General features: G+C 68.3%; 111 protein-coding genes and 1 pseudogene (1 of these 112 only partly in view). 40 read left to right on the top strand and 72 right to left on the bottom strand.

The genetic code is table 11. The features are described from left to right. The 4 genes from HWX08_RS20300 to HWX08_RS20290 all read left to right on the top strand — a co-directional run. A protein-coding gene (locus HWX08_RS20300; protein ID WP_174922662.1) for an NAD(P)H-dependent flavin oxidoreductase crosses the window boundary here: on the top strand, positions 1-18 show its final stretch. The gene continues 1,083 nt to the left of window position 1, outside the view; the window shows 18 of its 1,101 coding nt (coding positions 1,084-1,101); its start codon lies off the left edge, out of view; its stop codon occupies positions 16-18. A gap of 195 nt (positions 19-213) precedes the next feature. Beyond that, positions 214-585, top strand: a complete 372-nt coding sequence (locus HWX08_RS20295) for a GFA family protein (protein ID WP_174922663.1) — start codon at positions 214-216, stop codon at positions 583-585. Beyond that, positions 582-710, top strand: coding sequence for a hypothetical protein (locus HWX08_RS34620; protein WP_257785851.1), 129 nt, complete (start codon positions 582-584; stop codon positions 708-710). Before HWX08_RS20295 ends, HWX08_RS34620 begins: the two co-directional genes overlap by 4 nt. Positions 711-834: 124 nt before the next feature. Continuing rightward, on the top strand, positions 835-1,290 hold the full coding sequence (locus HWX08_RS20290) for a MarR family winged helix-turn-helix transcriptional regulator (protein WP_069256702.1): 456 nt from the start codon (positions 835-837) through the stop codon (positions 1,288-1,290). 52 nt (positions 1,291-1,342) lie between these two features. Here HWX08_RS20290 and HWX08_RS20285 read toward each other — a convergent pair whose 3' ends face one another. Next, positions 1,343-2,059, bottom strand: coding sequence for a GNAT family N-acetyltransferase (locus tag HWX08_RS20285; protein ID WP_174922664.1), 717 nt, complete (start codon positions 2,057-2,059; stop codon positions 1,343-1,345). A 112-nt stretch (positions 2,060-2,171) separates the two neighbouring features. Here HWX08_RS20285 and HWX08_RS20280 point away from each other — a divergent pair, with 112 nt between their 5' ends. Beyond that, positions 2,172-2,651: a TroA family protein gene (locus HWX08_RS20280; RefSeq protein WP_175807047.1), complete on the top strand. Its 480-nt coding sequence runs from the start codon at positions 2,172-2,174 to the stop codon at positions 2,649-2,651. Here HWX08_RS20280 and HWX08_RS20275 read toward each other — a convergent pair. The 6 genes from HWX08_RS20275 to HWX08_RS20250 all read right to left on the bottom strand — a co-directional run bounded on the left by HWX08_RS20275 (position 2,636) and on the right by HWX08_RS20250 (position 6,241). Further along, positions 2,636-2,962 carry a DUF4148 domain-containing protein gene (locus HWX08_RS20275; protein ID WP_069258009.1) on the bottom strand — a complete coding sequence of 109 codons (327 nt, stop codon included), beginning with the start codon at positions 2,960-2,962 and terminating at the stop codon, positions 2,636-2,638. The two genes, HWX08_RS20280 and HWX08_RS20275, sit on opposite strands and share 16 nt — an antisense overlap. A 65-nt stretch (positions 2,963-3,027) precedes the next feature. Then, the gene (locus HWX08_RS20270) at positions 3,028-3,363 is read right to left on the bottom strand and encodes a DUF4148 domain-containing protein (protein WP_174922666.1); all 336 of its coding nucleotides are present in this window, start codon (positions 3,361-3,363) and stop codon (positions 3,028-3,030) included. 70 nt (positions 3,364-3,433) lie between these two features. Next, complete coding sequence (locus HWX08_RS20265; protein WP_174922667.1) at positions 3,434-3,853, bottom strand: organic hydroperoxide resistance protein; 420 nt, start codon at positions 3,851-3,853, stop codon at positions 3,434-3,436. A gap of 741 nt (positions 3,854-4,594) precedes the next feature. Beyond that, a complete protein-coding gene (locus tag HWX08_RS20260) occupies positions 4,595-5,158 on the bottom strand; it encodes a shikimate kinase (protein WP_174922668.1) in 564 nt (187 codons plus the stop codon). Further along, entirely contained in the window at positions 5,155-5,802 is a 648-nt protein-coding gene (locus HWX08_RS20255) for a hypothetical protein (protein WP_174922669.1), read from the bottom strand. The genes HWX08_RS20260 and HWX08_RS20255 overlap by 4 nt, the downstream gene beginning before the upstream one ends. 28 nt (positions 5,803-5,830) lie before the next feature. Further along, a complete protein-coding gene (locus HWX08_RS20250; RefSeq protein ID WP_060084907.1) occupies positions 5,831-6,241 on the bottom strand; it encodes an acyl-CoA thioesterase in 411 nt (136 codons plus the stop codon). Positions 6,242-6,623: 382 nt separating this feature from the next. On the opposite strand from HWX08_RS20250, the gene HWX08_RS20245 reads away from it, so the two are divergent. Next, positions 6,624-7,736: a 3-deoxy-7-phosphoheptulonate synthase gene (locus tag HWX08_RS20245; protein ID WP_174922670.1), complete on the top strand. Its 1,113-nt coding sequence runs from the start codon at positions 6,624-6,626 to the stop codon at positions 7,734-7,736. 19 nt (positions 7,737-7,755) lie between these two features. Here the strand turns inward: HWX08_RS20245 and HWX08_RS20240 are convergent, their stop codons facing one another. Both HWX08_RS20240 and HWX08_RS20235 read right to left on the bottom strand, forming a co-directional pair. After that, positions 7,756-9,123, bottom strand: coding sequence for a glutamate--cysteine ligase (locus HWX08_RS20240; protein ID WP_174922671.1), 1,368 nt, complete (start codon positions 9,121-9,123; stop codon positions 7,756-7,758). A 119-nt stretch (positions 9,124-9,242) separates the two neighbouring features. Continuing rightward, positions 9,243-10,079, bottom strand: coding sequence for an AraC family transcriptional regulator (locus HWX08_RS20235; protein WP_069256710.1), 837 nt, complete (start codon positions 10,077-10,079; stop codon positions 9,243-9,245). 103 nt (positions 10,080-10,182) lie between these two features. Between HWX08_RS20235 and HWX08_RS20230 the strand changes: the two genes are divergently transcribed. The 5 genes from HWX08_RS20230 to HWX08_RS20210 all read left to right on the top strand — a co-directional run bounded on the left by HWX08_RS20230 (position 10,183) and on the right by HWX08_RS20210 (position 15,909). Next, positions 10,183-11,682 (top strand): efflux transporter outer membrane subunit, encoded by a 1,500-nt coding sequence (locus tag HWX08_RS20230; protein ID WP_175807045.1) that lies wholly within the window; start codon positions 10,183-10,185, stop codon positions 11,680-11,682. A gap of 9 nt (positions 11,683-11,691) precedes the next feature. Beyond that, the gene (locus tag HWX08_RS20225; protein ID WP_244122744.1) at positions 11,692-13,062 is read left to right on the top strand and encodes an HlyD/EmrA/EmrK family protein; all 1,371 of its coding nucleotides are present in this window, start codon (positions 11,692-11,694) and stop codon (positions 13,060-13,062) included. Next, positions 13,059-14,597 (top strand): DHA2 family efflux MFS transporter permease subunit, encoded by a 1,539-nt coding sequence (locus tag HWX08_RS20220; RefSeq protein ID WP_174921925.1) that lies wholly within the window; start codon positions 13,059-13,061, stop codon positions 14,595-14,597. The genes HWX08_RS20225 and HWX08_RS20220 overlap by 4 nt, the downstream gene beginning before the upstream one ends. Before the next feature lie 59 nt (positions 14,598-14,656). Continuing rightward, a complete protein-coding gene (locus tag HWX08_RS20215) occupies positions 14,657-15,088 on the top strand; it encodes a hypothetical protein (protein ID WP_174921926.1) in 432 nt (143 codons plus the stop codon). Positions 15,089-15,174: 86 nt separating this feature from the next. Next, positions 15,175-15,909, top strand: coding sequence for an autoinducer binding domain-containing protein (locus HWX08_RS20210; RefSeq protein ID WP_084636018.1), 735 nt, complete (start codon positions 15,175-15,177; stop codon positions 15,907-15,909). Here HWX08_RS20210 and HWX08_RS20205 read toward each other — a convergent pair. The 8 genes and pseudogenes from HWX08_RS20205 to HWX08_RS20170 all read right to left on the bottom strand — a co-directional run bounded on the left by HWX08_RS20205 (position 15,832) and on the right by HWX08_RS20170 (position 22,957). Beyond that, positions 15,832-16,614 (bottom strand): glutamine amidotransferase, encoded by a 783-nt coding sequence (locus HWX08_RS20205; protein WP_069256714.1) that lies wholly within the window; start codon positions 16,612-16,614, stop codon positions 15,832-15,834. The genes HWX08_RS20210 and HWX08_RS20205 overlap by 78 nt on opposite strands. Positions 16,615-16,669: 55 nt before the next feature. Further along, positions 16,670-17,314: a glutathione S-transferase family protein gene (locus HWX08_RS20200; protein WP_174921927.1), complete on the bottom strand. Its 645-nt coding sequence runs from the start codon at positions 17,312-17,314 to the stop codon at positions 16,670-16,672. Then, positions 17,308-18,489 (bottom strand): cystathionine beta-lyase, encoded by a 1,182-nt coding sequence (metC, locus tag HWX08_RS20195; RefSeq protein ID WP_174921973.1) that lies wholly within the window; start codon positions 18,487-18,489, stop codon positions 17,308-17,310. The genes HWX08_RS20200 and metC overlap by 7 nt, the downstream gene beginning before the upstream one ends. A gap of 59 nt (positions 18,490-18,548) precedes the next feature. After that, a complete protein-coding gene (locus HWX08_RS20190) occupies positions 18,549-19,202 on the bottom strand; it encodes a pyridoxine/pyridoxamine 5'-phosphate oxidase (RefSeq protein WP_174921928.1) in 654 nt (217 codons plus the stop codon). 8 nt (positions 19,203-19,210) lie between these two features. Continuing rightward, positions 19,211-20,113 (bottom strand): HpcH/HpaI aldolase/citrate lyase family protein, encoded by a 903-nt coding sequence (locus HWX08_RS20185; protein WP_174921929.1) that lies wholly within the window; start codon positions 20,111-20,113, stop codon positions 19,211-19,213. Positions 20,114-20,162: 49 nt separating this feature from the next. Beyond that, positions 20,163-21,302 (bottom strand): acyl-CoA dehydrogenase family protein, encoded by a 1,140-nt coding sequence (locus HWX08_RS20180; protein ID WP_174921930.1) that lies wholly within the window; start codon positions 21,300-21,302, stop codon positions 20,163-20,165. Between the two features lie 351 nt (positions 21,303-21,653). Beyond that, positions 21,654-22,139, bottom strand: a pseudogene (locus HWX08_RS20175) (helix-turn-helix domain-containing protein); the annotation flags it as partial. Positions 22,140-22,471: 332 nt separating this feature from the next. Continuing rightward, a complete protein-coding gene (locus HWX08_RS20170; RefSeq protein ID WP_174921931.1) occupies positions 22,472-22,957 on the bottom strand; it encodes an aminoacyl-tRNA deacylase in 486 nt (161 codons plus the stop codon). A 436-nt stretch (positions 22,958-23,393) separates the two neighbouring features. Between HWX08_RS20170 and HWX08_RS20165 the strand changes: the two genes are divergently transcribed. Beyond that, positions 23,394-23,681 (top strand): YciI-like protein, encoded by a 288-nt coding sequence (locus HWX08_RS20165; RefSeq protein ID WP_069256732.1) that lies wholly within the window; start codon positions 23,394-23,396, stop codon positions 23,679-23,681. A gap of 40 nt (positions 23,682-23,721) precedes the next feature. Here HWX08_RS20165 and corA read toward each other — a convergent pair whose 3' ends face one another. Beyond that, positions 23,722-24,699, bottom strand: coding sequence for a magnesium/cobalt transporter CorA (gene corA, locus HWX08_RS20160; protein ID WP_069256733.1), 978 nt, complete (start codon positions 24,697-24,699; stop codon positions 23,722-23,724). A gap of 183 nt (positions 24,700-24,882) precedes the next feature. Between corA and cydX the strand changes: the two genes are divergently transcribed. Then, positions 24,883-25,029: a cytochrome bd-I oxidase subunit CydX gene (gene cydX, locus HWX08_RS20155; protein WP_174921932.1), complete on the top strand. Its 147-nt coding sequence runs from the start codon at positions 24,883-24,885 to the stop codon at positions 25,027-25,029. Beyond that, positions 25,026-25,649: a P-loop nucleotide/nucleoside kinase family protein gene (locus HWX08_RS20150; protein ID WP_174921933.1), complete on the top strand. Its 624-nt coding sequence runs from the start codon at positions 25,026-25,028 to the stop codon at positions 25,647-25,649. Before cydX ends, HWX08_RS20150 begins: the two co-directional genes overlap by 4 nt. 96 nt (positions 25,650-25,745) lie before the next feature. Here the strand turns inward: HWX08_RS20150 and HWX08_RS20145 are convergent, their stop codons facing one another. Together HWX08_RS20145 and HWX08_RS20140 are read right to left on the bottom strand one after the other, a co-directional pair. Beyond that, a complete protein-coding gene (locus tag HWX08_RS20145) occupies positions 25,746-26,846 on the bottom strand; it encodes a saccharopine dehydrogenase family protein (RefSeq protein WP_069256736.1) in 1,101 nt (366 codons plus the stop codon). A gap of 503 nt (positions 26,847-27,349) precedes the next feature. Then, positions 27,350-27,814 carry an Lrp/AsnC family transcriptional regulator gene (locus HWX08_RS20140; protein WP_006481526.1) on the bottom strand — a complete coding sequence of 155 codons (465 nt, stop codon included), beginning with the start codon at positions 27,812-27,814 and terminating at the stop codon, positions 27,350-27,352. A 256-nt stretch (positions 27,815-28,070) separates the two neighbouring features. Here HWX08_RS20140 and HWX08_RS20135 point away from each other — a divergent pair, with 256 nt between their 5' ends. Together HWX08_RS20135 and HWX08_RS20130 are read left to right on the top strand one after the other, a co-directional pair. Continuing rightward, positions 28,071-28,613, top strand: a complete 543-nt coding sequence (locus HWX08_RS20135) for a Spy/CpxP family protein refolding chaperone (RefSeq protein WP_069256737.1) — start codon at positions 28,071-28,073, stop codon at positions 28,611-28,613. 134 nt (positions 28,614-28,747) lie between these two features. After that, positions 28,748-29,179, top strand: a complete 432-nt coding sequence (locus tag HWX08_RS20130; RefSeq protein ID WP_107309765.1) for a PGDYG domain-containing protein — start codon at positions 28,748-28,750, stop codon at positions 29,177-29,179. A 42-nt stretch (positions 29,180-29,221) separates the two neighbouring features. On the opposite strand, the gene HWX08_RS20125 is transcribed toward HWX08_RS20130, so the two are convergent. From HWX08_RS20125 to HWX08_RS20090, 8 genes are all read right to left on the bottom strand, one after another. Next, positions 29,222-29,584, bottom strand: coding sequence for a DUF3022 domain-containing protein (locus tag HWX08_RS20125; RefSeq protein ID WP_069256739.1), 363 nt, complete (start codon positions 29,582-29,584; stop codon positions 29,222-29,224). Between the two features lie 13 nt (positions 29,585-29,597). After that, positions 29,598-30,386 (bottom strand): YhfC family intramembrane metalloprotease, encoded by a 789-nt coding sequence (locus HWX08_RS20120; protein ID WP_069256740.1) that lies wholly within the window; start codon positions 30,384-30,386, stop codon positions 29,598-29,600. 54 nt (positions 30,387-30,440) lie between these two features. Continuing rightward, positions 30,441-31,484, bottom strand: coding sequence for a LacI family DNA-binding transcriptional regulator (locus HWX08_RS20115; RefSeq protein WP_174921934.1), 1,044 nt, complete (start codon positions 31,482-31,484; stop codon positions 30,441-30,443). Positions 31,485-31,874: 390 nt separating this feature from the next. After that, entirely contained in the window at positions 31,875-32,840 is a 966-nt protein-coding gene (locus HWX08_RS20110) for a 2-hydroxyacid dehydrogenase (protein WP_174921935.1), read from the bottom strand. 4 nt (positions 32,841-32,844) lie between these two features. Further along, complete coding sequence (locus tag HWX08_RS20105; RefSeq protein WP_069256743.1) at positions 32,845-34,125, bottom strand: MFS transporter; 1,281 nt, start codon at positions 34,123-34,125, stop codon at positions 32,845-32,847. A gap of 259 nt (positions 34,126-34,384) precedes the next feature. Further along, positions 34,385-35,377 carry a sugar kinase gene (locus tag HWX08_RS20100; protein WP_174921936.1) on the bottom strand — a complete coding sequence of 331 codons (993 nt, stop codon included), beginning with the start codon at positions 35,375-35,377 and terminating at the stop codon, positions 34,385-34,387. Between the two features lie 28 nt (positions 35,378-35,405). Continuing rightward, positions 35,406-36,170, bottom strand: coding sequence for an apurinic/apyrimidinic endonuclease family protein (locus HWX08_RS20095; RefSeq protein ID WP_069256744.1), 765 nt, complete (start codon positions 36,168-36,170; stop codon positions 35,406-35,408). Between the two features lie 163 nt (positions 36,171-36,333). Next, positions 36,334-37,227, bottom strand: a complete 894-nt coding sequence (locus HWX08_RS20090; RefSeq protein ID WP_174921937.1) for a LysR family transcriptional regulator — start codon at positions 37,225-37,227, stop codon at positions 36,334-36,336. 112 nt (positions 37,228-37,339) lie between these two features. Between HWX08_RS20090 and HWX08_RS20085 the strand changes: the two genes are divergently transcribed. After that, entirely contained in the window at positions 37,340-38,407 is a 1,068-nt protein-coding gene (locus tag HWX08_RS20085; protein ID WP_069256746.1) for a YeiH family protein, read from the top strand. Between the two features lie 103 nt (positions 38,408-38,510). After that, the gene (locus HWX08_RS20080; RefSeq protein ID WP_208454957.1) at positions 38,511-40,244 is read left to right on the top strand and encodes a ClcB-like voltage-gated chloride channel protein; all 1,734 of its coding nucleotides are present in this window, start codon (positions 38,511-38,513) and stop codon (positions 40,242-40,244) included. A 51-nt stretch (positions 40,245-40,295) separates the two neighbouring features. Here the strand turns inward: HWX08_RS20080 and HWX08_RS20075 are convergent, their stop codons facing one another. Continuing rightward, on the bottom strand, positions 40,296-40,916 hold the full coding sequence (locus tag HWX08_RS20075) for a TetR/AcrR family transcriptional regulator (RefSeq protein ID WP_107309757.1): 621 nt from the start codon (positions 40,914-40,916) through the stop codon (positions 40,296-40,298). Between the two features lie 186 nt (positions 40,917-41,102). Here HWX08_RS20075 and HWX08_RS20070 point away from each other — a divergent pair, with 186 nt between their 5' ends. The 4 genes from HWX08_RS20070 to HWX08_RS20055 all read left to right on the top strand — a co-directional run bounded on the left by HWX08_RS20070 (position 41,103) and on the right by HWX08_RS20055 (position 48,078). Continuing rightward, on the top strand, positions 41,103-42,212 hold the full coding sequence (locus tag HWX08_RS20070) for an efflux RND transporter periplasmic adaptor subunit (protein WP_069256749.1): 1,110 nt from the start codon (positions 41,103-41,105) through the stop codon (positions 42,210-42,212). Next, positions 42,209-45,355 (top strand): efflux RND transporter permease subunit, encoded by a 3,147-nt coding sequence (locus HWX08_RS20065; RefSeq protein WP_174921939.1) that lies wholly within the window; start codon positions 42,209-42,211, stop codon positions 45,353-45,355. Before HWX08_RS20070 ends, HWX08_RS20065 begins: the two co-directional genes overlap by 4 nt. Positions 45,356-45,357: 2 nt before the next feature. Beyond that, positions 45,358-46,920: an efflux transporter outer membrane subunit gene (locus HWX08_RS20060; RefSeq protein WP_174921940.1), complete on the top strand. Its 1,563-nt coding sequence runs from the start codon at positions 45,358-45,360 to the stop codon at positions 46,918-46,920. Between the two features lie 129 nt (positions 46,921-47,049). Beyond that, on the top strand, positions 47,050-48,078 hold the full coding sequence (locus HWX08_RS20055) for a MerR family transcriptional regulator (protein ID WP_174921941.1): 1,029 nt from the start codon (positions 47,050-47,052) through the stop codon (positions 48,076-48,078). A gap of 93 nt (positions 48,079-48,171) precedes the next feature. Here the strand turns inward: HWX08_RS20055 and HWX08_RS20050 are convergent, their stop codons facing one another. From HWX08_RS20050 to HWX08_RS20030, 5 genes are all read right to left on the bottom strand, one after another. Beyond that, entirely contained in the window at positions 48,172-48,885 is a 714-nt protein-coding gene (locus tag HWX08_RS20050) for a hypothetical protein (protein WP_174921942.1), read from the bottom strand. Further along, positions 48,860-49,084, bottom strand: a complete 225-nt coding sequence (locus HWX08_RS20045) for a helix-turn-helix domain-containing protein (protein ID WP_069256753.1) — start codon at positions 49,082-49,084, stop codon at positions 48,860-48,862. The genes HWX08_RS20050 and HWX08_RS20045 overlap by 26 nt, the downstream gene beginning before the upstream one ends. A gap of 8 nt (positions 49,085-49,092) precedes the next feature. Next, positions 49,093-49,653 (bottom strand): DUF2975 domain-containing protein, encoded by a 561-nt coding sequence (locus HWX08_RS20040; protein ID WP_174921943.1) that lies wholly within the window; start codon positions 49,651-49,653, stop codon positions 49,093-49,095. Positions 49,654-49,817: 164 nt separating this feature from the next. Continuing rightward, positions 49,818-50,348, bottom strand: a complete 531-nt coding sequence (locus HWX08_RS20035) for a M949_RS01915 family surface polysaccharide biosynthesis protein (protein WP_069256755.1) — start codon at positions 50,346-50,348, stop codon at positions 49,818-49,820. A 72-nt stretch (positions 50,349-50,420) separates the two neighbouring features. After that, entirely contained in the window at positions 50,421-51,818 is a 1,398-nt protein-coding gene (locus HWX08_RS20030; RefSeq protein WP_069256756.1) for a sigma-54 interaction domain-containing protein, read from the bottom strand. 248 nt (positions 51,819-52,066) lie between these two features. On the opposite strand from HWX08_RS20030, the gene HWX08_RS20025 reads away from it, so the two are divergent. From HWX08_RS20025 to HWX08_RS20015, 3 genes are read left to right on the top strand one after another with little or no spacing between them, the layout of a single operon-like run. Further along, positions 52,067-52,951: an MBL fold metallo-hydrolase gene (locus HWX08_RS20025; RefSeq protein WP_069256757.1), complete on the top strand. Its 885-nt coding sequence runs from the start codon at positions 52,067-52,069 to the stop codon at positions 52,949-52,951. Between the two features lie 28 nt (positions 52,952-52,979). Continuing rightward, positions 52,980-54,647, top strand: coding sequence for a bifunctional protein tyrosine phosphatase family protein/NAD(P)/FAD-dependent oxidoreductase (locus HWX08_RS20020; protein WP_174921944.1), 1,668 nt, complete (start codon positions 52,980-52,982; stop codon positions 54,645-54,647). Between the two features lie 18 nt (positions 54,648-54,665). Next, positions 54,666-55,472 carry a sulfite exporter TauE/SafE family protein gene (locus HWX08_RS20015; RefSeq protein WP_174921945.1) on the top strand — a complete coding sequence of 269 codons (807 nt, stop codon included), beginning with the start codon at positions 54,666-54,668 and terminating at the stop codon, positions 55,470-55,472. Between the two features lie 107 nt (positions 55,473-55,579). On the opposite strand, the gene HWX08_RS20010 is transcribed toward HWX08_RS20015, so the two are convergent. The 4 genes from HWX08_RS20010 to HWX08_RS19995 all read right to left on the bottom strand — a co-directional run bounded on the left by HWX08_RS20010 (position 55,580) and on the right by HWX08_RS19995 (position 59,661). Continuing rightward, positions 55,580-56,401: an ABC transporter permease subunit gene (locus tag HWX08_RS20010; protein ID WP_069256760.1), complete on the bottom strand. Its 822-nt coding sequence runs from the start codon at positions 56,399-56,401 to the stop codon at positions 55,580-55,582. Further along, the gene (locus HWX08_RS20005) at positions 56,398-57,324 is read right to left on the bottom strand and encodes an ABC transporter permease subunit (RefSeq protein ID WP_006488137.1); all 927 of its coding nucleotides are present in this window, start codon (positions 57,322-57,324) and stop codon (positions 56,398-56,400) included. Before HWX08_RS20005 ends, HWX08_RS20010 begins: the two co-directional genes overlap by 4 nt. Then, positions 57,321-58,481: an ABC transporter ATP-binding protein gene (locus HWX08_RS20000; RefSeq protein WP_174921946.1), complete on the bottom strand. Its 1,161-nt coding sequence runs from the start codon at positions 58,479-58,481 to the stop codon at positions 57,321-57,323. Before HWX08_RS20000 ends, HWX08_RS20005 begins: the two co-directional genes overlap by 4 nt. Positions 58,482-58,566: 85 nt before the next feature. Continuing rightward, a complete protein-coding gene (locus HWX08_RS19995) occupies positions 58,567-59,661 on the bottom strand; it encodes a polyamine ABC transporter substrate-binding protein (protein ID WP_174921947.1) in 1,095 nt (364 codons plus the stop codon). A 419-nt stretch (positions 59,662-60,080) separates the two neighbouring features. Between HWX08_RS19995 and HWX08_RS19990 the strand changes: the two genes are divergently transcribed. Continuing rightward, positions 60,081-60,284: a DUF1289 domain-containing protein gene (locus tag HWX08_RS19990; protein ID WP_021159754.1), complete on the top strand. Its 204-nt coding sequence runs from the start codon at positions 60,081-60,083 to the stop codon at positions 60,282-60,284. 75 nt (positions 60,285-60,359) lie between these two features. Here HWX08_RS19990 and HWX08_RS19985 read toward each other — a convergent pair whose 3' ends face one another. The 3 genes from HWX08_RS19985 to HWX08_RS19975 all read right to left on the bottom strand — a co-directional run bounded on the left by HWX08_RS19985 (position 60,360) and on the right by HWX08_RS19975 (position 63,816). Further along, positions 60,360-61,001, bottom strand: coding sequence for an OmpW/AlkL family protein (locus tag HWX08_RS19985; protein WP_174921974.1), 642 nt, complete (start codon positions 60,999-61,001; stop codon positions 60,360-60,362). Between the two features lie 65 nt (positions 61,002-61,066). Beyond that, positions 61,067-62,257, bottom strand: a complete 1,191-nt coding sequence (locus HWX08_RS19980) for an NAD(P)H-dependent flavin oxidoreductase (RefSeq protein ID WP_174921948.1) — start codon at positions 62,255-62,257, stop codon at positions 61,067-61,069. A gap of 122 nt (positions 62,258-62,379) precedes the next feature. After that, entirely contained in the window at positions 62,380-63,816 is a 1,437-nt protein-coding gene (locus HWX08_RS19975; protein WP_174921949.1) for an aldehyde dehydrogenase family protein, read from the bottom strand. A 348-nt stretch (positions 63,817-64,164) separates the two neighbouring features. On the opposite strand from HWX08_RS19975, the gene HWX08_RS19970 reads away from it, so the two are divergent. Then, on the top strand, positions 64,165-64,530 hold the full coding sequence (locus HWX08_RS19970; RefSeq protein ID WP_069256766.1) for a hypothetical protein: 366 nt from the start codon (positions 64,165-64,167) through the stop codon (positions 64,528-64,530). Between the two features lie 270 nt (positions 64,531-64,800). Here HWX08_RS19970 and HWX08_RS19965 read toward each other — a convergent pair whose 3' ends face one another. Next, on the bottom strand, positions 64,801-65,280 hold the full coding sequence (locus HWX08_RS19965) for a YjjA family protein (protein ID WP_069256767.1): 480 nt from the start codon (positions 65,278-65,280) through the stop codon (positions 64,801-64,803). Positions 65,281-65,580: 300 nt separating this feature from the next. Here HWX08_RS19965 and HWX08_RS19960 point away from each other — a divergent pair, with 300 nt between their 5' ends. Continuing rightward, on the top strand, positions 65,581-66,138 hold the full coding sequence (locus HWX08_RS19960) for a hypothetical protein (RefSeq protein ID WP_174921950.1): 558 nt from the start codon (positions 65,581-65,583) through the stop codon (positions 66,136-66,138). A 35-nt stretch (positions 66,139-66,173) separates the two neighbouring features. Here the strand turns inward: HWX08_RS19960 and HWX08_RS19955 are convergent, their stop codons facing one another. From HWX08_RS19955 to HWX08_RS19910, 10 genes are all read right to left on the bottom strand, one after another. Then, on the bottom strand, positions 66,174-67,412 hold the full coding sequence (locus HWX08_RS19955) for an MFS transporter (protein WP_174921951.1): 1,239 nt from the start codon (positions 67,410-67,412) through the stop codon (positions 66,174-66,176). A gap of 34 nt (positions 67,413-67,446) precedes the next feature. Next, positions 67,447-68,550, bottom strand: a complete 1,104-nt coding sequence (locus HWX08_RS19950) for a 3-deoxy-7-phosphoheptulonate synthase (RefSeq protein ID WP_174921952.1) — start codon at positions 68,548-68,550, stop codon at positions 67,447-67,449. A gap of 34 nt (positions 68,551-68,584) precedes the next feature. Beyond that, positions 68,585-69,379: a 2,3-dihydro-2,3-dihydroxybenzoate dehydrogenase gene (locus HWX08_RS19945; RefSeq protein ID WP_208454956.1), complete on the bottom strand. Its 795-nt coding sequence runs from the start codon at positions 69,377-69,379 to the stop codon at positions 68,585-68,587. Beyond that, a complete protein-coding gene (locus HWX08_RS19940) occupies positions 69,376-73,290 on the bottom strand; it encodes a non-ribosomal peptide synthetase (RefSeq protein WP_174921953.1) in 3,915 nt (1,304 codons plus the stop codon). The genes HWX08_RS19945 and HWX08_RS19940 overlap by 4 nt, the downstream gene beginning before the upstream one ends. 44 nt (positions 73,291-73,334) lie before the next feature. Then, the gene (locus tag HWX08_RS19935) at positions 73,335-73,661 is read right to left on the bottom strand and encodes a DUF2218 domain-containing protein (protein ID WP_047901238.1); all 327 of its coding nucleotides are present in this window, start codon (positions 73,659-73,661) and stop codon (positions 73,335-73,337) included. Next, positions 73,658-74,533, bottom strand: coding sequence for an isochorismatase (locus tag HWX08_RS19930; protein WP_157126746.1), 876 nt, complete (start codon positions 74,531-74,533; stop codon positions 73,658-73,660). Before HWX08_RS19930 ends, HWX08_RS19935 begins: the two co-directional genes overlap by 4 nt. A gap of 48 nt (positions 74,534-74,581) precedes the next feature. Beyond that, entirely contained in the window at positions 74,582-76,198 is a 1,617-nt protein-coding gene (locus HWX08_RS19925) for a (2,3-dihydroxybenzoyl)adenylate synthase (protein WP_174921954.1), read from the bottom strand. Next, positions 76,195-77,379, bottom strand: coding sequence for an isochorismate synthase (locus tag HWX08_RS19920; protein ID WP_174921955.1), 1,185 nt, complete (start codon positions 77,377-77,379; stop codon positions 76,195-76,197). The genes HWX08_RS19925 and HWX08_RS19920 overlap by 4 nt, the downstream gene beginning before the upstream one ends. A 49-nt stretch (positions 77,380-77,428) precedes the next feature. After that, positions 77,429-79,624, bottom strand: coding sequence for a TonB-dependent receptor domain-containing protein (locus HWX08_RS19915; protein ID WP_174921956.1), 2,196 nt, complete (start codon positions 79,622-79,624; stop codon positions 77,429-77,431). 117 nt (positions 79,625-79,741) lie between these two features. Then, positions 79,742-80,713 carry a helix-turn-helix transcriptional regulator gene (locus tag HWX08_RS19910; protein WP_069256776.1) on the bottom strand — a complete coding sequence of 324 codons (972 nt, stop codon included), beginning with the start codon at positions 80,711-80,713 and terminating at the stop codon, positions 79,742-79,744. 161 nt (positions 80,714-80,874) lie between these two features. Between HWX08_RS19910 and HWX08_RS19905 the strand changes: the two genes are divergently transcribed. From HWX08_RS19905 to HWX08_RS19885, 5 genes are all read left to right on the top strand, one after another. Continuing rightward, positions 80,875-81,996, top strand: coding sequence for an ABC transporter substrate-binding protein (locus HWX08_RS19905; protein ID WP_174921976.1), 1,122 nt, complete (start codon positions 80,875-80,877; stop codon positions 81,994-81,996). Positions 81,997-82,018: 22 nt separating this feature from the next. Continuing rightward, positions 82,019-82,939 (top strand): alpha/beta hydrolase, encoded by a 921-nt coding sequence (locus HWX08_RS19900; RefSeq protein WP_244122743.1) that lies wholly within the window; start codon positions 82,019-82,021, stop codon positions 82,937-82,939. Beyond that, positions 82,936-84,000, top strand: a complete 1,065-nt coding sequence (locus HWX08_RS19895) for a FecCD family ABC transporter permease (RefSeq protein ID WP_174921958.1) — start codon at positions 82,936-82,938, stop codon at positions 83,998-84,000. Before HWX08_RS19900 ends, HWX08_RS19895 begins: the two co-directional genes overlap by 4 nt. Next, positions 83,993-84,802 carry an ABC transporter ATP-binding protein gene (locus HWX08_RS19890; protein ID WP_069256780.1) on the top strand — a complete coding sequence of 270 codons (810 nt, stop codon included), beginning with the start codon at positions 83,993-83,995 and terminating at the stop codon, positions 84,800-84,802. Before HWX08_RS19895 ends, HWX08_RS19890 begins: the two co-directional genes overlap by 8 nt. 140 nt (positions 84,803-84,942) lie before the next feature. Then, on the top strand, positions 84,943-85,518 hold the full coding sequence (locus HWX08_RS19885; RefSeq protein WP_174921959.1) for a polysaccharide deacetylase family protein: 576 nt from the start codon (positions 84,943-84,945) through the stop codon (positions 85,516-85,518). A gap of 11 nt (positions 85,519-85,529) precedes the next feature. Here HWX08_RS19885 and HWX08_RS19880 read toward each other — a convergent pair whose 3' ends face one another. After that, the gene (locus HWX08_RS19880) at positions 85,530-86,498 is read right to left on the bottom strand and encodes a phosphotransferase (RefSeq protein ID WP_244122742.1); all 969 of its coding nucleotides are present in this window, start codon (positions 86,496-86,498) and stop codon (positions 85,530-85,532) included. Between the two features lie 25 nt (positions 86,499-86,523). Between HWX08_RS19880 and HWX08_RS19875 the strand changes: the two genes are divergently transcribed. Further along, the gene (locus HWX08_RS19875) at positions 86,524-87,213 is read left to right on the top strand and encodes a cephalosporin hydroxylase family protein (RefSeq protein WP_174921961.1); all 690 of its coding nucleotides are present in this window, start codon (positions 86,524-86,526) and stop codon (positions 87,211-87,213) included. Here HWX08_RS19875 and HWX08_RS19870 read toward each other — a convergent pair. The 6 genes from HWX08_RS19870 to HWX08_RS19845 form a co-directional block, all read right to left on the bottom strand. Further along, a complete protein-coding gene (locus tag HWX08_RS19870) occupies positions 87,170-88,375 on the bottom strand; it encodes a glycosyltransferase (RefSeq protein WP_174921962.1) in 1,206 nt (401 codons plus the stop codon). The genes HWX08_RS19875 and HWX08_RS19870 overlap by 44 nt on opposite strands. Positions 88,376-88,382: 7 nt before the next feature. Then, positions 88,383-89,453, bottom strand: a complete 1,071-nt coding sequence (locus tag HWX08_RS19865) for an asparagine synthase-related protein (protein ID WP_174921963.1) — start codon at positions 89,451-89,453, stop codon at positions 88,383-88,385. Further along, positions 89,450-90,328 carry a 4Fe-4S cluster-binding domain-containing protein gene (locus HWX08_RS19860; protein ID WP_174921964.1) on the bottom strand — a complete coding sequence of 293 codons (879 nt, stop codon included), beginning with the start codon at positions 90,326-90,328 and terminating at the stop codon, positions 89,450-89,452. The genes HWX08_RS19865 and HWX08_RS19860 overlap by 4 nt, the downstream gene beginning before the upstream one ends. A gap of 1 nt (position 90,329) precedes the next feature. Further along, the gene (locus HWX08_RS19855; RefSeq protein WP_174921965.1) at positions 90,330-91,322 is read right to left on the bottom strand and encodes a phosphotransferase enzyme family protein; all 993 of its coding nucleotides are present in this window, start codon (positions 91,320-91,322) and stop codon (positions 90,330-90,332) included. Further along, on the bottom strand, positions 91,323-92,072 hold the full coding sequence (locus tag HWX08_RS19850; RefSeq protein WP_174921966.1) for an FkbM family methyltransferase: 750 nt from the start codon (positions 92,070-92,072) through the stop codon (positions 91,323-91,325). It lies immediately after the preceding gene. Positions 92,073-92,322: 250 nt separating this feature from the next. After that, positions 92,323-93,915, bottom strand: a complete 1,593-nt coding sequence (locus HWX08_RS19845; protein ID WP_069256788.1) for an ABC-F family ATPase — start codon at positions 93,913-93,915, stop codon at positions 92,323-92,325. A gap of 171 nt (positions 93,916-94,086) precedes the next feature. Here HWX08_RS19845 and HWX08_RS19840 point away from each other — a divergent pair, with 171 nt between their 5' ends. After that, entirely contained in the window at positions 94,087-94,539 is a 453-nt protein-coding gene (locus tag HWX08_RS19840; RefSeq protein ID WP_174921967.1) for a lipocalin-like domain-containing protein, read from the top strand. Between the two features lie 6 nt (positions 94,540-94,545). Here HWX08_RS19840 and HWX08_RS19835 read toward each other — a convergent pair whose 3' ends face one another. Beyond that, entirely contained in the window at positions 94,546-96,834 is a 2,289-nt protein-coding gene (locus HWX08_RS19835) for an AsmA family protein (protein ID WP_174921968.1), read from the bottom strand. A 152-nt stretch (positions 96,835-96,986) separates the two neighbouring features. Here HWX08_RS19835 and HWX08_RS19830 point away from each other — a divergent pair, with 152 nt between their 5' ends. Both HWX08_RS19830 and HWX08_RS19825 read left to right on the top strand, forming a co-directional pair. Then, positions 96,987-97,688 carry an ABC transporter ATP-binding protein gene (locus tag HWX08_RS19830; RefSeq protein WP_174921969.1) on the top strand — a complete coding sequence of 234 codons (702 nt, stop codon included), beginning with the start codon at positions 96,987-96,989 and terminating at the stop codon, positions 97,686-97,688. After that, the gene (locus HWX08_RS19825; RefSeq protein WP_069256792.1) at positions 97,685-98,488 is read left to right on the top strand and encodes an ABC transporter permease; all 804 of its coding nucleotides are present in this window, start codon (positions 97,685-97,687) and stop codon (positions 98,486-98,488) included. Before HWX08_RS19830 ends, HWX08_RS19825 begins: the two co-directional genes overlap by 4 nt. A 38-nt stretch (positions 98,489-98,526) precedes the next feature. On the opposite strand, the gene HWX08_RS19820 is transcribed toward HWX08_RS19825, so the two are convergent. From HWX08_RS19820 to HWX08_RS19810, 3 genes are all read right to left on the bottom strand, one after another. Beyond that, positions 98,527-98,688, bottom strand: coding sequence for a hypothetical protein (locus tag HWX08_RS19820; RefSeq protein ID WP_174921924.1), 162 nt, complete (start codon positions 98,686-98,688; stop codon positions 98,527-98,529). Between the two features lie 139 nt (positions 98,689-98,827). Continuing rightward, on the bottom strand, positions 98,828-99,379 hold the full coding sequence (locus HWX08_RS19815; protein ID WP_069258018.1) for a DUF6013 family protein: 552 nt from the start codon (positions 99,377-99,379) through the stop codon (positions 98,828-98,830). Between the two features lie 159 nt (positions 99,380-99,538). After that, the gene (locus HWX08_RS19810) at positions 99,539-100,555 is read right to left on the bottom strand and encodes a zinc-binding alcohol dehydrogenase family protein (protein WP_107309727.1); all 1,017 of its coding nucleotides are present in this window, start codon (positions 100,553-100,555) and stop codon (positions 99,539-99,541) included. Positions 100,556-100,680: 125 nt separating this feature from the next. Here HWX08_RS19810 and HWX08_RS19805 point away from each other — a divergent pair, with 125 nt between their 5' ends. Then, positions 100,681-101,622, top strand: coding sequence for a LysR family transcriptional regulator (locus HWX08_RS19805; RefSeq protein ID WP_174921970.1), 942 nt, complete (start codon positions 100,681-100,683; stop codon positions 101,620-101,622). A 157-nt stretch (positions 101,623-101,779) separates the two neighbouring features. Next, entirely contained in the window at positions 101,780-102,625 is an 846-nt protein-coding gene (gene serB / locus HWX08_RS19800) for a phosphoserine phosphatase SerB (RefSeq protein ID WP_069256795.1), read from the top strand. Positions 102,626-102,711: 86 nt separating this feature from the next. Here serB and HWX08_RS19795 read toward each other — a convergent pair whose 3' ends face one another. The 5 genes from HWX08_RS19795 to rimO all read right to left on the bottom strand — a co-directional run bounded on the left by HWX08_RS19795 (position 102,712) and on the right by rimO (position 107,288). Beyond that, the gene (locus HWX08_RS19795; RefSeq protein ID WP_174921971.1) at positions 102,712-103,893 is read right to left on the bottom strand and encodes a cystathionine beta-lyase; all 1,182 of its coding nucleotides are present in this window, start codon (positions 103,891-103,893) and stop codon (positions 102,712-102,714) included. Positions 103,894-104,005: 112 nt separating this feature from the next. After that, a complete protein-coding gene (locus HWX08_RS19790; RefSeq protein ID WP_107309724.1) occupies positions 104,006-104,548 on the bottom strand; it encodes a hypothetical protein in 543 nt (180 codons plus the stop codon). Positions 104,549-104,612: 64 nt separating this feature from the next. Continuing rightward, a complete protein-coding gene (locus HWX08_RS19785; protein ID WP_279610519.1) occupies positions 104,613-104,954 on the bottom strand; it encodes a hypothetical protein in 342 nt (113 codons plus the stop codon). Positions 104,955-104,996: 42 nt separating this feature from the next. Next, positions 104,997-105,923 (bottom strand): sugar kinase, encoded by a 927-nt coding sequence (locus HWX08_RS19780; RefSeq protein ID WP_069256799.1) that lies wholly within the window; start codon positions 105,921-105,923, stop codon positions 104,997-104,999. A 3-nt stretch (positions 105,924-105,926) separates the two neighbouring features. Further along, positions 105,927-107,288 carry a 30S ribosomal protein S12 methylthiotransferase RimO gene (rimO, locus tag HWX08_RS19775; protein ID WP_069256800.1) on the bottom strand — a complete coding sequence of 454 codons (1,362 nt, stop codon included), beginning with the start codon at positions 107,286-107,288 and terminating at the stop codon, positions 105,927-105,929. Between the two features lie 460 nt (positions 107,289-107,748). Between rimO and HWX08_RS19770 the strand changes: the two genes are divergently transcribed. Further along, a complete protein-coding gene (locus HWX08_RS19770) occupies positions 107,749-108,003 on the top strand; it encodes a hypothetical protein (RefSeq protein WP_069256801.1) in 255 nt (84 codons plus the stop codon). Positions 108,004-108,316: 313 nt separating this feature from the next. Here the strand turns inward: HWX08_RS19770 and HWX08_RS19765 are convergent, their stop codons facing one another. The 4 genes from HWX08_RS19765 to HWX08_RS19750 form a co-directional block, all read right to left on the bottom strand. Beyond that, complete coding sequence (locus tag HWX08_RS19765; protein WP_236858153.1) at positions 108,317-109,147, bottom strand: lysozyme inhibitor LprI family protein; 831 nt, start codon at positions 109,145-109,147, stop codon at positions 108,317-108,319. Between the two features lie 428 nt (positions 109,148-109,575). Beyond that, on the bottom strand, positions 109,576-110,142 hold the full coding sequence (phaR, locus tag HWX08_RS19760) for a polyhydroxyalkanoate synthesis repressor PhaR (protein WP_006485265.1): 567 nt from the start codon (positions 110,140-110,142) through the stop codon (positions 109,576-109,578). A gap of 119 nt (positions 110,143-110,261) precedes the next feature. Beyond that, the gene (locus HWX08_RS19755) at positions 110,262-111,002 is read right to left on the bottom strand and encodes a 3-ketoacyl-ACP reductase (protein ID WP_027784565.1); all 741 of its coding nucleotides are present in this window, start codon (positions 111,000-111,002) and stop codon (positions 110,262-110,264) included. A 120-nt stretch (positions 111,003-111,122) separates the two neighbouring features. Beyond that, positions 111,123-111,225 (bottom strand): hypothetical protein (locus HWX08_RS19750; protein ID WP_143138127.1); only part of this gene is annotated, 103 nt, incomplete at its 5' end.

Here is a 111,225-nt window from a genome sequence, read left to right as displayed (position 1 = left end):
CGGCACGTGCTGGCTTGATCATCCGAAGCGCGGGCGGCGGATCGCACGCACCGGCCGGCGACCGGTGAACACGCCGCGATCGCCGCACCGAGACGTCACCGTCCGCCGCCGATTTGCAACGTTCTGTATCCGGGCGCGCCCCTGATACATCGCGATACATCGCGGATTCGGGCGTCCGCTATAAAGCAGGCATGACCTCGTCGGGAGTCCATCATGTCTGCAACCTGGTTCAAAGGGTCCTGCCATTGCGGGGCCGTCCAGTTCGAAGTCCGGGCGGCGATTACGCCGGCGATGCGCTGCAACTGCAGCCTGTGCCGCCGGCGCGGTGCGCTGATGAGCCCGATGTTCGCCGCCGCCGACCTGAAGATCGTCGAAGGCGAGAGCGCGCTGACCTGCTACCACTTCAACACGCACACGGCCCGTCACTATTTCTGCCGCCATTGCGGCATCTATCCGTTTCATCGGACGCGCAAGGACCCCGTATGCTGGCGCGTCAATCTCGGCTGCCTCGACGGCGTCGATCCGTACGCGCTCGACGCGACGGTCGCCGACGGCGCGAGCCTCTCGGTCGTGGAGGACGCATGAAGCGCTGGCTGATGATCCTGCTGTTCGCAGCAGGCGGGCTCGCGACCGAAATCGCGCATCCGGTGCAATGCACGCTGCTGTCGGCGAGCCGCGTGCAGGCCGGCAAACGCCGCAGGGCGGACTGACGGTGCGCCGGCCGCATCGCGCCACCGCGACGGTTCATCGAGAGCGATTTTCATGCTACCGATAAGATCGTATGCGATATATAATGCGTCCATCTGCGGCCGTTCGCGTCGCTGGAGGACGTTCATGAAACCGACCGAAACCCCATCCGCTGCCGCCCCGAAGCTGTCCGAGTTCCTGTGCTTTGCGATCTACTCGACGAACCTCGCGTTCGGCAAGGCGTACAAGCCGATCCTCGAAGAACTCGGGCTCACGTACACGCAGTACATCACGATCATCGCGCTGTGGGAGCAGGACAACCAGACGGTCGGCCAGCTCGGCGAGAAGCTGTTCCTCGAATCCAATACGCTGACGCCGATCCTGAAGAAGCTCGAGGCAATGGGGTATCTGGAGCGGCACCGCGATCCGTCGGACGAACGTCAGGTGCTCGTCAGCCTGACGAAAAGCGGCCGCCGCGTGCGCGAGAAGGGGCTCGACATGAACCTCGTCGAAGCCACCGGGCTGAAGTCGGACGAGTTCGCGAAGATGCAGAAGGCGATCGTCACGCTGCGCGGCAACCTGATCCGCTCGACCGACGAATAAGCGCGCGGATCACCGGCGGCGGCTCGGCGCGTGCAGTGCGCCGGCCGCGTCGTCAGGCGTGTGCGTCGCCGAGCACCAGCAGGTGCATCTCGCGGCGGACCGCGAAACCGAGTGCGAGATAGCGCTCGATCGCCACCTGGTTCGACGTGAGGACGTGCAGGAACGGCGTTTCCGCGCGCGCATCGATCTGCGCGATCAACGACCGCATCAGACGCGCGGCAAGCCCTTGCCGCCGGAACGCGGCATCCACGCACACGGCGCTGATCTCGGTATACCCGTCGACCTGCATCCGCTCGCCGGCCATCGCGGCGAGCCGGCCTTCGTTGCGAATGCCGATGTAGCGGCCGAGCTCGAACGTGCGCGGGCCGAACGGGCCCGGCTGCGCGGCCGCGGTCAGCGCGAGCATCTCGGGCACGTCGGCTTCGCCGAGCGTGACATGCGAGGACGCCGGCGCCGGATCGAGCGTCCGCTGCCGCACCATCTGCAACAGGTTCGCACGCCGGATCGCGTGCAATCCCGGCGGCGGCTCGATCTCGTCCGGCGTGACCAGCGCCGCCGGCCCGTGTGCGGCGATCAGCGCGCGCAACGCGTCGAACGATGCGTCGCTCGTGTCGTCGATCGCGGCAAACGGCGCGATCGCGACCGGAAACCGCCATGCGCGGTCGTTGCCGAGCGCAAAGCGGCGCTGCCGGCCCGTCAGCGCGTTCCATACCACACGGTCTAGCGGGTGCGCACCGCCTCGCGCGTTGCCGATCGTTGCATCGGACATCGGGTGCTCCTCGATTGAAGGTATCGGTGGCACAGCATAGACCGGATGGGCGGGGGCGCGATGCCGCGTCGACCGGTTCGTCGCGCCGTCCGGTTCACGCGCGCTGGATTCGATGTCGTGTTTCGTCACGCCGGCACCTCGTGCGTCCGGGTCATCGCGATCACCGCAACGTGTCGTCGTGCTCGGTCGGGCACTGACCGGCACGCTGCTCGCGCTCGGGCGCGCACTGGTGGGGATTTCGTTGCCGGACTCGTATGCCGGCGGGATCGTCGCGTCGCCGCATGATGTCGCCGACGCCGGTTTGCGCGATCAGCCTGATTTCGACGGGCTGCACGCACTCGCGCCCGACCTGCCGATCGTCATGCCCGCTTACGCCGTGTTGAGAGCGCCGCAGCAACGAATTGCGCCCATGCTTGCGATGGGCGCGTATATGGGTGCGGCATGTCCCTTCGACGTGTGTTGTGCGCAAACGTCGACGATGACGCGCCCGCCGGGCGCGCCGGGCCACACCGCAGCACCGGTCGTCGCCGCGCAACCTGCATTCGCGACGGGAACCGGCGTCGTTCGCGGTCTCATTCAATGGCCGAAGTAGATCGAGCGTTCGGCGATCCGCGTCGCGGGCCGGCTGCCCGACTGCGTCGCTGCGACGGCATCGCTGCCGTAACCGGACGTTGCGGCATCCGCCATCGCGGGGTCGTTCGCGTGAATCCGCGTCAGCGCGGCCTGCAGGTCATTCGGGTAGTGCGGATTGTTCGCGCGGCCCGGCTGATAGCCGGCCTTTTCGAGTTGCACGAGTTCGGCGCGCACCTGCGCACGGGTCACGGTGCTTTCGGTGGCGAACGCCGGTGCGGCGGCGCAAGCGGAGACGGCGACGAGAACGGCGGCGATCAATTGGGTTTTCATCATTTACCTCGACAGAACAGGGATGGAAGGGAATTCAGGGGGCGCGACTCGACGACGCGCCGCGCTCAGTGACCGAAATACACCGAGCGATCGGCCACGCTGAGCGCATGCCGGCGGCCCGATTGCGTTGCCGCGTCGCCGTTGCTGCCATAGCCGGACGCCTGCTCGTTGTCGGCGACCGCAGCGACCGCCGCGGCCGCATGAATCCGCGTGAGCGCGGCCTGCAGATCGTCCGGATAGGTTGCGTCGGTTGCGCGATTCAGCGGGTAGCCGGCCTGTTGCAATTGCGCGAGTTCGGCGCGCACCTGCGCACGCGTCACGGCGGCTTCGCTGGAGAATGCCGGGGCGGCCACCGTGGCCGAAACAGCGACGAGAAGGGCGGCGATCAGTCGGGTTTTCATCATTCACCTCAAATAGAAAGAAAGGAAAGCGGGGAGTCGGCAGGCGGCCCGTGGCCGCCCGATACATCGTTCAAGCGAGACGGATGTCGACGTCGATGTTGCCGCGCGTCGCCTTCGAATACGGGCAGGTCTCGTGCGCGGCATCGACGATGCGCCGCGCGACGTCACGGTCGAGCCCCGGCACGCTCACGTTCAGCCGGGCCTGCAGGAAGTACGCGTTGCCGGCGGTGCCGAGATCCACTTCGGCGTCGACCGCGAGATCGGCCGGCAGCGTCACCTTCGCGGCACGCGCCGCAAGCTGCATCGCGCCGATGAAGCAGGCCGACCAGCCGGCCGCGAACAGTTGCTCCGGGTTGGTGCCGTTGCCGGCGCTGCCGGGCGACGACAACTGGATGTCGAGGCGGCCGTCGGAACTGCGCGCCGCGCCGTCGCGGCCGCCCGAAGTCGTATGCGTCTTGCCCGTGTACAGCACTTTTTCGATCTTGCTCATCATTTGCTCCGTCGGTTGGGTGGTTTGTTTCCGATGCGATTAGATCGGATGCGATGGAGTTTCGTCGAGCCGGCCTCTCGCGTCAAGCGCATTCGATTAAATCGCATCCGATATTTTGTATTTCAATGTATCTGGATCGTGTGCGGCGTTGCCGGACAAGGCTCTGCGGCGATCGATCCCTGATATTCGACACGCAATGAAACCGGGAGGGTGGGCGAAAACGCGTGCGGGGATGGGTGGCCGCCGAGCGCGGCAGCCTCGTGCTGGCGGCGTGACGCAAGTAACCCCATACCTTCACCGTCACCGTTGAAGTATCGACATGCACTCGGACTCGGAGTGCTTCGCGGAATCCCGCGTTTGCCTTGCCTCGATTCACACGCGCGCTGCGGCAGTGGTACGGCGCGCGTCGTTCTGGCGACGTCCGCGAGTTTCGCTGCCGGCGATCGGTCGTTCCCGGCGGACGTGATCGATACGGAGACGTGATGCGCGCGTACGGAAGAGCACGGCAGCCACGACTACACCGCGAAGGGATCGCTTTTTTCGTGGCCCGACGAGCCGATTATTCGGTTGCGGAACACAAGAGTTGGATCAAGCAACAACGTTATCAGGATAACTTTTCTTATCACAACATCATTGTTACCGGACAAAACTCGCTATTTCAAAATCGCGTCTGGTGCTCAAAATCCGGATTGCGCCCATGCGATTCAAGAGCAGGGCAGCGGCCGCACATTGCGCGCGCCGTCAATCCGGCGCGCTGACCCGCGCCAGCAGCACCGCCAACACGTCGGCCGTCGTGCGCGCGACACCCTGCGCGGTCGTATCGACGAGCGCATGCGCACATTCGCGATACAGCGGGTCGCGCAGCCGGTACAACGCGGCGAGCGTGTGCCGCGGGTCGGACACCTGCAGCAGCGGCCGGTGCGTGCCGTCGCGCGTACGGCGCCAAAGCGCATCCGCGTCCGCATGCAGGTAGATCACGCAGCCGCGTTCGCTCAGGCGCGAGCGAGTGCGCGGATTCAATATCGCGCCTCCGCCGGTCGCCACGACGACGTTCGGCCGGTGTGTCAGTTCGTCGACGATTTGCGTTTCGAGCAGCCGAAAGCCGCGTTCGCCGACGCTGTCGAACAGCGCGGCGACCGAACGGCCGGTGCGCCGCTCGATCTCGTCGTCGCTATCGGCAAACGCCCAGCCGAGCGATGTCGCGAGCGCACGGCCGAGCGTCGATTTGCCCGCGCCCATCAGGCCAACCAGAAACGCACGCGCGGGCAGGGCGCGCCCGTCGGCCGCCGCTCGCACGACGCTCATAACCGCCGTGCGAGCGGCCAGCCGGCTCGCGTCGCCGCACAGATCCGCCGCGCGCGCACCGCGTCCGACAGCGTATCGAGCGCCGCGTCGGTGGCCGCGTCATCGGCGTCGAGCAGCGCGCCGAGCACCTGCCCGTCAGGGTCGCCGGCCGCGATGTGTTCGGCCGCCTCCGCCGCGATGGCGTGCGGCGTACGCTCCGGCGCGTTGTCCTGTCCGGGCCGCCGCCAGCCGTTGCGCCAATCGCGCCAGCGCACGACCAGGCCGCAGAACAGCCCGCCGCGCGGCACGGTTGCGTCTTCGCCTGGCGGCTGCGTCTCGCCGGGCGTCGCGCACTGCGTGACCCAGCTCGCGAACTCGAGCAGCGACGCGTCGTGAGCGAGCGTCGCCGTATCGAGCGCGACGGTCACGCCGGCATCCCGCAATCGCCCGAGCAGCGGCCGCACACCGTCGTACGCGCCCCCGCACGGCTGCAGCATCACCTCGAGTTCGTCCTCGTGGCGGCTGACGAGCGCGCGGTGCCGCTCGAGCGCGGCCGGCTCGAGCAACGCGTGCGCGGCATGCCGGACGATCACGATCGCGCGATCGTCGCGCCGTTCGACGATCGCACCGATCCTGCGTCGGGCGCGCGCCACCACGGCGCTCACGTGTCGCTCCCCGAATGGCACGCGCGCGTCACAGCGAACCCTGGAATTCGAGCACGCGTGCCTTGAACTCGTCGGGGACGGTCTGCGTCGTGTTGTTCGCGTAGTCAAACATCACGTGCGTCGACATGCCGCGCGCAACGATGGTCTGATCGTCGCGCTCCATCAGGTGTTCGAGATCGAAGCTCTTGCTGCCGAAGCGCACGATGCTCGAGCGGATCGTCAGGTTGTCGCCGAATTGCGCCGGCGCGAGGTATTCGCACTGCGTCTTCACCATGATGTGCGGCAGCTTCTCGCTGCGCGGCAAGCCGAGGAGGTCGAACATGTAGCAGAGGTACGAATGCTGCAGATAGTCGTAATAGACGGGACTGCTCACATGCCCCATCGAATCCGTATCGCGATACTTGACGTGAATGGGCGTTTCATAATGACGCTTCGACATGGTGATTCTCCGCAATGACTGGGTTGATTTATATATTCGAACCTGATCGGCCTGTCAGGAATTTGAAAATTAATCGAACACCTATCGGGACGCCACTATCAGAACGAATAGCGCGCCACTGCGGCTGATCCATCAGGCGTTGCCCGCGCTTTGGAAGGCCGCTTCCGCCTCAGCGATTGAAAAATCGAATTCCCGGCCCGCGGCGCACTTCGACGACACGAGAACCCAATACTTAAATTTCGTGAAATTTCGCTTATTCCTGTCATTCATAAGGTTATGAATTAAAACTGGCAACTATGTTAGTTGCGCGTGGAAAGCACCACTCAATAAAGTCGCGCTGTAGTGAAAAATCCACCTAATCATCGACAGGAGGGCAGTCCCCATGCATTCAAACGCCTGGATGGCGAACCGTGACACCGTGCTGCACTTGCCGTCCCCCGCGGAACTGACCGGTGCGCTGCAGCCGACGCTGCGCGCATCGCGCACGGTTCATGCGGCTCGCCAGGCGATCGTCGACGTGCTGAACGGCACGGACGATCGTCTCGTGGTCATCGCCGGCCCGTGCTCGGTGCACGATCCGGCCGCGGCGCGCGACTATGCGGCACGGCTCGCGCTGCAACGCGCACGATTCGCGGACGAGCTGGAAATCGTGATGCGCGTGTACTTCGAGAAGCCGCGCACGACGGTCGGCTGGAAAGGGCTCATCAACGATCCGCTGCTGGACGGCAGCGAACGGATCGACACGGGGCTGCATACGGCGCGCGCGCTGCTGTGCGACCTCAACGGAGCGGAGATGCCGGCGGCAACCGAGTTTCTCGATCCGCTGTCGCCGTGCTACCTGGCCGATCTGGTCGCATGGGGCGCGATCGGCGCACGCACGGTGGAATCGCAGGTGCATCGCGAGCTGGCGTCGTGGCTGCCGATCCCGATCGGCTTCAAGAACGGCACCGACGGCAACGTTCAGGTGGCCGTCGATGCGATGTGCGCGGCCGCGCGCGCACATCGCTTCCTGTCGGTCGATGCGTGCGGCCGGCTATGCGCGACGGCGTCTCCCGGCAATCCGCACACGCACGTCGTGCTGCGCGGCGGGCGCGAACCGAATTTTGACGCGGCCGCCGTGAATGCCGCATGCGAGCGCATGGCGGCCGCGCAGTGGGCACCGCGCGTGATGATCGACGTCAGCCACGGCAACAGCCGCCGCCAGTTCCGCAATCAGCTGGGCGTCGGCGCGGCCGTCGCCGCCCAGGTCGCGGCCGGCGACACGCGCATCGTCGGCGTGCTGATCGAGTCGAACCTGATCGAAGGGCGCCAGGATCTCGTGCCCGGCATGCCGCTGCGCTACGGGCAGAGCATCACCGACGCGTGCGTGTCGTTCGCCGATACCGCGCAGCTCCTGGAGACGCTCGCGCACGCGGTGCGGGCGCGGCGGCGGGGCCATGCGCCGGTGCCGGGCACCGAGTTCGCGCACGAGCCGCTGCTCGCATGCTGCGCATGAGCGGCCCCGCGCGACCCGCTCAGATCTCGGCTTCGTCATAGATCCGCGTCGCGTCGCCGGCCCACGCGTCGCGATAGCGGGCGAGCCAGTGCTCGGCCTGGGTCGGCGCGCCGGCGACGATCTCGTCGAGCGGCGCGAGATACACGGATTCATCGCGGCCGGCCGCATCCGTGCGCGCCCGCGTGCGCAGGCCTCGATGCGCGATCGCCAGCGCATCGGCCGCCAACGCGCGCAACGGACGGCCGTCGACCGATGTGCCGAGCCCGAAACGCGGCACGTCGCGCCGCAACGTCAGCAACGCGCCACGATCGATCGCGGCGGCCAGCGTCTCGGCCTCCGACAGCGCGGCCGGATCGTACAGCAGGCCGGTCCAGAACGCGGACAGCGCGACCATCATCGCGGGCGAGCCCGCATCGGCGCCGCGCATCTCGAGATAGCGCTTCAGCCGCACGTCGGTGAAGACCGTCGTCAGATGGTCGGCGAAATCGCCGAGCGTCGGTGTGTCGCCTTCGAGATGCGGAATGCGGCGTCGCATGAAATCGCGGAACGTCCAGCCGGTCGCATCCACATAGCGGTCGCCGCGCCGCACGAAATACATCGGCACGTTGTCGAGCAGCCAGCTCACGTAGCGCTCGAACCCGAAGCTGCGCGACAGGAACAGCGCGGGCGCTCCGCAGCGATCCTCGTCGGTGTCGAGCCACGTGTGTGCGCGCGTCGACAGCAGGCCGCTCGGCCGGCCGTCGGAAAACGGTGAATTCGCGAACAGCGCGGTGGCGACCGGCTGCAGCGCGAGCGACACGCGCATCTTGCGCGCCATGTCGCTTTCCGACGCGAAATCGAGGTTGACCTGCACGGTGCAGGTGCGCTGCATCATGTCGAGCCCGCGCGTGCCGACGCGCGGCATGTAGCGCTGCATGATCCCGTAGCGCTGCTTCGGCATCCACGGCAGCGCCGCGCGCGCCAGGTGAGGATGAAAACCCAGCGGCGCGCAGCGCAGGCCGAGCGCATTGCACGCGTCACTGGCCGCGGCGAGATGCGCATGCAGTTCCGCATGCGTGTCGTGCAGCGTATCGAGCGGCGCGCCCGACAGTTCGAGCTGACCGGCCGGCTCGAGCGAAATCGCCGCGCCGTCCCGCTGGATCACGCCGACGATCCGTCCGGCATCGACGATCGGCGTGCCGTCGCGTTGCAGCCGCGCGAGCACCGCGGCGATCCCGGACGGACCGTCGTAAGGCGCGGCCGCATGCGTCGCACGCACGACGACGAACTTCTCGTGCTCGGTACCGATCCGGAACTGCGCGGCCTGCTTGCAGCCGGCGGCCAGATGATCGGCGAGCTGCTGCTCGGAGACGATCGGCGTGTGGTCCGACCCAACGGCATTCGACATCGACACCCTCCACAAGTCACGTTGCGCGACCGACCGGCCGGTCGCACGGCGACTATAGCGACGTCGATGCCGGTGCTGTACTGGCAGGGGTGATAGGGGCAGGGTAAAGCCGCGCGGCGCTACGGCTGCCTGCGCTTCGCGAAGTAATGCGCGGGCGAGTCGCCGAATGCGCGGCGGAACATCGCGATGAAGTTGCTCGGCGTCGCATAGCCCAGCGCGTCGGCGATGTTGGCGACGCTGTCGCCGCTCGCGAGACGTTCGAGCGCATGCGTGAGACGCGCCTGCTGACGCCATTGCGCGAAGCTCGTGCCCGTTTCCGCGACGAACAGCCGGCTCAGCGTGCGGGCGGACAGTCCTGCCCATTCGGCCCACGCTTCGAGCGTGCGGCCGTCGTGCGGCTGCCCGAGGATCGCGTTGGCGATCCGAAGCAGCCGCCGGTCGCGCGGCATCGGCAAATGCAGCGGCTCGTGCGGCGCGCGGCGCATCTCGTCGAGCAGCACGAGGCCCATACGCGCCTGCTCGACGTCGAGCCGGTCCTGGTCGGCCCACGACACCGCGCGCCGCACGAGCGCGCGCATCAGCTCGGTGATCGCGATCACGCACGGCCGGCCCGGCATGCGCCGGCTCGCGGCCGGCGCGATCACGACGCTCCACCCGCTCAACGCACCGCTGATGCTGACCTTGTGCTGCTCGCCCGGCGGAATCCATCCCGCGCGATGCGGCGGCAGCAGCCACGAACCGTGCGGCGTGCGCACGTGCGCGAAACCGCTTTCCACGCAGAACACCTGGCCGCGCAGATGGCTGTGCCAGTCGACCTCGCGAGTGCCGAGCCGGTACGTGTTGCTGCCGTCGTCCTCGCCCCAGACGGCGATCAGCGACGGGCCGTCCTCACGTTCGCTCGGATCGGAGTCGGCGTGCTGCACGGTGCGCGGGGGAGAAACGTCTCGGATAGGCATGGCCGGAATTCATTATTTTTTGTCTAAACAACATTATCAGCTTTGTCCGGGGGCGTCCAACAATGCATGTCGTGTTCAAACCGATACGAAGCAGAGGAATGCGATGCATGCAGCACTTGCTCCCTGGATACGCGGTACCGGCGCGCTGCGCGCCGTGTCGCGAATCGCCGTCGCCGCGGCGCTCGTCGTGCTCGGCGCGTGCGCGAGCCGCGACGGACTCGCGCCGGCCGGCACGCTGCGCGGCGCCGATACGCTCGCCGCGTCGCGCAGCCTCGCGCATGCGCCGACCGGCGACTGGCCGGCCGCCGACTGGTGGCGTGCGCTGAACGATGCGCAACTGAGTGCGCTGATCGACGAAGCACTCGCCGGCAACCCCGATCTCGCGACCGCCGATGCACGCGCCCGCGAAGCGCAGGCGCTGGTGATCGAAGCCCAGGCCGCACGGCTGCCGCATCTCGTCGGCCGTGGGGGCGCGAAGGCCGAACGCCTGTCCGGCACCCAGTTTTCGTCGGGCGAGGGCGGCGGCTTCTTCAGTCACACGCGCGAGATCAATCTTGGCCTGAGCTGGGACCTCGATCTGTGGGGCGGCCGCCGTGCCGCGTGGGAAGCCGCGCTCGGCGAAGCGCGCGCCGCACGGATCGATGTGCAGGCCGCCCGCGTGCTGCTGTCGGTCAACGTTGCGCGCGCCTACGTGAATCTCGCGTACGCATTCGATCAGCAGGACGTCGCGCGGGCCGAGTACGCGCGCGCCGACGAAGCGCTCACGCTCACGCGCCAGCGCGTCACGAAAGGCATCGACAACGTCGCGCAGCAGCGCCAGGCGGAAAGCGAGGTCGCGGCCGCGACGCGCGAGCAGGCGCGCGCCGCGCAGGCGATCGACAGCGCACGCATCGCGCTCGCGATCCTGCTCGGCGCAGGCCCCGATCGCGGCCTCGCGCTCGTGCGGCCCGCGCCGCTGCCGGCCGCCGCGCTCGCGGTGCCGGCCGACCTGCCGGCCGCGCTGCTCGGCCGGCGCGCCGATCTCGTCGCCGCGCGCTGGCGGGTCGAGGCGGCCGGCCGCAACGTCGCGGCCGCCCGTGCGGATTTCCTGCCCAACGTCAGTCTCACCGCGCTGATCGGGCTCGCGACACGCGGCGGCGCGTCGCTGTTCCAGGCCGCGTCGCGCACCTACAACGTCAGCCCGGCCGTGAGCCTGCCGATCTTCGACGGCGGCGAGCGGCGCGGCGTGCTGCGCAGGCGCGATGCGCAATACGACCTCGCGGTCGCCGGCTACAACAAGACGCTGATCGGTGCGATCGGCGAAGTGGCCGACGATCTGCAGCGGCTGCATTCGCTCGCCGTGCAGACGGACGCGCAGCAGCGCGCGTTCGACTCCGCCACCGATGCATGGCGGCTCGCGGATGCGCGCTACCGGGCCGGCGTCGGCAGCTACCTCGACGCGCTCGTCGTGCGCCAGCAACTGCTGGTCGCGAGCCGCGAGGTCGCCGCGTTGCGCGCGCAACGCGCGGACCAGTCGCTGCAGCTCGTCGCCGCGCTCGGCGGCGGCTTTCACGCCGAGCCGGATGACGTCGCGCTCGCCGCCACTCCTTCCCAACATCCTTGACATCGAACCATGAGCAGCGACAACTCCTTGCAGACTCCCGCGCGGCCGGCCGCCGCCGATCCCGCCAGCGCCCGCCAGCAGCCGGCGGCCGACCACACCGCCGCGCCGCGCGCGCCGAGCGGGGCGGACGCCCGCACGCAACCAGCGCCGGGCGGTGTCGCACCCTCGGCGCCGCCACCGCCGCCCGCGCGGCGCAAGCACCTGGTGCGCGCGCTCATCGCCGCGTTCGTGTTCGGCATCGTCGGCTGGGGCATCTGGTACGTGCTCGTCGGACGCTGGTACGAATCCACCGACAACGCATACGCACAAGGCAACGTCGTCGAGCTGACGCCGCAGGTGACGGGCACCGTCGTGTCGATCGATGCGGACGACGGAGACCTCGTACGCGCCGGCACGCCGCTCGTCCGTCTCGATCCGAGCGACGCGCAGATCGCGCTCGCGACCGCCCAGGCCGATCTCGCGGCAACGGTGCGCAAGGTGCGCGGCCTGTACAGCAACGAACGCGGGCTGGCGAACAGCATCGACGGCGCACGCGCGGAACTCGACGCACGCCGCACCGCACTCGACAAGGCGAAAGCCGACTACGCCCGACGCGAGGATCTCGGCCGCTCCGGCGCGATTTCACGTGAAGAACTCGCGCATGCACGCGACACGCTGACATCCGCGCAAAGTGCGTACGCCGCCGCGCAGAGCGCGCTCGCGACCCTCAGCGAACAGCACCAGACGAGCAAGGCGCTGATCGACGACACCGCGGTCGCGTCGCACCCGGACGTGCAGGCCGCGGCCGAGCGACTGCGGGCCGCCTACCTCGCGCATGCACGCACCGACGTCGTCACGCCCGTCACCGGCTACGTCGCGAAGCGGACGGTGCAGGTCGGGCAACGTGTGTCGCCCGGCGTGCCGCTGCTCGCGGTCGTGCCGCTGCGCGAGCTGTGGGTCGATGCGAACTTCACCGAGAAACAGCTCGAACACATGCGTATCGGGCAGCCGGTCGAACTGACCGCCGACGTGTACGGTGACGGCGTGCGCTATACGGGCCGCGTGCAGAGTCTCGGCGTCGGCACCGGTAGCGCGTTCTCGCTGCTGCCCGCGCAGAACGCAACGGGCAACTGGATCAAGATCGTGCAGCGGCTGCCGGTCCGCATCGAACTGACGGAGCCGGCGCAGCTCGATGCGCATCCGCTGCGCATCGGCCTGTCGATGCACGCGCGGGTCGACCAGCACGACCGCAGCGGCGCGATGCTGTCGCGTCACGAACAGCGCGCGCCGGTATTTCGCACCGACGTGTACCGCGACGAGCTCGCGCGAGCCGACAGCCTGATCGCCGATGTAATCCATGCGAACCTGCCGGCGACGGTGCGTACGGAGGCGGTGCGATGAGCGGCCCGATGGCGGCCGCCGACAGCGGCTTTCGTCCGTCGAGCGTCGGGCTGACCACCTTCGGCCTCGCGCTCGCGGTCTTCATGCAGGTACTCGACGGCACCGTCGCGAACGTATCGCTGCCGACGATCGCCGGCAACTTCGGCGTGAGCACGACGCAAAGCGCATGGGTCGTCACGACGTTCTCGGTCAGCAATGCGATCGCGTTGCCGCTGACCGGGTTTCTCGTCAAGCGCGTCGGGCAGGTACGGCTGTTCGTCTGGGCGACGCTCGCGTTCACATTCGCGTCGCTGTTGTGCGGCCTCGCGCAGAACCTGCCGCAGCTCGTCGCGTTCCGCGCGCTGCAGGGCCTGGTGGCCGGGCCGATGATCCCGACCACGCAGGCGCTGATGCTGTCGATCTACCCGCCGCAGCGGCGCGGCTTTGCGTTGTCGATGATCGCGATGGTCACCGTCGTCGCGCCGATCGCGGGGCCCGTGTTCGGCGGCTGGGTCACCGAGCATTACTCGTGGCGCTGGGCGTTCCTGATCAACCTGCCGATCGGCGTGTTCGCGGCGATGTGCGTGTTCGCGCAGATGCGTGCGCGCGTCGAGACGACGGTGGCCGCGCGCGTCGACTATGTCGGCCTCGCCGCGCTGATCGTCGGCGTCGGCGCGCTGCAGATCGTGCTCGACAAGGGCAACGAGGCCGACTGGTTCAACTCGACGTTCATCGTCGTGATGTCGGTGGTCGCCGCGTTCGGCATCGCGCTGTTCCTGATCTGGGAGCTCAACGAGCCCAATCCGATCGTGAACCTGCGGCTCTTCGCGCATCGCAACTTCGCAGCGGGCACGCTGACGCTCGTACTCGCGTATTCGGCGTTCTTCGCGGTCAACGTGATCGTGCCGCAGTGGCTGCAGCGCACTCTCGGCTACACGGCGTTCTGGGCCGGCCTCGCCGTCGCGCCGATGGGCGTGATCCCGGTGCTGATGACGCCGTTCATGGGCAAGTACGCGCCGCGCTTCAACATGCGCGTGCTCGTGTGCTGCGCGTTCGCGATTCTCGGCACGTCGTCGTTCCTGCGTGCGGGCTTCGTGCCCGACATCGACTTCGCGCACATCGCGCTGATCCAGCTGTTGCAGGGCCTCGGTCTCGCGCTGTTCATCATGCCGATCAACAGCATCCTGCTGTCCGACCTGAAGCCGGACGAGATCGCCGCCGGTTCCGGCCTGTCGACGTTCCTGCGCACGCTCGGCGCGAGCTTCGCGGTGTCGATCACATCGTTCCTGTGGGACCGCCGCGCGATCCTGCACCACGCACAGCTGAGCGAGCACGTGAGCGCGTTCGACCCGGCCGTGCGGGCCGAAGTCGCCCGCCTCGGCGGCGGCGATCCGCAACGCGCGGCGACGCTGCTCGGCAACCTGGTCGACGCGCAGGCGTACCAGATCTCGTTCAACGACGTTTCGTTCGCGCTCGGCTGCGTGTATCTCGCCGTGATCGCGGTGGTCTGGCTCGCCCGTCCGCCGTTCGGCCCCGGCGCCGCCGCGAAACGATGAAGCGGGCGCTGCGCGGCCCGTTCCGACCCATGCTGTTCAATTCGATGGAGACTGACCCGATGCCTATCCACCACGCCGGCGCCATGCCGCCCGACCTGACCATGCTCGCCGTATTCGACGTCACGGAATTTCCGCTCGTCGTCGTGCGCAACGACGCGATCGCATCCGCCGGCTACGCGCAGCGCTGGCTCCACGACATGCACGCGCTGATGCGGCACGGCGAGCCGTTTGTCATGATCTTTCCGCCGGCCCGCCCGGACGAAGCGCACGACGACCGCAAGGAGCGCGGCATGTGGCTCAAGCGGAACCGCGCCGCGCTCGCCGCGGTCTGCCGCGCGCTCATCACGATCGAACCGGACCCGGCCGAGCGCGAAGCAGCCCTCGCGAACGCGTCCGGCATCGAAAAGGCGTTCGGCATTCCGTTCGACGTGACGGCTTCGTTCGACGACGCGAAGCAGGCGGGCCGGCGACGTCTGACCGAGGCGGTCTAGCGCGGCCCGTTCGCGCGCAACGTCTCGAACCGATTGCGCAAGTCCGCCTGAGTGCAGATTCCAACTAAACGAACGGGGTGGCTTGTATGAATGGACTGGATTGTCTGAAATGGTTGGTACCCGGCGACACGGACGCGTCATGGCAGAGAATGACCGACGCCGCCGCCGGAATGGGATTCGACAAGATCGTGCTGATCGTGTTGCCGTTTGCCGGTGCGTCGTTCGATCTCGCGCGCAAGTGGAGCAGCGGCGTGCCCGGCTGGACGGCGCTTTACCGGCAGCGTCAATTCGACCGTGTCGACCCGATGCTGCGGCATTGCTTCCGCTCGGCACTGCCGCTCGTCTGGGACGATGCGCTGTTCGCGCGGCCGGAGCAGCGGCCGTGTTACGAAGCGGCGGCCGCGTACGGCATGCGCAGCGGCGTCGTGCTGCCGGTGCGCGGTGCGAAGGGCGAGGTCGGCATGCTGTTGTGCGCGTGTACGGACGAGCTCGCCGCCACGCGCGAGCACTGCGACCGCCATCTCGCGGCGCTGACGCTGCTGCGCGACGTCGCGTGCGAAGCGATCGCCGGCACGCGCTGCCATGCACCGCCCGACAGCGTGCCGCGGCTCAGCCGGCGGGAAGTCGAATGCCTGCGCTGGCATGCGGCCGGCAAAACGTCGTGGGAAATCGGCCACATCCTGAACGTGACCGAGTCGTGCATCAATTTCCACTTCATGAACATCCGCCGCAAGTTCAACGTGTCACGTCGGCATGAGGCCGTGCTGCGGGCGGTCGAGTGGGGGCTGATCAGCATCTCCGACGTGACCGTGCTCAACTGACGCCGGCGCATCGGCGAGCCAGCGGTCGAGAAACGCGCTGAGCCACGCGGCCGTCGCGCGGTCGTGCCGCCGGCCTTCGCTTGCCTGCGTCGCGAGATCCTGCGCACCGGGAGCCGACAGCTTGTGCGCGGCGGCCGTGCTCCAGCGCCGCATCATCGGATAGCTCACTTCCGGATGGAATTGCACGCCGTACGCGTGCGGCCCGTAGCGCACGGCCTGGTTCTCGAAGTGCTCGCCGGTCGCGAGAATCTCGAGCCCGGCAACGCGCTCGAAGCCCTCGCGATGCCACTGGTACACGTGCGACGGCCACGATCCGAGCCGCCGGCCGGCGGGCGTCGCGGCGATCGGCCAATAGCCGATTTCCGCGCGCCCGTCCCGATGCGTGTTCACGCGGCCGCCCAGGTGGCGGATCATCATCTGCGCACCGAGACACACGCCGAGAAAAGGCACGGCCTCGCGCAGCGGCACGCCGATCCAGTCGATTTCATCCTGAATCCAGCGATCGCCGTCGTTCGCGCTCATCGGGCCGCCGAACACCACGGCGCCCGCATGGTCGGCCAGTGTCGCCGGCAGCGGATCGCCGAGCGGCGGGCGGCGAATGTCGAGCGGATGGCCGCGGGCGGCAAGCAGCCGGCCGATCCGGCCGGGGCTCGATTGTTCGCGATGCAGGACGATCAGGATCGGACGAAGGGCAGTGTGCGTCATGACGTGTCGAGAGGGTCGTGAGTGCGTGAGGTCGGGAAAGCCGTCACGCGGGCAGTCAGCCCGGCTGGCCGCGCAACGCGTCGAACGACACCATCACCTGTTCGCGATAGGCGGGCCGTCGGCACAGACGGGCGTACCAGGCCTCGACGTGCGGCAACGGCGGCCGCTCGACGTCGAGCGAGAAATAGCGGAACAGCGTCGCGCCGGCCGGGATGTCGGCCAGGCCCGGCGTCGCACCGCCAAGGAACGGCTGGGTCGACAGCAAGCGGTCGAGCAGCTTGAAATGCGTCGCGCTGCGCGCGGCCTTGTCGCGCACGAGCGCATCGTCGCGCCGCTCGGGCGGCGTTCGCACGAGCGCCCAGAACAGCCCGGTCATCACGTCGGGTTCGAGCGCGGTCTGCGACCAGTCCATCCAGCGCTCCGCGCGCGAACGGGCGAATGCGTCGCGGCACCAGAACGGATTGTTCGGTACGCGTGCGGCCAGATAGCGCAGGATCGTGTGCGACTCCCACACGACGTCGCCATCCCAGTCGATCACCGGAATCCGGCAGGTCGGATTCAGCGCCGCGAACGCGGGCGTCTGCAGCGAGCCGTGTTCACCGCCTGCCGCGATGTGCCGGTAAGGCACGCCCAGCTCGCCGATCAGCCATAGCACCTTCTGCACGTTGAACGACGTGCGACGGCCCCAGACGGTCAGCATCGCGCGGCATCCTCGCAGGCGGCCTGCCGTGCGCACGCCGCGTAGCGATCGAGACCGGCCGCGAGATCGGCGATCAGGTCGTCCGGGTCCTCGAGGCCGATGTGCAGGCGCACGCCACGGCTGCCGGCCGGCCAGCGCGCTGCGAGGCCATGCTCATCCAGCTCGAACGGCAGTGCGAGGCTCTCGTAGCCGCCCCATGAATAGCCGAGCCCGAACAGCGCGAGGTGGTCGAGAAACGCTTCGATCGCATGCGACGGCGCCGGCTGTAGCACGATCGAGAACAGCCCCGACGCGCCACGAAAATCGCGGCGCCACAACGCGTGTCCGTCGTCGCCGGGCAGGGCCGGGTACAGCACGCGCTGCACTTCGGCGCGCGTCGCGAGCCAGGTCGCGACCGCTAGCGCATTGCGCTGGTGCTGACGCAGCCGCACGCCGAGCGTGCGCAACCCGCGCAGCGCGAGATAGACGTCGTCGGGGCCGGCGCACAGTCCGAGATCGCCATGAAGCTGCTTCAACGCAGGCCATGCGCGTTCGTTGCCCGACACGGTGCCGAGCATCGCGTCGGCATGCCCGACCAGATACTTGGTGCCGGACTGGATCGACAGGTCGATGCCGAACGCATGCGGCTGAAAGAAAAGCGGCGAAGCCCAGCTGTTGTCGGCAATGACGAGCGCACCGTGCGCGTGGGCGAGCTGGACGAGCGCCGGGATATCGTGCATCTCGAACGTATAGGAACCCGGCACTTCGATGTACAGCGCGCGCGTGTTCGGACGGAACGCGGTCGCGACCGACGTGATGTCGTCGTACCAGGTCGTCTCGACGCCGAGCCGCGCGAGCACGCCTTCGCACGCATGGCGCGCCGGGCCGTACACCGATGCGGTCATCAGCAGGTGATCTCCCGGCTTCAGGCACGACAGCAGCGCGAGCGTGCACGCGGACAGACCCGATGGACACAGCACCGTACCGGCGCCGCCTTCGAGGCTCGTCACCGCGCGCTCGAGCGCCTCGCTCGTCGGCGTGCCGCGGCGGCCGTAGATATACGGCTGCGTGCGGTTCAGCAGATCGTATACGGTCGGACTGAGCACGGTCGACGCGTGGTAGACGGGCGGATTGACGAAACCGTACCAGGACGCGCTGTCGCGGCCCGCGTGCATGAGCAGCGTGTCTTCGTGCATCCGGTCGTGGATTCGGTCATGCGGCGTGCCGCCCGGTTGCGACGGGGGTGCGTCGAACTTCAAGGCCATAGCGCGCACCTCTCCCAGTGCTGACCGGCACGGCGGTACGCCTGCCGCGCGAAGCGGCGCGCGCTGTCGGCGCGCCAGAATTCGACTTCGTCCGGCGCGAGCGCGTACAGGTGCCAGTCGTCCGACACAAGCGCGGGATCGGCCGCCAGCCGCTCGAGCTGTGCGTCGATCGCACGCGTCAGGTCGTCGGGATCGTCGAGCCGTTCGCTTTGCCGTCCGGCCAGGATGCTCGCGCGCGAACGCTCGGGACGACCCGCAAAATCGGCGCGGCCTTCGGCGGCCGGCAGCCGTTCGACCGGGCCGCTCAAGCGCACCTGACTCGCGATCGCCGGCCAATAGAACGTCAGCGCGGCGAACGGCCGGTTGTCGATCTGACGTCCCTTGGGGCTGCGCGTGCTCGCCGCAAAATGCCAGCCGCGCGCGTCGACGTTCAGCAGTACGACGGAGCGCGCATCGGGCCGTCCGTCCGGGCGGACCGTCGACAGCGTCATCACCTGCGGTTCGACGGCGCCCGCGGCAACGGCCTCGTCGAACCAGTGTTCGAACTGCGCTTGCGGCGTGTCGGGCCAGTTACCGGCCTGAACGTGCGGCGCCGCATGCGCGAGGGTTTTCAGCGCCTTCAGGCGCGTGGCGATCGTATCCATGGCGGGCCTCATGCAATGCCGAATTGCGTCGCGCGGGCGATCAGCCGATGCGCGGCAAGATAATCGGGGACTTCCGCGAGGAAACCGTCGACCACGGCCGCGGCGACACGGCGGCCGCCGGACTCCCGCCGTGCGGTGTCGAACGCGTCGATCACGCGGCGGGCGAGGGCGACTTCGTCGGCCGTCGGCGTGAGCACGCCATTGACGACCGGCACGAACTGTCCGTTGACGATCGCCTTGGCCTGATATCCGAGGCCACGCGACACGCGCATGTCGAGTTCCGCGCCTTCGTTGTCGGCATAGCTGTACGGGCAATCGATCGCGGTGACGCCGACCGCCGCGCATTCGACACGAAAGCGCGAGCGCACATAATCGAGCTCGCGCCCCGCACGGGTGCGCTCCGCGCACATGTCGGCCACCATGTCCTCGGTCGCGACGAGTACCGCCGACACGCGCGGGCTCGAACGTGCGATCGCCATCGTGTTCACGAGCCCGAGCGTCGTCTCGATGTTCGGCACCAGTTCCGTCGAGCCGGGGGCGATATCGTATTCACGCTCAAAACGCGTGACGGCTTCGTCGAGCGCGACGACCTGCTCGGGCGTCGCCACGTACGACATCATCACGATGTCCGGCCGGCCGCGCATCGCGGCGCGCAGGTCGTCGATGCCGCCCGCATCGAGCGGATTCACGCGCACCGACGCGAGGATGCCGGCATCGCGCCAGCCCGCGAGCACGCGCTCGCTGAGTTCGCGCGCGGCGGGGCGCCGGTCGGGCGGCGTGAAGGTTTCGAGTTCCTGGATCAGTACGTCCGCGCCGCTCGCGGCGCCGGCGACGAGTGCATCGTGATCGGCGCCGGCGAGAAACAGCCAGGAGCGGCGCAGGCGGGAAGGACGTCGGTGGGTCGTTGTCATGCGTGGTTTCCTGTAGGGCGTGTGATACGCATATCGATGGCGCACGCGCTCAGCCGGCGCGCATCATCTGGTTGAAGATGTTCTTGCGATGCATTTCCTCGGTGCCGCCGACGCTCATGAAGCCCAGCGCGTCCGACGCGAACGCGGCCACCGGGCCGGCCTGGTAGCCGAGGCTGCCGTACAGCCGCACGAGGCCGAGCGCGCTGTCGACGAGATCCTGCGCGCCGACCAGTTTCGCGATCGAGCAGGTCATCAGCGCTTGCGGGTGGTCCGTCAGCAACTGCGCGAGCGCGCCGCGCGCGAGCCACGTGCCGCGCTCGATGCCGATCTGCAGGTCGACCAGGCGGCGCTGCACGTACTGGTGCGCGTCGATCGTGCTGTCGAAGCTGCGCCGCTCGCGGCAGTAGCCGATCGCGTCGCGCAGATACGGCGCCGTCACCTGCGCGGCGACGAGCCCGTAGTAGAGGCGGCCGAGAGAAATGATGTCGATCAGGTTGCCGAGCCCGGCGCCCGGTTCGCCCAGCAACTGGCCACGCGCGATCGGGCAGTCGTCGAAATGCAGTGCGCCGGTGGGCAGATCGTCGAGGCCGAGCTTGCGGTCGGGTTCGGCGACGGTCATGCCCGGCTGGTCGCGATCGACGATCACGAGCGCGGTGTTGCGCCGGCCGGGCGTTTCGATGCGCGTGACGACGAGGATGAAGCGCGCAAGCGGCGCGTGCGCGATGTTGAATTTGCTGCCGGTCAGCCGGTAGCCGTCGTCATGTGCGACCAGCTTCGTCGCGATGCTGCGCACGTCGGTGCCGGTGCCCGGCTCGGCGATCGCCGTCGCGCTCAGCTCGCCGCGCAGGATCGCGCCGAAGTAGCGATCCTGCTGCATCGGCGTGCCGTAGCGTTCGAGCGCGCGCACCATGCCGGCCTGCGCGATCACCGACAGCAACAGCGCCGGGCGGCGGATCGACGATGCGAGCCCTTCGAGCGCCGCGGAAAAGTGCCACCAGCCGTAACCGTCGCCGCCGTATGTTTCCGGGACGATCATGTCCCACAGTCCTTCCTGGCCGAGCCGGGCCCAGCCGGCTTCATCGAATCCTGCAGGCGCGCGCGCGTCGCGCTGCGCGGCGGCGATCTCCGCGCCGATGTCGCGAAAGCGCGCGAGCGTCGCATGCTGTTCCTGCGTCCAGTCGAATGGCATCTGTCGTGTCTCCGGTCGAAGCGGCGCAGCCTCGAACGGCGCGCCAGCGATGCCGACAAGAGTACGGGCGCACGAACGGCGGAGGTACTGGCAGTAGTGGTAGTTGCCGCGTGAGGCGGCGAGGCGAGGGCGGGTGGGGTGATGGCGGATCGTCGCGGCGTGCGGACGGGTGCACGCATTCAGGCAGTCAAGGGAACTGGAGGCGACGTTCGTGGCGAATCGGCAGGTCGTGCGGGATGCGCGTCATCGAGGCAAATCGTTCGTGACGTCTCGCCGGGGTCGCGCTTCGGTACAGCGGCATATGCTCGACCTCGGCATCGCATTTCATCCTGTGTTGCGGACGATGTCGAATGGCGCCCGCTCCTCGAACCATCGATGATCGCTGCCGTCGATCTGGATCAGTTCACCCAGGCATGCCCGGCGCGCTCGCGGTTGGTAGATCTTCGGCGGTCGTTGCCGGCGCGGAATCCAGAGCCCGGCGTCCGTCATCAGCTTCCTGACCGTTTCCTTGGCCAGCCGAATGCCGTGACACTCCCAGAGCTTCTCGCAGGCCAGTGTCGGTCCGAAATCGGCGTAGCGATCTCGGATGATCGACAGGGCCCGGTCGGCGGCTCCTGGATCCAGACGACGGTTGCCGGGCTTCGCTCGATGTCCCGACACCAATCCCGCCGGGCCGTGCTCACGCAGCCGGGCGACCAGCCGCCGGATCTGCCGTGTCGTCAACTCCAGCCGTTCGGCCGCACGCCACGGCTTGAGCTTCCCGTCGGCTACGTCCTGAATGACCTTGAACCTGTCCAGCTCGCGCATCGTCATCGTGATCCGCTCCGTAGCAGCCATCGCAGCCTCCGGCGCCGGACACCCGGTGGCCGGACAGCTTCCGTGGCCCGTTAGCGGACATTTCTATGTAGCCAAAAGCGGACATTTCAATCTAGCCACTACAACACAAATAACTGATAATGTTGATTATGTAAAATTAGATATTTGCCATTCCAGACAGCCCCAAGTCCTGCCGCAACCTCTTCGCCATCGTCGACAACCCCGTCCGTCCGCGCACGACTTGCGGCGCGACCGTCGCCACAGCCCGATTCAAAATGGCTAGCTTGTCGCCGGCGTGCGCGCCCGAACGCCGCGACCTCGGCAGCACCGGCTCCAAGTATCAAGCGCGTCACTCAGGAATGCATGCCCTGCATCTTGTGCGAGAAATGCGCGCGTTCGGCGGCCTCCATCAACGCCAGGAATTCATCCTGCATCATGTGAATCAGCGCTTCGTGGTCGCCTGCCTCGAAATACACTTCCGGCTGCTGCGCGAGGCGCTCCTCGAGAAAAGTCTTCATCCCGTACGCCATGCAGACCGGCGGCAACGCGCCCATGTCGCAATCCTTGAACAGTTCGCGCAGTTCGACCTCCCGGGCGAGCACGAGATGGCGCCCCGTCTTCACCCAGAGATCCGACAGGCGCACGGCATACGTGCTCGGCAATACGGCGGCGACATAGCCTTCGCCGTCTTCGAGGAGCACGGTTTTCGCGAGCCGATCGCCGGGAATGTGCGCGGCGGCGGCCGTCTCCATGCTCGTATGACTATAGGGGTGGTACACCACTTCGTACCGCGATGACTTCTGGCGCAGGCAATCCTGCAGGGTGGCTGACACTGGCATGGCACACCTCGTCTGGGCGAATCGGGCGAACGGAGTTCGCTCCGGATTCGTTCAGCATAGGTCGCATTTCCGGCCAATGGAAACGCCCTCGCGAGGCGGCCGGTGTCGCCCCCTTTCTGTCCAGTCGAATGGCCATCGCCGCCGCAGAAATCCGGATCCGGAACGCACGTGGCAGCCCCTTTTTCTATAGACCGATCGAAGCAATGTGTTCACCGGCGCGAATGCGCGGATCAACGCGACGACGTTGAAGCACTAGACCGTTAGTTGCATTTTCCCGATAGGAACCGGCGAAACCAGGCCATACATTTTCGATCCGCGGCAACACTCGGCGGCCCGTCGGCGTGCCACGCAAACCGCGCTGCCAACGGCCACCGGGTGACCTATACTGAGCCGGCCGCCTGCCATTCGGCGGCCGCAACCGACGCCTGGAGCCACCATGCATTACCAGTTGATCTACGAACTCGTCGACGACTACCTGACCCGTCGCGAACCGTTTCGCGCCCAGCATCTCGCACTGGCACAGGCCGCGACGGAGCGCGGCGAACTCGTGCTCGCGGGTGCGCTGTCGGACCCCGCCGACCAGGCCGTGCTCGTGTTCGAAGGCGATTCGCCGGAGGCCGCCGAATCGTTCGCGCGTGCCGATCCGTACGTCCAGAACGGCCTCGTGAAATCATGGCGCGTGCGGCCGTGGCGCGTCGTGATCGGCAAGCACGCACCGCGCTAGCGGCCCGACTCGCCGCTCGCCCGCTTGCCGCGGACGGCGGCTACAGCCACCCTGCCCGCTTGAAGCGCCACCACAGCCCGAGATCGGCCGCGAGCATCACGGCGATGCAGCCGTAGAAACCGTATTTCAGGTGCAGCTCGGGCATGTTCGCGAAGTTCATCCCGTAGATGCCGGCGATCATCGTCGGAATCGCGAACAACGCGGCAAACGAGCCGAGCCGCTTGGTCACCTCGTTCTCGGCGAGCGAGATCATCCCGAGGTTGACCTGGATCGCCGTCACGACCATCTCGCGCCGCCCTTCGATCGTCTTCACGATCCGCTGCAGATGGTCGTACACGTCGCGGAAGTAATGCTCCATCCCGCTGCATATCTGCGGGATGCGTCCGCCGGTGAGCTTCGCGAGCGGCTCGATCAGCGGCGCCGTATGCTGGTACAGCAGCACGAGCCGGCGCTTCAGCGAATAGAGATCCTCGATGATCACGCGCGACGACGCGGGCGTGGCCTTCGCGAAGATGCGATCCTCGAGCTCCTCGAGCTCGGTGCCGAGCGTTTCGAGAATCGGGAAATAGCGGTCGACGACCTGGTCCATCAGCGCGTAGAACACGAACGCCGAACCTTCCTGCAACAGATGGGGCTCGCGCTCGCAGCGCTTGCGCACTTCGCGGAAATCCTGCTCGGTATGGTTGCGGATCGACAGCACGTAGTTCGGGCCGACGAACACGTTCAGCTCGCCCACCTTGAATTCGCCGTCGTCGTCGAGCTCGACCGTATGCAGCACCGCGAACAGCGAATCGCCGTACTCCTCGATCTTCGGCCGCTGGTGCCCCTTGCGGGCATCTTCGAGCGCCAGCTCGTGCAGCCCGAACTCCTCGCCCATCAGGTCGATTTCCTCGGGTGTCGGATCCTTCAGCGCGACCCACACGAAGCATTCGGGCTTCGACACGTACTCGCTGATGGCGTCGATTTCGATGTCGGCCAGCTTGCGGCCGTCCTGGTATGCAGCACAGTTGATCAGCATGTTGTCAGTGACTTGACGTTGCGGTTTTCGCATCAGTTTACCGGTTTGCTGCGCAGGCGGCCCGGCTTGCGTGGCACGGCGATATTGGTCATGATCGGGCTGCGTGCGCCGCAGCATGCGCACCGGGCACTTCGGTACACACGCCGCACGGCCGTGCGGCCCAACCGTCAAGGAGACAGACCCATGTGGTATTTCTCGTGGATACTCGGCATCGGCGTGGCGCTCGGCTTCGGCATCATCAACGCGATGTGGCTGGAAGCGGAAGTCTTCTCGCGCGGCGACAAGCGCAACGGCGCGTCGCCCCCGCGGCCGGGAGGCAAGGTTTCGTGACGCACCTGGTGTTCTTCTGCGGTCACGCCGGCACCGGCAAGACCACCCTCGCGAAGCGGCTCATCGGGCCACTGATGCGCGCGACCGGCGAAGCCTTCTGCCTGCTCGACAAGGACACGCTGTACGGCCGCTACAGCTCGGCCGCGATGGGCGCGCTCACCGAGGATCCGAACGACCGCGACAGCCCGCTCTACCTGAAGCACCTGCGCGATCCGGAATACCAGGGCCTGCTCGACACGGCCCGTGAAAATCTCGCGCTCGGCATCGGCGCGCTCGTCGTCGGACCGCTGTCGCGCGAAGTGCGCGATCGCCGCATTCTCGACCGCGCGTGGCTCGGCATCGCACCCGACGTCACGCTGACGGTCGTCTGGGTCCATACGTCGGAAGACGTCGCGCACCAGCGCATCGTCGCGCGCGGCAACCCGAACGATGCATACAAGCTCACGCACTGGGACGAATACCGGCAGCGCCGCTTCGTGCCGACCGGCCACGAATGCGAAGGCATCGTGATGTTCGACAACACCGCGCCGTCCGACGCCGACGTCGATGCGCTGCTGCACCGCATCGCGCCGCCTCCGCCTCCGCCGGCGACGACGCTCGTCCCGCCGCTGCCGGCCTGACCGCCCCCGCTTCTCCGCCTCGCACAAAAAACAACGCCGGAAGCGCTGCTGCGCTCCCGGCGTCGTACGGCCCTCGTGCCTGAAACCGGCGGGTGGTCAGGCCACCGCGTGCATGCGCTCCATCGTGCCGCCTTCGTACAGCTTGCCGAAGCGGTTCGACAGGAACGCCTTCAGCGACACCTTTTCCTGCGGGATGAAACCGCTCTGCGGCAGCTTCTTTTCGCGGAACAGATCCAGCACCGCGCACATCGCGCCGGCCGTCGTGATCTGGATCGCGCTCATGTGCATCCCGCACACGTCCTTCGCGAAGATCTTGCGCGTGAACACGTCCTGCACGAGCTGGCCGTCCTTCACGCCCGTCACCGTGATGAACACCAGCACGACGTCCTGCTTCGTCGACGGCACCGCGCGGCGCATGATCGATTTCAGCGTATCGCGGTCGGTCGACAGGCGCAGGTCTTCGAGCAGGAACTGCACGAGATCGCGGTGGCCCGGATAGCGCACCGACTTGTAGTCGAGCGTCTCGACCTTGCCCGACAGCGTCTCGCACAGCGTGCCGAGGCCGCCCGACGTGTTGAACGCTTCGTATTCGGTGCCGTCGAGCGAGAAGTGCTCGAGGCCCTCGAGCGGCTGCACCCACTGCTTGCGGCCGTCGCGGATCGCTTCGCACGGCTGGCAGTATTCGTTGATCAGGCCGTCGACGCTCCACGTCAAGTTGTACTTCAGCGCGTTGGTCGGATACTCGGGCAGCGCGCCGACGCGCATCTTCACGTCGCGCACTTCGCTGAAGCCGTTCACCAGTTCGTGCGCGGCGAGACCGATGAAGCCCGGCGCGAGGCCGCACTGCGGCATGAACGCACGGTCGGAGCCTTCGGCCAGTTCGCGGATCGCATGGGTCGCGCGCACGTCTTCGGTCAGGTCGAAGTAGTGAACGCCGGCAGCCTTCGCGGCGGCGGCGACGTTCACGGCGAGGTAGTAAGGCAGCGCGTTGACAAGCGCATCGAAGCCCTTCACTGCTTCGCGAATCGCGTTGGCGTCGGCCGAATCGACCCGCTGCGTCGCGATGCCTTCGCGCGACAGCTTCGCGAGCGCATCGGCATCGCGGTCGAACGCGACGACTTCGTAGTCGCCCGTTTCACGCAGCATGTGAGCAATGGTGTGGCCGATCAGACCTGCGCCGACGATGGCGATTTTCATGCGCTTATCTCCTGATGATGGGTTCGATGTTGTGGACGGCGTTGAGCCATGAACACAGTTTAGGGACGCGCAAAATCAGTTCCAAGACGAAGAATGATGCGAAACGACCGATAAATTCGACGTTATGACGATACATTTGGTCGAAACGACAATTTCATCCAAAAATCGCGTAAAAGCGCTGTCGCAAACCGGCCGTTGGCGGTGGCGCGTTGCTACGACGAAGACGGGGACGCACGGCATGGCTCCCGACACACGAACTGCACATGCGTCACGTGCTACACGCCGGTCGAAGCCGAATACGGAAAGGAGAGTCGGGAGAGTGACGAGCGAAGTGCGCGGAAGGATGGCGACGGGCACTCATGCCGATCATGAGGTACAGCGAATGCCGAAACGAATGCGTGCGGGCGTCTACCCGCCGTTGATCCAGACACCCGTAACGCAACGAAGCCGGTACCGCACATGCGCTTGCGCCGTCCGTCATGCGCAGTGCCGCATGCAACGGCTCAGCCGCCGATCGTCCCGCGATCGATCTTGCGCGACAGGATGATCGACGTCGTCGTGCGCTCGACGCCTTCGAGCGTGCCGATCTGGTCGAGGAGGTCGTTGAGCCGTTCGGGCGAATCGGCACGCAGCCACGCGACGTAGTCGTACTCGCCGCTCACCGCGCACAGCAGCTGGACTTCCGGCATCCGGTCGAGCTTGCGCAAGACGTCCTTGCCGAACTTCGGCGTGAGGATGATGCCGACATACGCGTAGATGCTCGCGTCGAGCACGTCCTGCCCGAGCCGCACGCTGTACCCGGCGATCACGTTGGTGCGTTCGAGCCGCGCGATGCGGGCGACGACCGTCGTGCGCGCAACGTCGAGCTGGCGCGCGAGATCCGCAACGCTGGCCCGTGCATCGGCCTGCAGCAGCGCGACGAGTTGCCGGTCGAGATCGTCGAGTTGGTCGAGGCGGGGTGGACGCATGAGCCTGGGCCGGAGCATGACGTACCGGCTGAGTGGAAGGTGACGCGATGATAGCGCCGAACGCCGGGCCGCCCAAACCGCATCGCCGGACGCCGACACGAACCTTTCAATTTCGATTCGTATCGGATGTAAGCAAGTGTCGCATTCACTGTCGCGCCGCACGCAACGTGCTACTAATAGCGGGCGACGCGAGAAGCGCGCCCAGCGGCGATGGCCGCCGCGCCCGCTCGCACGACACCACCCCGGAGAGCCAATCATGAAGAAAATCTCGCTCACCCTCGCTACGCTCGCCGTTGCAGCCAGCGCGTTCGCGCAAACCCCGGCGCCGCAGGCGTCCGCCCCGGCCGCGACGGCCGCCGCGTCGGCCCCGAGCGCCGAGCAGCGCGCGGCGCGGCATGAAGCGCGTATCGAGCAGCGCATCAAGTACCTGCACGACCAGTTGAAGATCACGTCGGCGCAGGAACCGCAGTGGAAGACGTTCGCCGACACGATGCGCGAGAACGGCGACACGATGGGCCGCCTGTATCGCGAACGGATGGCCAAGCACGACGTCTCGGCGATCGACGACATGAAGCAGTATGCGGAACTGTCGCAGGCCAACGCCGACGGCGCGAAGAAGCTCGCCGACGCATTCGCGCCGCTCTACGAGAGCTTCCCGGCCGACCAGAAGGCCCTGGCCGACACGACGTTCCGCAGTTGGCTGCACCACGGCGGCGAACACCGCGGCAAGGGCAAGATGAAGGGCAAGGAAGGCAAGGCGGCAGCCGCGCCGGCCGCGAGCGCACCCGCGCAGCCCTGACGTCCGCCCCGCCGGCGCCGTGCCGCCCGTCCGGGCCGGCCGGCGCCGCGCCCCTTCCGGCGGCCGGCGCGTCACACGGCGCGCCGGATTCGAGATAAGCTCCCGGCTTTTCCCGCTTTCCCGCCCTCCCCGCCATGCTCGAACTCAAGCACATCGACCTGCAATCCGATCCGCAGGCCCGTCGCGTCGTCAAGGACGAAACCGTCACCGTTGCGTTCGCGCAAGCCGACGGCGAACTGATGAGCCTCGAAGGCCCGAACCGCTACGTGGCGGGCGATGCGCTGATCACCGGTTCGACCGGCGACCGCTGGGTCGTGTCCCGCGCACGCTTCGACGCCAAATACCTGCCCGCCGATCCGGCACTCGCGCACGGCACGCCGGGCGCCTACCGGAACCGGCCGGCCGTCGTGCTCGCCCGCCGGATGGACGAGCCGTTCACGATCGCCCGCTCGGAAAACGGCGACACGCTGCGCGGCGTCGCCGGCGACTGGGTGATGCAGTACGCGCCCGGCGACTACGGCGTCGTGCAGGCGCAGCGCTTCGCGCAGGTCTACCGCGACGCGTAAGGCAAGCGCGGCAGCGCGCCGGCATTGCGCCGGCGCGCACGGTCACGCGAAGTCTTCGTCGAGTTCGAGTTCAGCGTCGCGCTCGACGGCCTCGCCCGCCGCGTGCCGCTCCTCGAGCGATCCGAGCATCGCTTCCGTATAAGCATGCAGCACCGCATGGCTGCGGGCGCGCTGCATCGGCTTGAGCGCCAGATAGCGCGCGAGCGCGGCCGGCACGATGCGGATATCGAGCGTCATGCGCTTCGGCGTCGAGCCGAAACGCATCGCGAGCCACTGCACGGACAGGAACCGCCCGCGCGCGTCGCTGCTCTCGGTGAAACGCGTCTGCTCCGGAAAGAGATCGCAGATCACCCGTGCGAGCGCGTCGAATTCCGCGCTCTGGCATTCGATCAGGTAGTCGTCCATCGCGTGTCTCCCGTCAGGCTGCCGATTGCGACGGCCGGCACGTCTTCACCAGCACGACGACCAGGATCGCGGCCAGCATGAAATACGCGGCCTCGACCCAGCCGGCCGGCAGCACGCGCAACTGGTACAGCAGCGCCGGAACGGCCGCGAGCGCATGCAGCACGATCGCGAGCGGCAACACGCCCGCGCGGCCGGCGCGCACGCCGCGCCAGACCAGCACCGACAGCGCAAGCTGCAGCACGAACGCCGCGCAGCGTTCGAGCAGCAACAGCAGGACCGACTGCGCGGACAGCGTCGCGAGCATCACGTGCAGCCGCACGACGGTATCGCCCGGCAGGTCGGCGAGTTGCGTTTCGAGCTGGCCGCGGCTCGCGAGCCACGCGAGATACGACCACTGGCCCCACACGAGCACGCCGATGAACCACGCTTCGGCGCCGCCGTGACCGATCCCGTAGCCGATTCCGCGGCTGTCGCCGGCCGACGGGCCGTAGCGGCGGCTCAGGAAACGCATCCCGAGATAGCGGCCGACTTCCTCGAACACCGCGGTCGCGAGCGCGCTGTACGCGACAAACGCGAGCGGCTGCGTCAGCCAGCCGTCCGGCGGCGTCCGGCTCAGCACGAGCCCGTGGAACGCACGTTCGGCGATCATCGCAAACAGCGTGAAGACGGCCACGCCGACGATCGTGTCGCGGCGGTTCAGCGCGAGCGGCTTGCGCAGGAATCGGTAGAGGACGAGCGGCAGGAGCGCGATGATCAGCGTGGCGGCGATCAGCACCGCCAGCGTGACGGGAGCGACAGTCATGTATTTCCTTGTTCGGGGCAGCGCACCCGGCGCGCTGCGTGCCCCGCATGATACTCAGCTTGCGGTCGACGCGCGCACAACCAGCTCGCCCGGCAGCAGCGACGCGCGTACGTCGCCCGCCGCGCCGTCGATCCGCTCGTGCACGAATTCGACGGCCTTGTAGCCGATTTCGTAGGTCGGCTGGCGGATCGTCGTGATGCCGATCAGCTCGGCCCATTCCGGATCGTCGATCGACAGCAGTGCCACCTTCTGCTGCCATGCGGCGCCGAAACGCGCGCGCAGGTGCCGCGCGATCGCGAGTGCGACCGGCGCGTTCGCGGCGAACAGCGCCGCACGCACGCCGCGCCGCGCCGCGTCGTCGATGCGGACGTCGACGTCAGCGAGCGCCGCCGCGGCCGCATCGGGCTCGTTCAGGTCGAGCACGACCGTCGACGGCACCGTCAGCCCGTGCGCGCCGAGCGCTGCGCGGAACGCGGCTTCGCGCAGACGCCGCGAGCTGACGCGCTCGAACGGCTGCACGACGAAATGGATCGAATCGAAGCCGTGTTCGATGAGGTGCGCGAGCGCCGTCTCGATCGCATCGGCGTTGTCGAGGCCGATCAGGTCGGCCTCGAAGCCCTCGACGGTCCGGTCGACGAGCACGGCCGGGATGCCGGCGCCTCGCAGCGGGCGCAGCACGTCCTCGTCGGCGCCGAGCGCGTTGACGATCAGCCCTTCGACGCGGTAGGTCGTGAGCAGTTGCAGGAAGCGGCGCTCCATCTCGACTTCGTTGGCCGCGTGACAGATCAGCGGCATGTAGCCGAGCGCATGGCACGCGGCCTCGACACCCTGCAGCACTTCGACGGTATAGGGATTGGTCAGGTCGGCCGCGAGCATGCCGAGCAGCCGGTTGCGGCCGCGTTTGAGGCCGCGCGCCATCTGGTTCGGCCGGTAGTTGAGCCGGGCGATCGCCGCTTCGATCCGCTGACGCAGATCGGCGGACAGCACGTGCGTCTCGCCGTTCAGGTAGCGCGACACGCTGGTTTTGCCGGTGCCGGCTTCGCGGGCGACATCGCTGATCGTCGCCGGACGCGTCGTGGTTGGTTGCGAATCGGTCACTGTCGTGCCTCGCGACGTACGATCCGCGCCGCTTCGTGAGCAGACGGACCTTTGTTGTTGGAAACGTAAGCCACCCGGTGGAATCTCCTGTCGATCGGCGTTGGCGCCTCAGCGCTTGCGCCGATCCCCTGCTTCGCGATCGACCCGCGCCGGTGCGTCGGCACCCGCCCCGGTCGCGTGCAAAAGCAATCGGCCGCACCGGATCTGGCGCGGATACCCGCCGCGGGACGCCGCCGGCCGCGTTGCCCGGCGCGTCGATGCGACGCGCGGGGATCATAACGCAGCCGGCCCTCCGGCACCAAGACCGTCGACTCTAACGAAGCCGGGCCGCCGCCGGCCGGGCGCCGACCGGTGGTCAGGCTACCCCGTCGGCCCGCCGCCGGCCGACGCTCAGGCGCGCGCGAGCGCGTCCGGATTGACGAGATTCGTGCGCAGCGTGCCGGCCAGCGCGCCGACCAGGTTTTCCGCGGCGCAGCGCGCCATCGCGTGACGCGTCTCGTGCGTCGCCGAGCCGATATGCGGCAGCGCGACGACGTTCTTCATCTGCAGCAGCGGCGAGTCCGCCGCCAGCGGCTCTTGCTCGAACACGTCGAGCCCCGCGCCGCGGATAGTGCCCGCACGCAGCGCGTCGACCAGCGCGGCTTCGTCGACCACCGGCCCGCGCGATGCGTTGATCAGGATTGCGCCGCGCTTCATCTTCGCGAATTCGGCCGCGCCGATCAGGTGGCGCGTTTCCGGCGACAGCGGCACCTGCAGGCACACGAAATCCGACTGCGCGAGCAGCTCGTCGAGCGTGACGCGCCGTGCGCCGTATTGCGTCTCGGCTTCGGCATGGGCGGAGCGGTTCGCGTACAGCACCTGCATCCGGAAGCCGAGCGCCGCGCGGCGCGCGACCGCGCCGCCGATCCGCCCCAGCCCGACGATGCCGAGCGTCTTGCCCTGCACGTCGGTGCCGTACAGGTCGGGGCCGATGCTGTGATGCCAGTGGCCGGCCTTCACCCACTCGGCCAGCTCGACCACGCGCCGCGCGCACGCGAGGATCAGCGAGAACACCGTATCGGCGGTCGACTCGGTCAGCACGTCCGGTGTATGCGCGAGCACGATTCCGCGCCGCGTGAGATCCGCGACGTCGAAGTTGTCGTAGCCGACCGAGATCGTCGACCACGCCTTCAGCCGCGGTGCGCGGTCGAGCATCTGCGGCGTGACCTTCAGGCTCGCGCCGATCGCGCCGTCCGCGTCGCCGAGCGCATCGGCGAGGGCGGCGGCGCCATCGGCCTGCACGACGTCCGCATGCTCGCGCAGGTACGCGAGGACGTCATCGGGCAGCGGCTTGTACGCGACGATACGGGGCTTCATCGTTTCATTTTCCTTGCAGCGGCGCCGCGAGCGAATGCGTGTCGCGCGGCTGGGGTTTGACGGACAGCGTGAGGATCACCGCGGCGACGAGCGCGGCGCTCATGAAGGCATACGACGCGACGGGCGAGCCGGTCGCGCCGTTCAGGTAGCCGACGAAGTACGAGCCGACGAACGAGCCGAGCGCGCCCATGCTGTTGATCAGCGCCATCGCGCCGCCGGCGACGTTCTTCGGCAGCAGTTCCGGCACGATCGCGAAGAACGGGCCGTACGGCGCGTACATCGCGGCGCCGGCCACGACCAGCAGCGCGTACGAGATCCAGAAGTGCGACGAACCGAGTGCGTACGACGCGGCGAACGCGGCCGCGCCGATCAGCAGGAACGGCCACACGAAGCCCCGGCGCGAACCGACCTTGTCGGATGCCCACGACGCGGCGAGCATCGCGATCGTCGCGGCAAGATACGGCAGCGCGGACAGCCAGCCGGTCGCGACCATCCCGAGGGCGGAGCCGTTCTTGACGATCGACGGCAGCCACAGCACGAAGCCGTACACGCCGATGCTCCAGCAGAAATACTGTGCGCACAGCTTGATCACGGCCGGCGAGCGGAACGCCTCGCCGTAGTTGCGCACCGGCTTGATCGCGGCCTGCTCGGCCGCGAGCGCGGCGTCGAGGTCGCGCTTTTCCTGCGCGGTGAGCCACGGCGAATCGGCCGGCTTGTCCTGCACGAGAAACCACCAGCACACAGCCCAGATGACGGCCGGCACGCCTTCGGCGATGAACATGTGGCGCCAGCCGAATTCGTGCACGAGATAGCCCGACACGATCGACATCCACAGCACGGTGACCGGGTTGCCGAGGATCAGGAACGTGTTCGCGCGCGAGCGCTCGTTCTTCGTGAACCAGTTGCTGATGTAGATCAGCATCGCCGGCATCACCGCTGCTTCGACGACACCGAGCACGAAGCGGATCACCATCAGCGACGGGATGTTGCTGACCACGCCCGTGAGCGCCGCGCAAGCGCCCCACAGGATGAGGCTGACGAACACGAGCTTCTTCACGCTGCGGCGTTCCGCGTAGATCGCGCCGGGAATCTGGAAGAAGAAGTAGCCGAGGAAGAACAGCGCGCCGATGAGCGACGACAGGCCCTTGCCGATCCCGAGGTCCTGGTTGATGCCGGCCGCGGCCGCGAACCCGTAGTTCGCGCGGTCGAGGTAGGCGAGGCTGTACGTGATGAAGACGATCGGCATGATCGTCCACCAGCGGCGGGCAGCGAGTGTATTGGCCATCAGAATGTCTCCTTGTCGATCCAGGTTGGTGCTTTAGCACTTGCCTGGACCCATGCTTCGCGGTCGATCCAGGTTGGTGCTTCAGCACTTGCCTGGACCCCATGCTTCGCGATTCATCCAGTTCAGTGCCTCAGCCCCTGCCTGGACCCCATGCTTCGCAATCGACCCGAACGAACGCGTCAGCGCCCGCCCCGGCCCCGTACCTTGCCGTGCGCATGCACGACGAAATGAGTCCGCGGATTGTGCCGTGTCCGGCCTCTCATTGCGCGGCGAAGGTTTCCTCTAAGCGATCGGCGCGATTGCTGACGTTTTCGAGTCGGTCGAGCGCCGCGCGAGTCGGCAGCCCTTCCGAGTCGCCGATCACCTGGATCGCCAGCGCGCCGATCCGGTTGCCGCGCGCCACCGCCTGTTCGATCGTCTTGCCCTCCAGCAGCGCGCTGACCACGCCAACCGCGAAGCCGTCGCCCGCGCCGACGGTGTCGACGACGTTCTGCACGCGCTCGCCCGCCACCGTGCCGTCGCGGCCGTCGGCCGTCCGGTAGTACGCGCCTTCGGCGCCGAGCTTGATCACGACGCCGCGCGCCCCTTGTGCAAGATAGAAGCCCGCGATGTCGGCCGGCGTGTCGTGCCCGGTCAGTTGCCGCCCTTCGGCGATGCCCGGCAGCACCCAGTCCGCGAGCGACGCGAGCGCGTTCAGCGTCTTCGCCATCACGTCGGCGGACGGCCACAGCGTCGGGCGCAGGTTCGGGTCGAACGAGATCGTCCTGCCCGCCGCGCGTATTTCGCGCGCCAGCTTGAATGCGAGCTCGCACGACGTCGCGGAGATCGCCGGCGCGACGCCCGTCAGGTGCAGGTGGCGCGCGCCGAGCACGTAGTCCGCCACGTAGTCGTCGCACGACAGGTGGCTCGCGGCCGAGCCCTTGCGGAAATATTCGACGGTCGGGTCGCTGCCGTCGTCGTTGCGCGACTTCAGCTGAAAGCCGGTCGGGTAACGCGGGTCGACGCTCACGCACGACGCGTCGATCCCTTCGCGCGCCAGCGTGTCGAGCACGTAGCTGCCGAACGAATCGCGGCCGACACGGCTCATCCAGCCCACCCGGAAGCCGAGCCGCGACAGGCCGATCGCGACGTTCAGGTCGGCGCCCGCGATCCGCTTCGTGAATTGCCCCGCATGCGCGAGATGGCCGGGATCGTTCGCGACGAACATCGCCATCGCTTCACCGTAGGTCACGACATCGAGTGCTGCTTTCATGAATGCATTCTCCAGGATCGTTCTGCCGTCACGCGGCGGCGAGCCACGCGACCCGCCGGCACGCGTCGCCCGCCAGATCGGCCGCATCGAACGGAAACTCGATGCCGCGCGGCGCATGCCGCGGCAGCACCGCGAGCACGCCGGTCACGAGCGGGTCGTTCGGGGCCGGCGCGACGGCGAAACGGCGCGCGCCCTCCCCCTCGACGGCCTTGCAATGAATGTATTCCACATGCGGCGCGAGCACCTGCGCGCAATCGAGCGGCGCTTCGCCCGGCCACTGCCAGTTGCCGATGTCGAAGGTCATCCCGAGCGCATCGGGCGTGCCCGCCGCGGCCAGCGCATCGAACAGCCCGCGGAACTGCGCCAGCGACCCGCCCACCGGCAGTTGCCCGTTCTCGACCACCACGCGGGCCCGCGCGCCGCGCGACAGCGCGACGATGTCGGCCGCGTGCGCGTCGCCGGCGAAGCCGCCGAGCTGGAATTTCACGAAACGCGCGCCGAGCGCGTCGGCTTCCGCGAGCGCGCCGCGCAATGCATCCGCATCGAGCGCGCCCGTTTCCGTGTACAGGTTGGCCGGCGTCGAATAGACCGACCACAGCCCGTGGCCGGCCAGTTGCGCACCGAGCGCGGCCAGCGCGCCGGGCGCCGCCGCATCTTCCGATGCGAACAGCTCGCGCCGCACCTCGAAACCCGTTGCGCCGGATGCCGCCGCGGTCGCGACGAATGCACTGTGGCCCTCCTGACGCACGCGGTCCATCCCGAATGCGCTCGCCACGATCACGATGTCTGCCATTTTGCCCTTTTTCACCGGAATGGAACCGGTTCCATTTGCTTGAGACGGATGGTGCGCCTCGCGTCGGGCCCACGCCATAGAGGAAATCCCTAAGACGGGGCAACGACGCGAATGTGCACCGAAATGGCGCGCATCGCGCGTGCCCGGGCCCGGCTGCGGCCGCTCACGCGACGTCGTGCGCGAGGCTCATTTCGAGAAATTGCGCGGCGACCCGCGACGGCGCGCCGCCGTGCGGCACGAGGATCGAGAAGTGACGTGCGAGCGGCGCGGGCGCGAGCGAGCGCAGGACGAGCGCGGCATCGTCGTGACGCAGCGACATCGCGGACACGAACCCGACGCCCATCCCGGCGCGCACCGCTTCCTTCACGGCCTCGACGCCGGCGATCTCGAACGCGACGCGCATCGGTGCGGCGCCCTGCGCGAACGCGCGCTCGACGAGTTGCCGCACGGCGGAGCCCGCCTCGCGCAGCACGAGCGGATGGGTCGCCAGCGCGTCGAGCGTGACCCCCGACGCATACTCGGGCGCGGCCAGCGGGTGGCCGCACGGCACGATCGCCACGATTTCGTCCTCGCGCCATGGGTGCACGGCCGTGCCCGGGGGCAGCGCCTCGCCGGGCGGCCCCTCGATCATCGCGATGTCGAGCGACGGCAGCGCCGCGACCACGTCGGCCGTGTTGCCGCTCATCGTCTGGATCGCCACGCGCGGCGCGCGCGGCTGGAACGCCGCGATCAGGTACGGCAACAGGTAGCTCGCGGGCGTCGTGCTCGCACCGATGCGCAGCGTGCCGGCCTCGAGGCCGCGCACCGCGTCGCGAAACGCACGGGCCTGCGCGAACAGCTCGCGCTGCGCCTTCGCGTACTGCGCGAGCTGTTCGCCGACCGGGGTCAGGCGGATGCCGCGGCCTTCGCGCTGGTACAGCGGCTCGCCGAATTCGTCCTGGAGCAGCCGCAACTGGCCCGACACGGCCGGCTGCGACAGATGCAGCGCCACTGCGGCGCGGCTGATGTTCAGGTGCTCGGCGACGGCCGCGAACGTTATCAGTTGATCCGGGGTCATGGGGATAAATTATCGGCTTTCCGGATAGTTTACGTCACAAATCACAATTTTTCATATCGATATAACGAAATTAGGATTACAGCATCGCAACACGCTCCATCACGGTACTTCCATGTCCACTGCCCCGACTCCCCATCTCAGCCCCGCCGCGCCGTCGATGCGCGGCCAGTTGAACGGCGTGCTGTTCGTCGCGCTGTTCGCCGCCGCCGTCACGAGCCTGTCCCAGCTTCCCGCAATCGCGGGGCTCGGCCTGTCGCCGCTGATCGTCGGCATCGTCGCCGGTGCGCTGTACGGCAACGCGCTGCGCGACGGCATGCCGGCCAGCTGGGCGGCCGGCGTCAATTTCTCCGCGCGCAAGCTGCTGCGCATCGCGGTCGCGTTCTTCGGGTTGCGCGTGAGCCTGCAGGAAATCGCGCAGGTCGGGCTGCCGGGCCTGACGGTGTCGGTGCTGGTGGTCGTCAGCACGCTCGTGATCGGCACCTGGGCCGGCATGAAGATCATGAAGCTCGACCGCGACTCCGCCTTGCTGACCGCCGCAGGCAGCGCGATCTGCGGCGCGGCCGCCGTGCTCGCGTTCGAGTCGACGCTGCAGTCGAAGCCGCACCAGAGCGCGATGGCCGTGGGCAGCGTCGTGCTGTTCGGCACGCTGTCGATGTTCCTGTACCCGATCGCGTATCACGCCGGGCTGCTGAACCTCGATCCGGCCGGCCTCGGCCTGTTCTTCGGCGGCACGATCCACGAGGTCGCGCAGGTGGTCGGCGCGGCGAGCGACATCAGCCCGCAGGTCGCGCACGTCGCGACGATCGTCAAGATGACGCGCGTGATGCTGCTGGTTCCGGTGCTGCTGGTGCTCGGCTGGTGGCTCGCCCGCTCGGCGCGCGCCACCGCCGGCGGCGCGCAAGGCAAGCGCAAGGTGGCCGTGCCGTGGTTCGCGCTCGGTTTCCTCGGCTTCGTGATCGTCAACTCGCTGAACGTGCTGCCCGCCGACGTCACGCACACGCTGAACGTGCTCGACACCTTCGCGCTGACGATGGCGATGACGGCGCTCGGCATCGAAACCCGCGTCGCGCAGATCCGCGCCGCCGGCCCCCGCGCATTGATGACCGGCCTGATCCTGTACGTGTGGCTGATCGCCGGCGGCTACGGGATCACCTGGGCCGTGCAGCACTGGCTTGGCTGAATTGCCCGCCCGTGACACTTCGCGCGCCGCGCCCGACGGGACGATCCCGCGGGCGCGGCGCAGTGCTATGCTTCGCGTCGTTTTCCATCGCCCTCTTTCAGCCGTGCTCTCGTTCCTGCTGAAGCTGCGCACTCGCGCCAAGACGCTGTTCCGCCTGTCGGACGCCCATACGATGCTGATCTGGTCGGCCATCGTCGGCGTCGGCGGCGCCTTTGCCACGATGGCGTTCCGCGAAGGCATCGACCTGATGCAGCACCTGATCTCCGGGCAAAGCGGCAGCTTCGTGCAGATGGCCAGGCGCCTGCCGTGGTACGTGCGCTTCTGGATGCCGGCCGCGGGCGGCTTCCTCGCCGGCTGCGTGCTGCTGCTCGCGACGCGCGGCGACAGGCAGGCCGCCAAGACCGACTACATGGAATCGGTCGCGCTCGGCAACGGCGTCGTGCCGGTACGCCAGAGCCTGTGGCGCAGCGTGTCGTCGCTGCTGACGATCGGCAGCGGCGGCTCGATCGGCCGCGAAGGCCCGATGGTGCAGCTCGCGGCGCTCGCCGCGTCGCTCGTCGGCCGCTTCGCGCACTTCGACCCGCCGCGCCTGCGCCTCTTGGTCGCGTGCGGGGCGGCGGCCGGCATCACGTCCGCGTACAACGCGCCGATCGCCGGCGCGTTCTTCGTGTCGGAAATCGTGCTCGGCACGATCGCGATGGAGAGCTTCGGGCCGATGGTCGTCGCGTCGGTCGTCGCGAACATCGTGATGCGCGAATTCGCCGGCTACCGGCCGCCGTACGAGATGCCGGTGTTTCCGGCCGTGACCGGCCCCGAGGTGCTGCTGTTCGTCGTGCTCGGCGCGCTGTGCGGCGTGCTCGCGCCGCAGTTCCTGCACCTGCTCGATGCGTCGAAGAACCAGTTCAAGCGGCTGCCCTTGCCGCTGCCCGTGCGGCTCGCGCTCGGCGGCCTCGTCGTCGGCGTGATCTCGATCTGGATTCCTGACGTATGGGGCAACGGCTACAGCGTCGTGAACCACATCCTGCATTCGCCGTGGACCTGGCAGGCGCTCATCGCGGTGCTCGTGTTCAAGGTGATCGCAACCGCCGCGACCGCCGGCTCGGGCGCGATCGGCGGCGTGTTCACGCCGACGCTGTTCGTCGGCGCGGTGTTCGGTTCGCTGTTCGGGCTCGCGATGCAAGCGCTGTGGCCGGGCCATACGTCCGCGTACTTCGCGTATGCGATCGTCGGGATGGGCGCGTTCATGGCGGGCGCCACGCAGGCGCCGCTGATGGCGATCCTGATGATCTTCGAGATGACGCTGAGCTACCAGGTCGTGCTGCCGCTGCTGGTGTCGTGCGTGTTCGCGTATTTCGTCGCGCGGGCGACGGGCACGACGTCGATGTACGAAATCACGCTGCACCACTACCAGGACGCGCAGGAGCGACTGCGGCTGCGCACCACGCAGATGCGCGAGCTGATCCAGCCCGCGCAGACGGTCGTGCCGCTCACCGCGAGCGTCGCCGACATGACGCGCGTGTTTCTCGAATATCCGGTGAAGTACCTGTACGTGACCGACGACGCCGGGCGCTTTCGCGGCGCGGTCGCGCTGAAGGACATCACGTCCGACCTGCTCGACAAGCGCGACACCACCGACAAGACGGCCGCGCACTACGCGCACACGCCGTTTCCCCTCCTCACGCCCGACATGCCGCTCGCGACTGCGCTCGAACGCTTCATGGCGTTCCAGGGCGAACGCCTGCCGGTGATCGAAAGCGAAGCCGAGCCGACGCTCGCGGGCGTCGTCTACAAGACGTCGCTGCTCGACGCGTACCGGCGCATGACGGGCGAGCGCTGACCGGGCGGCACGCCGCCGGCCGCGCGAGCGCGGCTCAAGCCGAAGGCCGCCTCAGTCCGGCGCGCGCCCGAGCACGACCCGCGCGAAGAACCCGGCGAGCACCGACTCGGCCACCTCGGCCGATACGTGCTGCGGATCGGCCGTGTAATACGACTGCACACCGTCGCACAGGCACATCAGCCCGAACGCGAGCGTCTCCGCCGGCAACAGCAGCGGCGTGCCCGCGCGTTCGGAAAAGCGCCGGATGAATTCGGCCATCTGCAGCCGCTTGCCGTGCAGGAACTGATTGAAGCGCACGCGAAACTTCGCGTCGCGCGCCGCCTGCAGCTTCGCCTCGCCCCACAGCAGCGAATATTCGTCGTCCTGGAACAGCGTCCGGTAATACGCGAGCGCCATCGACTCCATCTGCTCGCGCGACCCGCCCCCGTCGAAGATCGCCTGGAAGTCGGCCTGCACCTCCGCGTGATCGCGCTCCAGCAACTCCAGCAGCAGTTCCGACTTGCTGCGGAAATTCGAATAGAACGCGCCGCGCGTATAGCCGGCCGCCGCCGCGATGTCCTCGACGCTCGCGGCGACATAGCCTTTCTTCAGAAAAATACGATGCGCGGCATTCAGCAGACGTTCGCGCGTCTGGTCCCTGCTCTGCTCGCGGGTTAAGCGCTGTGGTTTCATGCGGCGCAGTCTAGCACCCTTTACCTTTCGGATTCATCTTTGCATTCAGATACAGGTGTGTATTAGAATTCGCCACAGTTTCTGAAAGAAGGTGTCCGCGCGTCCGTGCCGGCGCCGCTCGGGGCAAGCGCGCGCCGCGCTTGCCGGCCTCGTTACGCTCTCGCTCTCACCTCATCTGGGGGTTTCGTGAATCGCTCCGGTTCCCGCGCCGCGCTGCTGGTCGGCGCTGCGCTCGTCCTCGCCGCCTGTCATCCGAAAGAAGCCGCGCCGCCCGCCCCGCGCCCCGTCGTCGCGCTGCCCGCTCATGCCGACGGCGCCGCCGTCGCCAGCACGCTGCCCGGCGAGATCCAGCCGCGCTATGCCACGCCGCTGTCGTTCCGCATCGCCGGCAAGATCATCGAGCGCAAGGTGCGCCTCGGCGATACGGTCAAGGTCGGCCAGGTCGTCGCGTTGCTCGATCCGTCCGACGTCGAGAAGAACGCCGCGAGCGCGCAGGCGCAACTCGATGCCGCGACCCACAGCCTCGCGTTCGCGAAGCAGCAGCTCGACCGCGATCGCGCGCAGGCCCGCGAAAACCTGATCGCGACCGCGCAGCTCGAACAGACCGAGAACAGCTACACGTCGGCGTTGGCCCAGCACAACCAGGCGCAGCAGCAGCTCGCGCTCGCGAAGAACCAGCTTCGCTACGCGACGCTCGTCGCCGATCATGCGGGCACCATCACCGCGGAACAGGCCGATACCGGCCAGAACGTGTCGGCCGGCCAGCCCGTCTACCAGCTCGCGTGGTCGGGCGACGTCGACGTCGTCAGCGACGTGCCCGAGGCCGCGCTCGCATCGCTCGCGCCCGGCCACGCGGCTACCGTCACGCTGCCGTCGCTGCCGGGCCGCCGGTTCGCGGCGAAGGTGCGCGAGATCGCGCCGGCCGCCGATCCGCAAAGCCGCACCTACCGCGTGAAGCTCACGCTCGCCGCGCCCGATCCGTCGATCCGGCTCGGGATGACCGCCGACGTCGCATTCGCCGGCGCGCCGGCCGCCGGCGATGCATCGCCGATCACGCTGCCCGCCACCGCGCTGTTCCACGACGGCGCGCATCCGGCCGTGTGGGTCGTGCGCACGAAGGACGACACGCTCGAGTTGCGCCGCGTCGACGTCGCCCGCTTCAACGAGCGCACGGTCACCGTGTCGCACGGGCTGCAGCCCGGCGAGCGCGTCGTGCTGCAGGGCGTGCACACGGTCAGCGCGGGCGAGAAGGTACGCGCGATCGCGCCGTTGCATCCGGAGGACTTCGCATCGTGAGCGTTTCCTACGAAGAAGGCCGCTTCAACCTGTCTGCATGGGCGCTGCGCCACCAGGCGCTGGTCGTCTACCTGATCGCGCTCGCGACGCTCGCGGGCATCCTCGCGTACACGCGCCTCGCCCAGTCCGAAGACCCGCCGTTCACGTTCCGCGTGATGGTGGTCCGGACGTTCTGGCCGGGCGCGAGCGCGCGCCAGGTACAGGAACAGGTGACCGACCGGATCGGCCGCAAGCTGCAGGAAACGCCGGCCATCGACTTCCTGCGCAGCTATTCGCGCCCCGGCGAATCGCTGATCTTCTTCACGATGAAGGATTCGGCGCCCGTGAAGGACGTGCCCGAGACCTGGTACCAGATCCGCAAGAAAGTGGGCGACATCGGCTATACGCTGCCGCCCGGCGTGCAGGGTCCGTTCTTCAACGACGAATTCGGCGACGTCTACACCAACATCTGGACGCTCGAGGGCGACGGCTTCACGCCCGCGCAGCTGCACGACTACGCCGACCAGTTGCGCACCGTGCTGCTGCGCGTGCCGGGCGTCGGCAAGGTCGACTATTTCGGCGACCCCGACCAGCGGATCTTCATCGAGGTGAACAACGCGCAACTCACGCGCCTGGGCATCTCGCCGCAGCAGCTCGGGCAGGCGATCAACGCGCAGAACGACATCTCGTCGGCCGGCGTGCTGACGAGCGCCGACGATCGCGTGTTCGTGCGGCCGAGCGGCCAGTTCGACAACGTCGATGCGATCGCCGATACGCTGATCCGCATCAACGGCCGCACGTTCCGCCTCGGCGATCTCGCGACGGTCAGGCGCGGCTACGACGATCCGGCCGTCACGCAGATGCGCGCGAACGGCCACGCGGTGCTCGGCATCGGCATCACGATGCAGCCGGGCGGCGACGTGATCCGGCTCGGCAACGCGCTCGACGCCGAATCGAAGGACCTGCAGGCGCAACTGCCGGCCGGCCTCAAGCTGACGCTGGTATCGAGCATGCCGCACGCGGTCGCGCATTCGGTCGACGACTTCCTCGAAGCCGTCGCCGAAGCCGTCGCAATCGTGCTGGTCGTGAGCCTCGTGTCGCTCGGGCTGCGCACCGGGATGGTGGTCGTGATCTCGATCCCGGTCGTACTCGCGGTCACCGCGCTCTTCATGTATCTGTTCGACATCGGGCTGCACAAGGTGTCGCTCGGCACGCTCGTGCTCGCGCTCGGGCTGCTCGTCGACGACGCGATCATCGCGGTCGAAATGATGGCCGTGAAGCTCGAACAGGGTTACACCCGCGCACGCGCGGCCGCGTTCGCGTACACGAGCACCGCGTTCCCGATGCTGACGGGCACGCTCGTCACGGTATCGGGCTTCCTGCCGATCGCGCTCGCGAAATCGAGCACCGGCGAATACACGCGCTCGATCTTCGAGGTGTCGGCGATCGCGCTGATCGCGTCGTGGTTCGCGGCCGTCGTGCTGATCCCGCTGCTCGGCTACCACCTGCTGCCCGAGCGCAAGCGTCACGCGCACGAAGCGCACCTGCCGGACGACCACGAGCACGACATCTACGACACGCGCTTCTACCGGCGGCTGCGCGGCTGGGTCGACTGGTGCATCGAGCGGCGCTTCGTCGTACTGCTGATCACCGGCGCGCTGTTCGTCGTCGCGCTGATGGGTTTCTCGCTGGTGCCGCAGCAGTTCTTCCCGAGCTCCGACCGCCCCGAGCTGCTCGTCGACCTGCGGCTGCCCGAAGGCGCGTCGTTCGCGGCGACGCTGCGCGAAACCGAGCGCCTGGAGAAAGTGATCGACAAGCGCCCCGAGATCGATCATTCGGTGAACTTCGTCGGCAGCGGCGCGCCGCGCTTCTACCTGCCGCTCGACCAGCAGCTTCAGTTGCCGAACTTCGCGCAGTTCGTGATCACCGCGAAGTCGGTGAAAGATCGCGAGAAGCTCGCGACCTGGCTCGAAACCACGTTGCGCGAGCAGTTCCCGGCCGTGCGCTGGCGGCTGTCGCGGCTCGAGAACGGGCCGCCCGTCGGCTATCCGGTGCAGTTCCGCGTGAGCGGCGACAGCATCGCGACGGTGCGCTCGATCGCCGAGAAGGTCGCGGCGACGATGCGCGGCGATACGCGTACGGTGAACGTGCAGTTCGACTGGGACGAGCCGGCCGAGCGCTCGGTGCGCTTCGAGATCGACCAGAAGAAGGCGCGCGAGCTGAACGTCACGTCGCAGGACGTGTCGAGCTTCCTCGCGATGACGCTGTCCGGCACGACCGTCACGCAGTACCGCGAGCGCGACAAGCTGATCGCGGTCGATCTGCGCGCGCCGCGGGCCGATCGCGTCGATCCGGCGAAGCTCGCCGGCCTCGCGCTGCCGACGCCGAACGGCCCGGTGCCGCTCGGCTCGCTCGGCCGCTTCGAGCCGACGCTCGAATACGGCGTCGTGTGGGAGCGCGACCGCCAGCCGACCATCACCGTGCAGTCGGACGTGCGCGCCGGCGCGCAGGGCATCGACGTCACGCATGCGGTCGACGCGAAGCTGAACGCGCTGCGCGCGCAGTTGCCGGTCGGCTATCAGATCAACATCGGCGGCTCGGTCGAGGAAAGCGCCAAGGCGCAGAAGTCGATCAATGCGCAGATGCCGCTGATGGCGATCGCGGTGTTCACGCTGCTGATGATCCAGTTGCAGAGCTTCTCGCGCGTGCTGATGGTCGTGCTGACCGCGCCGCTCGGGCTGATCGGCGTGGTCGCGACGCTGCTGCTGTTCGGCCAGCCGTTCGGCTTCGTCGCGATGCTCGGCGTGATCGCGATGTTCGGGATCATCATGCGCAACTCGGTGATCCTCGTCGACCAGATCGAGCAGGACATCGCGATCGGCCACGGCCGCGTCGACGCGATCATCGGCGCGACCGTGCGGCGCTTCCGCCCGATCACGCTGACGGCCGCGGCCGCCGTGCTCGCGCTGATCCCGCTGCTGCGCTCGAACTTCTTCGGGCCGATGGCGACCGCGCTGATGGGCGGCATCACGAGCGCGACCGTGCTGACGCTGTTCTACCTGCCCGCGCTGTATGCGACGTGGTTCCGCGTGAAGCGCGACGAGCGCGACCCGCACGACGGCCCGCCGCCCGGCGGCACGCCGGCCGCGCCGTCGGGAGCCTGACCATGGATCGATCGATGAACCTGAAAACCCAAGCCGTCCGGGCGCTCGCGGCGGCGAGTCTCGCCGGCCCGCTCGCGGGCTGCGCGTGGTTCGCGCCGAGCGGCGAGCCGCCCGCGATGCCGTCGCCCGCGCACTACGGCGCCACGCCGCAAGTGCAGCAGACCGTGTCCGCGCAAGGCGTCGCGCAACAGTTCGAAGTGGGCGCGCAGCCGGTGCCCGACTGGTGGAAGCAGTACCGCTCCGACGCGCTGAACGCGCTCGTCGACGAAGGGCTGCGCAACAGCCCGACGTTGAGCGCGGCATCCCACTCGCTCGATGCCGCGCGCGAACAGTTGCGCGGGCAGATCGGCAGCTCGCTGCTGCCGTCGATCGACGCGGGCGGCCAGGCCGCGCGCCAGCGCGCGCTCGGCGTGCCGATTCCCGCGCTCGGCGCACCGACGCTGCTGTACGACACGTTCGTCGGCCAGCTGCAGGCGAGCTACACGATCGACCTGTTCGGCGCGTCGCGTTTCGCGAACCGCGCGCTGGCGCGACGCGTCGACGTCAGCGCGTTCCAGCTCGAATCCGCGCGGCGCGCGCTGGCCGCGAACATCGTCACCGCGTCGATCACCGTGTCGGTGCTCAATGCGCAGATCGAGACGACCGAGCGGCTCGTCGCGCTCGCCAACGCCCAGGCGCACGATGCCGAACGCCGCTACGCGCTCGGCTCGGCATCGCGCAGCGACGCGCTGAATGCGCGGCAAAGCGCCGACACGTTCGCGGCCAGCCTGCCCGCGCTGCGCCAGCAACGCGACTCGGCGCGTCATGCTCTCGCGGTCCTGGTCGGCCGCACGCCCGACCGGCCGCCGGCCGACCTGGCGCTTACCGATCTGCACCTGCCCGAACAGGTGCCGGTCGTCGTGCCGTCGGACCTGCTGCGAAGCCGCCCGGACATCCAGGCGGCCGACGCGGGGCTGAAGGCGGCCGCGGCCGAAGTGGGCCTCGCGACCGCGCAGCTGTTCCCGCAGTTGTCGCTGTCGGCCGCGATGGGCAAAGGCGGCTTCAGCTGGCCGACGATGCTGTCGGGCGCCGGCGCGATCTGGAACGTCGGCGCGTCGCTGAGCCAGCCGATCTTCCACGGCGGCGCGCTGCTCGCGCAGCGCCGCGCGGCGAAGGCGACCTACGAGGCCGCCGTCGACCAGTACAGGCAGGCCGTGCTCGGCGCGTTCCAGAACGTCGCCGATTCGCTCGCGGCGCTCGAGCACGATGCGGAAGCGCTCGATGCGTCGTCGCGCGCCGCGCTGTCCGCGCGCGGCGCCTATGACGACGCGGCGGCCCGCGTGCGGCTCGGCGCGCTGCCGCCGTCGGCTGCGCGCGCCAGCGAGCTGCAGTACCGCAATGCGCGGCTCGACGAGATCCGCGCGACCGGCGCGCGGTTCGCGGACACCGCGCGGCTTTATCAGGCGATGGGCACACCGCCGGTGGACACCGGCGACAAGTCCGGCAACGCCGGCCGCGCAGCCGACGACGCAACCGGCCGGCACGCACACGCCGCCGCGCCCGACGCCACGCCCTCGGCGCAATGACCCGCCCCTCCGACCGGACGCGCGTGCGGCGACCCCGCGCGCGTCCGGTCGCCGATTTCCGATCTTCCGCTTGACCCTCACGTAGCGTAACGTTCGAGACTCCAGTGTGCGTACCGAATGGAGGAACGAATGCGACTGAAAGTGGGAGAACTGGCGAAACGCAGCGGGCTGACCGTCCGCACGCTTCATCACTATCACGCGATCGGTCTGCTGACGCCTTCGGCGCGCGCCGACAACGGCTACCGGCTGTACGACCGCCACGACATCGCCCGGCTCCACCAGATCCAGGCGCTGCGTCGCTTCGGCCTGTCGCTCGCCGAAATCGGCGACCACCTGAACCAGCCCGACACCCCGCTCGTCGATATCGTCGCGAAGCAGATCGCACTGCTCGACCGTCAGCTCGCGCAGACCACGCAGCTGCGCGAGCGGCTCGTGAGCCTGCATGCGCAGCTCGCCGCGGGCACGGAGCCGGAGCTGGCCGACTGGCTCACCACACTGGAGTTGATGACCGTGTACGACAAATATTTTTCCGAGGAAGAACTCGCGCGCCTGCCGATGTACCAGAAAAGCCAGGCTGGCGACGCCGAATGGATCGCCCTCATCGACGACGTCCGCGCGCTGTACGACGCGGGCGTGCCCGCCGAGGACGAGCGCGTGCGTGCGCTCGCCGGCCGCTGGATGGCGCTGCTCGTGCGCGACACGAACAACGATCCGCGGCTGCTGACGAAGCTGAACCTGATGCACGAGCAGGAGCCGGCAATGCAGTCGAAAATCGGCATTTCGACCGCGCTGCGCGACTACGTGCTGCGCGCGTCGGCGGAAACGAAGATGCGGATCTTCGAGAAGTATCTCGCACAGGACGAGATCCGCTTCATGCGCGCGCACTACGCCGACCGTGCGATGGAATGGCCGCAACTGATGGCCGACGTGCGCGACGCGATCGACGCGGGCGCGACGCCCGCTTCGCCGGAAGGCCGCGCGCTCGCGCAGCGCTGGCTCGAGCTGTTCTGCAGCTACGCGGGCCACGATCCGGCCACGCACGCGAAATTTCGTCACGCGATGATGAGCGAGCCGGCGCTGACGAAGGATTCGTGGGCCGACGACACGCTGATCGGCTTCGTGCGGGAGGCGATGGCGCAGCTTGCGCCGGCGCGTTGAGTGCGTTGAGTGCGTTGAGTGCGTTGAGTGCGTTGAGTGCGTTGAGTGCATGACGTTGCGGGCGGCAAGCGGGCTTCCCGCGTGCCGCCCGTTTCACCATTTGCAGCCGGTATCGCGAACCGCATCCAGTGCGAGCATCGGCAATGCCAGCAGGCCCGCACCCGAATACGCACGCCGACAGTCGGCGCGACGGGCATGCGTCATGCCGTCCGCCAGCCTCGCATCGACCGTCTCACGGCGCGCAGCCGCGCCGCCCGACGACGCGCCCAGCGCGCCCACCGCCGCCTGCGCCGGGCTACGCGCTGCCGCATGCCGAGAGCCGATCGCGTCGAGATCGCGGCGCCAGTCGAAATCGAGCCCCGACGCGATGCCGGGACGAGATTCGCGTCGGTCCGCGATTGCGCCGGCAAGCGCCTCGCGCTGCCGATGCGAAACGCCCGCCGCATCCGCAGACGTCCGCGTCGCCATGCGCGACGCTGCAACCGCGGCAAGCCGTTTCGTCGAAGGCGCGGCGCGCCCGACACCGCGCCCACCCGACCCTGGGCCGGTTCGCGTGGTGTCACGCACGCTCGCCACGGGCGCAGGCCGCGCCGGAATCAGCTCGACACGCAGCGCGACGCGGCGCGACACGCCGGCTGCCGGGCCGGCCGCCGTCGGTGTCCGTTGCAGCACGAACCATCCAAGCAGGTGAATCGACACGGAGACGGCAACGGCGACGGCCGCCGGGACCATGCGCCACCGACGCCGCCCCGCCACGTCGGCACTTCTCGGCTGCGACGGGTCAGTCCGGCTCGCCGCCGCCGTCATCGCTGAACGCGAGCAGGTCGCCGGGCTGGCAGTCGAGATAGCGGCAGATCGCGTCGAGCGTCGCGAAACGGATGCCCTTGACCTTCCCTTGCTTGAGCAGCGACAGATTCTGTTCGGTGATGCCGACGGCTGCCGCGAGATCCTTCGAGCGGACCTTGCGCGTCGCGAGCATCACATCGAGCTTGACCACGATCGTCATCGCGCGCCTCAGACGAACTGTCGATGTTCGGCATCGAGCTCGCTCGCCTGCCGGAGGATGTGCGCGATGACCGCAATGCAAGCCGCGGTGAACAGCGCGACCACATATGGCAGGCTGAAGCCGATGCTGACCACGCGATGGCCGACCGGCTCGCGCAGCGTCGCCCACACGGTCAGCAGCGGTTCACACAGCAGGCTGAGCAACACCCACAGCCCGATCGCACGGCCCGTCTTGCCGAGATGGCCGGCCGCTTGCGCGGAGAAATAATCGCGGCGCGCGTAGGTGCGGAACAGCGCGCGCAGATGGCGCAGGCCGTTCGCGAGCGCGATCAGCGGCACGCTCGACAGCAGGATGCCGACGGCCTTCTGCCACCACGGGAAGGCGGCGACGTCCACGTTCAGGTTCGACATCACCGAATCGGTGAGGCCGAATACGAGGCCGGGCCCGGAGGCCGCGTTCAATGACGGAAACGCCCAGCACGCGGCGTTGAGCACCAGCATGCCGACGATGAACCACAGCGTGACGGTGGCCATTTGCTGGCTGATACGAGCGATGCGATCGGAATGCATGCGAAATCCTCGACGGGGAATGAACACGCGTCGAGTGTACACCGACAATTATCGTAAAACGATAATTAATTGTTGTATTTTTATGATTTTCTGTCGCATGGCACGCTCAAGCTCGTCTCGACAGTCGCGTGTCGGACGCACCATCGCGATCGCCGAGCGCACGCCTATCGATAGTCGCGCACGCTGATCCCGCGCCAATGCTTCGTCATGTAGCGCAGAAACGCGGGTTGGGCTTTCAGGTCCGCATTCGGCACGGGCGCCGCGCCGCCGTCCATGAACTTGCCGTTGACCGTCACGGTTTCCTCGCCGCGCAGCACGTACTTCGTGCCCTGGTCGACCAGGAAGTACTTGACCTGGTCGGCACTGACGTCGCCGCGGCAGCCGATCTTGTACGCGAACAGGAACTGCTTGCGGCCGTTGCCGAGCAGGTCGCGCATTTCGATCGACGCGGGCACGACGTCGAGGATCACGTCGACCGGGCATGCCTTCACGTAGTCACGTACGGTCCAGTCGGGCCGGCCGTCGAGCGTCGCGGCCACCTTGAGTTCGACGTCGTCGCCGGATTCGGTCCTGGCGAGCGTCACCGCGTGTGCACCGGCCGCGTCGGTCCATGTGTATTGGGCGGCGGCTTGCGCCAGATTGCACAGCGCGGTGGCGGCAAGAAACAGACCGGGCGAAAGGAAGCGTGTCTTCATCGTTGACGTGGAGGCAGGATCGAACGCGCCATTATCGACAAAGCCGCCTGCCGCTGCCAGCCGCCCGCCCGTTCAGCGCTCGCGCGACCCGAGCCCGAGCGCCTTCATCCGCCGGTACAACGTCCGCTCGCTCATGCCGACCTGTTCGGCGAGCGCCTTGCGCGTGCCGTCGAACGTGCGCGCGATGCGCACCAGCTCCGCGTCCGACACGCCGCGCGCATCGGCCGTATGGTCCTGCGGCGCCGCCGATGCAGCGACCAGCTCCGCTGGCAGATGCTCGATCCGGATCGTCCCGTCATCCGCGAACAGGCACGCGCGTTCGAGCACGTTGCGCAGCTCGCGGATGTTGCCCGGCCACGCATACGCTTCGAGGCACGCCCGTGCGGGCTCGGTCAGCACGAACGGCCGGGCCGCGAACGGCCGCGCGCTCCCGTCGCCCGCACTGGCGCGCGCGTTCGCGATCCGCCGCAGGATCGATTCGGCCAGCAGCGCAATGTCCCCGCGCCGGTCGCGCAACGCCGGCAACGGAATCGGAAACGCATTGATCCGGTAATAGAGGTCCTGCCGGAACCGGCCGTCGTCGATCATCTCGCGCAGCGGTTTGTGCGTCGCCGCGACCAGCCGAAAATCCGCGCGCAGCGCCTCGACGCCGCCGACGCGGCGGAACGTGCCCGACTCGATCAGGCGCAGCAGCTTCACCTGCATCGGCAGCGGCACGTCGCCGATCTCGTCGAGGAACAGCGTGCCGCCCTGCGCGGTTTCGACGAGCCCCGGCTTGCGCTGGTTCGCGCCGGTGAACGCGCCCTTCTCGTACCCGAACAGCTCGCTCTCGAACAGCGTCTCGGCGATCCCCGAGCAATCGACGACGACGAACGGCCCCATCGCGCGGTCGCTCGCCTCGTGCAGCGCGCGGGCGAACAGTTCCTTGCCGGTGCCCGACTCACCGAGCAGCAGCACCGGCAGCATCGAAGGCGCGACGCGCTGCAATGCGCCGAGCGCCGCATTGAACGCGTCGGCGCCGCCGACGAGCCCTTCCGCACTCGGCTGCGCGGACGCGCTGCGCACCGTCGTCAGCCGCTCGACGTACGCGATCACGTTGCCGGACGCATCGAAGATCGGCCGCAGCTCGACGTCGACATGCTCGGGGCCGCGCGGCGTGTGGTGGATGTGCAGCACGCGGTTCAGCCCGCGCGATTCGAGCGCCTGCTTCATCGGGCAATGCTCGCCGGCCTGGTCGCACGGCACGTCGTAGTGATGCGAGACCTGGAAGCAGTGCCGGCCCACGTGCTCGACGCCCGCGACGCCGAACTGGCGCCGGTACGCATCGTTCGCCGCGAGGATGCGGTAGTCGGGATCGACGACGATCATCGGTTGCGGATCCTGCTCGAGATACGCGACGAGCGCGCGCACGTCGGGCATGACGTCGCGGCGCGGCACGGGGACGATCGGGATGGTGTCGTGCGGATTCATGCGGACGCTCGGTGTAGGGCTGCCTGACGAACTGCCACGCAGACTGCCAATTCTGCCACGGTACTGCCAGTCGTGGCAGTCCACCGTGTCGAACCGGTGCCGGCGACACCCGCGCATCGCCGCGGCCGCACCGAAAATCCGAGCCGAATCAAGTCCCTGGCAGATCGGTCGGCACTGCGATGCAGGCTGGCACGCTTCTTGAATTACTGATCCCGATTGCAGATGCAGAACCCGATCGAGGACACCCCGTGAGCAACGCCCCCGCCCTGTCGGTCGAAGGCTTTTTCGACCCGGCGACCCACACCGTCAGCTATCTGCTGCTCGATACCGCAAGTCGCGCGTGCGCGCTGATCGACAGCGTGCTCGACTACGACCCGACCTCCGGCCGCACGCACACGGCGAGTGCCGACCGGCTGATCGCCCGCGTCGCCGAACTCGGCGCGGACGTGCACTGGCTGCTGGAAACCCATGTGCACGCCGACCACCTGTCGGCCGCGCCGTACCTGAAGGAACACGTCGGCGGCCGGATCGCGATCGGCGCGCACGTGTGCCGCGTGCAGCATGTGTTCGGCACGCTGTTCAACGCGGGCCCAGGCTTCGCGCAGGACGGCCGCCAGTTCGACCGGCTCGTCGACGACGGCGACACGCTCGCGCTCGGCGCGCTGACGATCCGTGCGCTGCACACGCCCGGCCATACGCCCGCGTGCATGACCTACTGCGTCGACGATGCCACGCAGCGTGCGGCGTTCGTCGGCGACACGCTGTTCATGCCCGACTACGGCACCGCGCGCTGCGACTTTCCCGGCGGCGATGCGCGCACGCTGTACCGCTCGATCGCGCGCGTGCTCGCGCTGCCGCCCGACACGCGCCTGTACCTGTGCCACGACTACCAGCCGGGCGGCCGCGACGTGCAGTTCGTGACGACAGTGGCCGAGCAGCGCCGCGCGAACGTGCACGTGAAGGACGGCGTGACCGAGGACGATTTCGTCGCGATGCGCACCGCGCGCGACGCGACGCTCGCGATGCCGGTGCTGATGCTGCCGTCCGTGCAGGTCAACATGCGCGCCGGCCACCTGCCCGAGCCCGAAAACAATGGCGTGCGCTACCTGAAGATCCCGCTCGACGCGATCTGAGCCGCACGCACCACCGGAGAACCCCGACATGACCCTTCGCAAGCTGACCGACGCGCTGTCGGTCTCGCCGCAGATCGCGGCGGCCGACTTGCCCGCGCTGCACGCGGCGGGCATCCGCGCGATCGTCTGCAACCGGCCCGACGGCGAAGGCCCCGACCAGCCGACCGTCGCCGAGATCCGCGCGGCCGCCGCGCCGCTCGGCATCGACGTGCATTACCTGCCGGTCGATACGGGCAAGGTCACCGACGACCAGGCCGCGCAGTTCGGCGCGCTCGTCGCGTCGCTCGACGGCCCGCTGCTCGCGTACTGCCGCAGCGGCACGCGCTCGGCCACGCTGTGGGCGCTGTCGCAGGCAGGGTCGCGTCCGCTGAACGACATCGTCGCCACCGCCGGTGCGGCCGGCCATGACCTGAGCGCGCTCGCGTCGCGTGTCGACCAGGGGGGCCGACAGGCGGCACCGGCCGTCGACGCGCGGCACGACATCGTGATCGTCGGCGCGGGTGCGGCCGGTATCGCGGTCGCATCGAGCCTGCTCGCGCGCGACGCGTCGCTCGACATCGCGGTGATCGACCCGGCCGACGTTCACTACTACCAGCCGGGCTGGACGATGGTCGGCGCGGGCGTGTTCCGGCCCGAGACGACCGCGCGCCAAGTCACCGACGTGCTGCCGCGCGGCGTGCGCCGGATCCAGGCCGCCGTCGCGGGCTTCGAGCCCGACGCGCATACGGTCGTGCTCGACGGCTGCCGCCGCATCGGTTATCGCAAGCTCGTCGTGTGCCCGGGGCTCAAGCTCGACTGGGAGGCGATCGAAGGCCTCGCCGACACGCTCGGCCGCAACGGCGTCACGTCGAACTACCGCTACGATCTCGCGCCGTACACGTGGGAACTCGTCCGCGCGTTCCGCGGCGGCAATGCGCTTTTCACGCAGCCGCCGATGCCGATCAAGTGCGCGGGCGCGCCGCAGAAGGCGATGTACCTGTCGTGCGACCACTGGCGCCGCGCGGGCCGCCTCGGCGCCGCGAACGTCGAATTCCTGAATGCGGGCGGCGCGCTGTTCGGCGTCGCCGATTACGTGCCCGCGCTGATGGAGTACGTGAAAAGCTACGACATCGCGCTGTCGTTCGGCCACAACCTCGTCGCGATCGACGGGCCCGCACGCCGCGCGACGTTCGCACGCGCGCTGCCGGACGGCGGCAAGGAAACCGTCGTGCGTTCGTTCGACATGATCCACGTCGTGCCGCCGCAAAAGGCGCCCGACTTCGTGCGCGCGAGCCCGCTCGCCGACGCGGCCGGCTGGATCGACGTCGATCCGGCGACGCTGCGGCACAAGCAGTTTCCGGACATCTACGCACTCGGCGACGTCACCAACACGACCAATGCGAAAACCGCCGCGGCCGCCCGCAAGCAGGCGCCCGTCGTCGCGCACAACCTGCTTGCATCGCTCGGCCGCGCGCACGGCGACGCCGCGTACGACGGCTACGGCTCGTGCCCGCTCACCGTCGAGCGCGGCAAGATCGTGCTCGCCGAATTCCTGTACGGCGGCAAGGTCGCGCCGACCTTCCCGGCGTGGCTGATCGACGGCAAGCGCCCGTCGCGGCTCGCGTGGCTGCTCAAGGCGCGCGTGCTGCCGCCGCTCTACTGGAAGGCGATGCTCAAGGGCCGCGAATGGCTCGCGAAGCCCGCGATCGCACGTTGACCGGAGCCCGATGACGTCATGCTGATTTCCCTCGTACTCGGCGGCTTCGTCGGCGCCGTGCTCGGCCTGACCGGCGCCGGCGGCGGCATCCTCGCGGTGCCCGCGCTGGTGGTCGGGATGAGCTGGCCGATGCAGCAGGCCACGCCCGTCGCACTCGTCGCGGTAGCGGGCAGCGCCGCGCTCGGCGCGCTCGAAGGCTTTCGCCGCGGGCTCGTGCGCTATCGCGCGGCGCTGCTGATGGCCGTGGCCGGCGTACCGCTGACCACGCTCGGCGTACGGCTCGCACACGTGCTGCCGCAGCGCCTGCTGCTCACGCTGTTCGCGCTGACGATGCTGGTCGTCGCGGCCCGCCTGCTGCGGCAGGCGCTGCGGCGCGCGCCGGCCGACGCGGAGGCGTCGCCGCTGTGCGTCGGCCGCGTGAATCCCGATACGGGCCGGCTCGTGTGGTCGTGGCCGGTGGGCGTCGCGCTCGCGTCGACCGGCGCGGTGACCGGCCTGATGACGGGGCTGCTCGGTGTCGGCGGCGGCTTCGTGATCGTGCCGATGCTGCGCAAGTTCACGAACGTGTCGATGCACGGCGTGGTCGCGACGTCGCTGATGGTGATCGCGCTCGTCGGTACCGGCGGCGTGCTCGCGACGCTCGTGTCGGGCACGCGCGCGCCGCTCGACGTGACGCTGTGGTTCACCGTCGCGACCGCGCTCGGCATGGCCGCCGGTCGCGGCGCGGCGCGCCGCCTCGCCGCGCGGCACGTGCAGGCCGGATTCGCGGCCGTGCTCGTCTGCGTCGCGCTCGGGCTGCTCGCGAAGGCGGCGTTCGGCGCATGAACCGTCGGCGGCTGCCGATACGCACCGCCACACAAATCAAAACGCCCGGGCCGACTCATCGTCGGCACCGGGCGTTTTTCATCGCGATGGCGATCGCCACCCGAGCGTCAGGCGGCGAACCCCGCCATCCGCTTGCGTTCCTGGCGCAGCATCACGAAGTTCGCGATCACGACGCCGGCCGTCACCGCGATGATGAACAGCGTCGCGAGCGCGTTCATCTCCGGGTTCAGCCCGAGACGCACGCGCGAGAACACGACGAGCGGCAGTGTCGTCGAACCGGGGCCCGACAGGAACGCCGACAGCACGAGGTCGTCGATCGACAGCGTGAACGAAAGCAGCCAGCCCGCGATCAGCGCCTGCGAGATCAGCGGCAGCGTGATCGTGAAGAACACCTTCAGCGGCGTCGCGCCGAGATCGAGCGCGGCCTCCTCCAGCGACGGATTCAGCTCGCGCACGCGCGACTGCACGATGATCGCGACGTACGAGATGCACAGCATCACGTGGCCGAGCCAGATCGTGAAGATGCCGCGCTCGGCCGGCCAGCCGATCCACTTCGCGAGCTCGATGAACAGCAGCAGCAGCGAAATCCCCTGGATCACCTCGGGAATCACGAGCGGCGCGTTGATCATCCCGCTGAACAGCGCGAAACCGCGAAAGCGCCCCATCCGCGCGAGCACGAAGCCGGCCCACGTGCCGATGAACACCGACGCGAACGCGGTCAGCACGCCGATCTTCAGCGACAGCCACGCGGCCGTCAGCAGTTCGTCGTCGGCGACGAGCGCCGAGTACCAGCGCAACGAGAAACCCGACCACACGGTGACGAGCTTCGACTCGTTGAACGAGTAGACGATCAGGCTGATGATCGGGATGTACAGGAACGCGAAGCCGGCAAACAGCGCCGCGAACTGCAGGTAACGATTCGGCTTCATCGACGGCCTCCCTGTTCCTTCGCCTGGAAGTGCTGGAACATCGCCATCGGCACGAGCAGCAGCAGCACCATCGCGCAGGTCACGGCCGACGCCATCGGCCAGTCCGCGTTGTTGAAGAACTCGTTCCACATCACGCGGCCGATCATCAGCGTGTTCGCGCCGCCGAGCAGCTCCGGAATCACGTACTCGCCCACCGCCGGGATGAACACCAGCAGGCAGCCCGCGATGATCCCGTTCTTCGACAGCGGCAGCGTGATCTGCACGAACGCCTTCCACGGCTTCGCGCCGAGGTCGTACGCGGCTTCGAGCAGGCGCAGGTCCATCTTCACGAGGTGGGCGTACAGCGGCATCACGAGGAACGGCAGGTACGAATACACCATCCCGATGTACACCGCGTAATTGGTGCGATACAGCTCGATCGGCGTATGCGTGAGACCGATCCACATCAGGAAGTTGTTCAGCAGCCCGTTGTTCTTCAGGATGCCGATCCATGCGTACACGCGGATCAGGAACGACGTCCAGAACGGCAGCATGACGCCCATCATCAGCAGGTTGCGGGTTGCCGGGTTCGAGCGCGCGATGTAGTACGCCATCGGATAGCCAAGCAGCAGGCACAGCAACGTCGTGATCGCGGCCACCCACACCGAGTTCACGTAGGTCGCGAAATACAGGCTGTCGGTGAACAGGAACGCGTAGTGCGACAGGTTCAGCGCGATGTGCACGACGCCGTCGGCATACGACGCCAGCTCCGTATACGGCGGGATGCCGAGCTGCAGCTCCGCGAAGCTGATCTTGACGACCAGCACGAACGGCACGAGGAAGAACAGCACGAGCCACGTGAACGGGCCGGCGACCACCGCCGTCGCGCCCGTCAGGTTGAAGCGCCGCACCGGCCACTCGAGCAGGGACTTGAACGCGTTCATGACGTCAGCACCACGCCGGCCGTGGCGCTCCAGCGCACGTAGATCTCGTCGCCGAGCGCCGGCGTGTCGAGCTCCGAAATCGCGAGGCTCGACACGTTCGCGATCACCGTCTTGCCCGCGTCGAGCTTCACGTGATACAGCGAGTAGCCGCCCACGTACGCGACGTTGCTGATCCGGCCGCGCGCCCAGTTGAACGCGCCTTCGGGCGGCTTGCGCGTGAGCGCGATCCGCTCGGGGCGCACCGACACCGTGACCGGCATCCCGAGCGGGCCCGAGATCCCGTGGCTCACGTACAGCCGGCTCGGCAGCTCCGGCGATTCGATGTAGACGTGGTCGGGCTCGTCTTCGACGGTCACGCCGTCGAACAGGTTCGTCGAGCCGATGAATTCGGCCGAGAAGCGGCTGTTCGGATATTCGTACACTTCGTTCGGCGAGCCGATCTGCACGATCTGCCCTTCGCTCATCACCGCGAGGCGGTTCGCCATCGTCATCGCTTCTTCCTGGTCGTGCGTGACCATGATGCAGGTGACGCCGACCTTGTTCAGAATGTTGACGAGCTCGATCTGCGTGCGCTGGCGGATCTGCTTGTCGAGCGCGGACATCGGCTCGTCGAGCAGCAGCAGCTTCGGCCGCTTGACCAGCGAACGCGCGAGCGCGACGCGCTGCTGCTGGCCGCCGGAAAGCTGATGCGGCTTGCGCTTCGCGTACTTGCTCATCTGCACGAGTTCGAGCGCCGACGCGACGCGCTCCTTCAGCTCGGCCTTCGGCGTGCCCTCCTGCCTGAGACCGAACGCGACGTTCGACTCGACCGACATGTGCGGGAACAGCGCATACGACTGGAACATCATGTTCACGGGCCGCTTGTACGGCGGCATCTGCGCGAGGTCCTCGCCGTCGATCAGGATCTTGCCCGACGTGACCGTTTCGAGGCCCGCGAGCATCCGCAGCAACGTCGACTTGCCGCAGCCCGAGCTGCCGAGCAGCGCGAACAGCTCGCCCTGGCGCACGGTCAGGTTGACGCTGCGCACGGCTTCGGTGTCACCGAATTTCTTGACGACGTCGACGATCTGGACAAAGGTCTCGGCGCGCGTACCGGCGCCGGAGGAGGACACGGAGGACGGCGCGCCCGCGACCGGCGCACCCGACTGGCTATTCATGATGTGCTGCTTCTCTCCTGCGTTGAACGAACAAAGCCCCCGGGGGCACCAGGGGCTTCATGACTGCTTTGAACGCCGGCTCGCGTCAGCGGCCCGACTTCAGCTCGGTCCACAGACGCGTCTGCAGACGCTGGATTTCAGGCGGCAGCGGCTTGAGCAGGAACAGCGTCTTCACGACGTCGGCCGGCGGATAGACGGCCGGGTCGTTCGCGACGTCGGGCCGCACGTACTTGCGGGCCTCGGCGTTGGCGCTCGGGTAGTACACCGCGTTCGTGATCGCCGCGTGCACCTTCGGATCCTCGATGTAGTTGATCCACTGCAGCGCGGCGTCCTTGTTCTTCGCGTCCTTCGGGATCGCCATTACGTCGAACCACACCGGCGCGCCGCCCTTCGGAATGTAGTACTCGATCTTGTACGCCTTCTTCGCCTCGATCGCGCGATGCTTCGCGATCACCACGTCGCCCGACCAGCCGAACGCGAAGCAGATGTCGCCGCCGACCAGGTCGTTGATGTAGCTCGACGAGTTGAACTGCGTGATGTACGGGCGAATCTTCTTCAGCACCTCCATCGCGGCCTTGTAGTCGGCCGGGTTCGTGCTCATCGGATCCTTGCCGATGTAGTGCAGCGTCGCCGCGAACATCTGGTCCGGCGCGTCGAGCACCGACACGCCGCAGGTCTTCAGCTTCGAGATGTTTTCCGGCTTGAACAGGATGTCCCAGTTGTCGAGCGGCACCTTGCCGAGCGCCTGCTGCGCCTTGGTCAGGTTGTAGGCAAGGCCCGTCGTGCCGTACGCCCACGGCACCGAGTACTTGTTGCCCGGGTCCGCGCCGGCGACGAGCGCCATCAGTTGCGGATCGAGGTACTTGAGGTTCGGCAGCTTCGACTTGTCGAGCGGCGCGAAGATGCCGGCGGCGATCTGCTTGCCCGCGTAGTTGCTGGTCGGCACGACGATGTCGTAGCCCGAGCTGCCCGTCAGCAGCTTCGCCTGCAGCGTGTCGTCGCTGTCGTAGTTGTCGTAGCGGACCTTGACGCCCGTCTGCTTCTCGAAGTTCGGGATCGTGTCCTTCGCAATGTAGTCCGACCAGTTATAGACATTGAGCTGCGTATCCTTCGCCGCCGCCGCCGATGCACCCACGCACAGCGCGAGCGCCGCGAACCGGCCCACTACCTTTGCTTTCATCCCGTTCTCCCTCCGGCCGGACCGTGTGTCCGGCTGCCGTCTGCCTCGTCATGACGGCGCATTCTGGCGCGCCGCCCCTCGAAAACCCCGAAAACTACCATCATTCGCGCCCCGTCACAAAAAAATCATGCCGGTGTCGCGCAAACGGAACAGATTCCCGCCGTCGGCCACGCTGGCCGCCCGCACGGCGGGGCGTTCCCGGGGAATTCTATCGGGTAATCGGCGGCTGTCCACCGGGAAAAACGGACGGCGGCGAAACCGCGCGCGTCGCCCGAACGCGCCCCGTGCGGCGGCTGCCCCGGCCCCGGCCGTACCGTCACGCCGCCGCACCTTGCGGGCACGCCGGCCGCGCCCGCCCGGCCGTCCGGCCGCGATGCATTAAAATGGCGGCTGACGATTCAACCGCGCGAACCCTTCCGATGGCCTCCAATCTCCACGACCTACCCGACAGCCCCTGCATCGGCGTGTGCTCGACCCTGTTCGACGAAGTCTGCAAGGGCTGCGGCCGCACGGCCGCCGAAGTGTCGAACTGGGTGTTCCTGAGCGACGACGAAAAGCGCGCGGTGTGGGAGCGCATCCAGCGCGAAGGCACCGCGATGCGCTTCCAGTACGACAAGCTGTAAATCCGCCGCGCATAAAAAAAGCGGCATGCCGACCGCCATGCCGCCAACCCCAACTCTGTTTTTTTCCCGCCGCGTCTAGAACTTCATCCCGACGCCCACGCCGACGATCAGCGGATCGATGTGCAGCGTGCCGATGCCCTTGTCGCCGAGCGTCGCATCGGTGCTCATCCAGATCTTCTTCACGTCGACGTTCATGAACACCTTCTTCGTCAACTGCACGTCAACGCCGAACTGCAGCGCGGGGCCGAAGCTGCTCTTGTTGATCGACACGCCCTCCCCGCCGACGTTGAGCCCGTTGTTGTAGAAGTACGTGTAGTTCACCCCCGCGCCGACGTACGGACGTACCTTGCCGGCGTGGTTGAAGTGGTACTGCAGCAGCAGCGTCGGCGGCAGCACGCCCACGCCGCCGAGATTGCCGAGGCTCGACGTCAACTGATGCCTCGACGTGCCGAGGATCAGTTCGACGCCGAGGTAGTCGCGGATCATGTACGTGAAGTCGAGCTCGGGCACGATCGCGTTGTTCACGCCGACGTTCAGCGCGCCCAGCGTATCGCTCGCGCGTTCGTTCGGCTGGATGCTGATCGCACGCAGCCGGACCAGGACGTCGCCCTGGTTGATGCCGTCGCCGGGCGAGGCCGCGTGCGACAGCGAAGGCATCGCGGCGAAAGCGGCTGCAACAGCCGCAGCGGTAATAAAAGTTCGAATCGTTTCATGCATGGTACGGACCCCCAAAGAATGGTTCCCATTTTCCTTGCAGGGTCTTTTCGTCATGTTGATATCCGTCAAGCCAGCGTAAACGTGGGACGGTTTGCCGCAGGCTCCGTCGCACTGCCTGTGAGCAGCAGGTCGAGCAGATCGCGCACGCTGCGGATCGCGCGGCCGAACGGCAACGCTTCGCGGCCGCGGAAGAACAGCCCGTTCGCGACGTCGCCGCGCAGCGCGGCCGCGAGCCGCGTGTCGATGCAGAAATGGCCGAACTTCTCGATGCCGTCGCGCAAGCCGCAGACGCTCAGGCATTCGAGCGCGGTCGGGCAGCGCTGTTTCAGCGCACCGAGCTTGGTGCGGATGCGTGCCTCGTTGCGCAGGTAACGATCGAGCCACGGCGTCTTCACCGCACGTGCAGGCAGCCCCGTCACGCTGACGAATTCGACGATGTCGTCGGGCGTCGCGTCGGCCAGCACGCGCTTGAAGTGCGGATGCGCATCGCCTTCTTCCGTCACCGCGAACGGTGTCCCGACCTGCACGCCGTTCGCGCCGGCCTCGAGCGCCGCGCGCACCGCGTCGTGACTGTTGATCCCGCCCGCAACGATCAACGGGATCGTTTCGCGCGCGAGCCCGAGCGATGCCATCACCTGCGCGGCTTCGTCGAGCACGCGCGCGAAATCGAAGCGGCCGTCGTGCATGTCGTCGATCTGCGTGACGCCGAGATGGCCGCCCGCATGTGCCGGATGCTCGATCACGATCGCGTCGGGCAGGCGCCCCTTCTTCATCCACTTCTTCAGTACGAGCGCGATCCCGCGGCTATCCGACAGGATCGGAATCAGCGCGATGTCATGCCCTTGCGTGAGGTCGGGCAGGTCGAGCGGCAGGCCCGCGCCCATCACGATCGCGTCCGCGCCTGCGTCGCACGCGACCCGCACGTAGTCCGCATGCGCGCTCACGGCCTTCATCACGTTGACCGCGATCATCCCGCGCCCTTCGCCGTAGGTCTTCGCCAAGCGGATCTCGCGTGCGAGCGCTTCGCGGTTCGCGGCCTCGAGCGTCGCGCGATCGGGTTGCGCGCGGCAACGCGCGAGCAGATCCGCATGATGGTGGCGCAGGTCGATGCTCGCGATCGTGCCGACCGCGCCTTCGCGCGCGACGCTGCCCGCCAGCCGGTGCGCGGAGATGCCGACGCCCATGCCGCCCTGCACGACGGGCAGCAAGGTGCGGCCGCGAATCGTCAGCGGCGGAAAGGAAGTGCGTACGGTCATCGGTTACCTCGTCGAAACATCGGAACCGCGATGATCGACGATCCACCCGCGCGCACCTTGACGGCCGTCAACAAAAAACGGCACGCGAGCGTGCCGTTTCCGGTCCGGGCCGTGACGAACGCTCAGGCCGGCTTCGCGGGCTTGAGTTGCATCGACTTGTACTCGAGATATTCTTCGAGCCCGTACACGCCGTTCTCGCGGCCGTGACCCGACTGCTTGTAGCCGCCGAACGGCGCGGCCATGTTCCACGCGCCGCCGTTGATGTCGACCTGCCCGGTGCGGATGCGGCGCGCGACGCCCATCGCGCGTTCGTCGCTGCCGGCCCACACCGCGCCGCCGAGCCCGTACGGCGAATCGTTCGCGATGCGCACGGCTTCGTCTTCGTCGCGGTACGTGATGATCGACAGCACCGGCCCGAAGATTTCTTCCTGCGCGATCGTCGATTTCGGATCGACGCGGCCGAATACGGTCGGCTTCACGAAGAAGCCCTTCGCGAGCCCGTCCGGCATACCCGTGCCACCCGTGACGAGTTCCGCGCCTTCGTCGATCCCGCGCTGAATGTATGCCTGCACGCGCTGCTGCTGCACGGCCGACGCCAGCGCGCCGAGGCGCGTCGCGTCCTGCCGCGGATCGCCCGCGACGTAGGTTTCGGCCGCCGCCTTCGCGATTTCGCGCGCCTCGTCGTAGCGGGCTTCCGGCACCAGCATGCGCGTGTGCGCCGAACAGGTCTGCCCCGCGTTCAGGTAGCACGCATTGACCGTGCCCTTCACCGCCGTCGCGAAATCGGCATCGTCGAGGATCACCGAGGCCGACTTGCCGCCCAGCTCGAGCGCGACGCGCTTGACGCTCGCGGCCGCCAGCTCGGCCACGCGCTTGCCGGCGCGCGTCGAGCCCGTGAACGACACCATGTCGACGTCCGGATCGGTGGCCAGCACCTCGCCGACGACCGGGCCGTAGCCGCACACGAGGTTGAACACGCCGGCCGGCAGCCCGGCTTCGTGAATCGCTTCGGCCAGCATGAACGCGTTGAGCGGCGCGACTTCGGACGGCTTCAGGACGACCGTGCAACCGGCCGCGAGCGCCGGCGCGACCTTCAGCGTGATCTGGTTGAGCGGGTAGTTCCACGGCGTGATCGCCGCGACGACGCCGACCGGTTCGCGCACCACCAGCGAGTTGCCGACCTGCGCCTCGAATTCGAAGGTCTCGGCGAGCTTCGCGTACGCCTTCCAATTGTAGATCGGGCCGCCGACCTGGATCGCGCGCGACAGCTTGATCGGCATCCCGACTTCGCCGGTGATCGACTGCGCGAGTTCCTCGCTGCGCGCCTGCAGATGCTCGACGATCTTGCGCAGGTAGCCGGCCCGGGTCGCGGCCGGCGTGGCCGCCCATGTGTCGAACGCGGCGCGCGCCGCGCGGATCGCATCCTGCGCGTCGGATGCGACGCCTTCCGGAATCCGGCCGATCACAGCTTCGGTGCCCGAGTCGATCACGTCGATCGTGCCGGTGCCGGCCGGTTTGCGCCATGCGCCGTCGATATAGAACTGGTCGTAGATTTTCATCGTGCTGCGTCTCCTGTCGGCCAAAGTTAGCGCTCAAGTCGGCTGGAGCGGGTGCGTCAGCACCTGCTCCAGGCTTCGCATCGGGTCCCGTGCTTCGGGGAAGCCGACATTCTAACGAGCGTTGCGGACGACTGGTGTGACGATTGACAGCCATTCGAAAGAACGCCGACCGCTGCCGCATCCTCGCTGCGCCGTCGGCTGTGAACGCCGGCGCAGCGTCCGTTTCGCCGCCGCGTCAGCATCCGTCCGGGTGCGCGGCCGGGCCCGCATCGTGCTATGTTTTTATTATCGGCACCGGCCCATTGCGGCCGGCGCCGCCCGGAATCCCTGCATTTCGTGAGCGCTGCCATGTCCGACGCATCCCATACCCTCGGCTCGCAAGACCGCCTGGAGCTGCTTTGCTGGCTCACCTGCGGCAATCTCGGCGCGTTTTACCTCAACGAATCGTGGCCGGACGCCGCGTTCCAGGTCCAGGCCGCGCACCGCTGGCTCGACCGCCATCACCGCCAGGCCGACTGGCTCGCGGTCGCCAAGCTCGCGGCGCTCGCGCAGGACATCGCGAAGCGGCATGCCGGGTTCGTCGACGCGCCGTGGGCACGCGACGCGGTCGAGGAAATCGTCGATACCGACGATCTCGACTATCGGGCAAAGCTCGTCCAATGGGTATACGAAGACTGCTGCAAGGCGCTCGCGGACAAGCGGCTGGCCGATTGACGCGCGCGGTGGGCGGTACACAAACGGCGGCCGGCCAGTCCGCAGCGGCTGCCGCCATCACTCGCCGGCACGACCGCCGCGCCCGACCGGACCCTTTCCCTTCCTCCAGCGGCGGGTCGGGTGACGGTAGTCGACGCAACGCGCCGGACATACGCCGCGCCCCATTTGCGGCGAAATGCATGCGCGGGCGGCAGTCACGCGGTCATGCCGCGAATCCGTCGCGCCGGTGTTCGATATCGTGCGCCCCGTTGCAGGGTGCACGCCCCGTGCTTACAACAGCGATTTCCCTTGCGACAGCACCTTGTCACAGATCTGCTTCGTCACCTGCTGCTTCAGGCCGCCGCCGCTCAGGTCGAGCTTGTTGCCGTTGCCGGCGTCGAGGATCCCGCTCGAGCCGCTGGTGTAACCGCTGTCGGACGATGCATTGCCGCCGAGCTTGCCCATCAGCGCGTCTTTCACCGACGATGCGCCGCCGGACGCGCCGCCGAGATAGTTGTTCTGGATGCAGAACTGCAGCAGGCCCGCGACGTTGCCGGTGCTGCCCGGCATCAGCGACGAACCGCCGCCGCCCGTCAGTGCGCCACCAAGGCCGCCGAGGTTGCCGAGCGCACCGCCCGCGCTGCCGCCCGAATCGCCACCGCCGCCGACCTGCTTCAGGACATCGCCAAGCTGCGCATGGGCCACCGAAAACGGTGCGAGCAATCCGATCAGCGCGCCGGCAACGGTCGCGCGGTATAGACGTGCATTCATGTGAAGCCTCCCGGTTGTGACTGCATGACTACCGCAAATCGAATTCAAGGATACTCAATCGACCCGGACATGACAGCCTTCGTGCGCGGCCTGAAACGTCAGGCATCGTGATATATCGCCGCGATTTGACAATGCTTGACGGGGAGACGTATCACGCACGGCCGGTTCGATGCGCAACTGAAGGCACGCGCGCGCGAACGCCATTCCGTGTCGCCGGCACACGCGAAGCGTCATAGAATCGTCGGCGGCGGCCGTTCGGGCCCTCGGCCCGATCTCAATCTCGAACATGAAGGATGACGCGTGGCGCTCGCCTATCGATTTCTGCTGATCGCCGGTGCATCGGCCGCGCTGCTTGCCGACGCCGGCGCCGCCCATGCGGCGCCCCCGGCCGCAGCGACGGCTGCCGCCGCATGCCCGTCGCCTTCGTTCAACCGCTATCCCGCACCCGCCGCACGCGCGCCGCGCAAGCCGGCCGCGGCGCCCCGGCTGACCAGCAAGGAAGCCCGCCTGTATCGCACCGTCATTCGCGACGAATTCACGCAACCGGCCAATTTTGCCGGCCACTACCGCGTCGCGATCTGGGGCTGCGGAACGGATTGCCGGAATTTCGCGATCGTCGACAAGTACACGGGCGCGACCTACACAATGCCCGGCGTGAAAGTGATCGCGGGCGTCATGGGCAACGACGACGAACGCGTCGATTTCCGCGCAGGCAGTGCGCTGCTGATCGTCTCGGGCTGCTTCAACGACGACTGCGACGACAACAACGCGAAGGCCGCCCGGTTCTTCTATGAATGGACCGGCACGCGGCTGCGCGCGATCGGCGCCTGTCCGCTGGTCGTTGCGCCGGTCGAATAACCGGCGGCCGATTCGCGCGACGCTCACGAAAACCGTCACGCCGCCGGCGCGCGTGCCCCCGCGCCGCATGTCGCGACGCATACGACCGCGAGCACTACGCCGATCGACACGAACGGCGCCACCGGATGCAGTTCGTACAGCATCGTGCCGGCCAGTGGCGCGACGACCATGCTGAGCCCTTGCGCCATCGACATCGCGCCCGCGCACGCGGCCTGCTCATGCGTTTCGACGCGCGTGCTCGCGAGCGCCGCGACCGCGGGAAATGCGGCGCCCATCCCGCACGCCGCCACGAAGTAGCTCGCGCACAGCAGCAGCGGGTGCGCGGCCTCCGCGGCCAGCGCCGACACGAACCCCGCGCCACCCGCCAGCGCACCCCAGCGCAGCCATTGGAGCGGCGCGACCGCACGCAGCCGGCCGACCAGCGACTGCGTCGCGATCAACCCGATGCCGGCGCTGCCGAGCGCGTAACCGACCACCATCGACGCGTCGCCCGTTCGCACGTGCAGCCGGTCGATCACGTAAAAACCGAGCACGCTGTTCGCGATCATCACCGCGCTGTACAGCGCGAACGCGCTGTACCACGGCAGGCGTACGCGCGGATCGGTCGGCTTCAGCCGGGGCGGCGCCTGCCGCACCGCGTGCGTGCCGTCGTCGCGCAGCCGTCGCAGCCCCGCCAGCCCGACGAGCGGCAACAGCGCGAACACGGCGAGCGCGACCGTCATGTCGAACCCGGCCAGCCAGCCCGCGAGCGGCGGCGCGAGCACCATCCCGATCGCGCCCGCCGCGCCGAATCGCGCGATCGCCGACGCGCGCCCCGTGGCCAGCGTCCGGTCCGCGATCCACGCCGTGGCCGCGACGGGCAGCCCCGCATAGCAGCCGCCCATCGCCGCGCGCGTGACGAGCAGCGCGACAACGCCCGCCCACACCGGCGGCACGGCGCTGCCGCCGTCGCGCAACGCCCAGCCGACATAGCCGGCCAGCAACAGCGAGCTCGCGACGAACCCGACGATCGCCGCGCGCATGGTCGACAAGCGCCCGCGCGTGTCCGCCGCTCGCCCCCAGCGAGGCGCGACAGCCATCCACACGAGCCCGACGACGCCGATGATCGCGCCGATATGCAGCGGTTCGAGATGCATGCGGCGCGCCATCGGGCCGGCGATCGTGACGAATGCGTAGGTGCCGGCCACCATCGCGAAGTTCGCGAGCAGCAGCGGCAGCATGGACGCGCCGGCATCGGCCGGCGCTTGCAGGGATTCAGCGGAAGTCGTCGACATAAGGTGTTCCGATGGAAAAGGTAAACGACGCGCGTCAGCGCGCATGGGGGCTGTCGTCGGTCAGCAGGCAGCGGGCGCGCAACAGCGCATCCTCGGTCGCCTCCCAGCCGATGCACGGATCGGTGATCGAGCAGCCGTAGCGCAGTGCGCCGCCCAGTGGCTGCGCGCCGTCCTCGATGAAGCTTTCGAGCATCACGCCCCGGATCGCTTCGTTGCCCGCGCGCATCTGCCCGACCACATCGTCCAGCACCGCCAGTTGCCGTATCGCCTGCTTGCCGCAGTTCGCATGCGAACAGTCGATCAGCAGGTTCGGCGTCAGGCGTTGCGCGCGCAACGTTTCGACCGCGGCCGCCACCGCCGCGGCGTCGTAGTTCGGCCCGTGGCGACCGCCGCGCAGCACGAGGTGCGCGTGCGGATTTCCGGTGCTGTGCAGCAAGGCCGGACCGCCGGCGCCATCGACGCCGATGAACGTGTGCGGCCGCATGCTGGCCAGCATCGCGTGCGCTGCGATGTCGACCTGGCCGTCCGTGCCGTTCTTGAAACCGACGGGCATCGCGAGCCCCGATGCCAGCTCGCGATGGATTTGCGATTCGGTCGTGCGCGCCCCGATCGCGGCCCAGCTCACCAGGTCGGACAGGTAGTGCGGCGTCGCGACGTCCAGCACCTCGGTCGCGACCGGCAGCCCGAGCGCATTGATGTCGACGAGCAGCCGGCGCGCGGTGCGCAACCCCTCCTCGACGCGATGGCTGCCGTCGAGCCCCGGATCGTTGATCAGCCCTTTCCAGCCGACCGTCGTCCGCGGCTTCTCGAAGTAGACGCGCATCACCACGCAAAGCGCGTCGCGCACCGCGTGCGCAAGACCGGCGAGACGGCGCGCGTAGTCGAACGCGGCCGCCGGATCGTGGATCGAGCACGGGCCGACGACGACGATCCGGCGCGCGTCGCGCCGTTCGAGAATCGCGCGCACCTGCGCGCGTCCCGCGTCGACGGTCGCCCGCGCCGCATACGACGCCGGCACCGCGTGGCGCAGCGCGTCAGGCACGGGCAGCCGCGCGCCGACGCGCAACCGTTTCTCGTGATGCGGCAACGCGAACGCGCCTGCCGCACCTTGTTCGGCACAGGCCGATATCTGTTTCATGAAGATGCTCCGGAGACGGAATTCAGACGGGCCGTCACACGCCGAGCGTCGCGCCGCCGTCGACACACAGCGTGTGCAGCGTCACGTGGCGCGCGGCGTCGGACAGCAGGAACAGCACGGTGCCGGCGACGTCGTCCGGCGCGGCGATGCGCCCGAGCGGAATGCCCGTGCGATAGGTTTCGAGCGACCCCGCGATGACGCCTGCCGGGCCTTCCGGGCCGCGCCACAGTTGGCGCTGCATCGGCGTGTCGGTCGAACCCGGCGCGACGATGTTGCAGCGAATGCCGTGACCGGCCAGCTCCAGGCCGAGGCACCGCGTGAACTGATGCGCGGCGGCCTTCGACGCGGCGTAGGCGGCCATCTGCGTGCGCGGCACGAGCGCCGCATTCGACCCGACGGTCACGATGCTGCCCGTGCGCCGCTCGATCATGCGCTGTGCGACCGCGCGCGACAGGTGGAACACGCCGTGCGTGTTCACCGCGAAGCAATGCGCCCAGTCGTCGTCGGTCAGCGACGTCGCGGCCGCGAGCCGCAGCACGCCGGCGACGTTCGCGAGCATGCCGATCGGGCCGACCGTCGCCTCCACGTGCTCGATTGCCGCGCGCACGGCGCGCGCGTCGGTCACGTCGACCGCGAACGGATGGACGCGGCCCGGCGCCGGCGGGCGATCCTCGTTCGCCCGCGCCAGCGCGTCGCCGTCGGCGTCGAACGCGGCGACGTCGACCCCGCGCGCGGCGAGCGCGCGAACCACGGCGGCGCCGATCCCGCGCGCCGCGCCGGTCACGACGGCCACCCCCGCCGGAAATGTCATCTCGGTTTCCCTGCTCATCGATTCACGTTCCTCGTAACGGTTTCCATGTCGGCCCATGCGGCGAGCCGTTCGGTCAGCGCGGCGCCGATCGCCGCCATCGGTTCGGGATCGGACATCCCGTCGTGCGAGCAGTCGAGCGCCACGCAGGTCGGCAACGCCGCCGGCCGGTGCGCGGCCCAGCTGTCGGGCCCCGGCGTGCCGGGCCGCTTGCGGGTTGCGTTGAACAGCAGCAGTTCGCCGCCGTAACGCGGGGTCGGCGCGGCGCGGAACTGGCGCATCTGCCGCAGCGTCGCGTCGACCAGCGCGTCGAGCCCCGCGCCGCCGAGCGCTGCGAACGGGCTGTTCGCGCGCAACAGGCGCTGCCGCAGCAATGCGTCGGACAACGCCGCCGTGTCGAAATCGCCGTTCACCGTCAGCAGAATCCGCAGCGCGTCGCCCGCCTCCGGCTGCGGCTGTGCCATCCACGCGGACGACGGATAACTGTCCATCAGCGCGAGCACGCCCACCGGCGCGCCGACGCGTTCGAGGGCCGCCGCGACCGCGTACGCGAGCGCGCCGCCCAGCGACCAGCCGAGCAGGTGGTACGGACCGTCCGGCTGCAGTGCCCGCACGCGCCGCACATAGGTGTCGACGAGCGCGTCGAAATCGGCCGCGCCGTTCGTGTCGCCGACTGACAGTTGCAGCCCGTCGACCGTCGTGTCGGGCAGGTACGCGGCAAGCCGCAGATAGCTCCACGCGAGGCCGTCGGCCGGATGAATGCAGATGAGCCGCTGCGCAGCGCCTCCCGCCGTCTGGATCGCAAGATGCGGGGCGAACGCGTCGCGCTCCACGCGCGGCCGGTACGGCAGCGGCGTGCGCAGTGCAGCCGCCAGCGCCGCGACCGTCGCATGGCGGAACAGCATCGATACCGGCACGTCGCGGCCGAGCGCGGTCGCCAGCCGCGCGCTCACCTGGATCGCCTGCAACGACTTGCCGCCGATGTCGAAGAAATTCGAATCCGGCGTCAGCGCGACGCCGCCGAGCACGCTGCGCCACGCGTGCATCACCTGCCGTTCGAGCGCGTCGGCGCGCGGATCGTCGTCCACGCCGATGCGGGCCGCCATCGCGCGCTGCCGCAACGCGTTGCGATCGGTCTTGCCGTTGACGTTGCGCGGCAGCCGTTCGAGCACGTGCCACGCGTCGGGAATCGCCGCGGCCGGTAGCGCGTCGGCGAGCCGCGCACGCAGCGCGGCCGTTTCGTCCACCCCGACGACGAACGCCGCGAGCGTCGTCACGTCGGCGTCGCCGCGCAACGCGACGACCGCCGCCTCGCGCACGTCCGGCGTGCGCAGCAGCCAGTCCTCGATCTCGCGCGGATCGATGCGCACACCGCTGACCTTCACCTCGTGGTCGATCCGGCCGTCGAACACCAGCCGGCCGTCGCGCACGGAGGCGAGATCGCCGGTCCGGTACGCGCGCGTACCGCTCCCCGGCAGCGTGACGAAGCGCTCGGACGTCAGCGCCGCATTGCCCGGGTAGCCGAGCGCCAGCGCGTCGCCGCACAGCACCAGCTCGCCCGTGCGGCCCTCGGCCACCGGATACAGGCGCTCGTCGACCACCTGCGCGTCGACGCCCGCGCGTGGCGTGCCGATCGGCACCGGCTCGCCGTCGCGCCAGACCGCGCCGGGACCGCTCACGCAGGCGGCCGTCGCGATGATCGTCGCTTCGGTCGGCCCGTAGGTGTTCAGCAGCGCCAGATGCGGCAGGTGCGCGTGCCAGCGCCGGATTCGCTCCGGCAACGCGGCCTCGCCGCCGATGATCGTCAGACGCACGCCGGCAAGGCGCTGCGCATGGCGCGCGTCCAGGGCATGGGCGAGCACGTGCCAGTAGGCGGTCGGCAGGTCGAGCACCGTGATGCGGCGGCGCTCGACCTCGGCCGTGAACGCGTCGATCGAGTCGAGCATCGCGTCGTCGCGCAGCACGAGCGTCGCGCCGTTGCAGAGCGTCGCGAAGATCTCCTCGAAGCTCGCATCGAAATGCAGCGGCGCGAACTGCAGCACCCGGTCGCTCGGACCGATGCGATACAGGTCGCGCGTGCTCGCGACGAAATGCGCGAGCGCGCCGCGCCCGACCAGCACGCCGTTCGGCCGGCCGGTCGATCCCGACGTATACAGGAGGTACGCGGGCTGTGCCGCGTCAGGCGCCGCGCACGCCACGTCGCGCGGCGACGACACGCGCGCCGCAGCCAGATCGAGCACCGGCCGCCCACCCGCACATTCGCGATACACGTCGCGCGTGATCACCAGCGCGGGCGCCGCATCCGCCAGCATCGCCGCGACGCGCTGCGGCGGTCCGTCCGGATCGATCGGCACGATCGTCGCGCCGACCTTCAGCACGGCCAGCATCGCCGCGATCACGTCGGGCGCGCGCGGCGCGGCGATCGCGACGCGTGCATCGCGCGCCACACCCCTTCGCTCGAGTTCCGACGCAAGCGCATGGGCGTCGGCGAGCAACGTGCGGTAGTCGATGCGGTGGCCGCCGGCCTCGATAGCCGGGTGCGCCGGTGCGTCGCGCGCGATGCGTTCGATCCGCGCGAGCACGTCGTCGTACGGCCCGGCGAGCGGCGTGCCGCGCACGATCGACGGCGCGGGCATCCCATCGAGCAGTGCACTTACCGGTTCGTCCGGCGCCTGTTCGGCAAATGCGTCGAGCCACGCGGCAAGGTCGCGCGCATGCGCGGCGAGCACCGCTTCGTCGTACGCGTTCGGGTTGGCTTCCAGCGTCAGATGCCACGCGCCGCCGCGCACGGCGAGCGTCACGTTCAGATCCTTCACCGGACCGCCGCTCACCGCGCGGGTGTCGCTCGCGAGCCCATGGAATGCGACCTTCCGTTCGAACGGCATCACGTTGACGGCCTGGTTGAACAGGAACGCGTTGCGCTCCAGCAGCCCGAGATCGCCGCGAATCCAGCCGTACCGGTAATACAGGTGCGGCCGGATCGCGCGCAGGCGCTCCGCGCATTCGCGTGCAAGCTCACGCGGCGAGCGCCCGGCGTCGACATGCACGCGCAGCGGCACGATGTTCATCGCCATGCACGGCACGCCGAGCGCCGGCGTGCCGAGTCGGTTCATCACCGGCAGCCCGAGCGTCAGGTCGCACTGGCCGCCCTGCTTCGCGAGCCAGATGCCGACCGCGCACAGCAGCCACGCATTCCAGTCGACGTCGACCCGCTCGGCGGCGGCGCGCAGCGCGCGCACGCGTTCGGCGTCGAACACGCGCGTCGCGCGCCACGCGTCGGGGGCGATGTCCTGTTTCCGCGCGAGGACGAGCGGCGCGGGCACGTCGCGCAGATGCGCGCGCCAGAACGCGCGATCGGCATCGAAGCCGCCGTCGGCGCGATAACGCGCCTCGGCCTCAACGACGCGATCGATCCGCCAGTCAGGCAGCTCCGGCAGCGGCCCGCCGCCGACGCGCGCGTTGTAGCGAGTCGCCGCGGCCTGCTGCAGCAGCCCGTAGCCGAAGCCGTCGAGCGCGATGTGATGGACCTGCAGATACCACCAGTGCCGGGTTGGCGACAGCCGCAGCAGCGCGGTGCGGTACAGCGGATCGGCGGTCACGTCGCAGCAGATCGACAGCGACGCCTTCATCCACGCATGCGCCGCCTGCACGGGATCGGCTTGCGCCGACAGATCGACGAGTGGCAGCCGCGTGCGTGGCGTCCGGCGCGCCTGCCACAGCGCATCGTCCTGCCACGCGAACCGCATGTGCAGCGCGTCGGCGTGATCGAGCACGGCCTCGACACTGTCGGTCAGCGCGGCGACGTCGAGCGCGCCGTCGAGCTCGACGGTCTCGGCCGTCAGATAGCCCGGATCGTCGGAGTCGACCTGTTGCGCGACCCAGATTCCGTATTGCGCGGAAGTCGCGCGGATCGGCAAGGATTCGTTTGTCATGAGCGGGGTTGCCCCGAAGTTCGTTGAGCCGGAGGCGGGCCGCGTCACGCGCCCCGCTCCCATGCGACCACCAGCGCCCGGTTACGCGACATCAGCCCCAGGTGCTCGTCCATCACGTACTGGATCTGCTCGAGCTGCTCCGACGAATCGGCTTCGCAGCGAAGCTGCAGCACGTCGTCGGTACGCAGCATCCGGCAGACGCCGTACGGGAAATCGACGGTCGCGCGATGTTCGTCGAACACGACGGGCACCTTGATCGCGTAGTGCTTGCACAGCTTGAACAGCACGCGGTCGGCCTGCGGCACCGACACCTCCGCCGTGCTGACGAACGACGCCGGACGGGCATCGGGCATCGCCGGACGCGCCGTCATGCGCTCACCCGCGCCGCGCGCTGCAGCACTCGCGTCCATGCGCCGAGCGTCGGCTGCTCGGCGAGCTGGACGAACGTGACGTCGTAGCCTTGCGCGCGCCACTGTTCGACGAGCGTCATCATCCGGATCGAATCGAGCCCGCAATCGACCAGGTTGTCGTGCTCGCGCAGGTCGGCGGTCGGCATCCGCAGGCTGCGGGCGACCTGCGCCGCGATCGCGGCGAGCATCGGTGCCGTATCGTCCACCGGTGCGACGCCGACGAGCGCGTCCGTGGTCACTGCCATTCCGCAACGTCCAGCCACGTAGTCGAGCGCCATGCGGTGCTCGCGCTCGGAGAAATCCGCGAGCGCGTCAGCGACGAAAAACGGCTGCACGTCGCGCATGAACGCGTCGCAGGCGGTCATCAGACAGCCGATGTGCGCGTAGATCCCGCAGATCGCGAGCTGGTCGCGCCCCTGCTCGCGCAGGTGCGTCTCGAGCGGCGAACGCCGGAACGCGCTGTACCGCCACTTGTCGAGCACCGTGTCGCCGGGCGCCGGCGCGAGCGCGTCGCAGATCGCCGCGCGCGACGGCTGCGCGGTGAGACCCGGCCCCCACATGTCGGTCAGGAGCGCCCGATCGGCCGCCGCCTGAGTTGCCGGCTGCGCGGTGAAGTAGACCGGCATCCCGGCGGCATGCGCGAAATCGATCAGGCGACGCACGTGCGCGACGAGCGTCGGCACCGGCGCGGCCGCACGGTCGTAGAAGTCGAGGAAGTAGTCTTGCATGTCGTGCACGAGCAGCGCCGCGCGGCGCGGGTCGAAGCGCCAGTTCACGCGGTTCGCCGGCAGCTCGGCCGGCATCGGATAGGAAGCGATTTTCGGAATGGCCATGTTGGATTGCTTGGGAAAGGAAAAAACGACGGGGCGTCGCCGCACTCGTCACGCAGCGGCGGCGAGCCGATCCGCGATGTGCTGCCGAAGCGCGCGCTTGTCGATCTTGCCGACGGGCGTTTTCGGGAATGCGTCGACGAATTCGATCCGGTCGGGCACCTTGTACGCGGCCACGCCCTGGCCACGCACGAAGCGCACGAGGTCTGCCGCGGTCGGCGCGGGCGTGCCTCGAATCACGTACGCGCAACTGCGTTCGCCGAGATACGGGTCGGGCATCGCGACCAGCGCCGCGTCGACGACACCCGGATGCGCGAGCAGCAGGTGTTCGATTTCCTCGGCCGGGATCTTCTCGCCGCCGCGGTTGATCTGGTCCTTCGCGCGCCCCTCGACGACGAGCTGGCCGCCCGCCGTCAGGCGGACGCGATCGCCGGTGCGATAGAAGCCGTCCGCCGTGAACGCGCGTGCGTTGTGCGTGGCCGCGTCGTAGTAGCCGCGGATCGTGTACGGGCCGCGCGTCAGCAGATGGCCGACCGCGCCGGGTTCGACCGGGCGGTCGTCGTCGTCGACGATGCGGATCTCGTCGTCCGGCGAGATCGGGCGCCCTTGCGTGGCGATCACCACGTCGCGCGGATCGTCGAGCCGCGTGTAGTTGACGAGCCCTTCGGCCATCCCGAACACCTGCTGCAATTGCGTGCCGAAGCCGTCGGCCGCGCGCGCCGCAAGCGCCGGATCGAAGCGCGCGCCGCCGACCTGGACGAGTTCGAGGCTCGCCAGCGCGCCGCGCCGCTGCCCGGCCGCGGCCAGCCATACGGGCACGAGCGGCGGCACCAGTGCCGCCACCATCACGCGCTCGCGCTCGATCAGCGGGAACGCAGTGTCGGGGCTCGCGCCGTCGCTCAGCACGACGGTGCCGCCGGCATCGAACACACCGAGCGAGCCCGGCGAACTCAGCGCATAGTTGTGCGCGGCCGGCAGCGCCGCGAGATAGACGCTGCGTTCGGTCAGCCCGCAAATGCGTGCGCTCTCGCGCACGCTGTACAGGTAGTCGTCGTGCGTGCGCGGAATCAGCTTCGGCGTACCCGTGCTGCCGCCCGACAGTTGCAGGAACGCGATCTCGTGCGCGCCGGGCCCCGGCGGCAGCGCGACGTCGGGCGTCGCATCCGGCAGCGCCACGCGCGCGTTGCCGGGCGCCGTGAACAGCACGTGGCGCAACGTCGGCGCATCGGCGCGGATCTCGGTCGCGAGCGCCCGGTAGTCAAACCCGTCGTGCTGTTCCGCCGCGACATAGGCGACCGCGCCCGCGTGCCGGCAGAAGTAGCCGATCTCGCGCCGGCGATGCGCGGGCAGCGCGAACACCGGCAGCGCGCCGATCCGGAACAGCGCGAACGTCACCGCGAAAAAGGCGACGCAGTTCGGCAATTGCACGACGACGCGGTCGCCCGGCACGATCCCGCACGCGGTCAGCGCGCGGGCCGTGCGTTCGGCTTCCGCCGCGAACGTCCGGTACGACCAGCGCAGGTCGCCCTGTACGAGCGCGATACGTTCGCCGTGCCGCGCGACGCGTTCGTCGAACCACTGCGCGAACGACTGGCCGAGCCAGTACCCCTTCTGCCGATACGCGGCGGCGAACGCGTCCGGCCACGGCGTGCGGTTCGCGGGCGTCATGCGGCCTCCCGCGCGGCGCCCGATGCGGCATCGCGATCGATACCGAGCGCATCCAGCATCGTCCGGAACTTGGCCGCGGTTTCCGCGCGTTCGCCTTCGGGCGTCGATTCACCGACCACGCCCGCGCCCGCATAGAGCCGCAGCGTGCGGTCGAACGCTTCGGCGCAGCGAATCGTGACGACCCACTCGCCGTCGCCATGCGCATCGACCCAGCCGAGCATCCCCGCGTAGAAGCCGCGATCGAACGGCTCGGCATCGCGAATGCAGTCGCGCGCCGCCGCGCGCGGCGCGCCGCAGACGGCGGGCGTCGGATGCAGCGCGAGTGCGAGCGTCAACGCATCCGCGTCGGTTTCGCCGCACACCTCGGTCGACAGATGCCACATCGTTTCCGTATGGACCAGCGACGGGCGCGCCGGCACGTCGAGCCGCCTGCACAGCGGCGCGAGGCTGCCGCGCACGGCGTCGACGACGACCCGGTGCTCGTCGAGATCCTTCGCCGACGCCAGCAGCGCCTGCGCTCGGCGCCGGTCCTCGACCGGGTCGCGGCTGCGCGGCGCGGAACCCGCCAGCGGATTCGCGCGCACGACGCCGCCGAAGCGGTTCACGAGCAGCTCCGGGCTCGCGCCCAGCAGCGTGCGGCCCGCGCCGAGATCCACGGAGAACGTATAGCCGTGCGGATTGCACGACGCGAGTCGCGCGACGAGCGCCGCAACGTCGACCGGCACCTCGCCGGTCGCCTCCAGCGTGCGCGCCAGCACGACCTTGTCGAGCTCGCCCGCGCGAATCCTGGCAACCGCCAGCGCGACCGCGTCCGCATACGCATCCGCGGACGGCACCTCGCGCGTCGCATAGCGCGTGCCGGCCGGCCCGGCTGCCCGCTGCGCGCCGAGCGGTCGCGCGCGCAGCATCGTGCGCGCAACCCGCAGCGCGGTCGGCGCGCCGACGTCGAACGGCACCGCGCCGACCACCGTCGCGCCCATGTGGCCGTCGGCCCGCGCGCGACGCAACGCATCGTTCACGCGCGCCGCGAGCGACGCGTCCGCATGCGGGATCGCCTCCGCGACATCGCAGGCCAGCACCGTATGCGCCGGCGTTGCGAGAAACAACGGGGTATCCGCGCGATACACATCCCACACGTTATGGGGTACTAATAGTTCGTCGGGTCGGGAAATTGCATTCATGACATTGCCTCCAGATTGAATGAGCCGGCGCGGCGCGCCGGCCATGCCGTCACATTTCGGCGGTCAGACTCACCGCGATGCGGCGCCCCTGGTCGACGAGCCAGTTGCCGCTCAGCCCGGTCGTGCGCGTGCGATCGTCGATCGGCACCATCTTGTTGGTCAGGTTGAGCACCGCGAAATTGACGGAGAAACGCTTGTCGATCCGGTAGCGCCCGCCGAGATCGAAGGTCGTCGCCGACGGCCGCTCGCGCACGCCCTGCGCGCCGTTGCGGAACGCGGCCCAGTATTCGCTGCCGCTGTAGTTCGCCGCCGCGTAGAGGTCGAGCCTGGCGGTCGGCGTCCAGTCGACCTGCACGTTGAATTTGTGCTTCGGCGTCTTGTCGAGCGGATAACCGTCGAGCGAACTGCCGTTGAACGCCTTCTCGCCGCTGCCCTCGCGGCGCGATTCGGTCAGCGTGTAGGCGCCCGACACCTTCAGCGTGCGCGACAGGCGCGTGCCCGCGCCGATCTCGAGCCCGTACAGCTTGACCCGGTCGATGTTGTCGTACACATAGATGTTGCGGCCCGGCGAACGCGGATCGGCCTTGCCCGTGTCGTAGCTCGCCACCTTGTTCTTGAACAGGTTGTTGAACAGCGTCAGGCCCGCGTACGTGTCGCCCAGGTCGTAGCGCACGCCGAGCTCCTCGGTCAGGCTCGTCTCCGGCTTGAGATCCGGATTGCCGCACAACGTGCCGGGCATCGCGCCCGCTGCGCCGCCCGACGTCATGCAGTAGCCGGCCGTGCTCTGACGCAGCGACGGCGGACGGAAACCGGTCGATACGCCGCCGCGCACCGTCCACGCCTTGCTGAGCTGGTAGACGCCGTAGATGCGCGGGCTCACGTGGCTGCCGTAACGATCGTCGTGATCGAGTCGCACGCCGGTCGTCAGCGTGAAGCGGTCGTTGAAGAAGTAGTCGTTCTCGCCGAACAGCGCCCACGCGTTGCGCGTGACGCGATCCGCATTGGCGCCATGCCCTTTGGGCACCGCGTCCTGCACGCTGACGCCCGACAGCCTCGACCAGATGTGCTGGCCACCCACGGTCAGGATGTTGCGCTCGCCCCACCACGGCACGGCGGCCTTGGCCTCGAGAATCGTGTCGGTCAGCGCGGGCTTCACCGGCGAACGCCCGGCCGGCGTCCACTGGTCCTGCACGCCGCGCTCGCCGTACAGCGACACCGTCGTGTCGGCGAAGCCCCAGCGGCCGTCGTGCGTGATGCCCCAGTAATCGCGGACATGACGCGTCTCCGTGAGCGCGGTGGCCGCCGTGCGCGGCGTGAGCGGCGCGGCGCTCTTGCCCGGCGTGCTGAGATAGGTGAGCTGCTCGCGCCCGAGGTTCACGCTCACGTCCTGGTTGCTCGCGGGTTTCGCGGACAACTTCACGTCGAAGCTGCCGATCCGCTGCCCGTTCGCGCCGCCCGTCCCGCTGTTCGGGTAGTAGATGTTGTCTTCGCCGCGATGCAGGAGACGCCCCGACGCCTGCAGCCCGAGCACGTCGGATTTCAGCGGGCCGCCGAGCCAGAAGTCGACGCTCTGCGTGTCGCCCTGGTTCGATTCGAGCTGCCACACACTGCCGGCCGTGATCGTGCCGCCCCAACGCTTCGGCACCTTGCGCGTGATCACGTTGATCACGCCGCCCATCGCGTCGGCGCCGTACAGCGACGACATCGGCCCGCGCACCACCTCGATCCGCTCGATCGCGGACAGCGGCGGCATCAGGTTCGACTGCACGCCGGCCGTGCCGCGATTCATCGTTTCGCGCGTGTTCTGGCGACGCCCGTCGACGAGGATCAGCGTGTACTCGCCCGGCATCCCGCGAATCGAGATGTCCTGGTCGTTCGGCGATGCACCGACGACGCTCACGCCCTCGACGTTGGCGACGATCTCGGCGACCGACGTATACGGCTTCGCCTCGATGTCTTCCCGGCTGATCACCGAAATGCTCGCGGGCGCGTCGCGGATCGCCTGCTCGCGGCGGCTCGCCGTGACGACGACCTCCTTCAGCATGGCCGGATCGGCGGCGGCCTCCGGCGGCGCTGATCCGGCCGGCTTGGCCGGGTCGTCCGGTTTGGCGGCGGCGGATCGGGCGGCGACGGCAGGTTCCGCCGCCGGGTCAGGCGTCTGCGCCCACGCGCACGACGCACCCATCAGATACAGGCCGGCAACGACGACCGGCTTCAATGCAAGGCTTGCAGCTTGATTCGGCATGGTGGCGCTTTCGATGTTTCAAAATGTGATTGATTCTCATTTGCATTATGAAACATGTAATCAACCGAAATCTTTGCGTAAGCATCGAAGTCGTTTGAGCGCCGTCGCCGGCCGTCGTCAGCGCCGGTCGCTGCGCCGCGCGAGCGTCGGCGTGACGCCGAAGCGGCGCTTGTAGGCCGTCGCGAAGTTCGCGGCGCTCGTGTAGCCGGCCAGCGCCGCGGCCTGCTTCACGCTCACGGCGTCGCGCTCGAGCGCGAGCCGCGCGCGCTGCAGATGATGTTCGCGGACGAAGTCGAACACGGTCGTACCGTAGGCCGCGCGGAACTGGCGCTGCATCGCGTTCGCGCTCATCCCGGCGTGCCGCGCGATGTCGTCGAGCGACAGTTCCTGCGCCGCGTCGCTCGCGAGGAACGCGCGCAGCTCAGCCATCCGGCGATAGTCGCGCGACCCGAGCGACGCGTCCGACGCCTGCGCCGCGTCGCTCTCGAGCGGCGTGAACGCCTCGGCGAGCAGTTCGAGCACGCGGCTTTCCAGATAGATCGCCTGCAGCATCGGCTGATAGGCCGGCGGCCGCACGATCTGCTCGGCGAGCGCCGTCGCGCGCGGCGTCGGCTGCCAGAAGCGGATCGCGAGATGCGCGGACAGCATCGCGCCGAGCTGTTCGGGCAGGACGCCGCGGCTGGCCTCCTGCAGATGACCGAGCCATTCGCCCGACATCGCGAGGCTCAGCCGCCGCGCGTAACCGCCCTTGCTGAGCCGCCTGCGGAACGTGTCCGGCTCGACCGCGTTGAGCAGGAACGACTGCATCCGCACCGCGGGCCGCGCGGCTTCGCGGCCGGCACGGCCGGTCCGCCGCCCGTCCGTCGTCAGCACCACGCGCCGGTCGCCGTACGACACGTCGAGCGCACCCTCGAGCAGCAGCACGAGATGCAGGCCCGGCGAACACTGCCCCGACATCACGGCGTCGAATTCGTCCGTTGCATCGTCCGAATGGATGCGCAGCCCGGGCCGCACCTCGCGGATCCGCGCGACGTGCGCATCGTGTCGATAGCGATCGGAATGGGAAGCGGCTGGCGTCAGCGCTGTCATGTCGTCATACCCCCGCGCGCAGGCCTCTTGCGCCCGCGCAAACTATTTTGGTGTTCGATCAAACAACCGACGCCCCAGTCGCGGCATCGGCTCGGCTACAATTAAATGAGAATTGTTCTCATTTATATCGTATCGGGAGTCACGTGAGAAAGACAAGTGGAATATGGGTCATGCTGGGCGTATGGCTGTGCGGCTGGTTCGCGATGCAGGCCGCGCAGGCGGACACCACGACCGTCACCGACCTGGCCGGCCGGCAGGTTCGGATTCCCGCGCGCGTCGAGCGCGTGCTGCTCGGCGAGGGCCGCCTGCTGCCGGCGCTGGCGGTGGTCGACGGCGGCGATCCGACGCGCCGCCTCGTGGGCATGATGGGTGATTTCGAGCAACTCGATCCCGCGAGCTACGCGCAATGGCTCACGCGTTTCCCGCGCCTGAAGGACGTGCCGCGCATCGGACGCTCGCAGTCCGGCAGCTTCAGCGACGAGCGCGCGCTCGCGCTGCGCCCGCAGGTCGCGATCTTCGGGCTCGGCGGCGGCCACGGCCCCGGCGAGCGCGATCGCGAAACGCTCGCGCGGCTCGAGGCGGCCGGCGTCGCGATCGTGTTCGTCGACTTCCGGCACGACCCGCTCGCCAACACGCCGCGCAGCATCGCGCTGCTCGGCCAGGTGCTCGGCGCGCCGCAGCGCGCGACGGAATTCAATGCGTACTGGCAGCAGCAGCTCAACCTCGTCCGCACGCGGCTCGCGACCGCGCGCCCCGCCGCGCCGAGCGTGTTCCTCGAAAGCCGTGTCGGCCTGTCGGGCGACTGCTGCGACACGATGACCGGCATGATGGGCCACCTGCTCGACGCCGCCGGTGGCAACAACGTCGCGAAGGGCCGTGTGCCCGGCGAGCACGGCACGCTGAACCCCGAATACCTGCTGAGCCGCCAGCCCGATTTCTACATCGGCACCGCGATCGGCTCGCTCCAGACGCTGCAAAGCGCGCCGCAACGCCTCGCGCTCGGCGCCGGCGTGCCGCGCGACGCCGCCGTCCGCTCGCTCGACCGTTCGCTGAAGCGACCGCAGATCGCGCCGCTGCGCGCGGTCCGCGAGCGGCGCGCGTATGCGATCTGGCATCACTTCTACAATTCGCCGTTCAACGTCGTCGCCGTGCAGGCGATGGCCAAGTGGCTGCATCCGGCGCTGTTCGCCGATCTCGATCCGCGCGCCACGTTCGACACGATGGTGCGACGCTTCCAGCCCGTTGCGCTGCAAGGCGAATACTGGGTGCAGGAAGGGTCCTGACATGCGGATGCCCGCCTCCTCCATGCGCCGCTCCCTGCTCGTCGCCGGCTTGGCCGGCCCGCTCGGCGGCCGGCTCGCGCCCGCGTGTGCCGCCGATGCGCGTGCGTGGCCCGGCCTCGACGCCGCGCCGCCGGTCTTCGTGCCGAACAGCCGCCAGTTCGATGTGACGATCGCCGGCCGCACGCGGCGTCTGTTCGTCGCGTTGCCGGCCGAGCGTTCTGGCTCGGCGCCCCATCCGGTGCTCACCGTGCTCGACGGTAACGCGCTGTTCCCGCTCGCGGCGCAACTCACCCGCAATCGCCGCGCGCGGCCGGACGGCACGCGCGACGCCGAGGCAGTCGTGATAGGCATCGGCTATCCGGTCGACGGGCCCTACGACATGGCCGCGCGCGCGGATGACTACACGCTCGCGCCGTTGCCGAACGGGCGCGGCGTCGTCGCGGACCGCTTTCTCGACTTCATCGAGCACGACGTGCAACCGTGGCTCGCCCGCCAGTTGCCGGTCGACTCCGAGCGGCAGACGCTGTTCGGCCACTCGTACGGCGGGCTGCTGACGCTGTACGCGATGCTCACGCGCGCGCACCTGTTTCGGCGCTACGTGGCCGCAAGCCCGTCGATCTGGTGGGGCGAGCGCATGCTGCTGCCTTATGCCGACCGGTTCGCCGCGCAAGCCGCGCCGCTCGCACCACCGCTGCGCGTCCTCGTGACCGCAGGCTGCCTCGAGGAAGATGCACCGAACCCCGACGCCGAACGGATGCGCCGCCAGCAGGCGCGCAAGCAGGTCAGTTCCGCCCGCGACTTCGTCGCGCGGGTGGGCGGCCGCTCGGGGCTCGACGCCGCGTTCCGGCTGATCGACGGCGAAGATCATGGCGGCGTCGTGCTGCCGAGCCTCGCGCTTGCATCACGCGTGGTTTTCGAGCCCGCATCCGGAGCGGCCACATGAGCACGACGACACCCGTTTCATCTCCGTCGCTGCGACTTCGCTACCGCGCGGTCGCCGCACGACGTGTCGGTGCGCTCGTCGTGCTCGCAGGCGTGCTCGTCGCGCTGCTCGTCGTCGACGTCTCGACCGGCCCGTCGCCGTTCCCGGTCGCCGACCTGCTCGGCGGCCTGTTCCGGCCCGGCGGGCTGCCGCTCGAACAGCGCGTGATCCTGTGGGACGTGCGCCTGCCGTATGCGCTGATGGCCGTGCTCGTCGGCGCGTCGCTCGGGTTCGCCGGCGCCGAAATGCAGACCGTGCTGAACAACCCGCTCGCGAGCCCGTTCACGCTCGGCATGTCGGCCGCCGCGAGCGTCGGCGCATCGCTCGTCGTGATTTCCGGCTGGCATCTGGTGCTGTGGAACGAGAACGTCGCGCTGTCGCTCGGCGCGTTCGCGTGCGCGAGCGCCGCGACGCTGCTGATCGTCTGGCTCGCGTGGCGCCACGGCGCGACGACCGAGACCGTCGTGCTGTTCGGCATTGGCCTGATGTTCAGCTTCGAGGCCCTGCTGTGGCTGCTGCAATTCATCGCCGACGCGAATGCGTTGCAGCAGATCGTGTTCTGGAGCATGGGCAGCCTGGCGCGCGCGACATGGGGCAAGATCGTGCTGCTGACCTGCGTATTCGCCACCTGCACGCTGTGGGCGAGTGTCGACGTCGCGTCGTTGACGGCGCTGCGCGCCGGCGACGAGCAGGCGCGCAGCATGGGCATCGCGGTCGAACGGCTGCGACTCGTCGCGCTCGCGCGCATCAGCCTGCTGTCCGCGACGGCACTGTCGTTCGTCGGTACGATCGGTTTCGTCGGCCTCGTCGGGCCGCACGTCGCGCGGCTGCTGGTCGGCGACGAGCATCGCTACTACCTGCCGGGCGCGGCGCTCGCCGGCGCGATCATGCTGGCCGGCGCGTCCGTGCTCAGCAAGACGCTGATCCCCGGCGTGACGCTGCCGATCGGCATCATCACCGCGCTGGTCGGCGTGCCGCTGTTCATGCTGCTCGTCAGCCGGCGCAGGAGGCTCGATGGCTGAGCCGATGCTGCAACTCGACGCGCTGTGCGTCCGCTACGGCGCCCGGGTCGTGCTCGACGAGCTGTCGCTCGCGCCAGTCGAGCCGGGCACGACGATCGGGCTGCTCGGGCCGAACGGCGTCGGCAAGTCGACGCTGCTGCGCGCGCTGGCGCGGCTCGCGTCCGCGACCGGTCGCGCGGCATTCGGCAGCTTCGACCTGCTGTCCGGGTCGCGCCGCGAGCACACGCGGCAGGTCGGCTATCTGCCGCAGACCTTGCCGCAACCGTCGTCGCTGCTCGTCTATGAAGCCGTGCGCAGCGCGTTGCGCGCCACCTGCGGCGGCCTGTCCGACGCGACGCACGACCGGTGTTTGCAACAGGTGTTCACGCGGCTGCGGCTGCACCCGCTGGCGATGTCGCCGCTCGACCGGTTGTCGGGCGGCCAGCGGCAGATGGTCGGGCTCGCGCAGGTGCTCGTGCGCGACACGCCGCTGCTGCTGCTCGACGAACCGACCAGCGCGCTCGACCTGCGCTGGCAATTGCTCGCGCTGGAGGCGGTCGGCGACGCGGCCCGCCGGCGCGGCGCGATCGTGCTGGTCGCGATGCACGACCTGAATCTCGCATCGCGTTTCTGCGACCGGCTCGTGCTGCTGAGCGCCGACGGACTCGTCGCGGACGGCGCACCGGCCGACGTGCTGACGCCGCCGAACCTGCGGCGCGCGTACCGGGTCGATGCAAGGGTCGAGCGCACGGCGTCGGGCGATTACGTCGCGCTGGCGGAGCGGGCGATTCCGGACGAGCCAGCGCTTGCTTGCGACGCCTGAGCGATTCAACGCTTGAGCACGGGCGGTGTCGGCCGGCCGCGTTGGGTCCGCACGCTTCCGCTCACTGACGAGGCTCGCCCGGTCAGCCGTCGGATTGCGCTATCGTTCAGGTTCCACTCACACGGCGCGCCCTCCACGCGATGTCCATACGCCTCAGTTTCGACGACGGCCCGGGCCCGTCGACACCGCCCTTGCTCGACGTGCTGCACGCCGCGTCGTGCGAGGCGACCTTCTTCCTGCTCGGCCGGAACCTGGCGGGCGCGCTCGACGTCGCGGCGCGAATGGCGCGCGAAGGTCATCGGCTCGGCAATCACACCCATTCGCATGCAAGGCCGGGCGCGTTGCCGGACGACGCGCTGATCAACGAGATCGAGGCGACCGACGCGCTGATTCGCGAGGCCTATCGCCGGGCCGGCGTACCCGCACCGGCCGCGATCCCGCTGCGCCTTCCTTACGGACTGATGCCGCAGGACAATCGCGCCGGCGTGCTCGCGCGGCTGCGGCGCGAACACACGGGCTGGACCGCGATACTGGACGACTGGCAGCGCCCGGCGCCGTCGCCCCAGGCGCTGTGCGACACGATGCGCGCACATGTCGCCGACAGCGCGGCACAGCATCGCGACGTGCTGTTCTGCATGCACGATGGATCACGGCATGGAGAAGCGCGACCCAACACGGTCGAAGCCGTGCGCCTGTTCCTGAATCGCCGGGACTGACGCAGGGGGACCTACCAGCTTCCGGGCGTCGCACCGTCCAGCAACTGCCGCCAGCCACCGAGAAATCCGATGCCGGGCCCCGGCATCCACAGGCCGCGCTGGGCGGCTTCCAGATGAATCAGCGTCTGGTCCGCGCAGAACAGGGCCATCAGCGCAGCGCGGTTGTCGCGCATCCAGTCCGGCGCAGCATCGCGCCGCGTCGCCGCATAGGTCTGCAGGCCGACTTCCCATCGTTGCGTATCGAACACGAAGCGATCGTCCCTGCCCGCATCGCGGGACAGCGCGAACAGCGCAAAGGCCGCCTCGAGCCACTGCGCGCCCTGCCCGACATCGTCGAAATCGAGCACGCCGTTCACCGCGTGGCCCACGTACAGCAGGTTGCCCGCGTGATAGTCGCCGTGCAGCCAATGCACCGGCCCCGTCAGCCAGCGGGCCGCGGCGTCGAGATGCGCGCCGATCCGCCGGATCATCGTGTCGTAATGGCTGCTCAAGTCGGCCGGCAACGACGGCGTCGCGCGTGCCGAGACGCGCGCATGGCGCGCCGTCAGCCATGCCAGCGGCGCGGATTCGCTCGCGGGGATCGCCGCCAGCGACGCATGCAGATGCGCGAGTGCGCGCATCGCATCGATCGCGCCTGCCTGCGCATCGTCGGGCAAGCCGGGACTGCCGTCGATATGCTCGAACAGATGCAGCCAGCTTCCATCGGGCGCCTGCACACCGGATTGCACGTCCACGGTCGGCCGCAATCGCGGCAACGCAGGCAGCATCGGCGCCGTGCGCGAGCGGCCCAGATGGCCGAGTATCGCCGCCTCGCGATGCACCTGCTCGACCGGTTTGCCGGACCACGACACGCGCAGCACCGCGCGCGCCGCATCGCACTCGACGAGATACGTTTTGTTAGTATGGCCCGACGACAGCGCCTGCATGCGCGCCGGCCCGAGGTTCCAGTGCCGGTGAAGCCAGGATTCCAGCGTTTTCACACCACTCCTATTCGTTGCATTGACCATGTCAGAGCGTCCTTCGGCCCGCATGCGGGACATCAACATCGAATGGCTGACGCGCGCTGCCGAATTCGACCATCTGTTCCAGACGCGCTGGCTCGGCGAGCGCTTCTTCCATCTGCCCGGCGACATGCTCGCGCTCCAGGAACTGATCTGGCGCGCGCGCCCCGACTGCATCGTGCAGACCGGCATCGCGGCGGGCGGTGGTGTCGTGTTCTCCGCGTCGATGCTGGAACTGGCGGGCGAGCGCGGCCGCGTCGTCGCGATCGAACCGCGCCTGCGCGACGAGGTCAGGCAACGCCTGCAATCGCACCGGCTCGCCCATCGCATGGTGCTGATCGAAGGTGAATCGTGCGCGGCCGACACGCTCGCGTCGGTGCGCGCGCAGATCGGCGACGGCGCGCGCGTGATGGCAATCCTCGATCTCGCGCATACCCACTCACACGTGCTGCGCGAACTCGAATGCTATGCGCCACTCGTGACGCCCGGCAGCTACGCGATCGTGATGGACACCATCATGGAGTACTTGCCGGCATCGATGTTCGACGGCAAGCAGTACGGCAAAGGCAACAACCCGGCTACGGCCGTGCGCGAATTTCTCGCCCGCGACGACCGGTTCGAGGTCGACGAGGACATCGAGGACCGCGTGCTCATGACGCTGTCGCCAGGCGGCTTCCTGAAGCGAGTGCGCTGATCAGGCGCGCGGCCTGCGCCGAACCATCGCGCGCGTAGCTCGCACGGATTCTCGCCGCATGCTCGCGCAACGAACCGGGACGCAACAGGCGTTCGAGCGCATCGGTAATGTCCGTCACGCCGGCCTGCTGCAGATCCAGTACGCATCCGGCACCGGCCCGCTCGACGAAATGGGCCGAATGGAACTGGTCGTTGCAGAACGGCGACAGCAGCATCGGCACACCGCACGCGAGCGACTCCATCACCGAATTCGCGCCGCCGTGGCTGACGAACGCGTGCGTGCGCCGCAGCAGCGCCAGTTGCGGCACATAACGCACCGCGACGACGCGCTCGTCACCGGTCGGCAGCAGATCCGAATCGACCAGTTCGCCCACCGACAGCACCAGTTGCGCCGACGTCGCGCGCGTGGCTTCGATGACCTTCGCAAATACGTCGGGATGGTAGTAAAGCTGGCTGCCGAGCGACATGTAGACGAGCGGGCGATCCGCATCGAGGCGTTCCCACTGGAACGCCGTCTCGTCGCCGCGCGGGCCGGACGGCAGCGCGGGGCCGACCAGTTCGATACCTTGCGGCGGCGCACCGACCAGCGCGTCGGTCGTGAACGCGAGCGTCAGATGCGGCGACAGGATGTCGCAACCGCGAAAACGCGCGTCAAGGCCGTAGCGCGCGAACAGGCGCGTGCGTTCCGGTGCGAGCCAGCGTACCGTGCGCAGCAGCTCCGAATCGAGATCGTCCGGCAACACCGGATTCAGCGAATTGGACATCGAGACCCACGGCAGCCCTTCCAGCTCGGCCGCAATCGCCGCCGCATAGAGCAGCGGATCGATCACGACCACGTCCGGTTGCCATTCGCGCAGGACCGCGCGGATACCGTCGACCTGCGCGGGCGCGAGGTCGATCAGCAGCGTGCGGATCCAGTGCCGCAACCAGTCGGCGTCGCGAATGTTCGCGGCGAAGCTCGCGCCGCGCGACAGGTCGTGGCGTTCGGGCGTCTCGCGCGGCCCGACGAACGCGAAGCCGCCGGCGCCATCGAGCTGCGCGCTGATGTCGGCCGGCGCATAGAACGCGACGTCGCAGCCGGCGGCGCGCAGATGCTGCGCCGGGCCGATACACGGATTGACGTGCCCTTTTTCGGGCACCACGCAGAACAGGATGCGTTTCATGAACGGCTCAGGTTGGGCGATGCGCGGCATCGCGATGATCGAAGTGGTCGAGATGATCGAGGATCAGCATCAGCGTCGTCCACAGCACGCGTTCGGTATCCGCCTGCAGCGTGGGCGCGGCAAGACCGAGCGTGTCGGCCAGCGCGTACGCGCGGTCGCGATCGAGCAGTGCCGCGAGGTCCATCGCCGGGGCGAGCCGCCCGCGCTTGGGGCCGTGCACGAGACGCTCCGGCAGGTTCAGGCGCGCGCCCAGATCGCGCAGGCACTGCTTGTTCGGGTCGGGCGCGATGCTCGTCAGATGCGCGACGACCGCATCGTCGACAAACGGCGGATGCAGGTCGACCGCCGCCGCATCGAACAACGCATGGCACAGCGGCAGGTAGTTGGCCGACTGGTCGCGGCGCAACACCTGGTCCGCGCCGTCGCCGGTGATGGCCACCTCGACGCCGTCCGCGGCCATCGCCTCGGCCAGCAGCAGCTTGGCGACCGGATGCAGGTTGAACATCGGTTCCTCGACCGCATGCGTCGTTCGCGGCAGCGCGGCCACGAAGTCGGCCTCGTTCGCACGCACGAGCTTCACGTTCGCCTGCATCTGCTCGGCCAGCTCGAGCGCCGCGTCGAGTTCGCAGTAGTCCGGCATGTCGGTCGCGAGAATGTAGGACGTTACGTGCCGCTGCGTGCCGAGCTCGCGCAGCAACGCCAGCAGCAGCGCCGAATCGAGCCCGCCGCTCAGCGCCAGCGCCACCCGCTTGCCGCTGTCGAGCGCGCGCTGCAGCGATGCGCGCAGCACGGTTTCCAGATCGGCGCGCTGCGGCCGTTCGGGCGTCGGCTGCACCGTCAGCCCTTGCGGCGAACGGATCAGCGCATGGCCGGGCGGCACCGCGAGCACATCGCGCAGCACGGTGCGGTCGACCGGACGCTCGCCGCTCAGGTAACCGGCGATGGCGGCCGTGTCCGGCGCGCCGGCCGGCTGCCCCGACGCATGCAGTACGGCGCGGATGCCGGACGCCGACACGCCGGTGCGCGGATGGTAGTGCAGACGATCGAAACCGAACAGGTCGCGCGTGCCGACGATCATGGATAACGAGCCTTCAGGGTGTCCACTTCAATGCGTTTGAGGATGCGATGCGGCGCCACCGGCGCGCTGCCGCCCTGGCAATGCAGGCACGCTTCGAGCGGCGCCTCGCGTTGCAGATACGCGAGCATCGCATCGAGCATGTCCGCATCGTCGCGCAGCCGCAGGCCGTCCGCTTGAAAATCCTTCGCGCCGTTGTAGAGCGTATGGAAATGCGCGGGACGCGTGCACGTGTAGAACATGCCGTCGCGAATCATATGGCAGCGCTCCCGGATCCAGCAATCGTGATAAAGGCGCCGGGCGGCGTCGCGATCCGTGCCGGGCTGCGCACGGTTCATCGTCGTGAACACGTCCTGCACCTTCCAGTTCAGGCGCACGTCGAAGCGCGCCGCCTGACGCTCGACGTGCGCGACCAGGTCGGACGACAGCGCCGGTTTCGGGTAACGCGAGATCGTCAGCGCATCCACCGCCTGCCAGAACGCGTCGGACATCTCGCCAAGCTTCAGGCCGTTCGTCGTCACGGAGATCACCGGTGCGATGCCGGTGGCGCGCACGCGCTCGACGAGTTCGACGAGCGCCGGATGCAGCAGCGGTTCGCCGCCGACCAGCTTGAACATGCGCGGGCGCAGCACCTTCGCGGCGATGCGCAGATCGGTCTCGATCGATTCGGGGCGCGCGTACCACGCCGGCAGCAGCGGCGACAGCGAGCAGCATTCCGCGCAGGTCAGGTTGCAGTGATCGACGATGTGCGCTTCCAGCGAGCGCGTCAGCACGCGCCCGTCTTCGACGCGGTAATCGCGATCCAGCGGCGGCGGAAACACATGCTGCCGCTCGGCCGGCGGCGGCGGATTCGCAATCCGGTTCAGATTCGCATTCACGTCAGCGTCCTGCGTCCACACAACGGGAAAAGAAATCGACGAGACGCTCGCGCGCATCCACCATCGCGGACGCCATCGTCACCGCGCCGTTCAGATGCGATGCGAAACGCGACGGTTCGTCGAGCCAGCCTTGCACGATCCAGAGCTTCAGCGCGTGCTGCACGCACGCGGCATCGACCGCCCATGCAATGCGCGCCGGGTCCACGGGCCGGGCCCGCCGATACGCGCGCACGAACGCTTGCGCGAGGTGCGGCGCCTCCAGCGGCAGATGGTTCAGGCACCGCACCAGTTCGTATTCGCGCGGCGCGCCGATCGACGCTTCCCAGTCGACGATCAGCGGCGGCAGCGCGCCCGTGAACAGATAGTTGAACTGGTTGTAATCATTGTGGATCGGGTGCTGCGGATCGTCGGCGGGAAACGCGTCGATGCTGCCCGGATAGTAGCGCTCGAGCAGGCGCAGCGCGAGATCGACATAGCGGCGCAGGCTGTCGGCGCCGTCGTGCGAGCGCACGCGATCCAGCGCGTCGAGCAGGCTGCGGCGTACCGCGTCCGCGTCGATCGCCGCCAGCCGTGCGTGGATCGTGTCGATCTGCGGCAGATGAAGCCGTTCGAGACTCGTGTGCAACGCGCCGAGACTCGTGCCCAGCGCCGCCCATTCGGCCGGCGAAAACGTGTCGTAGGTTCTGAACCGCCCGGTTTCCCAGCGCGTCAGCATCGCGTGTTCGTTCGCTCCCGTCCACAGCGGTGCGCCGTCTGCCGTGCGTTTCAGTGTCTGCACATGGAAGCGTGCATCGCCGTGCGTCTCGAAGTGCGCGAGCACGGCAGCTTCCTTCGCCGCTCGCGCGCGATGTTCGGACGCGTAAAGCTTGACCGCTACGCCGCCGTCGTCGGTCGGCAGGTGCCACACGCGTTCGCCGACCTGGCGCGGCGGCCCGCTGCGGCGCAGCGCATAGGCATCGCGGATCTCGTCGAAGGTCGCGGCGAGCGAGTCCATTCAGATAGCCTCGGCCGGCCCGTAGCGATACGGATGGCCGCTCAGGAACGTGTTGTGACCGACGTAGCGCACCTTGTACATCGCCGGGCGGAACAGCACCGAAGTAGCGTTGTTCGCGATGCCGAGCAGCGGATACAGATCCTGCCGCACGAAGAACGCGTTGTTGCCCATGTCGTCGCAGCAGACGAGTTCATAACCCTTCTGCCGGCCGAGGTGAACGAGCGATTCGAGGCTCGCGCCGTAATAGGTCGACCCGTCCCATTCGTGGTCTGGATTGAAGCACATGACCCAGCGCTCGGGCGGCGTGTAGTACGGGTTGTATTCGATCACGACGATGCGCGGCTGAAACGCCTGCAGGCCGCGCCACACCCAGTAGTCGTTGCCGTCGATGTCGATCGACAGCAGGTCGAAGTCGGGTGGCGTGCCCGCATCGGCGAGCAACGTGTCGATCGTGTCGGGCTGAACGCGGTCGTGGTGCAATCGAACGCGGCTCGCGCCGGCGTAATGCGCGGCCAGCTTGCCGAAACGGTACGCACTGCCTTCCACCAACACGCCGGACCATTCCCGTTCACGCAACAGGCGCGCCGTGTTGCTGTTGCGCAGGCCGTCGCTCGCGCCGACATCGACGCAGAAGCGGTGGATCGGCGCGATCCGCTCCATCAGGCGCGACAGGATGCCCTCCTCGGTGCCCTGCGCGTACAGGCTTGGCGCAAGGCCGGACAGGTCGAGCGGCAAAGGACGGTCCTGCATCGAGGGGCGGCTCCGGGTCGGAATTGAGGGAGGTATCCGGAGCGTAATTTACCCGAAGTCGGTCGATGCGAGGAAACGGGAATGCGCGATGCAGCCGGGCTTCGTCCGCGCGGGAATGCGTGGAAATGAAAAAGCCCGCCTCGACTACGCTGTCGATGCGGGCCCGAGAGATTCCGGCTCGCGGCTTCGGTCTATGCGCGCAGGCTTCGTATTGCGAAGCCGCGGCACATGAAAGGAAGCGTCAGGACACTTACTCCTGCCCCTGACTCGTCAGGAACTCCTCATAATTCCCGCCGAAGTCGAACAGCGTGCCGTCCGTGCGCACTTCGATGATCCGGTTCGCCAGCCCGCTCACGAACTCACGGTCGTGCGACACGAAAATCAGCGTGCCTTCGAACTGCTCGAGCGCGATCTGCAGCGACTCGATCGATTCCATGTCCATGTGGTTGGTCGGCTCGTCCATCAGCAGCACGTTATGGCGGCCAAGCATCAGCTTGCCCCAGATCATGCGGCCCTTCTCGCCGCCCGACAGCACCTTCACCGACTTCTTGATGTCGTCCGACGAGAACAGCAGGCGGCCCAGCGTGCCGCGCACCATCGTTTCGTCGTCGCCGTCCTTGCGGTACTGGTCGATCCAGTCCATCAGCGTGATGTCGTCCGGGAACTCCTCGTACGTGTCCTGCGGCATGTAGCCGACATTCGCGTTCTCGGACCACTTCACCGTGCCGTGGTCGAGCGCGAGCGCGCCGAGCAACGAGCGCAGCAGCGTCGTCTTGCCCGCGCCGTTCTCGCCGATGATCGCGATGCGCTCGCCCGGCTGCACCGACAGGTTGAAGTTCTGGAAGATCGTGCGTTCGTACTTCTTCGTGATCTCTTCCGCCACCACCGCGACGTTGTGCAGCTTCTTCTCGAACTCGAAGCGGATGAACGGGTTCTGGCGCGACGACGGCTTGAATTCCTCGATCTTGATCTTGTCGATCTGCTTGGCACGGCTGGTCGCCTGGCGCGCCTTCGACTTGTTCGCCGAGAAGCGGCGCACGAAGTCCTGCAGTTCGGCCACGCGCTCCTTCGCCCGTGCGTTCGCCGCGGCCTGGCGCTCGCGCGCCTGGGCCGACGCGAGCATGTAGTCGTCGTAGTTGCCCGGCCAGACCTTCAGCGTGCCGAAGTCCATGTCGGCCATGTGCGTGCACACCGAGTTCAGGAAGTGACGATCGTGCGAGATGATGATCATCGTCGAGTTGTACTCGTTGAGCGTGTGCTCGAGCCAACGGATCGAGTTGATGTCGAGGTTGTTGGTCGGTTCGTCGAGCAGCAGCACGTCCGGCTTCGAGAACAGCGCCTGCGCGAGCAGCACGCGCAGCTTCCAGCCCGGCGCGACGTCGCTCATCGTGCCGTTGTGGAATTTTTCCTCGATGCCGATGCCGAGCAGCAACGCGCCCGCGCGCGCCTCGGCGTCGTAGCCGCCGTATTCGGCGAACTTGCCTTCGAGCTCGGCCGCGTGCATGTAGTCGTCGTCGGTGGCTTCCGGGTTCGCGTAGATCGCGTCGCGCTCGGTCATCGCGGCCCACATCTCGGTGTGGCCCATCATCACGACGTCGAGCACGCGCACGTCTTCGTATGCGAACTGGTCCTGGCGCAGCTTGCCGAGACGGACGTTCGGTTCCAGCGCGACGTTGCCGGCGCTCGGCTCGAGGTCGCCGCCGAGGATCTTCATGAACGTCGACTTGCCGCAGCCGTTCGCGCCGATCAGACCATAGCGGTTGCCCTCGCCGAATTTGACCGAGATATTCTCGAACAAGGGCTTCGGCCCGAATTGCATCGTGATGTTGGCAGTAGAAAGCACGGCAGGTCCCGTTAAGAGAGAAATCGACGGAAAACCGTGTATTTTAGCAGGAGTCGGAGAAACTGCCGACCGTACCGCCCCGGGCGGCCTATTCCGGCCCATCCGACCCTGCCGCCGGCGGCCCGCCAATACGGCGGCACACGCGCTGCCGCCGCCCTACCGGAATCCCGCATGCTTGCCAGCCAGCTTCGAGAACAACTCGTCGGCGCATGGCGCCTCGTGTCCTACGAAATCCGCCCGCGCGACGGCAGCGCGGTCGTCCATCCGCTCGGCCGCGACGTGCGCGGCTGGATCCTCTATACGCCGGACGGCTACATGTCCGCCCAGCTGATGGCACCCGGCCGGCCGCCCTATGCCGACGGCGACCTGCAGGGCGGCACCACCGACGAGCGCGCGGCCGCCGCCGGCGGCTACATCGCCTATTCCGGCCCCTTTCAGGTGGCCGACGACGGCACGCTGACCCACGAAATGGACATCAGCCTGTTCCCGAACTGGGTCGGCAACGTGCAGCAGCGCGCCGTCAGGCTCGACGGCAACCGCCTGCAGCTCGGCACCGCCGCGCCGGTGAGGATCGACGGTCGCGACGTCGACGCCGTGCTGCTCTGGGTGCGCGCGGCCCGCTGACGCGCGTCACTTGCCGGCCTTCGCGGCAGCCTTCTGCGCGGCCTTCGCGTTCATCTGCCCGAACAGCTCCGAACACGGCACGTCACGGTTGTTGCTCGGCGCGATCAGCGGAATCAGCGCCGCGAACGGGTTGATCAACCCGAGCCCGACCATCGCGCCGGCGCGCAGCGCGAGCGCGCCCGCGTCGACGCCGACCTTCGGGTTCTTGAAGGTGCCCTTCGCGTACAGCGGCGAGCGCAGCGAGAAGATCCGGAAGCCCTTCGTATGCGGATGGATCTTCAGGTCGATTGATTCGTCGCGCAGGTTGATCGGGCCGTCGACGTTGATCAGCGCGTCGTCCGTATCGAGCGCGAACACCTTCGGGTCGAGCATCCCGTTGGTCGCGACGAAGTCGATCGCCGCGCAATTGATGTTCACGTCGCGGTTGCCGAACAGCTTCTCGTAGACGACGTTCGCGACGTTCAGCCCCGCCGCTTCCATCAGCAGGCGGCTGATGCGGCCGTTCGTGACGAGCGCCTTCACTTCGCCGGTCGACGTCGCGGCCAGCGCGGCCGGAGAATTGCCCGTCGCCGACAGCGACGCGTCGCCGTTGATTTCACCGAGCGCCGACTGCATGACCTGCTGCGTCGGGAACAGCTGCTTGAGCTTCAGATGCCGCGCGGCCACGGTGAAGCGCCCCTTCAGCGGCGTGCCGCTGCCGTCGAGATGCGCGGTCGTCGCCAGCGTGCCGCCCGCGACGCCGAACTGCAGCGGCTCGAGCGTCAGCACGCCGTCCTGCATCAGAATGTGCGTGTACAGATTGGTGATCGGCAGGTTCGCGCTCTTGACGAGCTTGCGGCCGGTGAACTTCACGTCCGCGTCGATCGCGCGCCAGCGGTCGGTCCGGAACGTCTCGACCGGCAGCACCCGGTCCGGCGGCTGACGCGTCGTGTCGCCGCGCTTGGCCTTGCTCGCGGCCGTATCCGCGCCGATCACCGGCGCGAGGTCGGAGAACTGCAGCAGGTTCGACACGAGTTCGCCCGACAGCTTCGGCCGCGGCTCGCGCTGCGCATAGACGAGCGTCCCGCCGAGATCGCTGCCGCCGACGCGACCGTTGAAGTTCTCGTAGCGGAACGTGCTCGCGTGCGGCTTGAAGTTGCCGATCAGCCGCCCTTCGGTCGCGTAAGGCGGCGTATCGGGCAGCGTGATGCCGGTGAGCTGGTAGAGATGCGACATCGACGTGCCCTGCAGCCACAGCCGCAGATCGATCGCCGCGAGATGCATCGGGTCGGTCAGCGTACCGACGATCGCGAGCCGCGTGTCGCCCGCCTTCACGTCGGCCTGCAGCGGGAACGGCCGCGACGTGTCCTCGATCGCGAGCACGCCGCCGACCTTGCCGGTCCCGCTGATCGGCACGTTCTTGTAGCGGCCGTCGACCTTCAGCCCGAACGCATAGGTCGGGCCGGCCGGCTTCGCGGGTGTCGCGGCGCCGCTTGCGCCGGACGCGGCGGCAGCCGATGCGGAGGAAGCGGACGACGACGACGAAGCCGACACGACGGCCGACGCAGCCGACGCCCCGGCGGCCCCCGACGCCCCGCTCGCAGCCTGCGCGCCGGAAGCGCCCGACGCGGCCTGCGCATTCGCCTTCGCGCTCAACTGCGCGGCGCCATGCTTGCCGACGCGTTGCGCCGATGCCGCGCGTGACGTCTGCTCCTGTTCCTTCAGCACGTCGCCGAGCGGAATCGGCTGCCCGAGCGTATCGATCGCGACGGTCAGGTCGGCCTTCGTGATCGCGTCGCGATACGTGACGGTGCCCTTCGCGAAGCCGAAGCTGTCGAGCCGCACTTTCCACGGCGACGGCTGCGACGATTGCTTGAACTGGAAGGTCCACGTGTTGCGGCCGTCGGCCAGCCGCTCGAGATCGACGGCCGGATTCACGACGTCGATCGACGGGATCACGATTTCATGCGCGAGCAGCGGCAGGATCGCGAGATCGAAGTGCGCGGCATCGAGCGTGACGAACTTGGGCGCCTTCGCCCAGTCGGGGTTGCCGATCTCGAGCTGCGTGGCCGAAAAACTCGGCCAGGGCACCCATGCCCGCCAGCCGGTTTCGCCGTCGGGGCGACGCCAGCCGACCTTCAGGTCGCCGTTGATCGCGAACGGGCGGCCGAGTGCGGCACTGACCTGTTCGTTGACCCACGGCTTCGCTCGATTCCAGTCGAAGACGTAGAGAAAGATGCCGGCCGCCGCGATGAGCACCGCGACGATTCCGGCGATCCATGCAGCCGATTTGCCGATGGCTCGGGTTAGCGTCATGGCGGTTCCGTTGTTGTTCTGAAATGTTGCCGCGCGATGTCGGGCCGCTTGTGTGGACGAACGGCGCACGACACTCGCAGCTTTTCAATCGGTATTATGACGCACGCCAACTCGACGCTTCGGCGCCATTAACGCTTTTTTTCACTTTTGACATGACTGCCCCCACCGGTCTCATCGATGCGCAGCGCATCACGCGGCGCGACGCCAGTAGCGGCAAGACGTTGCTGGCACCGACCGATTTCAGCCTCGCAGCGGGATCGCGAATTGCTATCACCGGTCCGTCCGGGTCGGGCAAGAGCGTCCTGCTGCGCGCGCTCGCGCTGCTCGATCCGCTCGATGGCGGCCAGATCCTGTGGCGTGGCCAGCGGATCCGGCGCAACGCGATTCCGCGTTACCGGCGCAGCGTCGCGTACGTGCGCCAGCGCCCCGCGCAGATGGACGGCACCGTCGAAGCGCAACTGCGCTATCCGTACGCGCTCGCGATCTATCGCGATGCGACGTTCGATCGCGCACGCGCCGAAGCGCTCGCCGCGCAGGCGGGCCGCGGCCCCGACTTTCTCGACAAGCGCGCGAGCGACCTGTCGGGCGGCGAAGCGCAGATCGCCGCGCTGCTGCGCGTGCTGCAGCTCGACCCCGACGTCCTGCTGCTCGACGAGCCGACGTCCGCGCTCGATCCGGAATCGGCGCGCGCGATCGAGACGCTGGTCGGCGCATGGTTCGACGCGGCGCCCGACGCGCGCGCCTACATGTGGATCTCGCACGATCCGGCCCAGGCCGCCCGCATCGGCACGATGCGGCTCGTGATGCAGGCCGGGGTGATGCACGTCGCCAACCCGACGGAGACGACGCAATGAGCCCGGCGCTGCAGGACCTGAGTCTCGTCGACGTCGGCATTGCCGCCGCGCTCGTCGCGGTCAACGGCGCGATCTCGATGGCGCTGTCGCTCGGCCTCGGCCGCAAGCTCGCACTCGCGGCGGTGCGCACCGTCGTGCAGCTGCTCGCGATCGGCTACGTGCTCGGCTGGGTGTTCGGGCATCCTCACTGGTACGTCGTGCTGCCCCTCACCGCGCTGATGACGCTGATCGCCGGGTTCGCCGGCGCGGGGCGCGCCAGGCGCACGTATCGCGGCCAGCGCATCGACAGCATCGTGTCGATCTGGTTCAGCAGCTGGTTCGTCGCGGCGGTCGGCCTGTTCGTCGTGATCCGCATCCATCCGTGGTACGCGCCGCAATACGCGATCCCGATCCTCGGGATGATTCTCGGCAATACGCTCACCGGTGTGTCGCTCGGTGTCGAGCGGATGATGGAAGAACTCACCGCACGCCGCGATCGCGTCGAAACGGCGCTCGCGCTCGGCGCGACGCGCTGGGAAGCCGCGCAGGACGCCGCGCGCCAGGCCGTGCGCGCCGGCATGCTGCCGACGCTGAACCAGATGGCCGTCGTCGGCGTCGTGAGCCTGCCGGGGATGATGACGGGCCAGGTGCTGGCCGGCCAGTCGCCGCTGCAAGCCGTGCGGTACCAGATCGTGATCATGTTCCTGATCGCCGCGGCCTCCGCGCTCGGGACCGTCGGTGCGGTGCTGATGACCTATCGCCGGCTGTTCTCGGCCGATCACCGCTTTCTCGCGGCGCGGCTGGAAGAACGCGCGCACTGACCTGCGGCGCCGCGCGCTTCGCTCGCGCGGTTCGCCGGTCAGCGCGCGCCGACACGCTTGCCGATCGTCTGCCGCAGCACGGCTGCGATATCCGCGTCCGGCGCGAGCCCGTCGACCGACGCCGACGCACAGCACCGCACCGCGCGCATTCGGCATTTGATGGAGAGGTCGTGACAGGAAGGGATGATGCGGGCGAACATCGCGTGACGCATCCATGACGTCCCGCGATGCTGCCGTACGTTGCCGCAACACGACAAGGCCACGCAGATCGCCGTCAAGCACCGTGACGGCGACACGAAACGGTCACGTGCCGCCGGGCCGACCCGCGCGTCGCGCCACTCAGCGCTTGATCGACACCGTCACCTTCGTGCCGTCGCTCATCGTGACGGTCTTCGAACCGCCGTTGGTCGGAATCGACACCCACTTCACCTGGCTCACCGCCACGACGTCCGGGCACTGCAGCGACTTGCCGCCGGCCGTCACGTTGCGCGTGCCCTTCGGCGCGGCCGCCTGGAAGCTCATCTGCACGTTGGCGATGCCCTTCGCGTCGATCGACGGCGCGAGCCGCACCTGGGTCTGGCGCACCATCGCGCCGTTCGCGTCGCGCGGCAGGCTGTCCGTGTTCGGGCAGCCGTCCGGCATCGCGACCGCACCGCTCGGCGGCACCGATTTCCAGTTGAAGTCGTCCGTTTCGCCCGAGCGGATCTTGCGGGTCTCCTGCGTATTGCCGAAGGTCTTCGAGTCGACCTTGACCGTGTATTCGAGCTGTCCGGTACCGCCTCCCTTCAGGCTGCCCTTGACCGGCGGCGCCGCGAATACGCTCGCGCTGACGCACGCCGCCGCGAACACGACCGACCACGATGCGGCGACTGACAAGCTGCGTTGGCTCATGCTGACCTCCTTGGTATGCGGCGGCACGCGCGTGCCGCGCGGTTTTCGATGCATGATGCGCTGCCAGTCTACCGCCAAGCGGGATGCAGTGCGCCGCAAACGCATCGGGTGTTACCCCGCTTGCGTTCGCGGCGCCGCAACCTTACACGCGCCGGCCGCTCAGAAGCCGCTCAGCACGAGCTTGCCGATCGCGCGCCCGGCCTCGAGCAACTGGTGTGCACGACGAACGTTCGCCGCATTGATCGTGCCGAGCTGTTCGCCGACGGTCGTGCGCAGCGTACCGCCGTCGACGAGCCGCGCGACTTCGCCGAGGATCCGGTGCTGCTCGATCATGTCCGGCGTCTCGAACATCGCACGCGTGAACATGAATTCCCAGTGAAACGCGGCGCTTTTCGCCTTCAGCAGTTCGACGGGCACCGGCCTGTCGTTCTCGACGATCGTGCAAATGCCGCCCTGCGGCCGGATTACCTCCGCGGCGGCGGGGAAATGACGATCCGTGTCGTTGAAGATCAGCACGTAGTCGACCTCCGGATACCCGGCCTCACGCAATTGCGCGGGCAGGTCGCCGAAATGGTCGACCACCGTATCGGCGCCCAGCCCACGCACCCATTCGGCCGATGCCGGCCGCGACGCGGTCGCGATCACGTGCAGCTTGCCGAGCGTCTTCGCGAGCTGGATCGCGATCGAGCCCACGCCGCCCGCGCCGCCGATGATCAGCACCGACTTGCCAGCGTCCGCGCCCTGAGGCGACACGCGCAGCCGGTCGAACAGCGCCTCCCATGCGGTCAGCGCGGTGAGCGGCAGCGCGGCGGCGGCGGCGAAGTCGAGCGTGCGCGGCTTCAGTGCGGCGATCCGCTCGTCGACCGCATGGAATTCGCTGTTCGCGCCCGGCCGCGTGATGCTGCCCGCGTAGAACACTTCGTCGCCGGGCCGGAACAGCGTGACGTCGGCGCCGACCGCGACCACCGTGCCGGCCGCATCCCAGCCGAGCACGCGCGGCGTCGCCTCGACTTGCGGCTTCGGCGCGCGCACCTTCGTGTCCACCGGATTCACGGAAATCGCCTCGACCTTCACGAGCAGGTCGCGCGGGCCCGGAACGGGCTGCGGCAGCTCCACGTCGAGCAGGGCTTGCGGGTCGTCGATCGGCAGATAACGGGTGAGTCCAACGGCTTTCATCTCGATACTCCTTTCAGGAAATCCGGGCGGGCCGCGGCGCAGCCCCCATGAACGTCATCGTAGGCAACCCGATCATTCGAGAAAACCGCTATATTTCCTGAAACATTTTCGGGATTTTCAGAATAATGGCCTCCGATCCGATTCCGGCCCCCGACAAGCCGCTCGACCTGCTCGACGTCGCGCTGTTCGTCCGTGCGGCGCTGCTCGCGAACGTCAGCGCGGCCGGGCGCGAATTCGGCGTGTCGGCCGCGGTCGCGAGCGCGCGCATCGCGCAGCTCGAGCGCCAGCTCGGCGCGCGGCTGCTGCATCGCACCACGCGCCGCATCAGTCTCACGCAGGACGGCGAAGTCTTCATGACGCACGCCGACACGCTGCTGTCGGCCGCCGACGCCGCGCGCGCGTCGGTCGGACACGGCCGCACCGAGCCGTACGGACGGCTGAAGGTGTCGATGTCGTCGTCGTTCGGCCGCCAGCACGTCGCGCCGGTCATTCCCGCGTTCCTGCGCCGCTATCCGTCCGTGTCGCTCGACCTGCGGCTGTCGGACGAGATCGTCGACCTCGTCGACGACGGTTACGACGTCGCGATCCGCCTCGGCATGCTGAAGGATTCGACGCTCGTCGCGCGCAAGCTCGCCGCGAACCGCCGCGTGCTGTGCTGCTCGCCCGCGTATCTCGCCGAGCACGGCACGCCGCGACATCCGGCCGAGCTCGCGCAGCACGAATGCGTGATCCTCGGCGACCAGCGCGACTGGTCGTTCGCGACGCCGCAAGGGCCGCTCACCGTGCGGGTCGGCGGCCGGCTCGTCGCAAGCAACGGCGAGGCGATCCGCGAAGCGCTCGTCGACGGCTTCGGGATCGCGATCAAGTCGACCTGGGACGTCGGCCCGCTGCTCGCGAGCGGCACGCTCGTCACGGTGCTCGACGACTATCCGTTCGCGGAAGACATCGCAATCTGGGCCGTCTACCCGAGCCGCGCGCACGTCCCGCTGAAGACGCTCGCGTTCATCGCGTTCCTGGCCGAGCATTTCGGCGATCCGCCGTACTGGGATCGCGCGGCCGGGCGCTGACCGCCGCGCCGTGCAAGGTTTCGCTCCCCACCGCCGTGCGCGGTCAACCGGCTACAATGGTGCGTTCGCCATGCAAGCGCCCGACGCCGGGGCCCGCATCGGCAGGCGGCCGCTCATCAGCCGCGCAGGCTTTTCATTCGCTTCCTACCACTCCGTCATGACCCACAACCTCGTCATCCAGAGCCTTTCGCCGCTGTCGGACGCCCATCACAAACCGCTGCTCGCGCTGTCGCGCGGCGCCCGCATCGTGCAGACCGACGATCACGCGCTGCGTATCGAGGACGCGAACCCCGCGCAGCGCCTCGACATCGATGCGTATTGCGGCACGCATGCGCTCGACTTCGCGTTCGTCGAGGCCGGCCTCACGCTCGGCGATTTCGGGCTTGCCGTGATGGACATGGATTCGACGCTGATCACGATCGAATGCATCGACGAGATCGCCGATTTCTGCGGCCTGAAAACGCAGGTTGCCGAGATCACCGAAGCGTCGATGCGCGGCGAGATCCGCGACTTCAACGAAAGCCTCACGCGCCGCGTCGCGCTGCTGGCCGGGCTCGACGCGCACGCGCTCGAACGCGTGTACGAGGAACGGCTGCAACTGACGCCGGGCGCCGAGAAGATGCTCGCCGGCGTGAAGGCCGCCGGCATGAAGACGCTGCTCGTGTCGGGCGGCTTCACGTTCTTCACCGAGCGGCTGAAAGCGCGCCTCGGCCTCGACTACGCGCATGCGAACACGCTCGAGATCGTCGACGGCAAGCTGACCGGCAAGGTGCTCGGCGAAATCGTCAACGCCGACGTGAAGGCGCGCCTGCTGCGCGACACATGCGCGTCGCTCGGCCTCGAGCCGAGCCGCGCGATCGCGATGGGCGACGGATCGAACGACTTGAAGATGATGGCCGAAGCCGGCTTGTCGATCGCGTACCACGCGAAGCCCGTCGTGCGCGCGGCGGCAACGGTCGCGTTCGATCACGTCGGCCTCGACGGGCTGCTGCGGCTGTTCTGATTCCCCGGCGCATCAAATAAAAACGCCGGCGCGAGGATGCATCGCGCCGGCGTTTCGTTTTTCCGGAAGACGTTATCGGCGCGCGATCACCCCAGTGCGGCCTGCATCGCGCGCTCAATGTCCGCGCGCAGGTCGGATTCGTCTTCGAGACCGACATAGAAACGCACCAGCGTGCCGCGATGCGGCCAGTCCGGACGCATCGACGCGACGTCGTAAGGCATCGCGAGGCTGCACGCGCCGCCCCAGCTCCAGCCGATCGCGAACAGTTCGAGCGACTCGACGAAACGGTCGACCTGCTCCGCGCTGTAGCGCGCGTCGAACACCACCGAAAACAGGCCGCCCGCGCCGGTGAAATCGCGCACGAACGACGCGTGCCCCGGGCAATCCGCGATCTGCGGGTGCAGTACCGCCGCGATCTCCGGCCGCCCCTTCAGCCACTGTGCGAGCGCGAGCGCACTCCTGCTGTGCGCATCGAAGCGCACCTGCATGCTCGGCAAGCTGCGCATCACGAGCGAGCAATCGTCGACCGACACTCCGATGCCGCTGCGCATCCGCGCAAGCTTCAGCTTCGCATGCAGTTCCGCGTTCGGGGTGATCGTCGCGCCCATCAGCAAGTCGCTCCCGCCCGACTGGTATTTGGTCAGCGCCTGCACCGAGATGTCGACGCCGTGTTCGAACGGCTTGAACGCGAGCCCCGCCGAAAAGGTGTTGTCGATCGCGGTGACGACGCCGCGCGCCTTCGCGGCCGCGGTGATCGCCTGGACGTCGGGCACTTCCATCGTCACCGAGCCGGGCGCCTCGATCCAGATCAGCCGCGTGTCCGGCTGGATCAGGTCGGCGATGCCGGCCCCGATCAGCGGATCGTAGAAGCGCACGGTAATGCCGAAATCCTTCGCGAGCCAGTTGCCGAAATCGGCATTCGGGCCGTACACGTTGTGCGGAATCAGCACGTCGTCGCCGGCTTTCACGATGCCGAAGTAGACGTTCGCGATGGCCGCGAGACCCGACGGCTGCAGCAGCGCATGCGTGCCGCCCTCGATCTCGGCGAGCCGCTGCGCGAGCGCGAGCGACGTCGGCGTCGCGTGCAGCCCGTAGCGCCACTGGTTGTCGTTGTGCCAGACGAGCGCGCGCATCGTCGCGAGATCGGGGAACACGACCGTCGACGCGCGCGCGACCGGCGGCACGAACGAACGGAAGCCTTCCGGGATTGCGTCGTCGGGTTGCACGATGCGGGTTTGCAGCGCGCGCTTGGAAGTGGATTCAGTCATGACGGGAAGCCGGGCACGAGGCCGTTCGAGTGCGGAACAGATTGCTAGATTAGCCAAAATCGGCGCAATTGGCCCGGTACAATGCGCGCCGCGCATACCGAGCCAGCGCGGGTCAGTCGTCGGTGCGCAGATTGACGACGCCACCCACCGTTTCGATTTCCTGCACGCGGCCGTCGCGCACCTGCAGCGCCGCGCGCTTGCCCGGTGCGAGCCGCAGCACGACCGGCTGCGGATCCGATTCGTCCGAATTCATCCGGTCGGCCTTCAGGTCGCCCGTCGCGTCGAAGCGGCCGATCCACACGCCCGTGATGTTCGTGCCGTCGTTCGATTCCTCGATTTCGAGCGTGTCGCCATCGCGATCGCCCGCGAGCAGCACGACTTCGCCCGTATCGGCGAACTGGTATTCGCCGTGCACGCCTTCCTCGTCCGTCTTCGGGCCGAGATGCACGACGATCGGCCGGTCGCCGAGCGTGCCTTCGTAGCGCGGCAAGCGGGCGAACTCGGGATTCGGCTTCAGCGGCCGCGCCGGAGCCGGTTCATCCTGCTGCACGCCCGGCGCGACGGCCTGCGCCGCGACCGCGCCCGGCATCGCCATGCCCGCCGCCAGCGCGCCCGCGACGACGAGCGCCCGTTGCCATTGCGAATATCGACCCACCGTGTGTTGCTCCTTGCTTCAGATTCGCTCGAAAATCGCGGGCGATGCCCTGCCCGCTGCCGAGTCACGTCATCACGAGCGCATGTCGACCGCCAATGTGCTGCAACTCGTACAGCGCCATGCCGGTGATCAGCGCGCCCGTCGCCCCGATCGGGTGGCCGAGAAAAATGCCGGCCCCGTTCGGATTCACCCTTGCCGGGCCGAGAGACCCGGCGCCTGCGTCACCGCACACGCGTCGCGCGGCGAACGCTTCGTTTGCGTCGATCATGTCGAGATCGGCGACCGTCAGCCTCGCGCGCGAGTACCTTTGTGCGTCGCGGGCACGGGGCCGATTCCCATGCAGGCCCGATCGACGCCCGTGCGCATACGCGACGACGTGTGCGAGCGGTCGGCTGTGCGCTCGCATCAATCGCCCATGCGATGCCGTGGCCGGCATGCGCGTCCCGCATCAGCCTTGCATCAGGCGCTCCACCGCATCGCGGTGCGGAATCGGCGCGACCGCGCCGTAGCCCGTCGTCGACAGTGCCGCCGCCGCGTTCGCATAGCGCGCCGCCGCGAACGGATCGTCGCCCGCGACGATCCGCGCGACGAACGCGCCGCCGAAGCAGTCGCCCGCGCCCGTCGCGTCGACGGCCTCGACCGCGAAGCCCGGCACGACGCGCCGCTCGTCCGGGGTCGCCACGTACGCGCCTTCCTTGCCGAGCTTCAGCGCGACGATCCGCGGCCCGTGTTCGAGCATCGCATCGACGATCGCGTCGCGATCGTTCGCGCCGGTGAGCGCCGTCACGTCGTCCCAGCTGGGCAGGCAGATATCCGTCTGGCGCAGCGCTTCGCGCATCACCGCGCGGGCGCGCGGCAGCGGCCACAGCTTCAGCCTCAGATTCGTGTCGAAGCTGACCTTCGCGCCGTTGCGGCGCGCATGGTCGATCGCCGCGAACGCGGCGTCGCACGCGGCCGTGCTGATCGCGAGGCTGATGCCCGACAGGTGCACGGCCTTCGCGGCGGCCAGCGCATCGAGCGGCAGATCGCCCACGGCATAGCGGCTCGCCGCCGAGCCCGCGCGCAGATAGTCGAACTGGTGACCTTCGGCGCCGTGCGTGACGAAATACACGCCGGTCGGCGCCGTGCGGTCGATCCGCACGTACGACGTGTCGACGTGTTCCGCGTGCCACATGTCGGCCAGCAGCCGGCCGAACGGATCGTCGCCGATCGCCGACACGAAGCCCGTGGATGCGCCCTGGCGCGCCGCGGCGATGCAGAAGTTCGACGTGTCGCCGCCGAAGCCCTGCAGGAATTCGGGACGCCCCGGCTGCGACTGGTTGAATTCGATCATCGCCTCGCCGAGCGCGAGGATCTCCGGCAATGCGGCGGCCATCGCTTACACCTCGCCCCACAGGTCGTGACCGTCGGCGCCCGTGACCTTCACGGACACGAAATCGCCGACCTTGTAGCGCTTCGAAGCCTTCGCGGCCGGCTCGACATAGACGACGCCATCGATCTCCGGCGCATCGGCCGCCGTCCGGCCGATGCCGCCTTCTTCGCCGACCTCGTCGATCAGCACCTTGAGCGTCTTGCCGACCTTGCGCTGCAGACGCTTCGCCGACACTTCCTCGGCCACTTCCATGAAGCGTGCGCGACGCGCTTCACGGACGTCGTCCGGCAGCGCGCCATCAAGTTCGTTCGCGGTCGCGCCTTCGACCGGCGAGTAGGCAAAGCAGCCGACGCGATCGAGTTCCGCCTCGCGGATGAAATCGAGCAGCGTTTCGAACTGCGCTTCCGTCTCGCCGGGAAAACCTGCGATGAACGTGCTGCGGATCGTCAGGTCCGGGCAGATCTCGCGCCATTTCTGCACGCGTTCGAGCACCTTCTCGGCGTTCGCCGGACGCTTCATGCGCTTCAACACGTCCGGATGCGCGTGCTGGAACGGCACGTCGAGATACGGCAGCACGTGCCCCTTGAACGGGCCTTCGGCCATCAGCGGAATCACTTCGTCGACGCTCGGATACGGATACACGTAGTGCAGACGCACCCATGCGCCGTACTGCGCGGCGAGTTCGCCCAGCGCGGCGACCAGGTCGGTCATGCGCGTCTTGATCGGCTTGCCGTTCCAGAAGCCCGTGCGGTACTTCACGTCGACGCCGTACGCGCTCGTGTCCTGCGAGATCACGAGCAGTTCCTTCACGCCCGACTTGAACAGGTTCTCGGCTTCGAGCATCACTTCGGCGACCGGGCGCGACACGAGGTCGCCGCGCATCGACGGGATGATGCAGAACGTGCAGCGGTGATTGCAGCCTTCGGAGATCTTCAGGTATGCGTAGTGACGCGGCGTGAGCTTGATGCCGGCCGCGGGCACGAGATCGGTGAACGGGTCGTGCGGCTTCGGCAGGTGCGAATGCACGGCCTGCATCACTTCGCCCACCGCGTGCGGACCGGTGACGGCGAGCACCTTCGGATGGACTTCCTCGATCAGATTCGAGCCGCTGGCGCTCGACTTGGCGCCGAGGCAGCCGGTGACGATCACCTTGCCGTTCTCGGTCAACGCTTCACCGATCGCGTCGAGGCTTTCCTGGACCGCTTCGTCGATGAAGCCGCAGGTGTTCACGACGACGAGGTCGGCGCCGTCGTACGTGCCGGAGATTTCATAACCTTCAGCGCGCAGTTGCGTGATGATCTGTTCGGAGTCGACGAGCGCCTTCGGGCACCCGAGGGATACGAACCCTACTTTGGGGGATTGGGACATCTGGAATGTGGGGGCGTGGCAGCAAAAGCGTGAGTTTACAGCGATTTAGGGGCGGCGAGCCAAAATGAGCGACGTGCAGAGGTGGTGAGGCCCAATCGAATGGGCTCGCGGATGCAGGTCGAGCTCGAAATGGCGTCCGATGCGTCCCTTTCACTTCGGATCGACGATCGTCGGCTCGATTCCGGCACCGTGCCCCACGGCACTCGCGGTTTCCTGCACGGAATCCGGGCAGCGTGTTGCCGCGTGCATGCGACCCCTCTTTCGTCAGCGGTTCGATAACGGATTGGAATGATGTCCGGAGGTGCCGCCTAGCCTCACCGCGGCGACGGTTGGCGAGGATTGCGGCGCCCAATCCGGCTCCCGGCATGGGCCCTGGCTGCAATGAAAATCGCCCGAACCCGGTCGGCCGCTATGCGAAAATCGAACCCGCTACCTTTCCAATCGACCCAACGGGGTTCGCATGACCACCCACATCACGATCGAATTCACCGAGCACGCGGCGGAAGCCATCGGCGAGCAGACCAGCACCAGCTTTTCGTATGACCAGGGCGCGCACGTGCCGCAACCGGGCGACTTCGTCGAACTCGAAAATTCGCGCCAGACGTTTTTCGTGATCGGCCGCGTGTTTTCGCTCAAGGCCAACTACAGCGCGGTCAAGCTCGTGCTCGACCTTCCTCCGCCGGACGGCGAGCAGGATTTCGATCCGGCGCACTGAAGGACGACGACAAGACGACGACACGCGTTACCCCCAGGATCGCGCTCGCCGCCCTGCGCCCGGGCAGGGGCGCCAGGATCACACCGGGGCGCGACAACACCCGCGGCACGTTGCTCAGCGATCAATGCGGCGGCCTGCGCGTCCGTCTCCACCCACACGAGCGCTCCGCGCATCGTCACCGGCAACGGACCGAATTCACGCTCCAGCACCCGGCATCGAAGCAGTCGCTTGATCGATATCCGCCCCGCATGACGCCCGGGCTCGAGAAACAAAAAAGCCCGCCATGGCGGGCCGTGCTCGTGCGCGGGATTCTTCACCGCATGTCCGGAAACACCGGCGCCGTCAGGCACCGATCGAACCATACCGCATCGTCGCCATCGCCAATCGGCCACATTTCCGCATCGAGTTGCGGCAACCCGGCGACCGGCGCCGACGCGCGATTGTCGTCGCCGGACACCCCCGCACGCATCCACGCCGAGTGCGTCCCGCCGTTGTCGCACGCGCTCGCGCGCGCCTGCGCCTCGCAGAACGCGACGGGTCGCACCTTCCCGCCGTCGGCCGCGCTCACCGACCGATACTGATAGACCGCACCGGTCGCCCAGTCCTCGCTCTGGCTGCAAACCCGCGCGCGATGCTGCACATGCACCGCGCCGAAACAGGCATAGGAAACGTGCGCGCCACGCGCATCGTCGGGAATGAAATCGCAGTTCGCATCGAAACCGGTGAGCGGGCCGCCCGTGTATTTCGCGAGCCACTGGCGCTCGGCCTGTGCACGCGCGATCAATCCTTTAGCCGATCGATCGGCCAGCACCGCGGTACGCCGATCGATTGCGTTGCGCACTTCGTCGACAGCCAGCGGGCGGCCTTCGTAATCGGCATCGAGACGGTTGTTGCGCGCGTCGATCCAGCGGCGCTGGCTACGCACCAGCATGTCGCGGATGGCCGCGTCCGGCGCGGCCTTCAGCACACCCGCATAGGCCGAATTCATGCGCGCGTCGGCCGCACGCAGTACCGGGCTCGCGCAGATGCGCTTCTCGATCGGCTGCACGGCTTTCGCGCAATCCATCGCAAAGGCCGGCACCGCCACGCCCGCGCCCATCACGAACATCGACGCAAGACCCGCCAGCCCGCGGGCCCATGCCATTCGAATCCCTCGCATGCTCTCTCTCAATCGGTTTTTTCTTGTTCATGCCGCGTCGATGCGGCATCGCCTGTCACGGCCCGTGATGCCGGGCACCGGTATCGCCTTTCGCCGAACGCAGCAATCACGCATCGCCATGCAGCGCCGCATAGGATACGCGTGCCCGCACGCATGCACGCCACCAGGCGTGATGCGCGCCGGGTTCATTTACAGGTGACTGGATCTCGATCGACCGGACAACGGTCATGCCCGCCCGAACCCGGCGCGGGCACTCGGTACCGACGGTCATGAGCGACCATCGGCGAGGTGATCAGACAGGCAGCGACCACCATCGTCGCGCCCGAATGCACGATCGGCCGGCCCGTACCGCGTTGCTTCGCGGCACCGACGCCCGACGGGTCGCCCGTCGCGGTCGGCCTGCCGCGAAACCGTTACTTCTTCTCCGGCTCCGACGCGCCCGGCTGCTTGAACGGGAACGTGCTGAACATCGACTTCGCCTGGTTCTGCATCTGCTCCTGCATCTGCACGAACATGTTCTTCGACTGCTCGATGTAGCTGGTCATCATCCCCTGCATCATCGGCGCCTGCATGTTCATGAACTGTGACCAGACTTCCGGATTCATCGCATTGCCTTCATACAGGTTCTTCGACTGATCCGCGAGCTTGTTCTGGATGTCGATGAACGCCTGGATGTTCTTCTCCAGGTACGTGCCCATCATGCCCTGCATCGCATGGCCGTAGAAACGGATGATCTGCGACAGCATCGACGACGAGAACATCGGCACGCCGCCGCTTTCCTCTTCGAGGATGATCTGCAGGAGGATGCTGCGCGTCAGGTCTTCGTTGGACTTCGCATCGACGACCTTGAAGTCCTCCTGCTCCAGCACGAGCTGCTTCACGTCGGTCAGCGTAATGTACGTGCTTGTCTCGGTATCGTAGAGCCGGCGGTTCGGGTACTTCTTGATGAGCCGTTCGGCCGTCTTCTTTGTAGTAGTCATGTAACGCCTTTGAGTGCAGCGTAGCGCAATTGACGAATCCCCGCCGCCCGAATCCGGGAGGCGGGGGCCTTCGGAAAACGCCCGGCTGCGCGGCCACCCGGGCCGCGCAGCGCGGACGCTCAGCCCATGTGCAGGCCGCCGTTCAGCGAGAAGTCGGCGCCCGTCGCGAAGCCGGAATCGTTCGACGCGAGCCACGCGACGATCGAACCGATTTCCTCCGGACCGCCGAGACGCCGCACCGGAATCGTCGCGACGATCTTCTCGAGCACGTCCGGGCGAATCGCCTTCACCATGTCGGTGCCGATGTAGCCCGGCGACACCGTGTTGACCGTCACGCCCTTCGTCGCGACTTCCTGGGCGAGCGACATCGTGAAGCCGTGAATGCCGGCCTTCGCGGTCGAGTAGTTGGTCTGGCCGAATTGCCCCTTCTGGCCGTTCACCGACGAGATGTTGATGATGCGGCCCCAGCCGCGTTCGACCATGCCGTCGATCACCTGCTTCGTCACGTTGAACAGGCTCGTCAGGTTGGTGTCGATCACGGCCGTCCAGTCTTCATGCGTCATCTTGCGGAACACGACGTCGCGCGTGATGCCCGCGTTGTTGACCAGCACGTCGATCTCGCCGACTTCGGCCTTGACCTTGTCGAATGCTTCCTTGGTCGAGTCCCAGTCGCCGACGTTGCCTTCCGACGCGATGAAGTCGTAGCCGAGCGCCTTCTGCTCCTCGAGCCACTTCACGCGGCGCGGCGAGTTCGGGCCGCAACCCGCGACGACCTTGAAGCCGTCCTTCGACAGACGCTGGCAGATGCTGGTGCCGATGCCGCCCATCCCGCCCGTTACGTACGCAATTCGCTGAGACATAAATCTCACTCCATTTTTTGGTTTCGAGAGCTGCCGAGGCCCCCTCTGACTTCACGTGACGCCGGCCGAAACCGCAACCGGCCGGCGCACGAATTCGATTCGGCGGTGACGAACGGCCGGTTACGGACGCTCGACCGCGAGCGCGACACCCATCCCGCCGCCGATGCACAGCGACGCCAGCCCGCGCTTCGCATCGCGCTTGACCATCTCGTGCAGCAGCGTC

It is taken from the genome of Burkholderia metallica (assembly GCF_902832845.1).
In the GTDB taxonomy this organism is placed as follows: Bacteria; Pseudomonadota; Gammaproteobacteria; order Burkholderiales; family Burkholderiaceae; genus Burkholderia; species Burkholderia metallica.
Note: the sequence above shows the minus strand (reverse complement) of the source record. Positions and strands in the feature narration are given on the sequence as shown.

What these genes read in the sequence shown, in the direction of transcription:
- HWX08_RS34620 (WP_257785851.1), top strand. Translation starts at nt 582, where the DNA reads ATGAAGCGCTGGCTGATGATCCTGCTGTTCGCAGCAGGCGGGCTCGCG.
- HWX08_RS20060 (WP_174921940.1), top strand. Translation starts at nt 45,358, where the DNA reads ATGGATCGATCGATGAACCTGAAAACCCAAGCCGTCCGGGCGCTCGCG.
- HWX08_RS19995 (WP_174921947.1), bottom strand. Translation starts at nt 59,661, where the DNA reads ATGAAAGCAAAGGTAGTGGGCCGGTTCGCGGCGCTCGCGCTGTGCGTG.
- HWX08_RS20190 (WP_174921928.1), bottom strand. Translation starts at nt 19,202, where the DNA reads ATGGATACGATCGCCACGCGCCTGAAGGCGCTGAAAACCCTCGCGCAT.
- HWX08_RS19770 (WP_069256801.1), top strand. Translation starts at nt 107,749, where the DNA reads ATGACCACCCACATCACGATCGAATTCACCGAGCACGCGGCGGAAGCC.
- HWX08_RS20225 (WP_244122744.1), top strand. Translation starts at nt 11,692, where the DNA reads ATGAGCAGCGACAACTCCTTGCAGACTCCCGCGCGGCCGGCCGCCGCC.
- HWX08_RS20210 (WP_084636018.1), top strand. Translation starts at nt 15,175, where the DNA reads ATGAATGGACTGGATTGTCTGAAATGGTTGGTACCCGGCGACACGGAC.
- HWX08_RS19805 (WP_174921970.1), top strand. Translation starts at nt 100,681, where the DNA reads ATGGCCTCCGATCCGATTCCGGCCCCCGACAAGCCGCTCGACCTGCTC.
- HWX08_RS20295 (WP_174922663.1), top strand. Translation starts at nt 214, where the DNA reads ATGTCTGCAACCTGGTTCAAAGGGTCCTGCCATTGCGGGGCCGTCCAG.
- HWX08_RS20075 (WP_107309757.1), bottom strand. Translation starts at nt 40,916, where the DNA reads ATGAAACCACAGCGCTTAACCCGCGAGCAGAGCAGGGACCAGACGCGC.
- HWX08_RS20185 (WP_174921929.1), bottom strand. Translation starts at nt 20,113, where the DNA reads ATGACAACGACCCACCGACGTCCTTCCCGCCTGCGCCGCTCCTGGCTG.
- HWX08_RS19830 (WP_174921969.1), top strand. Translation starts at nt 96,987, where the DNA reads ATGACTGCCCCCACCGGTCTCATCGATGCGCAGCGCATCACGCGGCGC.
- HWX08_RS19920 (WP_174921955.1), bottom strand. Translation starts at nt 77,379, where the DNA reads ATGAATGCAATTTCCCGACCCGACGAACTATTAGTACCCCATAACGTG.
- HWX08_RS20100 (WP_174921936.1), bottom strand. Translation starts at nt 35,377, where the DNA reads ATGAAAGCAGCACTCGATGTCGTGACCTACGGTGAAGCGATGGCGATG.
- HWX08_RS20090 (WP_174921937.1), bottom strand. Translation starts at nt 37,227, where the DNA reads ATGACCCCGGATCAACTGATAACGTTCGCGGCCGTCGCCGAGCACCTG.
- cydX (WP_174921932.1), top strand. Translation starts at nt 24,883, where the DNA reads ATGTGGTATTTCTCGTGGATACTCGGCATCGGCGTGGCGCTCGGCTTC.
- HWX08_RS19910 (WP_069256776.1), bottom strand. Translation starts at nt 80,713, where the DNA reads ATGACAGCGCTGACGCCAGCCGCTTCCCATTCCGATCGCTATCGACAC.
- HWX08_RS19855 (WP_174921965.1), bottom strand. Translation starts at nt 91,322, where the DNA reads ATGGACTCGCTCGCCGCGACCTTCGACGAGATCCGCGATGCCTATGCG.
- HWX08_RS20200 (WP_174921927.1), bottom strand. Translation starts at nt 17,314, where the DNA reads ATGCTGACCGTCTGGGGCCGTCGCACGTCGTTCAACGTGCAGAAGGTG.
- HWX08_RS20105 (WP_069256743.1), bottom strand. Translation starts at nt 34,125, where the DNA reads ATGGCCAATACACTCGCTGCCCGCCGCTGGTGGACGATCATGCCGATC.
- HWX08_RS19925 (WP_174921954.1), bottom strand. Translation starts at nt 76,198, where the DNA reads ATGACGCCCGCGAACCGCACGCCGTGGCCGGACGCGTTCGCCGCCGCG.
- serB (WP_069256795.1), top strand. Translation starts at nt 101,780, where the DNA reads ATGACCCACAACCTCGTCATCCAGAGCCTTTCGCCGCTGTCGGACGCC.
- HWX08_RS20000 (WP_174921946.1), bottom strand. Translation starts at nt 58,481, where the DNA reads ATGAATAGCCAGTCGGGTGCGCCGGTCGCGGGCGCGCCGTCCTCCGTG.
- HWX08_RS20035 (WP_069256755.1), bottom strand. Translation starts at nt 50,348, where the DNA reads ATGAAGACACGCTTCCTTTCGCCCGGTCTGTTTCTTGCCGCCACCGCG.
- HWX08_RS19835 (WP_174921968.1), bottom strand. Translation starts at nt 96,834, where the DNA reads ATGACGCTAACCCGAGCCATCGGCAAATCGGCTGCATGGATCGCCGGA.
- HWX08_RS19965 (WP_069256767.1), bottom strand. Translation starts at nt 65,280, where the DNA reads ATGAATGCACGTCTATACCGCGCGACCGTTGCCGGCGCGCTGATCGGA.
- HWX08_RS19980 (WP_174921948.1), bottom strand. Translation starts at nt 62,257, where the DNA reads ATGACCGTACGCACTTCCTTTCCGCCGCTGACGATTCGCGGCCGCACC.
- HWX08_RS19970 (WP_069256766.1), top strand. Translation starts at nt 64,165, where the DNA reads ATGTCCGACGCATCCCATACCCTCGGCTCGCAAGACCGCCTGGAGCTG.
- HWX08_RS19985 (WP_174921974.1), bottom strand. Translation starts at nt 61,001, where the DNA reads ATGCATGAAACGATTCGAACTTTTATTACCGCTGCGGCTGTTGCAGCC.
- HWX08_RS19895 (WP_174921958.1), top strand. Translation starts at nt 82,936, where the DNA reads ATGAGCACGACGACACCCGTTTCATCTCCGTCGCTGCGACTTCGCTAC.
- HWX08_RS20120 (WP_069256740.1), bottom strand. Translation starts at nt 30,386, where the DNA reads ATGACTGTCGCTCCCGTCACGCTGGCGGTGCTGATCGCCGCCACGCTG.
- HWX08_RS19950 (WP_174921952.1), bottom strand. Translation starts at nt 68,550, where the DNA reads ATGAAACAGATATCGGCCTGTGCCGAACAAGGTGCGGCAGGCGCGTTC.
- HWX08_RS19955 (WP_174921951.1), bottom strand. Translation starts at nt 67,412, where the DNA reads ATGTCGACGACTTCCGCTGAATCCCTGCAAGCGCCGGCCGATGCCGGC.
- HWX08_RS19780 (WP_069256799.1), bottom strand. Translation starts at nt 105,923, where the DNA reads ATGGCCGCCGCATTGCCGGAGATCCTCGCGCTCGGCGAGGCGATGATC.
- HWX08_RS20265 (WP_174922667.1), bottom strand. Translation starts at nt 3,853, where the DNA reads ATGAGCAAGATCGAAAAAGTGCTGTACACGGGCAAGACGCATACGACT.
- HWX08_RS20170 (WP_174921931.1), bottom strand. Translation starts at nt 22,957, where the DNA reads ATGCCAGTGTCAGCCACCCTGCAGGATTGCCTGCGCCAGAAGTCATCG.
- HWX08_RS19885 (WP_174921959.1), top strand. Translation starts at nt 84,943, where the DNA reads ATGTCCATACGCCTCAGTTTCGACGACGGCCCGGGCCCGTCGACACCG.
- HWX08_RS20285 (WP_174922664.1), bottom strand. Translation starts at nt 2,059, where the DNA reads ATGTCCGATGCAACGATCGGCAACGCGCGAGGCGGTGCGCACCCGCTA.
- HWX08_RS19785 (WP_279610519.1), bottom strand. Translation starts at nt 104,954, where the DNA reads ATGCGAGCGCACAGCCGACCGCTCGCACACGTCGTCGCGTATGCGCAC.
- HWX08_RS19820 (WP_174921924.1), bottom strand. Translation starts at nt 98,688, where the DNA reads ATGTTCGCCCGCATCATCCCTTCCTGTCACGACCTCTCCATCAAATGC.
- HWX08_RS19945 (WP_208454956.1), bottom strand. Translation starts at nt 69,379, where the DNA reads ATGAGCAGGGAAACCGAGATGACATTTCCGGCGGGGGTGGCCGTCGTG.
- HWX08_RS20020 (WP_174921944.1), top strand. Translation starts at nt 52,980, where the DNA reads ATGACCCTTCGCAAGCTGACCGACGCGCTGTCGGTCTCGCCGCAGATC.
- HWX08_RS20180 (WP_174921930.1), bottom strand. Translation starts at nt 21,302, where the DNA reads ATGCCATTCGACTGGACGCAGGAACAGCATGCGACGCTCGCGCGCTTT.
- HWX08_RS20215 (WP_174921926.1), top strand. Translation starts at nt 14,657, where the DNA reads ATGCCTATCCACCACGCCGGCGCCATGCCGCCCGACCTGACCATGCTC.
- HWX08_RS19875 (WP_174921961.1), top strand. Translation starts at nt 86,524, where the DNA reads ATGTCAGAGCGTCCTTCGGCCCGCATGCGGGACATCAACATCGAATGG.
- HWX08_RS20010 (WP_069256760.1), bottom strand. Translation starts at nt 56,401, where the DNA reads ATGAAGCCGAATCGTTACCTGCAGTTCGCGGCGCTGTTTGCCGGCTTC.
- HWX08_RS19850 (WP_174921966.1), bottom strand. Translation starts at nt 92,072, where the DNA reads ATGCAGGACCGTCCTTTGCCGCTCGACCTGTCCGGCCTTGCGCCAAGC.
- HWX08_RS20165 (WP_069256732.1), top strand. Translation starts at nt 23,394, where the DNA reads ATGCATTACCAGTTGATCTACGAACTCGTCGACGACTACCTGACCCGT.
- HWX08_RS19935 (WP_047901238.1), bottom strand. Translation starts at nt 73,661, where the DNA reads ATGACGGCGCGTCCGGCGATGCCCGATGCCCGTCCGGCGTCGTTCGTC.
- HWX08_RS20250 (WP_060084907.1), bottom strand. Translation starts at nt 6,241, where the DNA reads ATGTCGAAGCGTCATTATGAAACGCCCATTCACGTCAAGTATCGCGAT.
- HWX08_RS20055 (WP_174921941.1), top strand. Translation starts at nt 47,050, where the DNA reads ATGCGACTGAAAGTGGGAGAACTGGCGAAACGCAGCGGGCTGACCGTC.
- HWX08_RS19900 (WP_244122743.1), top strand. Translation starts at nt 82,019, where the DNA reads ATGCGCCGCTCCCTGCTCGTCGCCGGCTTGGCCGGCCCGCTCGGCGGC.
- HWX08_RS20030 (WP_069256756.1), bottom strand. Translation starts at nt 51,818, where the DNA reads ATGAATCCGCACGACACCATCCCGATCGTCCCCGTGCCGCGCCGCGAC.
- HWX08_RS20230 (WP_175807045.1), top strand. Translation starts at nt 10,183, where the DNA reads ATGCATGCAGCACTTGCTCCCTGGATACGCGGTACCGGCGCGCTGCGC.
- HWX08_RS19795 (WP_174921971.1), bottom strand. Translation starts at nt 103,893, where the DNA reads ATGACTGAATCCACTTCCAAGCGCGCGCTGCAAACCCGCATCGTGCAA.
- HWX08_RS20110 (WP_174921935.1), bottom strand. Translation starts at nt 32,840, where the DNA reads ATGAAGCCCCGTATCGTCGCGTACAAGCCGCTGCCCGATGACGTCCTC.
- HWX08_RS19975 (WP_174921949.1), bottom strand. Translation starts at nt 63,816, where the DNA reads ATGAAAATCTACGACCAGTTCTATATCGACGGCGCATGGCGCAAACCG.
- corA (WP_069256733.1), bottom strand. Translation starts at nt 24,699, where the DNA reads ATGCTGATCAACTGTGCTGCATACCAGGACGGCCGCAAGCTGGCCGAC.
- HWX08_RS20095 (WP_069256744.1), bottom strand. Translation starts at nt 36,170, where the DNA reads ATGGCAGACATCGTGATCGTGGCGAGCGCATTCGGGATGGACCGCGTG.
- HWX08_RS20125 (WP_069256739.1), bottom strand. Translation starts at nt 29,584, where the DNA reads ATGGACGACTACCTGATCGAATGCCAGAGCGCGGAATTCGACGCGCTC.
- HWX08_RS19870 (WP_174921962.1), bottom strand. Translation starts at nt 88,375, where the DNA reads ATGAAACGCATCCTGTTCTGCGTGGTGCCCGAAAAAGGGCACGTCAAT.
- HWX08_RS19865 (WP_174921963.1), bottom strand. Translation starts at nt 89,453, where the DNA reads ATGATCGTCGGCACGCGCGACCTGTTCGGTTTCGATCGTCTGCACTAC.
- HWX08_RS19915 (WP_174921956.1), bottom strand. Translation starts at nt 79,624, where the DNA reads ATGCCGAATCAAGCTGCAAGCCTTGCATTGAAGCCGGTCGTCGTTGCC.
- HWX08_RS19765 (WP_236858153.1), bottom strand. Translation starts at nt 109,147, where the DNA reads ATGGCATGGGCCCGCGGGCTGGCGGGTCTTGCGTCGATGTTCGTGATG.
- HWX08_RS19890 (WP_069256780.1), top strand. Translation starts at nt 83,993, where the DNA reads ATGGCTGAGCCGATGCTGCAACTCGACGCGCTGTGCGTCCGCTACGGC.
- HWX08_RS20005 (WP_006488137.1), bottom strand. Translation starts at nt 57,324, where the DNA reads ATGAACGCGTTCAAGTCCCTGCTCGAGTGGCCGGTGCGGCGCTTCAAC.
- HWX08_RS20280 (WP_175807047.1), top strand. Translation starts at nt 2,172, where the DNA reads ATGTCGTGTTTCGTCACGCCGGCACCTCGTGCGTCCGGGTCATCGCGA.
- HWX08_RS19825 (WP_069256792.1), top strand. Translation starts at nt 97,685, where the DNA reads ATGAGCCCGGCGCTGCAGGACCTGAGTCTCGTCGACGTCGGCATTGCC.
- phaR (WP_006485265.1), bottom strand. Translation starts at nt 110,142, where the DNA reads ATGACTACTACAAAGAAGACGGCCGAACGGCTCATCAAGAAGTACCCG.
- HWX08_RS20245 (WP_174922670.1), top strand. Translation starts at nt 6,624, where the DNA reads ATGCATTCAAACGCCTGGATGGCGAACCGTGACACCGTGCTGCACTTG.
- HWX08_RS20085 (WP_069256746.1), top strand. Translation starts at nt 37,340, where the DNA reads ATGTCCACTGCCCCGACTCCCCATCTCAGCCCCGCCGCGCCGTCGATG.
- HWX08_RS20205 (WP_069256714.1), bottom strand. Translation starts at nt 16,614, where the DNA reads ATGACGCACACTGCCCTTCGTCCGATCCTGATCGTCCTGCATCGCGAA.
- HWX08_RS20015 (WP_174921945.1), top strand. Translation starts at nt 54,666, where the DNA reads ATGCTGATTTCCCTCGTACTCGGCGGCTTCGTCGGCGCCGTGCTCGGC.
- metC (WP_174921973.1), bottom strand. Translation starts at nt 18,489, where the DNA reads ATGCACGAAGACACGCTGCTCATGCACGCGGGCCGCGACAGCGCGTCC.
- HWX08_RS20050 (WP_174921942.1), bottom strand. Translation starts at nt 48,885, where the DNA reads ATGACGGCGGCGGCGAGCCGGACTGACCCGTCGCAGCCGAGAAGTGCC.
- HWX08_RS20220 (WP_174921925.1), top strand. Translation starts at nt 13,059, where the DNA reads ATGAGCGGCCCGATGGCGGCCGCCGACAGCGGCTTTCGTCCGTCGAGC.
- HWX08_RS19930 (WP_157126746.1), bottom strand. Translation starts at nt 74,533, where the DNA reads ATGGCCATTCCGAAAATCGCTTCCTATCCGATGCCGGCCGAGCTGCCG.
- HWX08_RS20145 (WP_069256736.1), bottom strand. Translation starts at nt 26,846, where the DNA reads ATGAAAATCGCCATCGTCGGCGCAGGTCTGATCGGCCACACCATTGCT.
- HWX08_RS20275 (WP_069258009.1), bottom strand. Translation starts at nt 2,962, where the DNA reads ATGAAAACCCAATTGATCGCCGCCGTTCTCGTCGCCGTCTCCGCTTGC.
- HWX08_RS20040 (WP_174921943.1), bottom strand. Translation starts at nt 49,653, where the DNA reads ATGCATTCCGATCGCATCGCTCGTATCAGCCAGCAAATGGCCACCGTC.
- HWX08_RS19990 (WP_021159754.1), top strand. Translation starts at nt 60,081, where the DNA reads ATGGCCTCCAATCTCCACGACCTACCCGACAGCCCCTGCATCGGCGTG.
- HWX08_RS20290 (WP_069256702.1), top strand. Translation starts at nt 835, where the DNA reads ATGAAACCGACCGAAACCCCATCCGCTGCCGCCCCGAAGCTGTCCGAG.
- HWX08_RS19755 (WP_027784565.1), bottom strand. Translation starts at nt 111,002, where the DNA reads ATGTCTCAGCGAATTGCGTACGTAACGGGCGGGATGGGCGGCATCGGC.
- HWX08_RS20270 (WP_174922666.1), bottom strand. Translation starts at nt 3,363, where the DNA reads ATGAAAACCCGACTGATCGCCGCCCTTCTCGTCGCTGTTTCGGCCACG.
- HWX08_RS20260 (WP_174922668.1), bottom strand. Translation starts at nt 5,158, where the DNA reads ATGAGCGTCGTGCGAGCGGCGGCCGACGGGCGCGCCCTGCCCGCGCGT.
- HWX08_RS20140 (WP_006481526.1), bottom strand. Translation starts at nt 27,814, where the DNA reads ATGCGTCCACCCCGCCTCGACCAACTCGACGATCTCGACCGGCAACTC.
- HWX08_RS20045 (WP_069256753.1), bottom strand. Translation starts at nt 49,084, where the DNA reads ATGACGATCGTGGTCAAGCTCGATGTGATGCTCGCGACGCGCAAGGTC.
- HWX08_RS20235 (WP_069256710.1), bottom strand. Translation starts at nt 10,079, where the DNA reads ATGCCTATCCGAGACGTTTCTCCCCCGCGCACCGTGCAGCACGCCGAC.
- HWX08_RS20240 (WP_174922671.1), bottom strand. Translation starts at nt 9,123, where the DNA reads ATGTCGAATGCCGTTGGGTCGGACCACACGCCGATCGTCTCCGAGCAG.
- HWX08_RS19840 (WP_174921967.1), top strand. Translation starts at nt 94,087, where the DNA reads ATGCTTGCCAGCCAGCTTCGAGAACAACTCGTCGGCGCATGGCGCCTC.
- HWX08_RS19810 (WP_107309727.1), bottom strand. Translation starts at nt 100,555, where the DNA reads ATGAAAGCCGTTGGACTCACCCGTTATCTGCCGATCGACGACCCGCAA.
- HWX08_RS20130 (WP_107309765.1), top strand. Translation starts at nt 28,748, where the DNA reads ATGCTCGAACTCAAGCACATCGACCTGCAATCCGATCCGCAGGCCCGT.
- HWX08_RS19815 (WP_069258018.1), bottom strand. Translation starts at nt 99,379, where the DNA reads ATGAGCCAACGCAGCTTGTCAGTCGCCGCATCGTGGTCGGTCGTGTTC.
- HWX08_RS20135 (WP_069256737.1), top strand. Translation starts at nt 28,071, where the DNA reads ATGAAGAAAATCTCGCTCACCCTCGCTACGCTCGCCGTTGCAGCCAGC.
- rimO (WP_069256800.1), bottom strand. Translation starts at nt 107,288, where the DNA reads ATGTCCCAATCCCCCAAAGTAGGGTTCGTATCCCTCGGGTGCCCGAAG.
- HWX08_RS19940 (WP_174921953.1), bottom strand. Translation starts at nt 73,290, where the DNA reads ATGACAAACGAATCCTTGCCGATCCGCGCGACTTCCGCGCAATACGGA.